At 56.8% G+C, this 115,343-nt stretch carries 74 protein-coding genes and 1 tRNA gene (1 of these 75 only partly in view); 40 read left to right on the plus strand and 35 right to left on the minus strand.

The genetic code is table 11. The annotated features are described in order from the left end of the window. Nucleotides 1-855: 855 nt before the first annotated feature. The 6 genes from NB063_RS21890 to NB063_RS21910 all read right to left on the minus strand — a co-directional run bounded on the left by NB063_RS21890 (nucleotide 856) and on the right by NB063_RS21910 (nucleotide 4,209). Nucleotides 856-1,389: a 3-hydroxyacyl-ACP dehydratase FabZ family protein gene (locus NB063_RS21890; RefSeq protein WP_250931010.1), complete on the minus strand. Its 534-nt coding sequence runs from the start codon at nucleotides 1,387-1,389 to the stop codon at nucleotides 856-858. A gap of 6 nt (nucleotides 1,390-1,395) precedes the next feature. Further along, entirely contained in the window at nucleotides 1,396-1,494 is a 99-nt protein-coding gene (locus tag NB063_RS32670; RefSeq protein ID WP_372894368.1) for a 50S ribosomal protein bL37, read from the minus strand. A gap of 60 nt (nucleotides 1,495-1,554) precedes the next feature. After that, on the minus strand, nucleotides 1,555-1,776 hold the full coding sequence (infA, locus tag NB063_RS21895) for a translation initiation factor IF-1 (RefSeq protein WP_008681989.1): 222 nt from the start codon (nucleotides 1,774-1,776) through the stop codon (nucleotides 1,555-1,557). A 13-nt stretch (nucleotides 1,777-1,789) separates the two neighbouring features. Then, nucleotides 1,790-2,203 carry a 30S ribosomal protein S9 gene (rpsI, locus tag NB063_RS21900; protein WP_250931012.1) on the minus strand — a complete coding sequence of 138 codons (414 nt, stop codon included), beginning with the start codon at nucleotides 2,201-2,203 and terminating at the stop codon, nucleotides 1,790-1,792. After that, on the minus strand, nucleotides 2,200-2,655 hold the full coding sequence (gene rplM, locus NB063_RS21905) for a 50S ribosomal protein L13 (RefSeq protein ID WP_250931013.1): 456 nt from the start codon (nucleotides 2,653-2,655) through the stop codon (nucleotides 2,200-2,202). The genes rpsI and rplM overlap by 4 nt, the downstream gene beginning before the upstream one ends. 156 nt (nucleotides 2,656-2,811) lie before the next feature. Then, the gene (locus NB063_RS21910) at nucleotides 2,812-4,209 is read right to left on the minus strand and encodes a Gfo/Idh/MocA family protein (protein WP_250931014.1); all 1,398 of its coding nucleotides are present in this window, start codon (nucleotides 4,207-4,209) and stop codon (nucleotides 2,812-2,814) included. Nucleotides 4,210-4,477: 268 nt separating this feature from the next. Here NB063_RS21910 and NB063_RS21915 point away from each other — a divergent pair, with 268 nt between their 5' ends. From NB063_RS21915 to NB063_RS21935, 5 genes are all read left to right on the plus strand, one after another. Further along, entirely contained in the window at nucleotides 4,478-5,743 is a 1,266-nt protein-coding gene (locus NB063_RS21915; RefSeq protein ID WP_250931181.1) for a radical SAM protein, read from the plus strand. Between the two features lie 237 nt (nucleotides 5,744-5,980). After that, nucleotides 5,981-7,006: a PP2C family protein-serine/threonine phosphatase gene (locus NB063_RS21920; RefSeq protein ID WP_250931015.1), complete on the plus strand. Its 1,026-nt coding sequence runs from the start codon at nucleotides 5,981-5,983 to the stop codon at nucleotides 7,004-7,006. Nucleotides 7,007-7,157: 151 nt separating this feature from the next. Continuing rightward, nucleotides 7,158-8,468 carry a cytochrome-c peroxidase gene (locus NB063_RS21925; protein ID WP_250931016.1) on the plus strand — a complete coding sequence of 437 codons (1,311 nt, stop codon included), beginning with the start codon at nucleotides 7,158-7,160 and terminating at the stop codon, nucleotides 8,466-8,468. Nucleotides 8,469-8,490: 22 nt separating this feature from the next. Next, nucleotides 8,491-9,513 (plus strand): tRNA dihydrouridine synthase DusB, encoded by a 1,023-nt coding sequence (gene dusB / locus NB063_RS21930; RefSeq protein ID WP_250931017.1) that lies wholly within the window; start codon nucleotides 8,491-8,493, stop codon nucleotides 9,511-9,513. A 60-nt stretch (nucleotides 9,514-9,573) separates the two neighbouring features. Beyond that, nucleotides 9,574-10,653, plus strand: coding sequence for a fatty acid desaturase family protein (locus NB063_RS21935; RefSeq protein WP_250931018.1), 1,080 nt, complete (start codon nucleotides 9,574-9,576; stop codon nucleotides 10,651-10,653). Nucleotides 10,654-10,713: 60 nt separating this feature from the next. Here the strand turns inward: NB063_RS21935 and NB063_RS21940 are convergent, their stop codons facing one another. From NB063_RS21940 to NB063_RS21960, 5 genes are all read right to left on the minus strand, one after another. Beyond that, nucleotides 10,714-11,418, minus strand: coding sequence for an ABC transporter ATP-binding protein (locus NB063_RS21940; protein ID WP_250931019.1), 705 nt, complete (start codon nucleotides 11,416-11,418; stop codon nucleotides 10,714-10,716). Nucleotides 11,419-11,633: 215 nt separating this feature from the next. Next, nucleotides 11,634-13,709, minus strand: a complete 2,076-nt coding sequence (locus tag NB063_RS21945) for a 3-oxoacyl-[acyl-carrier-protein] synthase III C-terminal domain-containing protein (protein ID WP_250931020.1) — start codon at nucleotides 13,707-13,709, stop codon at nucleotides 11,634-11,636. Next, nucleotides 13,706-17,155 (minus strand): non-ribosomal peptide synthetase, encoded by a 3,450-nt coding sequence (locus NB063_RS21950; protein ID WP_250931021.1) that lies wholly within the window; start codon nucleotides 17,153-17,155, stop codon nucleotides 13,706-13,708. The genes NB063_RS21945 and NB063_RS21950 overlap by 4 nt, the downstream gene beginning before the upstream one ends. Continuing rightward, entirely contained in the window at nucleotides 17,152-20,469 is a 3,318-nt protein-coding gene (locus NB063_RS21955) for a type I polyketide synthase (RefSeq protein WP_250931022.1), read from the minus strand. The genes NB063_RS21950 and NB063_RS21955 overlap by 4 nt, the downstream gene beginning before the upstream one ends. Beyond that, nucleotides 20,466-30,377 (minus strand): type I polyketide synthase, encoded by a 9,912-nt coding sequence (locus tag NB063_RS21960; protein ID WP_250931023.1) that lies wholly within the window; start codon nucleotides 30,375-30,377, stop codon nucleotides 20,466-20,468. Before NB063_RS21960 ends, NB063_RS21955 begins: the two co-directional genes overlap by 4 nt. Nucleotides 30,378-30,870: 493 nt before the next feature. Here NB063_RS21960 and NB063_RS21965 point away from each other — a divergent pair, with 493 nt between their 5' ends. Then, the gene (locus NB063_RS21965) at nucleotides 30,871-31,917 is read left to right on the plus strand and encodes an NAD-dependent epimerase/dehydratase family protein (protein WP_250931024.1); all 1,047 of its coding nucleotides are present in this window, start codon (nucleotides 30,871-30,873) and stop codon (nucleotides 31,915-31,917) included. 66 nt (nucleotides 31,918-31,983) lie between these two features. Further along, nucleotides 31,984-33,111, plus strand: coding sequence for an ABC transporter permease (locus NB063_RS21970; protein WP_250931025.1), 1,128 nt, complete (start codon nucleotides 31,984-31,986; stop codon nucleotides 33,109-33,111). Nucleotides 33,112-33,173: 62 nt separating this feature from the next. On the opposite strand, the gene NB063_RS21975 is transcribed toward NB063_RS21970, so the two are convergent. Next, nucleotides 33,174-36,110 (minus strand): hypothetical protein, encoded by a 2,937-nt coding sequence (locus NB063_RS21975; protein WP_250931026.1) that lies wholly within the window; start codon nucleotides 36,108-36,110, stop codon nucleotides 33,174-33,176. Nucleotides 36,111-36,256: 146 nt separating this feature from the next. Between NB063_RS21975 and argH the strand changes: the two genes are divergently transcribed. Then, on the plus strand, nucleotides 36,257-37,633 hold the full coding sequence (gene argH, locus NB063_RS21980) for an argininosuccinate lyase (protein ID WP_250931027.1): 1,377 nt from the start codon (nucleotides 36,257-36,259) through the stop codon (nucleotides 37,631-37,633). 27 nt (nucleotides 37,634-37,660) lie between these two features. Here the strand turns inward: argH and NB063_RS21985 are convergent, their stop codons facing one another. Both NB063_RS21985 and NB063_RS21990 read right to left on the minus strand, forming a co-directional pair. Beyond that, entirely contained in the window at nucleotides 37,661-38,905 is a 1,245-nt protein-coding gene (locus NB063_RS21985; protein WP_250931028.1) for a S1 family peptidase, read from the minus strand. Nucleotides 38,906-39,021: 116 nt separating this feature from the next. Next, complete coding sequence (locus tag NB063_RS21990) at nucleotides 39,022-39,645, minus strand: hypothetical protein (protein WP_250931029.1); 624 nt, start codon at nucleotides 39,643-39,645, stop codon at nucleotides 39,022-39,024. Between the two features lie 269 nt (nucleotides 39,646-39,914). Between NB063_RS21990 and NB063_RS21995 the strand changes: the two genes are divergently transcribed. Further along, nucleotides 39,915-40,346, plus strand: coding sequence for a hypothetical protein (locus NB063_RS21995; protein ID WP_250931030.1), 432 nt, complete (start codon nucleotides 39,915-39,917; stop codon nucleotides 40,344-40,346). Between the two features lie 214 nt (nucleotides 40,347-40,560). Next, entirely contained in the window at nucleotides 40,561-41,454 is an 894-nt protein-coding gene (locus NB063_RS22000) for a hypothetical protein (RefSeq protein ID WP_250931031.1), read from the plus strand. A 403-nt stretch (nucleotides 41,455-41,857) separates the two neighbouring features. On the opposite strand, the gene NB063_RS22005 is transcribed toward NB063_RS22000, so the two are convergent. Next, nucleotides 41,858-42,901 carry a glycosyltransferase family 2 protein gene (locus NB063_RS22005; RefSeq protein WP_250931032.1) on the minus strand — a complete coding sequence of 348 codons (1,044 nt, stop codon included), beginning with the start codon at nucleotides 42,899-42,901 and terminating at the stop codon, nucleotides 41,858-41,860. Between the two features lie 235 nt (nucleotides 42,902-43,136). On the opposite strand from NB063_RS22005, the gene NB063_RS22010 reads away from it, so the two are divergent. Beyond that, nucleotides 43,137-43,736 (plus strand): hypothetical protein, encoded by a 600-nt coding sequence (locus tag NB063_RS22010; protein WP_250931033.1) that lies wholly within the window; start codon nucleotides 43,137-43,139, stop codon nucleotides 43,734-43,736. A gap of 643 nt (nucleotides 43,737-44,379) precedes the next feature. Here NB063_RS22010 and NB063_RS22015 read toward each other — a convergent pair. Continuing rightward, nucleotides 44,380-45,480, minus strand: coding sequence for a sensor domain-containing diguanylate cyclase (locus NB063_RS22015; RefSeq protein WP_250931034.1), 1,101 nt, complete (start codon nucleotides 45,478-45,480; stop codon nucleotides 44,380-44,382). 343 nt (nucleotides 45,481-45,823) lie between these two features. Between NB063_RS22015 and NB063_RS22020 the strand changes: the two genes are divergently transcribed. The 4 genes from NB063_RS22020 to NB063_RS22035 all read left to right on the plus strand — a co-directional run bounded on the left by NB063_RS22020 (nucleotide 45,824) and on the right by NB063_RS22035 (nucleotide 49,690). After that, nucleotides 45,824-46,225 (plus strand): response regulator, encoded by a 402-nt coding sequence (locus NB063_RS22020; protein WP_250931035.1) that lies wholly within the window; start codon nucleotides 45,824-45,826, stop codon nucleotides 46,223-46,225. 68 nt (nucleotides 46,226-46,293) lie between these two features. Beyond that, nucleotides 46,294-48,063, plus strand: coding sequence for a GspE/PulE family protein (locus tag NB063_RS22025; protein ID WP_250931036.1), 1,770 nt, complete (start codon nucleotides 46,294-46,296; stop codon nucleotides 48,061-48,063). A gap of 20 nt (nucleotides 48,064-48,083) precedes the next feature. Then, nucleotides 48,084-49,271: a type II secretion system F family protein gene (locus NB063_RS22030; protein ID WP_250931037.1), complete on the plus strand. Its 1,188-nt coding sequence runs from the start codon at nucleotides 48,084-48,086 to the stop codon at nucleotides 49,269-49,271. A 5-nt stretch (nucleotides 49,272-49,276) separates the two neighbouring features. Then, nucleotides 49,277-49,690: a type IV pilus modification PilV family protein gene (locus NB063_RS22035; protein WP_250931038.1), complete on the plus strand. Its 414-nt coding sequence runs from the start codon at nucleotides 49,277-49,279 to the stop codon at nucleotides 49,688-49,690. Nucleotides 49,691-49,761: 71 nt separating this feature from the next. Here the strand turns inward: NB063_RS22035 and NB063_RS22040 are convergent, their stop codons facing one another. The 3 genes from NB063_RS22040 to NB063_RS22050 all read right to left on the minus strand — a co-directional run bounded on the left by NB063_RS22040 (nucleotide 49,762) and on the right by NB063_RS22050 (nucleotide 52,390). Next, nucleotides 49,762-50,772, minus strand: a complete 1,011-nt coding sequence (locus NB063_RS22040) for an extracellular solute-binding protein (RefSeq protein WP_322975277.1) — start codon at nucleotides 50,770-50,772, stop codon at nucleotides 49,762-49,764. 127 nt (nucleotides 50,773-50,899) lie between these two features. Then, on the minus strand, nucleotides 50,900-51,685 hold the full coding sequence (locus NB063_RS22045; protein ID WP_250931040.1) for an enoyl-CoA hydratase/isomerase family protein: 786 nt from the start codon (nucleotides 51,683-51,685) through the stop codon (nucleotides 50,900-50,902). A gap of 249 nt (nucleotides 51,686-51,934) precedes the next feature. Beyond that, a complete protein-coding gene (locus NB063_RS22050; protein WP_250931041.1) occupies nucleotides 51,935-52,390 on the minus strand; it encodes an NINE protein in 456 nt (151 codons plus the stop codon). A 229-nt stretch (nucleotides 52,391-52,619) separates the two neighbouring features. Here NB063_RS22050 and NB063_RS22055 point away from each other — a divergent pair, with 229 nt between their 5' ends. The 3 genes from NB063_RS22055 to NB063_RS22065 all read left to right on the plus strand — a co-directional run bounded on the left by NB063_RS22055 (nucleotide 52,620) and on the right by NB063_RS22065 (nucleotide 57,948). Further along, complete coding sequence (locus NB063_RS22055; RefSeq protein ID WP_250931042.1) at nucleotides 52,620-55,760, plus strand: error-prone DNA polymerase; 3,141 nt, start codon at nucleotides 52,620-52,622, stop codon at nucleotides 55,758-55,760. 6 nt (nucleotides 55,761-55,766) lie between these two features. After that, entirely contained in the window at nucleotides 55,767-56,516 is a 750-nt protein-coding gene (locus NB063_RS22060; protein ID WP_250931043.1) for a phytanoyl-CoA dioxygenase family protein, read from the plus strand. Between the two features lie 220 nt (nucleotides 56,517-56,736). Next, entirely contained in the window at nucleotides 56,737-57,948 is a 1,212-nt protein-coding gene (locus tag NB063_RS22065) for a hypothetical protein (protein WP_250931044.1), read from the plus strand. A gap of 152 nt (nucleotides 57,949-58,100) precedes the next feature. On the opposite strand, the gene NB063_RS22070 is transcribed toward NB063_RS22065, so the two are convergent. Beyond that, entirely contained in the window at nucleotides 58,101-60,893 is a 2,793-nt protein-coding gene (locus NB063_RS22070; protein WP_250931045.1) for a protein-disulfide reductase DsbD family protein, read from the minus strand. Nucleotides 60,894-60,980: 87 nt separating this feature from the next. Continuing rightward, nucleotides 60,981-62,249, minus strand: a complete 1,269-nt coding sequence (locus NB063_RS22075; protein ID WP_250931046.1) for an aminoglycoside phosphotransferase/kinase family protein — start codon at nucleotides 62,247-62,249, stop codon at nucleotides 60,981-60,983. A gap of 441 nt (nucleotides 62,250-62,690) precedes the next feature. Here NB063_RS22075 and NB063_RS22080 point away from each other — a divergent pair, with 441 nt between their 5' ends. Continuing rightward, nucleotides 62,691-67,913 (plus strand): protein kinase domain-containing protein, encoded by a 5,223-nt coding sequence (locus tag NB063_RS22080; protein WP_250931047.1) that lies wholly within the window; start codon nucleotides 62,691-62,693, stop codon nucleotides 67,911-67,913. Between the two features lie 362 nt (nucleotides 67,914-68,275). Next, the gene (locus NB063_RS22085) at nucleotides 68,276-70,711 is read left to right on the plus strand and encodes a TonB-dependent receptor (protein ID WP_250931048.1); all 2,436 of its coding nucleotides are present in this window, start codon (nucleotides 68,276-68,278) and stop codon (nucleotides 70,709-70,711) included. Between the two features lie 92 nt (nucleotides 70,712-70,803). On the opposite strand, the gene NB063_RS22090 is transcribed toward NB063_RS22085, so the two are convergent. The 3 genes from NB063_RS22090 to NB063_RS22100 form a co-directional block, all read right to left on the minus strand. Then, nucleotides 70,804-70,992 (minus strand): hypothetical protein, encoded by a 189-nt coding sequence (locus NB063_RS22090; protein WP_250931049.1) that lies wholly within the window; start codon nucleotides 70,990-70,992, stop codon nucleotides 70,804-70,806. 444 nt (nucleotides 70,993-71,436) lie between these two features. Beyond that, the gene (locus NB063_RS22095) at nucleotides 71,437-72,621 is read right to left on the minus strand and encodes a DUF1559 domain-containing protein (RefSeq protein WP_250931050.1); all 1,185 of its coding nucleotides are present in this window, start codon (nucleotides 72,619-72,621) and stop codon (nucleotides 71,437-71,439) included. A 213-nt stretch (nucleotides 72,622-72,834) separates the two neighbouring features. Further along, complete coding sequence (locus tag NB063_RS22100; protein WP_250931051.1) at nucleotides 72,835-76,137, minus strand: serine/threonine-protein kinase; 3,303 nt, start codon at nucleotides 76,135-76,137, stop codon at nucleotides 72,835-72,837. A 374-nt stretch (nucleotides 76,138-76,511) separates the two neighbouring features. On the opposite strand from NB063_RS22100, the gene NB063_RS22105 reads away from it, so the two are divergent. Together NB063_RS22105 and NB063_RS22110 are read left to right on the plus strand one after the other, a co-directional pair. Then, on the plus strand, nucleotides 76,512-76,724 hold the full coding sequence (locus NB063_RS22105; RefSeq protein ID WP_250931052.1) for a hypothetical protein: 213 nt from the start codon (nucleotides 76,512-76,514) through the stop codon (nucleotides 76,722-76,724). Between the two features lie 351 nt (nucleotides 76,725-77,075). Further along, nucleotides 77,076-78,560 (plus strand): TIGR04222 domain-containing membrane protein, encoded by a 1,485-nt coding sequence (locus NB063_RS22110; RefSeq protein WP_250931053.1) that lies wholly within the window; start codon nucleotides 77,076-77,078, stop codon nucleotides 78,558-78,560. A gap of 219 nt (nucleotides 78,561-78,779) precedes the next feature. On the opposite strand, the gene NB063_RS22115 is transcribed toward NB063_RS22110, so the two are convergent. The 6 genes from NB063_RS22115 to NB063_RS22140 form a co-directional block, all read right to left on the minus strand. Continuing rightward, the gene (locus NB063_RS22115; protein ID WP_250931054.1) at nucleotides 78,780-79,637 is read right to left on the minus strand and encodes a fumarylacetoacetate hydrolase family protein; all 858 of its coding nucleotides are present in this window, start codon (nucleotides 79,635-79,637) and stop codon (nucleotides 78,780-78,782) included. A gap of 78 nt (nucleotides 79,638-79,715) precedes the next feature. Further along, entirely contained in the window at nucleotides 79,716-82,193 is a 2,478-nt protein-coding gene (locus NB063_RS22120; RefSeq protein WP_250931055.1) for a S9 family peptidase, read from the minus strand. A gap of 34 nt (nucleotides 82,194-82,227) precedes the next feature. Further along, a complete protein-coding gene (locus NB063_RS22125; protein WP_250931056.1) occupies nucleotides 82,228-83,505 on the minus strand; it encodes a nucleotide pyrophosphatase/phosphodiesterase family protein in 1,278 nt (425 codons plus the stop codon). Beyond that, nucleotides 83,505-83,651 carry a hypothetical protein gene (locus NB063_RS22130; protein WP_250931057.1) on the minus strand — a complete coding sequence of 49 codons (147 nt, stop codon included), beginning with the start codon at nucleotides 83,649-83,651 and terminating at the stop codon, nucleotides 83,505-83,507. Before NB063_RS22130 ends, NB063_RS22125 begins: the two co-directional genes overlap by 1 nt. Beyond that, nucleotides 83,648-85,447, minus strand: a complete 1,800-nt coding sequence (locus NB063_RS22135; RefSeq protein ID WP_250931058.1) for a sodium-dependent transporter — start codon at nucleotides 85,445-85,447, stop codon at nucleotides 83,648-83,650. The genes NB063_RS22130 and NB063_RS22135 overlap by 4 nt, the downstream gene beginning before the upstream one ends. A 98-nt stretch (nucleotides 85,448-85,545) precedes the next feature. Then, nucleotides 85,546-85,618 (minus strand) — tRNA-Phe (locus tag NB063_RS22140). Nucleotides 85,619-85,773: 155 nt separating this feature from the next. Here NB063_RS22140 and NB063_RS22145 point away from each other — a divergent pair. From NB063_RS22145 to NB063_RS22185, 9 genes are all read left to right on the plus strand, one after another. Further along, the gene (locus NB063_RS22145) at nucleotides 85,774-86,769 is read left to right on the plus strand and encodes a hypothetical protein (RefSeq protein ID WP_250931059.1); all 996 of its coding nucleotides are present in this window, start codon (nucleotides 85,774-85,776) and stop codon (nucleotides 86,767-86,769) included. A gap of 58 nt (nucleotides 86,770-86,827) precedes the next feature. After that, nucleotides 86,828-87,535, plus strand: coding sequence for a MotA/TolQ/ExbB proton channel family protein (locus tag NB063_RS22150; RefSeq protein WP_250931060.1), 708 nt, complete (start codon nucleotides 86,828-86,830; stop codon nucleotides 87,533-87,535). Between the two features lie 95 nt (nucleotides 87,536-87,630). Then, complete coding sequence (locus tag NB063_RS22155; RefSeq protein WP_250931061.1) at nucleotides 87,631-88,122, plus strand: ExbD/TolR family protein; 492 nt, start codon at nucleotides 87,631-87,633, stop codon at nucleotides 88,120-88,122. Between the two features lie 17 nt (nucleotides 88,123-88,139). Continuing rightward, on the plus strand, nucleotides 88,140-89,021 hold the full coding sequence (locus tag NB063_RS22160; RefSeq protein ID WP_250931062.1) for a biopolymer transporter ExbD: 882 nt from the start codon (nucleotides 88,140-88,142) through the stop codon (nucleotides 89,019-89,021). Nucleotides 89,022-89,137: 116 nt separating this feature from the next. Continuing rightward, entirely contained in the window at nucleotides 89,138-92,518 is a 3,381-nt protein-coding gene (locus tag NB063_RS22165) for an outer membrane protein assembly factor BamB family protein (RefSeq protein WP_250931063.1), read from the plus strand. A 72-nt stretch (nucleotides 92,519-92,590) separates the two neighbouring features. Further along, complete coding sequence (locus NB063_RS22170; protein ID WP_322975278.1) at nucleotides 92,591-94,864, plus strand: ABC transporter substrate-binding protein; 2,274 nt, start codon at nucleotides 92,591-92,593, stop codon at nucleotides 94,862-94,864. After that, the gene (locus NB063_RS22175; protein ID WP_250931066.1) at nucleotides 94,861-96,873 is read left to right on the plus strand and encodes a DUF3421 domain-containing protein; all 2,013 of its coding nucleotides are present in this window, start codon (nucleotides 94,861-94,863) and stop codon (nucleotides 96,871-96,873) included. The genes NB063_RS22170 and NB063_RS22175 overlap by 4 nt, the downstream gene beginning before the upstream one ends. A 62-nt stretch (nucleotides 96,874-96,935) precedes the next feature. Continuing rightward, nucleotides 96,936-97,610 carry a sigma-70 family RNA polymerase sigma factor gene (locus NB063_RS22180; RefSeq protein ID WP_250931068.1) on the plus strand — a complete coding sequence of 225 codons (675 nt, stop codon included), beginning with the start codon at nucleotides 96,936-96,938 and terminating at the stop codon, nucleotides 97,608-97,610. After that, a complete protein-coding gene (locus tag NB063_RS22185) occupies nucleotides 97,607-99,991 on the plus strand; it encodes a serine/threonine-protein kinase (protein ID WP_250931069.1) in 2,385 nt (794 codons plus the stop codon). Before NB063_RS22180 ends, NB063_RS22185 begins: the two co-directional genes overlap by 4 nt. Nucleotides 99,992-100,210: 219 nt before the next feature. Here the strand turns inward: NB063_RS22185 and NB063_RS22190 are convergent, their stop codons facing one another. The 3 genes from NB063_RS22190 to NB063_RS22200 are packed head-to-tail and all read right to left on the minus strand — an operon-like array spanning nucleotide 100,211 to nucleotide 103,557. After that, on the minus strand, nucleotides 100,211-100,828 hold the full coding sequence (locus NB063_RS22190) for a hypothetical protein (protein ID WP_250931071.1): 618 nt from the start codon (nucleotides 100,826-100,828) through the stop codon (nucleotides 100,211-100,213). A gap of 15 nt (nucleotides 100,829-100,843) precedes the next feature. Further along, nucleotides 100,844-101,476 (minus strand): imidazole glycerol phosphate synthase subunit HisH, encoded by a 633-nt coding sequence (gene hisH / locus NB063_RS22195; protein WP_250931073.1) that lies wholly within the window; start codon nucleotides 101,474-101,476, stop codon nucleotides 100,844-100,846. Nucleotides 101,477-101,502: 26 nt separating this feature from the next. After that, nucleotides 101,503-103,557 (minus strand): RecQ family ATP-dependent DNA helicase, encoded by a 2,055-nt coding sequence (locus tag NB063_RS22200; protein ID WP_250931075.1) that lies wholly within the window; start codon nucleotides 103,555-103,557, stop codon nucleotides 101,503-101,505. Nucleotides 103,558-103,723: 166 nt separating this feature from the next. Between NB063_RS22200 and purM the strand changes: the two genes are divergently transcribed. The 3 genes from purM (at nucleotide 103,724) to NB063_RS22215 (ending at nucleotide 107,832) form a co-directional block, all read left to right on the plus strand. After that, on the plus strand, nucleotides 103,724-104,785 hold the full coding sequence (purM, locus tag NB063_RS22205) for a phosphoribosylformylglycinamidine cyclo-ligase (RefSeq protein ID WP_250931077.1): 1,062 nt from the start codon (nucleotides 103,724-103,726) through the stop codon (nucleotides 104,783-104,785). 1,482 nt (nucleotides 104,786-106,267) lie between these two features. Then, entirely contained in the window at nucleotides 106,268-107,359 is a 1,092-nt protein-coding gene (locus NB063_RS22210) for a WD40/YVTN/BNR-like repeat-containing protein (protein ID WP_250931078.1), read from the plus strand. 56 nt (nucleotides 107,360-107,415) lie between these two features. Continuing rightward, nucleotides 107,416-107,832, plus strand: coding sequence for a hypothetical protein (locus NB063_RS22215; RefSeq protein WP_250931080.1), 417 nt, complete (start codon nucleotides 107,416-107,418; stop codon nucleotides 107,830-107,832). Between the two features lie 240 nt (nucleotides 107,833-108,072). Here NB063_RS22215 and NB063_RS22220 read toward each other — a convergent pair whose 3' ends face one another. Next, nucleotides 108,073-108,213, minus strand: a complete 141-nt coding sequence (locus NB063_RS22220) for a hypothetical protein (protein ID WP_250931082.1) — start codon at nucleotides 108,211-108,213, stop codon at nucleotides 108,073-108,075. A 260-nt stretch (nucleotides 108,214-108,473) separates the two neighbouring features. Between NB063_RS22220 and NB063_RS22225 the strand changes: the two genes are divergently transcribed. After that, complete coding sequence (locus tag NB063_RS22225; RefSeq protein WP_250931083.1) at nucleotides 108,474-108,704, plus strand: hypothetical protein; 231 nt, start codon at nucleotides 108,474-108,476, stop codon at nucleotides 108,702-108,704. Nucleotides 108,705-108,796: 92 nt separating this feature from the next. Here the strand turns inward: NB063_RS22225 and NB063_RS22230 are convergent, their stop codons facing one another. Next, the gene (locus NB063_RS22230) at nucleotides 108,797-110,596 is read right to left on the minus strand and encodes an alkaline phosphatase (RefSeq protein ID WP_250931084.1); all 1,800 of its coding nucleotides are present in this window, start codon (nucleotides 110,594-110,596) and stop codon (nucleotides 108,797-108,799) included. A gap of 324 nt (nucleotides 110,597-110,920) precedes the next feature. Between NB063_RS22230 and NB063_RS22235 the strand changes: the two genes are divergently transcribed. The 5 genes from NB063_RS22235 to dprA all read left to right on the plus strand — a co-directional run. After that, nucleotides 110,921-111,532, plus strand: a complete 612-nt coding sequence (locus tag NB063_RS22235; RefSeq protein WP_250931085.1) for a hypothetical protein — start codon at nucleotides 110,921-110,923, stop codon at nucleotides 111,530-111,532. A gap of 66 nt (nucleotides 111,533-111,598) precedes the next feature. After that, entirely contained in the window at nucleotides 111,599-112,096 is a 498-nt protein-coding gene (locus NB063_RS22240; RefSeq protein WP_250931086.1) for a response regulator, read from the plus strand. Nucleotides 112,097-112,124: 28 nt separating this feature from the next. Next, nucleotides 112,125-113,057, plus strand: a complete 933-nt coding sequence (locus NB063_RS22245; RefSeq protein ID WP_250931087.1) for an SMP-30/gluconolactonase/LRE family protein — start codon at nucleotides 112,125-112,127, stop codon at nucleotides 113,055-113,057. 125 nt (nucleotides 113,058-113,182) lie between these two features. Continuing rightward, a complete protein-coding gene (locus tag NB063_RS22250) occupies nucleotides 113,183-113,851 on the plus strand; it encodes a methionine-R-sulfoxide reductase (RefSeq protein ID WP_250931088.1) in 669 nt (222 codons plus the stop codon). 219 nt (nucleotides 113,852-114,070) lie between these two features. Then, nucleotides 114,071-115,343, plus strand: the 5' portion of a protein-coding gene (dprA, locus tag NB063_RS22255) for a DNA-processing protein DprA (RefSeq protein ID WP_407652689.1). The gene runs 2 nt beyond the window's last position; the window shows 1,273 of its 1,275 coding nt (coding positions 1-1,273); the start codon lies at nucleotides 114,071-114,073; the stop codon is cut by the window's right edge — 1 of its three bases falls inside, at nucleotide 115,343.

The raw sequence follows: 115,343 nt of genomic DNA on the forward strand, positions 1-115,343 counted from the left end.
TTGGTCTTAATCCTAATCTTGCTCTTAATCATAATCCCGGCTTCACGACGCCCCTTTCACATTGACAGGCTCGCAAGAGCGTATGAAATGCCGAGGGGGGCACCTCCTGGCGAAGTCAGCTACGTCTGACCGGCACGGCATGGCTGTTTCTAGCGCAATGTCACGCTGTCCTGCTAACCCTTGCTCGGCAAGTCGGACGCCCTTTAATGCTGGGCGTGTGGCACGGGGCTGTGCCGTTCCAGTCTCACGCTTTGTCGGGCCAGCAGATGGTTGAACGTGAGTGAGATGAGGCCGGGGGAGAGATTAGGATTAGGAGTGCGATTAAGATTAAGAATGAGGATGTGTTGGTGGGCCTTAATCCTAATCTTACTCTTACTCTTAATCATAATCCTGGCTTCACGACGCCCACGTTCACCTCAGTCAGCTCGCGAGAGCGTGTGACATGCCAAGGGGCCGCCTCCTGGCGAAGCCAGCTGCGTTTGACCGGCACGGCACGGTTGTGTCTCGTGCAATGTCACGCTGTCCTGCTAACCATGCCCGGCCAGTCGGACGCCCTTGAATGCTGGGCGTGTGGCACGGGGCTGTGCCGTTCCATTCTCCCACTGGATGCACGCTTTGTTGGGCCGGCAGTTGGTTGAACGTGAGTGAGACGAGGCGGGGGAGAGATTAGGATTAGGAGTACGATTAAGATTAAGAATAAGGGTGTGTTGGTGGTGGGCTTTGGTCTTAATCCTAATCTTACTCTTAATCATAATCCTGGCTTCACGACGCCCCTTTTGCATCGACAAGCTTGCGAGAGCGTATGAAATGCCGGGGGGGGGCATTCTGGCGAAGTCAAACCAACGTGGGCTACTGCTAGCCGTTTGTCGCTTTGGGGCCGCCGGCGAGTTGTCCGGTGACGGCTTCGATCGGGATCGGGATGCCACGGAGGCAGCCTTCAAGAACGAGGTTTTCGCCAACGACACCTTGGAAGCTTGCGACGATCATTCGTCCGCGGCGGGTTTTGTCGAGACGAACCATCAAGATAAGGCGATCGCCGGGGACGACAACGCCACGGAAGCGGACTTCGTCAACGCCTCCGAAGCCGACCATTGCTGCACCGAGCAGGTCGTGCTTCTGGGTGTAGTAGCTCGAAAGCTGAGCGACAGCTTCGAGCATCATGACGCCGGGCATGAGCGGCATACCGGGCATGTGGCCGCGAACCCAGAACTCCTGATCGGTGATCTGTTTGTAGGCGGCGCACGAATGGGACTCGAGATCCTCGTGTAGGATCGCGGTGAGTTGCTCCATTTCGTGCCGTTGCGGGTTGTATTTTCGAATTTCTTCGATGTCCGCAATCGGCTTGTCAAAGTCGAGGAGGCTCGGCTGGATGATAAAGTCGCTTTTCACGGCAGATCAGGTCTTGATCTTCTTTCGTTTTGCCTTGCGAGCCTTGGCACTAGCGGGCCGGCGCCCGTGGTTTGCCTTCTTTAATTTATGGTGTGGTTTCGCCACGAGAGGTTACCTGAGGTGAAGGGATGAGTGGTTGAACGAGAGCAGGGATCGAAAGGGGAACTAGCGTTCTCGGTAGACGATTCGACCTTTGGTCAAGTCGTAGGGAGATAGTTCCACGCGGACCTTGTCCCCGGGGACGATCCGAATGAAGTGTTTACGCATGCGTCCGGCGACGTGCGCGAGCACGTCGTTGCCGGTTTCGAGTTGAACACGGAAACGGGTGTTGGCGAGCGCCTGGGTGACGGTCCCCTCAACTTCGAAAGCTTCTTCTTTCTTGCTCAAGACTAAGGCCTGGTTATCGTTTACTAAATTGGACGCCGCGACGGGCACCACGAAGACCAGGTTTCTTCCGTTCCTTCATGCGGGAATCCCGCGTCAGGAAACTGCCTTCTCGCATTGGATCATGCAAGGCTTCGTCGTGCGAACATAGAGCCCGAGCCAAGCCCATGCGAATCGCACCGCTTTGCCCGGTCAATCCGCCGCCTGAAACACGTACGGTCATGTCGACTTTATCAGCCAATCCGGCTGCTTCGAGTGTCTCGAGGATCACACGTTGATCTCGGTCATTGACGAAGTATTCGTTCAATGGTTTTCCATTGATGGTGAACACTCCGCTGCCCGGACGGACGCGAACCCGAGCCACGCTGCTTTTGCGACGGCCCGTTCCCAGCGCATCGCCGGTGATTTTGTCTTTCTTAACTGCGATCATGCGCTGACTTTCTTGCTCTTACGGGCCAATTCGACTGGTTGTTGTGCGGTATGCGGGTGGTCAGGGCCGGCATAGATCTTCAGTTTGCTGAGCATGTGGCGGGCCAACTTGTTCTTTGGCAACATGCGGCGCACAGCGTGCAGCAACAGATCTTCTGGTTTGCGGTCTTGACGATCCTGGTAGCTTTCGAGTCGCAGTCCGGGGTATCCGGTGTACCAGGTGTAGTGACGATCCTGCATTTTGTTGCCGGTCATCGCAATTTTTTCGACGTTGGTCACGATGACGAAGTCACCGCAATCGACGTGAGGTGTGTATTCGGGGCGATGTTTGCCCATCAAAACGACGGCGATATCGCTAGCCAAACGGCCCAGTACTTCGTCGGTAGCATCGACGACATGCCATTGCTTTTCGACTTCGCCGGGTTTGGCCATGTAGGTTCGCTGAACAGCCACGGTGGGAACTTTTCTCAGGGGAGGCATCAAAAAATTGAATCGCAGAGCGTACTCGACACACCACGTTGATGGCAAGGGCTTCCGACTAACCGAAATCAGGTTTTTTCGAAAGCCCTTGCATCTGTTTCTGGGCAATTCGCCCGTTTGAGTGGGCAATTAGCCCATTTCGATGGCGTAGCCGTCGCGGTACGGTCTCGCGAGCATCGAATTGGCCTCTTCGTCGCCAACGATTTGCTCGGACGAGTCGTCCCACTTCAGGTCACGGCCGACGCGGGCACAAATTCCAGCGAGGTGGCAAACGTTGAGCATTTGCATATGCGAGTGCACGTCCGAAATCGGCTCGAGCCCTTCGCGGGAGCAATGCAGGAAGTTGGCCCAGTGCTGAGTCCGCTCGTTGTGTTCCATCGGTAGGCCCTTGTAGACCTTGGAAATGGCGTCTTCGGGCAATGGGTTGTCTTTCAAGTCGTCGACCGGTTTTCCTACCAATTTGCCGCGGTTGACGAAGATTCGGCCCTCGTCGCCTTCGAGCAGGACGCCGTTGTCGGTGTCATGTCGAATGATCATCTCGGTGTCACCGGGGTACATCACGCTGAAATTGAACGCGGTCGCCGTATTGTATCGGTCGTTTTGCTGAGCAACTCCATTCTTGAATTCAACGGGGTGGGTGGCGCTGCCGCTGATCGAAAGAGGTCCCTCGGTTTGTCCGTTGAGCTTGAGGGCCCAGTTGCAGATGTCGACATGGTGGGCACCCCAGTCGGTCAATTTGCCGCCGGAATATTCGTACCACCAACGGAATTCGTAGTGGCAGTTCGTGTTGGGACGGCCTCTTCCGGCTTTGAGGTACCGGTAGTCGACTTTGGGGGCTGGGCCGAGCCAGCGATCCCAGTCGAGGTTGGCGGGCACTTCGGCGACGGGGATTTCGGGGCTGGTGGGGGCGGCACCGATTGCGGCTTGGACGCGGCGGAGTTTACCCAGACGTCCTTCGTTGACGATCGCCATTGCTTTGGCGAACAGGTTGAAGGTGCTGCGTTGTTGGGTACCGACCTGAATAATTCGCCCGGTCTCCTTTTGGACCTTGCGGATCAATTTGCCCTCATCGATTGTCAGCGTGAGCGGTTTCTCACAGTAGACGTCTTTTCCGGCGAGCATCGCTTCAATCAATGGTTTGGTGTGCCAGTGATCGGGGGTGGCGATGTGCAACACGTCGATATCGTCACGGTCGAGTATTGCGCGGTAATCGTTATAGACATCCGCTTTGCCGCCGCTGTATTTCTCGTTGAATCCGTCCGCACGACCCGAATCGACGTCTGCCACGGCAACGACGTCCAACCAGCGTTTCGCGGAATTGATGTTTCCTGATGCCATCCCGCCGGCGCCGATGACGCCGATCGACATGCGATCGTTCTTGCTTTTGGTTTCATCCGCCAACGTGCGGGGGTTCCAGGCGAAATACGGTGTCGCCATGGCAGCTCCCGCCGCCTGCAGCATGCGTCGACGACCAATGGCTAGGCGTTTGCCGGTTTGCGGCGCTGGAACGGGGTCTTTTTTCGACATGGCGTGGGCCTCTCTCAATGCGGGTGGGATAGAAAATGGGCGGTCTAGCCGGATTATAGTAGTCTGTGGATTGCCGTAATAGACGCTGCGTGTGTTCAGTCGATACCGATTTGCTCGGTCAGAGACTTTGGCAATCACCGCGAACTATTTGACGAGCCCGGATAAAGTAAACGGGACAGCCGACACGATTCTGCTACGATATCCATCGCCCCGTCCTCCCCCAGTGCTCTCGCGTTCGAAGGAATTTTTCTCGCTCATGTATCTCCGAATGGCTCGCCGGTTTGCCTTGGAAACGGACAAGCGGTTGCTCGCCAAAGCCGTTTGGATGCTAGGCGTCAAAGGACTTCGGAGCATCCACCGACACAAGCGAAGACTCAAGAAAGGCGAGTTTTTCCCGCCATTTCTCTACATGTCGGTCATCAATAGCTGCAATCTTCGTTGCCAAGGTTGTTGGGTCGACGTCGCGGCAAAGCAGCACAAGATCGAACTCGACGCGGCAACCCGGACCATCGAGCAAGCCAAAGCGATGGGGAACAGCTTCTTTGGTATCCTCGGCGGTGAGCCATTCATGCATAAGGATTTGTTGACACTTTTTGAGAGGCACCGCGATGTGTACTTTCAAGTGTTTACCAATGGGCATTTCATCACCGACGAAGTCGCCCAAAGGCTGCGAGCCTGCGGCAATGTGACGCCATTAATTAGCGTCGAAGGCAGCGAAATCATCAGCGATACCCGCCGCGGTCGTGACGGCGTGCTCAACCAAACGATGGCCGGGATCGAGGCGGCCGTGCGAAACAAATTGCTCGTCGGCGTCTGCACCAGCGTGTGCAAGTCGAACATCGACGATCTCGTTAACGAGCGATGGGTGGATCGTCTAATCGAAATGGGCGTGATGTATTGCTGGTTCCATATCTATCGCCCGGTCGGTCCCGAGCCCAATCCGCAGCTTGCGCTTTCCAGCGAGGAGCAACGCCGGGTCCGGCAGTTCGTCGTCGATACTCGTGCGACCAAACCGATTGTCGTGATCGACGCTTACCACGATGACGCGGGCAACGCCTTGTGTCCGGCGGTCACCGGTTTCACTCATCACATCGGCCCGTGGGGAGATATTGAACCGTGCCCCGTGATTCAGCTCGCGACCGAGTCGATTCACGATGACCGGCCTCTTAAGGACACGTTTAACAATTCGAATTTCCTGAAGGATTTCCGGGAGCTGACGGCGGGCCAGACGCGCGGTTGCGTGATCATGGAGCGACCAGATTTGCTCGTGGAGCTGGCGGAAAAACACGGTGCTCGGGACACGACCGCTCGTGGTGGTGTGATCGATGAGCTGAAAAACGTTTCGCCGCGGCGGAGCCAGTATCAACCCGGCGATGAGATTCCCGAACGCAGTTTCGTCTACCGCTGGGCCAAGAAGTACGCCTTCAACGATTTCGGCACTTACGCAAAGCACTTTGATCCGACGAAGTACCAAGATCCTGACGACAAAAGCGATTCTCCCGAACTCGTGCAAATTGGAGATGCGAGTTCCTGATCGGAGTGGCTCGTTGGTGGGTCGTTGAGTCAGATTCGATCGAGCGGTCTCCTCCGGCCGAATTCGGAACCGTTTCGCAAAACCCGATGCGACTGAGTGTCGATCGGGCCCTTCAGAGCGTTTGGTGCTCCTGGCATTTTTTTCAGCGAAAAGCAGCTCGTTACCACCTGAACCCGCTAAGGCAGATGGATTACACTCAGTCCTCTTGTAATCCCCCTCCGGAGAGAGGACCGACTGATGAGCGAACCCTTCGATGAGACTTGCTCGAACAACGCCTGTGGACTCACCGATATCGGTCGCCGTCGCACCGAGAATCAGGATCAATTCTTGATCGCTGAATTGCGAAAATCGATGCTGGTTCAGTCGACTAGTTTGCCCATTGATGACGACATGCCGCTGTTCGGCAGCGCCACCGGGCAACTGCTGATCGTGGCTGATGGCATGGGTGGGCATGCCGCGGGCAGGCGAGCGAGCAGCGTGGCGATGGATCAACTGATTACTCAGATGCTCAATCGCATGCACTGGTTTTTGCACCTCGATCGAGACCATGAGGAAGAATTCATTGACTCGCTCAAGGATTTATTGCGGCAAGCTCATGCGAGGATATTGTCGGAAGCCGCCACGGACGATTCCCATCGGGGCATGGGCACCACTTTGACGTTGGCCTACATCGTTTGGCCGAGGATGTATGTCGTTCATGCCGGGGATAGTCGTTGCTATCTTATTCGGGATGGTCAATGCGAGCAGTTGACCACGGACCACACGCTCGCCCGGCAATTGGTTGAATCGGGCGGACTCAAGCCGGAGGAGGAGGAGCAGAGTCGGTGGAGCAACGTGTTGTGGAATGTGCTCGGGGGCAGCGGGGAACAAGAGTTGATTGCCGAGGTCCGACGCACGGATCTGTCCGAAGGAGACATGGTGCTGTTGTGCAGCGATGGTTTGAGTCGATATTTGTCCACGCAAACTTTGGCGGGCGTTGTTTCGGAAGGGTGCAGTGACCATCGCAGCATCTGCCACCGGTTAGTCGGATTGGCGAATTCGGCCGGAGGTGAAGACAACATTACCGTGGTCGTTTGCAGTCCCGAGCCCAAGCCCGCCAGCGAGCACGCGATGTGTTTCCGCCAGCGTGGTTTGTCAGCATTGAAGTTTCAGCGTTTCGACAACTGCTTCGATGAAGATGACGAGACCGATCTGTCTCATCTGTTGACTGAGGACGGCATCATGCCCGAGGACTTCGCCGACGAAGACACCCTCCCTGGTTAGCACTCGTTGCACCGCTTGCTCCTTGGTCGCACCTCGAAACGAGGCACGTGCCAACAGGTTGCTCTTGGTTTAGAATGGAGCGAGGATTCTTCGTTGTCGGAGAGTCGTCTTCCCCCTTGGTTTCCCGCCCCATTCTGAACCAGAACGCGCCATGAACACCTCTTTGCATCCTGTTCCACACCCGTCTCGTTTCTTGCGATCAGCGTCCGTTGCTCTAGTTGGCATGATCTGCGTGGCTGGTCTTGGTTTGTCGTTCGACGCCCCGCTGGTCAGCGCCGCGGATGCTCAGGCCGGGCCGGCGACCGCCACGGTGAGTTTGGGCGATCCGTCGCTGACCGCCGGGATTCCCGGTGAGGGACCGTTGACGATGGAGCAAGTGAAAGATTGGTTCGCAAAGCCGGAAAACCATGCCGTGCTCGATGTGCGGTTGCCGCGCGGTCTCGATGCGGCAGCGGGAAACATTTTCATCCCTGAAGAGAATCCGATGACGCGGGCCAAGATCGAGCTGGGGCGTCAGCTTTACTTCGACACTCGGCTTTCGTCGGATAACACGATTTCGTGTGCATCGTGTCATGCACCCGACCAGGGTTGGGGGGCGAATACGCAATTTGGCGTGGGCGTCAGAGACCAAACCGGTAATCGTAATTCGCCGGTCTCGTTCAACCGGATCTTAAGCCGCCATCAATTCCATGACGGCCGTGCCGCCACGCTCGAAGAGCAAGCCGTCGGACCGATCGCCAACCCGATCGAAATGGGGAACACCCATGAGGTTTGCGTGCAAACCCTGGCTTCCATTCCGGTCTACCAATATGAGTTTGAGCGAGTCTTCGAAGACGGATTGACGATCGACAATGTGGGCCGGGCGTTGGCAACGTTTGAACGTGCGGTCGTGACGGGGCCCGCCCCATACGACTACTACGCCCCATTGGCGACGTTTGAAAAGGCATTCGCCGATGACCTTGAGTATCTTGACGAAGAACCCGAGCTCGCCGAACAGTACGCCAAACTCAAAGCGGACGCGGCGAAGAATCCGATGAGCGAATCGGCAATTCGAGGCATGGAACTGACATTCGGAAAGGCCAACTGCACCGCCTGTCACGCCGGTGCGAACTTTACCGACGAGCAATTCCACAACATCGGCGTGGGAATGGACAGTGACGATCCTGATCTCGGCCGTTATGTCGTCACCAACGAGGACAAGGACCGAGGCGCCTTCAAAACGCCCACGATGCGAAATGTGACCGATTCCGCTCCGTACATGCATGACGGCAGCCAAAAAACGCTTGAGGAAGTCATCGAGTGGTACAACAAGGGCGGGCATCCAAATCCTTGGCTGAGCGATAAAATGAAGGTGCTGAACCTTACCGACGGTGAAAAGGCTGACTTGGTCGCTTTCATGGTCGAAGGTTTGACCAGCGACTTCCCGGTGATCGAAACCGGACGTTTGCCGGCCGACAAATAACCGCTCCTCCCCAAGAAGTCTGATGCCCTCTACCGTTATCGCACCTTTGAAAATTGGTGACCTGATCATCGACCCGCCTATTTTGCAGGCGCCGATGGCGGGGTTCACAAACGCTGCTTTCCGTCAAATCGTTCGCGAATTTGGCGGCGCCGGTTTGCTCGCTACCGAAATGGTCAACGCGCGAGGGTTCGTTTGGATGTATGAGCACGAGGCGGAGCATCCGGATCGTTTATGGGGCGTCGGCGACGAACCGCGACCGCTTGCGGTGCAGATCTGGGACAACGACCCCGAGACGATGGCCAAAGTCGGCAAGCGACTCGTGGAGGAGTACCGCGTCAGTGTTGTCGACATCAACTTCGGATGCCCGGTTCGGCAGGTCACCGAGAAGGCTCACAGCGGGAGTTATCTGCTGCGTGAACCCCAGCGGATGCATGCGATCATTTCCAAGCTCGTGGTGGCATGTGCCCCGACGCCCGTTACGGCGAAAATCCGCTTGGGATGCCACCCGAACAACGTCAACTGCAACGAGATCGCCAAGGTGGTCGAGGAGGCGGGGGCGGCCGCGTTGACCGTGCACGGGCGAACGGCCGCGGACATGTTCCGAGGGAACGCGGATTGGGATCGGATCAGCGAGATCAAGGCCCACTTAAAGAATATCCCGCTGATCGGCAACGGAGACCTCGACAGTGCGGAGAAGGTGGTTGCTGCGTTTGAGCGTTACAACGTCGATGCGGTGATGATCGCCCGGGCGTGTTTGGGACGGCCGTGGTTGTTCGCCCAAGCCGCCGCGGCCCTGCGTGGCGAACCGGTCCCGCCGGAACCCACCCTGCAAGAACAACGCGACGTGATGTTGCATCACTATCAACTCGTCGTGGACCGATTTGGCGAAGAAAAAGCCACGATTCTCATGCGAAAATATGCGTGCTGTTACGCACAGGGGAAACGCGGCGCTCGGCATTTCCGAACGCATGTCGCCAAGGTTTCGACTGCCGCAGAGTTCCACGCGGTCGTGGAAGAGCATTTTCCACTCAATCCGGTACAATGAACGGAGTAAACTGGTTGAGCGTTCGCTCACGATTACTCCCGATTTGCCCCAGCCCGTCCGATGAGAACAGTCGATCAAATTTTGCAGGAGGCGACGTCCCAGGCCAGTCCGACGGATGCGGAACCGAGACGCCAGTTGGAACGTTTCTCACGGAAACGCCATATCGAATTGGTCCGTTCGCTCTCTCAGGTCAACGGTTTTCGCACGACGATCTACCTCGCAACCCAGTGGCTGATCATGATCGCCGCTATGGTGATCGCCGCTCGACTGGATCACTGGGCGGTTTATCTGCTTGCAATGGTGGTTCTAGCCAGCCGGATGCAGGCATTGGGTGTTTTGATGCACGATGGTGCTCATTACCTGCTCTACAAAAACCGTGTGGTCAATGATGTCGTGTCAGACCTCTTTGTGGCGTTCCCACTCGGGATGAGCACGACGCTGTATCGCAAAACTCACTTCCGCCATCACCGGTACACCAACACCGAAGAAGATCAAGATCTCGCGGCGCAGAAAGAAGAACGGGAGTGGTTTGAGTGGCCCAAAACCCGCTTGGGTTTGTTCTTGACCTTGATCCGTAGCGTGTTCGGAATGAATTTCTTACGCGGTTGGATCTTGTACAAACACTGGGCGCCCTGGAACAATTTTCGTTCACCCGATTTCCCGGTTCGGTGCCGCGTGCTGTACGTCCTTTCGACGGCGAGTGTGTACGGTTTCTTTGCGATCGCACTCAAGCTCGACACGCGGACGACTTTGATTCTGCTCGCCGTTTACATGTTCGCCGGTATCACGCTGTTAAACTTAATTAACCGCATTCGGGCTACCGCCGAGCATCTCGGGACTCGAGGTGATCATGAACTCAACGACACTCGCACCGTCTTGCCGAGCTGGATCGAGCGGATGTTGATCTCACCCTACGGCGTCAACTACCACCTCGAGCATCATCTGTTCCCCTCCGTCCCCGGTTGCCAGCTCGCAAAACTTCATCGCGAATTGATGCAGGATGACGAGTTCCGTGAGCGAGCACACATTACACGTGGTTACACCGGAGTGATACGCGAACTGATGGAGACGCAGCGCGAGGTGAACGCAAGCCGCGATCAAGTCGCCCAGGTCGCGCACGCCGAACAGGGCAGCAACTAACCAGGTCTGCAGGAATCATCTNNGAATTGTCGTTATACCGAATCGCTTCTATGTACCTGCTTAGGAAGTCTGCAAGGACGTATTGAGTTCGTCGGATTCGATGCGACCATCTCGGACACGCAGTACCCGCTGGGCTGCTACGGCGACTTCCTCGCTGTGTGTGACCGTGACGAGGGTCATTTTTCGATCGTCATGCAGTTGAGCGAACAATTCCAAAATGCCCGCGGCGGTGACGGTATCCAGGTTGCCGGTCGGTTCGTCGGCCAACAATAATCGTGGATCGTTGGCGAGCGACCGGGCGATCGCGATCCGTTGTCGCTGCCCGACCGACAATTGTTTGGGCAAGTGCTTGGCTCGATCGGTCATTCCGACCGCTTCGATCAATTCGCGGGCCTTCTCGATTCGTTGGGCACCCGTCAACCCACGGCCAAACATGGGAACCTGCACGTTTTCCAACGCCGTGAGTGTCGGCAGGAGGTAGAACGACTGAAAGATGAATCCGATCGCCCGCGATCGCAGTTCGTCCAGATCGGTGGACGAATCGACCACTTTGCCTTCAAAAATCACCTTGCCCGATGTGGGCCGGTCGAGAGTCCCGAGAATACTCAGCAAGGTGGATTTGCCGCTGCCGCTCGGACCCATGATTGCGACATATTCACCTGCGCGAATTTCGAAACTGACGTGGTCGAGCGCGTGCACATTCCCATCGGGATAGTCTTTGCAAACGTCTTCAACAGCCAGCAAAATGGATTCATCGTGAGTCATGGTTCATCCTGATGGACACGGCATTGAGGGACCGAGCGGGAAGTGTGTTTTGCCAGCCGAGTCGCAACGCTACGTTGAAAACAGTTGTCCGTGGCGCTAAGCACGAGTGTCGTCTACCGCTAGATCTTTAGCGATCACGTCCCTCATCGTACCGTAAACCGGCGTCGGAATAATGGGGGGAGGATGCGCTCTGGACGATTTAAGGGTGCGGTTTTCTAAAACCGATACAGGGCACACGCCACCTGCATTCCCGAGCCGATATTGACAATCAGACCGAGATCGCCGGTCGTGGGCTGCGCCCGACGATCGCCATTGCGTTGTTCGCCGTCACCGAAAACCCCTGCAGCGAGCATCGCAAGGGGTGTCGAGGAGGTGAACGCATCGGGGCCGCGGTCCTTGCCGACGATCATTCGATCTTGCGAAATACCCAACGTGTCAGCCAGGCAACGCAGGAACTCATCGCAGGTTTGTGGCGGTAACCACCAATCGATCGACTCGGTTTCTAAGGATTGATCGCTCAAAAACTGATCAACGCTCTGTTTGATCGACGGGATCAGCGTGTGCTTCCAGTCACTGGCGATGCTGTGTTCAAGGAACGGTTTGCCGATTTTGTTCTCGATGTTCGCGAAGACTTTGTATTGGTCTTGGAATTGGGGGTAATGATCGAAACGGAAGGCGTGGAATCCTGTTTCACCGTCTTCGGATTCGCTCAAGATCGCCGCAGATGCCATTTCGGTAATCCCGAGAGTCGGCTGTCCGTCGACGTCGGCGTTGTTTTCGATTTCGGACGCGACGACCATTGCCCGCTCGATTCGGCCTGCCCGTCCCATTTCGCAAATCAGGTGACAAGCGTTTAGGAATCCGATCGAGCCGTTGAGCAGATCGAAGGCGAATGTTTTGACGGGATCCGTCGCCGCCTGATCCGCGTTGAGTTCCAGGTCGCCTGCCAGCAACGCGGCCAGGGCAGGTTCGGTCAAGAATTCGCTACGGTAAACGCCCGTGGAAATGAGCAATTCTATGGTCGATTGATCGATGTCGGCCAAGGCGATGCTATCCTTGGCGGCCTGGAGCAGCATGCTCAACGTGTCGGCACGTTCGCCGTTGTGTGGCACTGCCGTTGCGATCGATTCAAAACGAAACGGAGTCGACATCGCGACGCTGACGGATTCGTCGGGATTGAATTCCGAGCCAGTCTCCGCGGCGTGCCCGTTGGTTGAATGCCCATGCCCATTTTCGCTTGTGCGGCGAATACGATCTGGAAGATCGTTGCAGTTGTAAACGGCGGTACCACTCGTTTGCCCGGAGCCGGAAATGGCGAACAACAGCTTGTCGCCGGTGCGGATGCGGCCGTTGTCAATGTTGTCACGAAACGCCAGGAAGTGTGTCGTGCTCGCGGTGTTGCCCCGCAACTCGAGGTTGTCGATCATTTGATCGGTACAGTCGGTTTGGAACTGTTTGGCGATTTCCTCGATCGCTCCACGAATCGTCAACCGTGAGGTTTGATGCGGGATGATGTGTTGCACATCATTGACGTGTTGGCCGGTCTGCTTCAGCACATGGACGGCGTGGGCGGCAGCGTGAGGAACGATTGCCGCGGTCACTTTCACCGCGTCGGTATGCATAACAGCTCCGCCATGCGGTTGGTCGCTCGGTTTGGCGATGCACAACCGACTGTAATGCCCGAGCGTGTACATGTCGAAGTTGGTGAAGCCTTCGCCACGTCTTGGCGAAGCGCACATCGCGACGGCGACCCCGGCGTCGCCCAGCGTCAACGACGCCAGTTGAGGGTCGAGGTAGCCTTCCATTTCCAATTGAGCCGTCCGGGTCAGGTGGGAAATGTACTCACCGCTGACGACCAGCGCGCTGCGAACGGCGCCGGACTGAATGAATGCGTCGGCCACGTAGACTGCGGTCCACATGCTCGCGCAGGCGTTGGAGATATCGAACGCGATGGCTTTGTCGAAACCCATCAATTGTTTCAGCGCGATCGCGGTCGATGGTTCATAGCCCACACGGCTCGGCCCATCCCAGCGTGAAATGTTTGCACTGATTAAAAGGTCGAACTGATTGGCGCGGATTCGCGAGTGCTTGAGGCAATCCGTAATGGCGTTGGATGCCAGATCAATCGCAAATTCGTCTTCTCTGGCGAAGTGACGCGATCGGATCCCGGTCAATCGTTCCAAAGGCACTCGCACAGGCCGCACGCAACCATCGAGAATTTCACGTGTGGTCACAATCTGGGGCGGCAGATAGGTACCGACGCTTTCGAGGATTGAGTGGAAAATGTTCATGAGTGGCTGCAGTGGGTCAATTCAGGAGCACCGAGATGCTCGTAGAGCTCAGCGATGGATTGATATTCAAATAACAACTCGGGTTTCATCGGGCTGTCCGATGGATTGAGTCCAGCGTCGTTGGCTCGGGTGATGATTCGCAGGCTGGTTAGCGAAGCACCACCAAGATCAAAGAAATTGTCGTTGATTCCGACCGAAGGAACGCCAAGCTCTTCAGCCCAAATGCCCGCCAGCGTCGACTGCCACTCGTTGCGAGGGGCCACGAATTCGACGGCGCTGCGGCGATCATTCTTGACTGGTCTCGGGAGGTTACGATGAGCGATTTTGCCTGACGCGGTCAGCGGCATCGATTCAACCACCACGATCCGCCGAGGCACCATGTATCGGGGTAGAACCGATCGCAGATGAGATATCACTCTGGTTTGAAGAGCCGCATCGTTCTCCGCGGCTGCATCGATCGATTCGTTCTCGGCTGGTTGAATCCAAGCGATCAATTCCGCTTGACCGGGTCGAGCAGCAGTTCCTTCGGAGTGCAGGCGGACGCAGCACCGCATGACTTCAGGCAAGGTGTTGATTGCCGATTCGACTTCTGAGGTATCGGCGCGGATCCCGTCGACTTTGATTTGTTGATCGACTCGTCCGAGAAACTCAAGTTGCCCATCTGGGTTCCAGCGGGCTCGGTCACCGGTGTCGTACATCACGCCGGGTTTCGCTGATTCGTCAAAGCGGTCCTTACAGAACACTTTGCTGGTCAGTTCCTCGTCGCCGTAATATCCGTCGGCGAGCATTGGACCGGCGAGGAACAGTCGACCGACTGTGCCGAGCGGACTGAAACGACCTTGACTATCGAGGATGTACGCACGGCTTCCCGGTCGTGGGCGGCCGATCGGTGTGGCGGAGCGGACAGCTTTGCCAGGAGTCACCTCGCAAGTTGTTGCCGTCACGACCGCTTCGGTGGGACCGTACGCGTTCAGAATTCGGACGCCTCGCGACCGCCACGCCGTTAGCGATTCGCTCGGGAACACGTCGCCACCGAGGATCATCAATCGCAGCGATGACAGATCGTCGTCGTAATCCATGTTTCCGCCGCAATGTTGGAAATAGGCGGGCGGAAGGTTGATGACCGTCAAGCGATGCTTTTCGACCACTCCCCACAACGTTTCCGGCGACCACAGTTCGTTACCGCGAGCGACGACCATCGCGCCGGCGAACCACGCCGAGAACATCTGCTCGAGCGAAGGGTCGAAGGTGAGGTTGCTGAACTGCAGGACTCGGTCGTCCGCGGTGAGTTGATACACCTCGCTGATTGAAACGATATGCCGAGCGAAAGCTTCGTGCGAAACACTGACACCCTTGGCACTGCCAGTCGAGCCGGACGTGTGCAGGATATAAGCGAGATCCGCCGGTGCAACGCCCTTCGAATCGGTGTCAGCTTGATCGCTATCTGACGAGACAAGATCGATCGCTCGAGAGACCGGAATGACAATCGCATCGCTCGATTCGAGTGAAGTCATTAGCTCCACTTGATCAGTGATGAGTGTTCGCGCTCCGCAGGAAGCCAGCAGGCTTTCAATACGTGTGACCGGGCTTTCGTTGTCCAGCGGAACGTAGACCGCACCGGCTTTCATGATCCCCAAAATGATTGAGGCGGTCTCAAAACAGCGTGAGAAGCAACAGGCAACCAGTGACCCGGGCATCACGCCATTGGCGGCGAGTTCCCCAGCGATCCGGTCGCTCGCGTGATCCAGTTGTTCGTAGGTTTGTTGTTCGGAATCGCAAACCCAGGCGACCGCGTCAGGCCGTAAAGAGGCTTGTCGCGAAACCCACTCATGGGCGAGTGACCCGTCCCAGGTTGGTGACGGCTCAGCGGTCGACAACGCCATGATCTCATCGCGCTGCGTGTCCGACACGAGATCGTATTGAGACAATCGTTTGTTGGGATCGCGGACGACTTCACCACACAGGTGAATGAACTGGTCACTGAGACGACGTGCTGTTGTTTGCGTAAACAGGTCAGTGTCGTACTTCAGAGTGCCGACGAAAGCGTGTTCCGTTTCGAAGAGTTCCATCGTGAGGTCGCATTGGCCTTCCTGTTGACTCATCTTGTACGGGCGAACTCGCAATCCGGCCAGTTCGACTTCGGCGGAATCGTCACCCAACAACGTGGCTGCTTCGCAGAAACGAGGTTTTTGCAAACCGAACATCACATTGAAAATCGGGTTGCCGCTGCCGCTGCGTTGACGTCCGATGCGATCGACGATCGAAGCGAACGGGTAGCCTTGATGTTTAATCGCACCGAGCACTTTCGCTTTGACTTCGGTAGCGAAATCCGAGAACAACGGGTCATCGCTCGAATTCGACCGGATCGCCAGCGAGTTCACGAAGTATCCGATGACGTGATTGAATTCGCTGCGAGAGCGACCCGAAGTGGTCGTGCCCACAATCACGTCGTCTTGATCGGCGATGCGGTGCAGGAGTGTTTTGAAGACCGAAAGCGTGAGCGCGAAAGGTGTCAGCCGCAATGTTTTTGCGAGATTGCGCAGGTCAGTCGAGAGTTCTTCGGGCATGCGAAATGGCAGCGTCGCTCCGCGAAACTCCGCTCGAGACGGCCGTCGTAAATCGGTTGCCAGATCCAAGGTTGGTAACGTGCCGCTGAGTTCGTCTTCCCAGTACAACCAATCTTTCTCACCCTCGGGGCTGTTGATCCACCCGTTTTGTTCGGTGACAAAGTCCGAAAACGTCGCCGGAGGAGATTGCAATTTGGCGATTTCGCCGCCTGAAACTTGTGCGAGCAATTGGAATAGCTCGTCTTGCAGAATCCACAGCGACCAGGCATCGAAGATGATGTGGTGCAGCGTGATCAACATGATTTGATCGTCGTCGGCACGACGTAGCCAACGCACCCGTAGCAGCGGGCCGGTCTCTAAGTCGAACGGCCGTTCATATTCAGCCTTCACGATTTTAGCGATGTGTTCGTCGCTCTGTCCGGCCACATCGATGGTCGCGAAATCGGTTTTGCCGCTTTCATGAATGCGACGGAGGAGTTTGCCGGATTGCATCTCGATCGTTGTGCGTAGCGAATCGTGTCGTTGAACCAGCAACTCGATTGCCGTTTGCACCGAAGAGACATCGACAGGACTGCAGATGCGGCAGGCCGACGCGACGTTGTACGCGGGACTGTAGGGTGCCGATAAATGCAGGAAATACAAAGCCTGTTGCCCAACCGTAGTCGGTTCTAACCGATTGCAGGTCGTCTGTGGTTCCGACTCGCGTTGCAGGATCGCGATGAGATCTTTTTTGAAGCGACGTAGCAGCGTCATCATCTCAGGATCGAGTGCATCGTCCGGTGCTCGAAAACGGAGCATTTTTCCCTGGCACCACAACTCAACGCGACGGCGCACAAGTTCTTCGTATAACTTTTCGGCGTTCATCTCAGAGGCATTCATAGTGCGCCCTCCACCCATCCATCATGATTCGCTTTGGGAGGATCGGCGATGGCAATTCGCTCGATCACTTGGTTCAAAAAGGTGTCTAACGTGTTCGCTTCAAAAAACAGATCTAGCGGTACTTCAATTCCGAATTCTTGTTGCATCTCATCGCGGAGTTCGAATGCCATCAAGCTGTCGAGTCCCAACGCATCGAGTGATTGGGCGAGCGGAACTTCATCCAGTTCCAGTCCCATGATGTCAGCGATCCGTTCGTGCAGATATATCCTTATCTCAGCAGGAGTGTTTCTGCCTGGAGTGTCGGGGTGCGTTTCACATGTGGGACGCCCCGAGCTGCTTGTCGCCGATGGCAAAATCGCGATGGGGGCGAGTCTCAATCGTTCAATCGTCATCACGGCGTTGCCCTGCTCATCGGTGATGGACAAGTTGATCGTCATGTGTTCGTCGCCAGAGGTTGCATCGTCTCTGACCCGCCGCGTTGTCATCACACGCAGGAGGCGATTCGAATCGGTGTCACGGTGCAAGCAGACTTGATCGATCCCGACAGGAATCCATGCGTTTGCCGAGTCAGAAATCAGGCCGGCGGCAACTTGGAAACAAGCGTCCAACCAAGCCGGGTGAAACCGATAGCCGTTTGAATCCAGCATCGACGGTAGGCGCGTTTCGCCGAAAGAGACGACTTGATCACCGATCACGGCGTCACGCCGTGACTGCACGCCTTGGAAAGCTTGACCGTAGTCAATGCCGGCGCCATGCATCGCGGCATAGTGGGCCTCGCGGGTGATTTCATGATCGGGTGTGAACGTGTCGAGCTGCGATTCGTTTATCGCTGCGGTACGGTTGACGCTCACGCGGTTGGGCTTCGACGCCACGTGACATTCCGCGACGATTTTCCATGTCGGTTGATCTGCGGTTGAGTCGAGTGTCGCGATGCGGAGGCGACGCTGTTGTTCGCCTGCTGACACGATGATTTGAACCCAGGTCGATTCGCCCAAGCGAACCGAGAGTGGACGTTGAATTTGGAGAGATTCGATCGCGTTGAGGCTTGGGTCGACATCGCCCGCTGCGGCGAGAGCCAGCTCCACCAATCCCGCCGCGGGAAACAGCGTCATGCCACGCACGACGTGATCGTTCAGGTAGGGATAACAACTCAGGTCGGTTTCGAAAATCGTTTCGTCGCCAGCTAGATTCAGCTTGCGCTGTAAGAGCGAAGGCAATTCCACGGCCACGGCCATGGCCGCGGCGCCGGCGACCGGCGCTGCATTCTGCGTGGTCGAATTCGGAGTGGCGGGATCGTTTGATGGCTGACGTAAGGCAGAACTCGGCAGGCATACTGGCGCGTCGTCAAGCCAACGGCGGCTGCGTTGAAACGGATAGGTTGGTAGCACGACGCGGCGGGATGTCGGTGCAAAGTATTCTTTCCAATCGATCGTTTCACCACGCAAAAACGACATCGCGACTCCGCGAAGCCGGCAAACTCGGTCATCACCGACCAAACGGTTTTCCGAAGCCGAGACTTCGCTGATGATTTGTGAGGAAGGATTGCCATCGGCGAACCGCCGTAGTTCGTCGATCAATTTCTCGACCGAATCGGTAACAACCGCGATCCGATGTTCGAAGTGGTCGCGAGTGGTCGCCGCGGAGAAACAAACGTCACCGAGACGTTGCGGCTGGACGCTGAGCGCATCAACGAATTTGCTCGCATACTGTCGTAGCGCCATTGGGCTTTTTGCCGACAACACGAACAAGGACGGCTCCGAATCAGAATGCGGTTCCGTGCTACTGACCAATTCGAGAGCGGTTCCGACCGGGCGGGCGATGACAGTTCCGTCACTCGGCGCCGCGGGAGATAGTGGATGCACGGTGGGTGCGTCTGACAGGATCACGTGGGCGTTGCTGCCGCCGAACCCGAAGGAGCTAACGCCGGCCACGCGTGGTTGCGGTGATTCCCATGATTGTGTTGTTCGAGTGATCTCGACGGGCCACGACCAATCGATCGCTTCGCTCAATTTTTCGCAGTGCAGATGCGGGGGCAGACATCGGTTTTTGAGCGACAGGATGACCTTGATCATCCCTGCGATTCCGGCGGCACCTTCGAGGTGACCCACGTTTGTTTTGACCGATCCGATTCGCAGTGGCCGGGATGGCTCACGTGACGAGGCGAACACCTGACGCAGTGCGTCGACTTCGATCGGATCACCGAGCGGTGTGCCCGTCCCGTGAGTTTCCAGATAATCGATTTGGTCTGTCGACAACCGGGCATCGGCGATCGCCGCACGAATCACGGCCTGTTGAGCGTGTCCGTTGGGTGCGGTCAAGCCGACGCTGCGGCCGTCTTGATTGGTCGCGCTGCCACGGACCACACAATAGATCGGATCGTTGTCTCGGACGGCGTCACTGAGCCGTTTGAGCAAGACCGCTCCGCAGCCTTCGCCACGAACAAAACCGTCGGCATCGGATGAGAAAGCGTGACAGCGTCCTGTTGGCGACAGCATTCCGGCTTGACTTAGGCTGATACTTAATTCGGGAGCCAGAATCACGTTGACGCCCATCGCGATCGCCATGTCGCAATCACCGTATCGCAAGCTGCGAGTGGCCAAGTGAACGGCGGTGAGTGATGACGAGCAGGCCGTGTCGACGGCGACACTCGGGCCTCGCCAATCCATCACATAGCTCAAACGTCCCGCTGCGGCACCGTGGGCATTCCCGGTGCTCATGTAAGTGTCGATCTCTTCGGGATCGCGGCGGGTGAGGCGATGCAGATAATCGTTGCTGCACATTCCGACAAACGCGCCGACGCGCCGGCCTCGGCACGATTGCGGTGAAATGCCTGCGTTTTCGAATGTTTCCCATGCGACTTCCAACAGCAACCGTTGCTGTGGGTCGAGTGTGCTCGCTTCGCGGCCGGAAATTCCAAAGAAGGCAGCGTCAAACTGATCGATTTGATCCAACCAGCCGACCCGGTTGGCTGTGATTCGGCCGGGTTGCTTTTCCTGGTCAGCAGTCAGTTCGCTGCTCCAACGGTCGCCGGCGTGTGTGTCGGCGGCTTGGCCGTTTTGGAGCAAATTCCAAAACTCATCCGGTGAAGCTGCTTCGGGGAAACGACATCCGATTCCGACAACCGCGAGCGGTTCGCTCAGCCGATCACCCAGACGCTGCATTCCCGCTTTCGTCTTTCGCAACGCCTCGAGCACGCTGGCCATGTTGACGCCGCCGGGTGCGGAAGCGTTCTCGCCCGGATTTGTGTTTCGGGCACCACGTCCAGGTTGCGAAGAATCTTGATTGGCTGCGTCGTCGTTTGGTAGTTGGATCATTGGTCGGCTCCCCAGCGTTCAAATTGTTCGGACAAATCGCCGATCTCGCGAAGTAATTCACTTACCTCCGTGTCTGGCGTCTCGGCTTGCGAGGCATCCGCCATCCCGTTCGAGATTTGTGAAGACTCCGAGGCTGCTGACCCATTCGCCCTAAAGCTCGATCCCTTGACCTCCAATTCTAGTTCAGGAACTGGGGCCGCGTTTTCGGAGATCTGTATTTCAGCATATGGGATTTCAGCGACGTCACCGGACAATAATTCCACCATTCGTCCGGCGAGCGCCCGCACGTCGGGGAAATTGAATAGGTCGATTGTGCTGATTCTTACGCCGAGCGTGGACTGCAACGTATTCACCAATTCCAGAGAGGTCAGCGAATCCATGCCGAGGTCAAACAAGGGTTGATCCAGAGGCACGGCATCACCACCGCGGAGCGCCAGCGAGGCTGCAATCGAGTCACGAATGTGTTGTGTGACCATTTTGAGGCGTTCTTCGGCAGAAAGTTGTTTCAGTTCTTCAATATAACCGTGCTGCCCCCCCGTCTGTTCTATTCGGTCTAGGTTGTCGATCAGTCCTGCAAACAATCGGTGTGATTGCAAATGAACTGGCAATCGGTCCAGGTGCAGGCGGACGACCGCTACGGCCGCCGGATCCTGTTCACCGGAGGACTCTTGCAAAGCGGAAGATTGTTGCAATCGTTGCAACACTTTGATCCCTTCATCAGGCATCAGCATGCCGATTCCAGCGAGGTCACCGCGGCCGAGACGATCCCGGTTAGCCGCCGCGCCGATGCGTCCCCAGGGTCCCCAACCGATCGAAAGGGCAGGCAATCCGGTTTGTCGCCGATGAACCGCGAGCGAATCCAAGAACGCGTTGGCGATCGCATGGTTGGCTTGGCCGGGCGAACCCAACCACGCCGAGAATGATGAGTACAAAACGAAGTCGCGAATGGGGTCTGGTTGCGAGGCCAGATGCAGGTTCCAGGCACCTGCGACTTTGGCGTCCAGCACACGGTTGATGGACTCCACCGTCTGCTGTTCCATGACGGCGTCATCGAGCACGCCGGCGAGATGATAGATTCCCGTGATCGCACCGGATCGGTTGCGCAATCGGTCCAGCACGCTCGCGACCGATACTGCGTCATCCAGTTGTACCCGCTCAACCCAAACCTCGGCACCGAGTTTGCGCCATTGGTCGATCAGTGTCGTTTCGTCCGCGCTGGCTTCGCGGCGGGTTAATAGAGCGATCTGCGTTGCCCCTTGGCCGATCAAATATTCAGCCGTTAAGAGTCCAAGACCACCGAGCCCACCGGTGATGATTTGCAGGCCGCTGACTTTGCCGGTTGCTGGCGCGGCTGGAGTCGGGGCGTTTGGCTCAGCAACACCGCAACGAATCACAGCCTTACCGATGTTCAGACCGCTTTGCAGCCAACGCATGGCTTCGACCGCTTCGTCAAAAGCGAACGCCCGAAGTGGCAGTGGCTGATAGTTGCCGCTTTCGATTCGTCGCATCACTTGTTCGAGTCGTTCGCCGATCAATGCGGGAGCGTCGGCCAAACGTTGCGAGAGGTCTAACTGTTCGTATCGAACATGAGGTTTCTGAGTCGCAATGCGAGTCGTCACGGCCGAGTTGGCCAGCGCGATGTCGACATAACGGCCTTTTGAGGAGATCGCGTTGAGATTCTCGTCAATGAAATCTTCACCGAGCGAGTTCAAAACCACATCCACGCCGCGTCCCGCCGTAAGTCGAGTTATCTCATCCGCAAAACCCGGAGATCGAGAGTCAAAGATGTGCGTGACGCCGAGGTCTCGCAACACGGCGTGCTTCTCAAGGCTTGCTGTCGCAAACACGGTTGCGCCGTATTGGCGAGCGACTTGAACCGCTGCCATCCCAACGCCACCGGCGGCGGAGTGAATCAAGATTGATTCGCCAGTCTGCAGATCAGCAATTTTTTCAATCGCTGTTGCCGCCGTTAAGAACGCGATCGGGATGGTCGCTGCGTCGGTGAAAGACAGAGAGTCAGGCAATCGACAAGCCGAAGTGGCTGGTACGGTGACGTAGTCGGCGATCGAATCCGCTGCGATTGTCGCTACGCGGTCGCCCACGGCAAAGTCGTCGACGTCTGCTCCGACGCGAACCACCACGCCTGCGCATTCACCGCCGAGCGGTGGGTTGCCAGGGTAAGCACCGAGCACGTTGAGTACGTCACGGAAATTCAATCCCGACGCGACCGGTGCGATTTCGATTTCATCTGCATCCGGTTCGCGACGAACTTGCAAAGCCGTCGTGAGACCATCCAGCGTTCCCCGTTCGCCGACGCTCAGAACGCGGGCACGATTACCGTCGCTGTCTTCGATTTCTTGATGGATCCATTGTCGAACGAGCCGGCGATTACCACGAACCGAAACTTCTTCGTTCTTCGGATCCGTTGAACTGAATTCGTCGAGCAATAATGCGGCATTGACCTTGTCGTCCAAGGACGGATCCAAATCGAACCCCGAGCACGACCACTGAGGCTGCTCGAGCGTCAACGTTCGCCACATACCCCACAGCGAACCGCCAATCAGGTCGATCGGGCGCGAGGTATCCGTGCAGCGTTCCATGTCAGAATCGGAGTCGATCGCAAGGGCACCGCGGGTGACCCAACGCAAACGCAACCCCGCGACCGCAGTTGGATCGGAAGCCTGCCAGCCCAACAGCGCTTGAAAGATCGCGAGAGCGTTCTCGCTGGCACGACGGAGTTCTTCCACGGCATTGGTGTCTGCCACCGCGTCGTCACACAACATCACGACGACGTCGGTCGGATGGGTTGTCTGACACGCTTGATTCACGCGTTTGCTGAACGACGCCGAGTCGTTGTCCGAAATGATTTCGACTGATGATCCCTGTTCCCGAAGGCTGTCAGCGAACGAATTCGAAAGATCCTGCGAGCCATCGGTGACAATCAACCACCGTCGGTCGTCTGTCAATTGATTCGGCATGGCGTGGGCCACGATCACCTTGCTCGGTGATGCGATCTCGCGTGATGTTTTGGAATCGCATTCGCCCGATGCTGGGTCGATCAATTCGGTCGTTGCAAACCCCGTGTCAGCGAGCAAACGAGCCCAGCTTTTGGGTGAAATGAGAGGATATTCCGGACGAAGATCCGTGTCGGTGAATCGCCACCATCCCGGCGTTAACCCAAACGTCAAATCCAACCATCTCGCAGGTTCTGTTCCCTCGAGTACCACAAGTTGCCCCTGAGGATGAATCAAGGTGCGGATGTTTCGCATCGCAACGGATAGATCCGCAGTCGCGTGGAGAACGTTGGCGGCGATGACGATATCGAATTTTTGAAGTGAGTCTTCGAAACCTTGCGTGCTTGGATCGCGTTCGATATCGAGGACTCGGAAATCAACGAAATCGTAATCCGCGAATTGGCGTCGGGCAGCCGCTAAGAAGCCAGGAGCCACGTCCGTGAAAACATATTCACAGCGATCCGAAGGCAAGGTATCTAGCACCGCACGAGTCGTTGCACCGGTTCCAGCCCCGATTTCCAGAATTCGCAATCCACGACCCGGGGCGAGCCCAGCAACGACATTCGAAACAACGCCAAAGGCCAACTGATTGAGTCGATTCCCTCCAACCGAATCGCGATAAACATCCGCTGCGGAAATCTCGCCGTCTGATGGAAATAATAGCGGCAAAGGGTCACTGCCGGTCCGCATCAAATCAGCGGTCGCGGCAGCACAACGGTTTAACAGTGCAAACTCGTTTGTCGCGTGATCGTGTGCAGGCCCGTCAGTGAGATTCGATGCGGGGCATGCCACCACTGTCCATGTTTCTTCGCCGCTGCCAGGTTGGCTTTCGAGAAAACCCATTTCTTCGGCAATTCGGAGCAGACGGACCAGCAACCGATGATGTTCTGGAAGAACACCGGATGCTTGAGCGAACGAAGAAAGTGTGAATTTGTCTCCGTGCTTCCATCGGATACCGAGCTGGCTCAAAATTTTAATTGTCCATCCGCCAGCCGCGTCCTCTAACGCGTCGCTGATTTTCCGCAAAATTCGAGAGTCGTGTCCGTCACTTTCGACTCGGCGAATCGGGAGTGAAATGGGCACCGCACTCACGTAAGGCGGCTCGCAATCGCGAATGCTGGGCAACCATTGGTCACGTAGAACCAACTCCGCCGTATCGATTGGTTTTGTCGCACGCAAACGCAAACCTTCAATTCGAAGATGCGTTTTGTTCGCGGAATCATTCGGCTGTTCGGGTTCGATCACTAAGTCGGCGACAGCGGTCTCGTCGTGATGTTCAACTAAACGGGCAGTTACCCTCACACGTCCCGTTTCAGCAGACGCAAAAACATTGCCATCCATTTCGATCGATTGGCTGCTTACAGGGACCCAAGCCCGATCGCCCCAGCGTGTTCCACACGCGGCAACGACTTGCAAGCACGCGTCGAGCATTCCGACATGATCGGAATCGGCTGGATCACCGGCACGGGGAGTCGAGACAATCGCGTCGGCGACTTGCCCGATCGAGCGAATCTCCTCAACGAGTCGAAACGCCGGGCCGTAGTGCATGCCCGCTTCTTCGAACTGCTGATAATGCGTTTCGACACAACGTGTTGTTGTTGCCGTATCACCATCGGGACGTAGTGATGCGTCCCGTGAAGGTTCAGTCGATCTTGCTGTGAAAAGCGAGAACGTGGCGTGCAGTCGCCACTTTGAGGACGTGCGACTCATGATTCGACCGGTCCATTCCGAGTCGGAATCGCTCGATTGCGTGAGCACGAGCTGACAACGTTTCGATGAATCTTCACCAAACGTCATCGGTCTGAGTATCTCGAAATCGTTCAGCCGAATGAGATGATTTCCAGCCTCATCGCGGTTTTTGGGGTCCAGCAGTATCGCTTCGCCGGCCGCGATCGCCCATCGCATGAAACCGGCCGCTGGGAAAATAACGGACTCACCCACGCGGTGGTCCGCAAGATAAGAATCAGCGTGAAACCATGTTTCGAAAACCACGTCGTCGCTGGCGAGATCAAGCCGTGTGCCAAGTGTGGACGTCGACGACTCCGGTGCAGACCATGCCATTGCACCTTGCGGCGATTTCTTACCGACGTGATCGCTCGCGTCGGCTCGGTTGTTGACCCAGTGACGTTGTCGGTCGAACGCATAGGTCGGCAATGACACGATCGGCGCGGTTCCGCCAAAGGCCGCTTCCCAATTGAAATCAACACCGTAAACGTAGAGATTGGCGAGCGTGTCCCAATAGGAACCCGACTTTTTGACCGAGCCATCGGATTCGGCAGGCCAACCGGGAAGCACTGTTAATCCAACTTTTGCCGAACGGGCGAGAGCTGAGAGTGTGTTGCCGGCGCCGATTTCCATCCCGAGGGTGGGGGCAGCGGCGGTGTCGTCGGAAGGATTTTCGACCGCCGCCATTTCATTGAGCACGAGATCAAAGCGAACCGCACCACGCAAATTTCCCCGCCAGTACACAGGCGTGGCAACGTCATTGGCGACGAGCTTTCCGGATTGTGATGAGACAAACGGGATCAGCGGAGGCATCATTGCGGTCATCGAGACCGCTTGTTCGAATTCATCCAAAATCGGTTCAATCAACCAACTGTGGAAACCGTGAGTTGTGGACATCGGGCGGCTGACGATGCCCTGTGTCTTGAGGTAATCAGTCAGCGACGAGAGCGTTTCGGGAAGCGATGCGATCACGGTTTGTTTGGGGCCGTTGACCGCCGCGATTTCACATCTGCCGTCGAATCCAGCGAGCGATTGTCGCAGATTCGCTTCATCGCAGAACACGGCTAACATTCCACCGCGTTGTTCCAGTCGTCCTGTCAATTGGGCTCGCCGAGTGACGAGCGTTAACCCATCTTCAAACTCAAAAACTCCCGCTGTGCACGCGGCGGCATACTCACCCAAGCTGTGTCCGACGACGCGGCGCGGACGGACGCCGAGCGATGCCCAAAATCTCGCAATCGCGACTTGAAGGCAGTACAGCGCTGGTTGAATCCAAACATTGAGCCAGTCTTCTTCGGTGTTCCATAAACGATCTTTCAGATCATGGCCGGCTTGTGCCGCAAACGCTTCATTGACGAGATCGAATTCGTGGCGGAAGGTCGCGTTCTCTTCGTAGAGTTTGCGCCCGGCTCCGAGGTTGCACCCGCCCTGTCCGCTGAAATACCAGTCGACCGACGCGTCGCGTTGGGCGATCCCTTGGATCCAGTTAGCAGAACCGTCTGTTTGGTACTGTGACGCATCGCCCACCCACGCAGCCCGGTGTCGGTAGTGGCTTCTCCCAGCGGCTAGCGTGTACGCAAACGATGAAAACTCATGGCAGCCGATCGTCGCATCGATGTCCGAGAGCATGTTCGAAAGTGACTGTGGAGTCTTGGCTGAGCAAACCAACACACCGGGGGAGATGCTCGGTGTCTCCGGTCCAACGTTTGTTACAGTCGGAGGTTCTTCGATAATCAAATGAGCGTTTGCGCCGCCGAATCCGAACGAGCTGATGCCGGCGCGACGGGGTCGCTCGGGGGATCGCGGCCAAGGCGTCGGTTCGGTGACGACCTGTAGACCGGTACTCCAATCGATATGCGGTGTCGGTGTCGAAAAGTTGACTTGTCCCGGTAAAACCTCTTGCTCAACGGACAACGCGACTTTGATCAGCCCCGCGATTCCGGCGGCGGCTTCCAAGTGACCAATGTTTGTCTTGACCGATCCAATTTTCAGCGTCCTGTTATCTTCACCGGTTTGGCGGGGCGTTTCGATCAACGCTTGGCAGATCGCTCTGGCTTCGATCGGATCACCAAGCGGCGTGCCGGTGCCGTGGGCTTCGACGTAGTCAATGGAGTCGCTGCGAACGCCGGCGTCGTCGAGTGCTTCGCGGATAAGCGCAGCCTGGGCGAATCGGCTCGGTGCCGTTAATCCGTTGCTGCGTCCGTCTTGATTAATTGCCGAACCTTGGATCACCGCGTAGATGTGATTCCCGTCTGCCAACGCGTCGCTGAGCGGCCGCAGCAGTACCGCTCCGCCGCCTTCGCCGCGAACGAACCCATCGGCGGCTTCGTCGAACGCGCGACAGACACCCGACGGCGAAAGCATGCCAGCTTTGGTGAACGACTGAGTGGCGTCGGTCGACAAAATGAGGTTGACACCCGCCGCGATCGCATAGTCACAGTCGCCCGCTCCCAGAGCCCGCACAGCTTGATGGGTGGCCACCAGCGATGACGAACATGCGGTATCGATCGTCAGGCTCGGTCCGCGGAAATCGAATGTGTATGAGATACGATTGGCGGCCATCGCCATCGAGTTCCCGGTCGCGGTGTACGCGGTGACTTCGCCGGCGGCGCTTGATGAGCTGACTTGCAGGTAGTCGTTATTGCCCACGCCGACAAAGACGCCGACACGCTCGCTGCCGCTGACGGTCTGGTCGTGCTGGGACACGCTGGCGATCGGTATCCCGGCATCTTCGAACGCTTCGTGCGTTAGTTCCAATAGCAGGCGATGTTGTGGGTCGATGGCATCGGCTTCCCGTGGACTGATGCCAAAAAATGCCGCATCGAATCCGGCGACGTCTTCGAGGTAACCGCCACGGGTGGGCATCGATGGGTCGAGATTCTTGACCGACGGCCAATCTCCGCGGTGTGAACATTCTCCCGTCGCGTCGGCGCCTGCAACCAATACGTTCCAGAACTCGCGCGGCGTTGCTGCCGATGGAAATCGGCAACCGATGCCGACGATGGCAACCGGGCCGCTCGAACCGGCGTGTTGTTCGCTGTGACGGCCCTTGCTTGTTTCTTTACGTCGACGCGCGTCCGGCGACGTTTGGAGTGAATCAGGCTCGCCGGACAAGTGATGAGCCAAACTCGCGATTGTCGGATATTCATACGCGAGCGTCGCCGGGATATCTCGTTCGAGCCATTCCGACAACTCTCCCGCCAGACGTACCGCACCGACGGAGTCGAGGCCGTAACGAGACACGGGTTCGTTGACTTCAATCGCATTCGTGGGCATTTTCACCCGTGCGGCGATCTTTTCGATGAGCCACGCAATGATCGAGGCGGTTTGAGGTGAGGTCGGGTTTGACAACACAGACCGCGATTTCGTTTCCGTCATCGTCGGCATGTCCCAACGATGCATGACGCGATATTCGTCGTTTTCAAATCTCCGGCGAGCTTCGGAGCGTTGAACCTTACCGCTCGTTGTCTTGGGAACGCCTCCGGGACGTAGCAGCAGGATCGAGAGGGGAACGAGTTGGTGTTCTTGCATCACGGCGCTGCGAATGGCGTCGATCACCTCGTCGGGATCGGCATCTCGTCGCTGCGATCGTCGCAGCTCTTGCACGATCACCAATCGCTCGCCTTCGTCGGTATTGATCGAAAAGGCCGCTCCTCCGCTGGTGGCGTTGGCCGGGTGTGCAGATTCCGCGGTCCGTTCGATGTCCTGAGGATAATGGTTGACCCCGTGAACGATGATCAAGTCTTTGCATCGCCCGGTCACGAATAGCTCGCCAGGGAATGTCTCGTTATCGATCAGCCCGAGGTCGCCGGTGCGGAGATACGACTTGTCGTCACCGTCAATGGTCGCAGCGAAGGTTTCACGCGACTGTTGGGGGTTTTTCCAATATCCGGCGGCGACCGAAGGACCTGATATCCAAATTTCGCCGATCTCTCCAGCGGCTTTCTCTACCTTTGTTTCGGGGTCGACGATGCGAACATCCATGCTGCTGTCAGGCACGCCGCAACCGACCCAGTGCGAACGTGATTCGTCGGTTTCGTCGGTGGTGCCGTGTCGAGGTAATTCACGAACGGGTTCTTCGCGAACGCTGCTACTGACCAACAACGTTGTTTCAGCCATGCCATAGCACGGGCAGAATTGATCGTGTGTGAACCCATAGTCTGCGAAGCGATTGGCAAACTGGCGAAGCACACGAGAGTCAATCGGCTCAGCGCCGTTGAATGCGACCCGCCAGCACGAGAGATCGATCCCCTCGAGTTCATCGTCAGCAATATCTTCGGCACATAACCGGTATGCGAAATTGGGGCCACCTGCGACGGTGCCATGGAACTGCGAGATCGCACGTAGCCACCGAGAAGGCTTCTGCAGAAAGTCGATCGGCGACATAAAAACCAAGTCGCCACCGAGATACAACGGATGCAACGAGTTGCCGATCAGACCCATGTCGTGATGTAGCGGCAACCAGCCAACGAGTGTGTCGTCGTGAGTGGAACGGAAACTCGATTGGATCAAATGTTGGTTGTGCAACAAATTCCCATGCGTCACCATCACGCCTTTGGGCGATCCCGTCGATCCCGACGTGTATTGCAGGAACGCGGTCGTTTCACGGTTGAGATCGGGACGCACCCAATCGTCGGCCGAATCAGGATCCATCGATTCGATCGAGTGCCACGTGACGACGGACCAGTTCCCGGATTTGCCTTGGTCTTCGTCCGCTGTTTCCGCCGCTTGGATGGATTCGACCAACGACGCGGAAGTGAGTCCGACTTTGACTTCCGCGTCGGCGATGATCGCGCGTAGTCGTTCATCACGCTGATTGCGTCGTGGTGGATAGGCAGGCACCGCGATGACGCCGGCATAGAGACATCCGAAATAGGCCGCGAGGTATTCGGGGCCTGGAGGAAACGCGAGCACCACGCATTCGCCGCATCGCACCCGATCGCGGAGCCACACCGCGATCCGCCGAGCTTGGCGATCCATCCCACCGTACGTATACCCTTCTGATTCCGGCAACGATTGAGGATCCGAGATCGGTGCAAACGTCGATCCACCCTTCTCCCCCGCCCGCAAAAACCGATACAGCATGTCATCGGGCTGCACATCCGCCCATCCGCGAAGGAGATCGACCACTGAAGGCGTGTTGTTTGACGGTAGGAACAATTTTTTCATAAAACCGCTTCAGAAGAGACGAAGCCGTTCGCAAAGGCGAGCGGAAGCTGCTTTTCTCATGGTTGCCTGTTCCGGCTGGAGGCCAGGTCAAACTATTAAATGGGATTTAGGTTGCTAAATGGGTCGCTTCAATCGGGCTATCGGACGAAAAAGACGGGGCGACAGCCGCGAAAGCGGCATGCGGCTTGGCTGACGCAGCCAATTCGGAGGCGGAGACGAAGATGTATCGCCCGAGAAAATGCGCACGTCCAACGCTAGCTTCCCGTGGATGTCAATTTAGGGCGGGCTGGAGAAATAATACAGCCTATGTGGGGGACTGGGGTCGGTTGGAAGGGTTGTGGACAAATGTGGCGGTGACGACGTTTGGTTCAAATCATCATGTTTTGCGAGTTTTTGCACGAATGTCTTGCTGACGTATCACCCAAGCGGTGGGGGTGATATTTTGTTACAAACTCGCGTGCTGGTTTGCGCAAAAACTCATTAGGACATCGTTGTGACGCGATACCTCGTTACCGGAGCGAACGGATTCATCGGTCGTCACGTGGTGGATCGGCTGCTCGCGGCCGGCGATGAAGTCGTGACGTTGAGCCGATCGCAGTCGGAAGAGTCCGATCACGGTGGCCAATTGAGGCGAGTTGCCGCTGACGTTCGTGATTCCGCGAAGGTAAGTGGAGCGATGAACTCGGTCGATCGTGTGATCCACCTAGCCGCCGCGGTCGCGACCCGCTCGCTGACTCTGTCTGAAAGTATCAATGTTGAAGGCACCCGTGTTGTCGCAAGTGCCGCCGCCGCACAGCCCAATCCGCCGACGCTGATCTATGTCTCATCGCTAGCCGTGGCGGGAACGATACCAGATCGCAATCCAAGCGGACCTAAACGCGACGCGGTCGTTGAATCGGATCCCTGCCATCCGGTGTCTCACTACGGCCGAACGAAGCTTCGAGCCGAGGGTGTTCTTCATGAAATCGCGGATCGGTTGCCGATCACGATCGTTCGCCCGCCTTGCGTGTTCGGTCCCGGGGATCGCAACCTGCTGGCGCTTTATAAAACCATCCGGTCGGGCTGGAATTTGGTGTTATCGAAAACCTTTCGGTATTCCTACATCAGCGTCACGGATTTGATACCGGGGATTATCGCGGCAGCCGATCGCGGCGTACGCTTACCGCCGCTGACAGCGTCCGCGAAACCCGATCGAGGCATTTACTACCTGACCGATCCGCAGGCGGTGACGTTTGTCGAGTTGGCGGAAATGATTGCCGCATCGCTCGATGAATTTGCGATTGCTCGGCGGCGACCGCTACGTCACGTAAGGATCCCGCGTGCGGCAGGATGGTTCGCTGGAGGATGCGGGGAGGTCGTGATGCGAGGATTCGGAGGGCGAGTTTTCTTAAACCTTGATAAAGTTCGCGAGGGCGTCGGCGGAAGTTGGGTGTGTGATGGCTCGCGAGCCGAACAAGAGTTATCGTTCCGCCCGTCAGCCGGTCTTGCCGAGCGACTCATTGAAACCACAATCGATTATCATCAATCGAAATGGCTCTAGTGATCAAACCGGCGGTTGTTCTTTATTCGTCAATCAATCTTCTACTTTTCTCCCGCGGTCGTCCTGATGAAATTCACAACAATGACGTTTCGCAATGTGATGCGGCGTCCTTTGCGGAGCGGCTTGACATTGGTCGCTGTCGCCCTCGCCGTGTGTGCGGTGGTATCGCTGGTCGGGATCGCCAACGGCTTCAAAGCCACTTTCATGGACTTTTACCAAGGTGCGGGCGTCGATCTGTTGGTCGTTCGTTCGGGAAGTGCGCGTCGATTGACGAGCACGCTCGAAGAATCGCTGGGGGATCAAATCGCCGCGCTCGATGGTGTCGTCGACGTCATTCCCGGCCTCGCCGATGTGGTCTCATTTCCCGACGAAGGGCTATACGTGGTTCCGGTCAGTGGATTGGTACCCGAGACACATGTTTTTGAAGCGATGGAGCCGGTGAGTGGTCGCAGGCTTCTGAAAACGGACAAGCGGGGCGTCATGGTCGGCATCACCCTTGCCGATAGTCTCGGCAAGAAGGTGGGCGATCAAATCGAAATTGTGGAAGACGAGCTGTATGACATCGTCGGTGTCTTTGAAAGTTTCAACGTGCTGCAAAACGGCTCGCTCGTCGTTTCCGTCTCCGAGTTGCAGCGATTGATGGGCCGTGAAGGCGAAGTTTCCGGGTTCAGCATCATCACCACGGACGCGGGTGACAAAGAACTCCTCGATCGCATTTCAAAACAGGTCGAAGCGATGGAATCGGAAGTGAAGGTGCGTCCGACACGTGAGCACGTCGAATCACTTTCAGAAATTCAACTCGCCGTCGCGATGGCTTGGTTGACCTCAGCCGTGGCGATCGTCATCGGGTCGATCGGAGTACTCAACACCATGTTCATGTCGATTCAGGAGCGAACTCTCGAGATCGGGCTGTTGCGGGCGATCGGTTGGACGCGGATCCGTATCATTTCAATGATCCTGATCGAGTCCATCATTCTCAGCGCGATCGGGGCCGCGATCGGGATCGGCGTCTCTTTTGTACTCGTGTCGCTGCTAACGCACATGCCCGCGGTGAACGGCTTGATCGAAGGACGAATCCAATTGGCGGTGGTGTTGCAAGGGCTTCTGATCGCGTTGGTCGTTGGATTTCTCGGCGGACTGTTGCCCGCTTTCGCCGCCTCGAAACTATCGCCGAGTGAAGCGCTTCGTCACTAATCCTGACCTGCCGTCCGAAGTTGATTAATGCCCCAATTGCCAAATCGCAACGTCAATGAGATTCATTGCCCTGCCGCGGGATTGGGACGCACTCGGGCGATTTCGATCACGGCATCGGCGACGAGCCGGTTGGCATACTGCGTCACGGTCGCATCGGCGCCGCGGAACCACTGCAAGATCGGCGCTTGATAGCTAGCCGGTGGCAACGCGGCGGGTGCGGAATCGCCGGCGCCCCACGCCGTACTGGTCCATCGTGGCGAACCCGGTGATCCTGCGAGTCTTGGGAGGGGTTGATATTCGCCGCCCAACGCGCATTGAACTTCGCCGCCGAGAATCAGCTTCGCCTGCTCCACCGCATCCTCCGGCGGAGTGCCGAGTTGTCCGCAGAGCGAGGCAAGAAAATCGGCGCCGGCTTCGCTCGTTGTCGATGCCCGTTGGTAGACAAATTGGTTGACCCAATCTTCGAGCTGGCTGCCGCGAAGGTTGCCGATGTGGGCACGCAGTTGTGCCGAGTCGCCGACCTCTTCGGCCGCCAGTTCAGGTACTGTCTGAGTCAAAAGCTCGGGATCGAATGAGAGGATGCTGAACTCGCCGCCGGTGAAGCGATAGACACCGCCGAGCAAGCGGCTCATGTTCGGCCCCACGGGTTGCCCACGGCCGAGGCCCAGCGGCAATCGATCGAGAGCGCCGGGCAACGGCCACGCACCGAGGTATCCGGGCAACAGCTTGAGTGCTTGGTAGCTGCCGAGGATTCCATCGAACGCTTCGGGTTGCGGCGGATTCGAATCTTTGATCGCGGCAAAGAGATGTGTCGGCGGGCCGAGTGCGTCACTCGCTACATGTGCCTGCACGGCAACGATGTCGTCGGGGGCAAAACGGATCGATACCGGAGTGGCTGGGCCGAGTTGTTTGGCCCACCATCCATAGTTATCCGGTTGCCAAGGTGCAACTTCGGCGTGAATGAGGAGGCGTTCTCGAAGTTCGGTGTCTTGGGTGCCCGGCGATCCATCGGGATTGGCGGGAGACTCGATCAGCTCGCGTTTGACTCCAACAAAAATGGGATCGAAGCTGCGGAATTGTTCTCCATAGGCGGCTGAAATCTCGGCAAACCATTCGGCTTCGGTCGCAGTCACCGAATCGATGGGACTGTCGGGGATCGGCAAGAACGAGCCGCGAGCTCCGCGACGGGTGTCGAGGACTCGGTCGCCCACCGTGAACACACCGCTGCCGTCGGCGCGTTCGCCAAAGCCAACGGGAAGAAATCCGGCTGCGACGAGAGGTTCGATTTCGCGCATCGGTGGGTTATTGGCAGCTGACGATGCCGAGGTTGCACCGAATGAGTTCGCTGTCTCTGGACCACCCGTGGCCTGGGACGCGGCAGCTAAACGTGCCAAGTGAACCAACGCGATGTCGGCTTCGGACTGCATCCGTCGACGCAGTTCGATCAAATACTGAGGCGATAGCAACCCCTGCAGCATCTCGGGAGAGAAGTAAGCAAAGATCGTGTCGTCGACACTTAGAGGATGCAGTGTCCTCGCCAATCGGAAGGCTTCCGTTTTGCCTAACGACTCGCCCGTGCGTCCCACTTCGAGGAAGCGTTCCGCGATCGCTTCGCTGTTGGTGATGCAAATGAATTCGTCCCGCTCGACCATGTACGACCGGATGACATTGTCGGTCGAACGCAATAGCGTTCCCACGCCATTTTCGAGACTTACGTTCTTTAGCGTGATGTCGTCGGACGCGCTCGCGAGCGTTGTACGGTCGTTGTTTAAACTTGATCGCAATAGGAATGCGTTGGTCGGCTGGAAGACCACACCCATCGCCGCACCGTCTTGCAAGTACAAATCGCGTCCAATGATCGCTTGATCGGTAATGATCGTCGGGCCGAGCATTCTGCCCATCACGGTCATTTGGATTCCGAGTTGTTTCGTCAATCTTTCGCCACCATCATTCGACAAACCGCTCAGCGTGATCATCCGTGAGATGTCACCACCGTGCTCGTCGGTCAAATCTTGGAACCACAAATAGTTTTCGAATTTGCCGTAGCGGATGTAAAAACATTCCGGGGGCACGTGATCGGCGAGCGGTTCGATTTCGGGTTCGGGAGCACCGGGGTCGACAGGATAGTCCGTCGGTTGCCAAGCGATCGGTTGCGGAACCGGAAGGGCGGCGACATCGGTGGCGGCGGTAGTTCCGTGGGCATCGAGGTCGCGTCCAGCAGCGGCCGACGCGAACACGCGATCGGAAACTTTGGCGGCGCCGGCGATCCAGTTCAGCGTCATCAACAGCGGATCTTCGTTGGTCTCGTCGCCTGTGTTTCCGTACCAATCGGGCAGTGGCAAACCGAATCGCCCCGACAACATGCCAACCAGGTAGGTCTGCACCCACGGGGGTGTGTCGGTTGCGTCGATCTGGGCTTTGGCGTTGGCCGTGAAATCGGTCCACCAATCGGCGAGCAGTTCCTGTTGCAGATTGGGATCGTCAACCGGGCGAACGTCGAATCTGCCGACGACACCATTGCGATCGACAACGTCAACTGAGAACGGTTGATTGCCTTGGAACAGGAAGGTGATTCGGCGAGCAACCGTCTCCATCCGCTCTTGGTCACCGTTTGCAATCTCTCGAATCAAATTGCCGACCCGTCCGAGCAGACGTCCTCGACCGAGCGGTGGCAGCGGTGATTCCGACGGCAGCCGAGCGGCGCGTGACTGAACGTTTTCGCTGACGACAAAAATCGCGGGGGAGACCGAGCCGGCGAGATTCAGCGGTGGTGGGCCATTTCCCAGCACGGGATTGCGGAGCGGAATTTCGATCGAGGCGATGCCGTAGGGTTGACCCGAGGCGGCGGTTACCGACGCCGTGGCGGGAGGCGGCGGGGCAAACGCAATGTTCTGTGCCGCAGCCGGGGGCATTGCGACCAGCAGCAGTATCAACGATCCCCACGAGGTTGCAAAAATCGAAGGAAACTCGGTCGACGTTGACCAGCGTTGAAATAGCATTGGAGCGAAGTTCTAAAAGAGAAATTTGGCGTGGGGCGGGCTTGGTTGGGTAAACGTCCGGTTTTCAGCGAAAGCGGATTGAGCCATCTTAACCCAACAACTGGCAATCGCCTCCATTTCGACCCACACCCGTTTGAAAGTCAACCGTGGCTAGTCCCTCCCGCAGCGGTGTATTCGCCGCCGAAACCGACCAACGACTCGAAGCCTATGCCGAGAGCATTACTTTCGATTCACGTCTTTACCAGCAGGACATTCGTGGTTCGATCGCTCATGCCGACATGCTCCGCAGTGTCGGTTTGATTACCGAGGCGGAGTTTACCCAAATTCGCAGCGAGTTAGAGGTCATTCGCGGACGGCTCGACCGGGGGGAGTTGCCGCTGCGGTTTGAACTCGAAGACATCCACATGCACGTCGAGCAAGCCTTGATCGACGCAACAGGCGACGTGGGTCGAAAGCTGCATACGGCCCGGAGTCGCAATGACCAGGTCAGCACCGATGTGCGGATGTGGATCCGCGAGACCCTGGACACGATTGACGAATTGCTGGTCGGATTGCAACGCGCCTTCCTGAGTCGTTGCGATGAGGATTTCGATGTGATCCTTCCCGCCTACACGCACCTCCAGCGGGCGCAACCGGTGCTCGCGCCGCATTACTGGCTGGCGTACATCGAAAAATTCGAACGGGATCGCGGACGCGTCGCAGATTGCCGCGCCCGTGTCAATCAAAGTCCCCTCGGTATAGCGGCGGTTGCCGGTACGACGCTCCCGATTGATCGGCGGCAAACCGCCGCGGCGTTGGATTTTGACGGGATCACGGCAAACAGCCTCGACACGAGCAGTGATCGCGACTTCGTGCTTGAGTCCTCGTTCGTGCTTTCGATGATCGCCTCCCATCTGAGCGGTTGGGCGGAAGAGTGGATTTTGTGGAGCACGGTGGAATTCGATTTCATCGCCATCCCACAACAGTTCTGCACCGGCAGCAGCATCATGCCACAGAAGGTCAACCCCGACACGCTTGAGTTGACCCGTGGTAAATCGGCCCGCGTGATGGGCAGCTTGCAAACGTTGATGTTGCTCGTGAAAAACTTGCCGCTGGCATACAACCGCGACTTGCAGGAAGACAAACCGCCGCTGTTCGATGCCTTCGACACGACTCGCGCGATGCTAGAACTTGCCACACCAATTGTTGCGGGCGCGAAGCTCAAACGTGAGTCGATTGCCGCGCGGATCGAGAAAGGCTATCTCGATGCGACGACGTTGATGGAATGGATGATTCGTAAAGGAATGCCACAACGAACCGCTCACCATCTCGTCGGCGCGATTGTCGGTGCGGCGATGGAAAAGGGCGTGCCGCTCGCCGAACTGCCCCTCGAAACGCTCAAGGAACTCAGCAGCGAGATCGACGAGAGCGTGTTTGAAGTGCTGGGAACGAAAAATGCGGTCGCCGCCTTCTGTAGTGAAGGCTCGACCGCACCTGAAAGAGTTCGCGAGCAGATCGCGGTTTGGAAAAGGCGTTTGGCGTAGAGCCCGTGGGTTTGGACCACCAAACGGTTATTTGGACAACCAAGCGGCGAGTGTTTCCGAAGAGGATGTTTTTTCCTCTTTCGGTTTGAGCTGACCGTTCATCGCACCCGCAATCCGGGCGACGTATTCGATCGTGCCCGACAGAGCTTCGTCCGACGCGGTGGCGTCGAGCTTGGCAACGTAGAGCACCAGGTATTCGTCGGAAGTGTTCTTCTCAACCGCCCATCCGCCGATCTTGGTCGCCGAGCTTTGTCGCATCAATCGCATCAACAGCTCGCTGGTCGGTTCGTCTTTGCTGACCGACACGAGTGACCAAACTTTGCGGATATCGGCACGTTGGAAATACTCGGTGTCTTTCGAGACGAAGACCGTTTGCGTTTTACCCGAATTCAGCTTTTTTTCGACTTGGTAATGACCGGTGGAGTGAACCGTGTGTTCAATATCGGCGCTCTTGAGCAGAGTTCCGGTTGCCAGCGGCGCCGGTTTCCACGGGCTATCCATGAACGCTTTGATGTCAGAAATGTCGACACAGTAGCTGACCAAGTTGAAATTGGGTGAGAACGATTGGGCGATGGCGACGAGTTTGCCTTGCGAGTTGACCACGGGACCACCGCTGTCGCCGGGTTTGATCGGGGTCTGCGTCTCGACGACTTTGAATTCGTGCTTGCCGTGATCGGAGTTGAATTTTTTGTCGTAAACCGATCGCACCGTGCCGCTGGTGTAGACCCACAGGACATCGGATCCACCTGGGTTGCCGATCAGGTCGACGTCTTCACCGGGCAGGATTGATCGGGTGGCCATCTCGATCGCCTTAGCCCGTTGCGGTACCTCGGCTAATTCGATTAACGCGAGATCGAGCTTGCGATCGACGGCAACAATCTTTCCGGGCTTCGCCAGTTTGAGGACTTGATCGAGATATCCCTTTCGTTTGACCGCTGGTTGCCCGTTTTGGATGTCAGGAAAGAAAACGACGGCCGATCGACTGTCCCCCACGACGTGGGCGTTGGTCAACACGAGGCGTCGTTTGGCATCGACGAAGACGCCGGTGCCCGTGCTGGTTTCGTTTTCGCTGTTGGCGGTGATGATCCATACCGTCGAGGGCAGGACCTTCATGTAATTGTTGGTGGATTCGTCTGCCGAGTCTTCTGCCATCGCGGTGGACGAGGCGAAAACGACAGTCGCCAACGCCAAGGTGAGCGCGGGGAACAATCGAGAGAACAGACGATGGACGCCGTAGCGAAAGACACGAATGGGTCGGATTCGTTGGAACATGGGGTCACCTTGAGCGGTTGAGAGACGTTGAAACGGTGCGGGGTCGCGACAGCTATTTGCCCAGGCGACCTGATTTCCCAAGCGGTCTTGCTCGTCATCCGTTACAGCAAAAATGCCTATTTCTTGCGTTCAAAGTTCAAACGGGCCTCGCCGAGGGCCATCGTGAATTTGTCCGCGTCGGACCAAGTGATTTCCGCCTTCAGAGGCGACGTGTTGGCTCCGATCAAGTCCAACCGGTCGCCTTCGGTGGCGAACTTGCCTTTCGAAACGGACGATTTCCCGCCTTTCATGTGCACGAGAATGAACTGTTTCTCGGCGGTGAAGGCGATCGCAAACACGTCGCCACCGGGAGTGGATGCTGCCCAGCGGCCGGTTAACGCAAAAGAAGGTTGCGGCGAGATGGCCGCTGCTTGTTTTGTCGATTCCGGGGGCGGCTGAGCAACCACAACGGTTTGCTTGACTGGTTGAGGAGGTGTGGGTTCAGGAGATGAGACCTCCTGCGGTGGCGGGTCTGATGGTGCGGGTTCGAACAGAGCCGCGATCCGGGCGGCTCGCTCGCGATCGGCGGAGCTAATTGGGTTCGTTTTCTCCTTTTTGGTCTCCTGAGCTTTGATGTCGGTGAACACGGTTTCCATTGTCACTTTGGAAAACAGTTCGTCGGCGGCATTCGCTCGTTCGGAAAGGGCCGCACCGATTGAGAAGGGGGACGCCAGTACTAGGAACATTGTGAAAGAACGCATCGGACTACTTAGGGTGCGAGGGCCATGTATTTCTTCGCGCACGTACGCACGTGCGACTCTTCTGTCTGTCTAAGCGTCGGAAAAAGACGTCCGTTACCTGATGCGGGCGGGAATCGAAAACAAATTGGAGTTTTCTTGGTAACACCTCCGAAACATCGACGCTTGGCCTCTTAGTCACAAGACACACGACAACGACCCACACCGCGGCAAACGCCCGTTGTCGAATTTCCAAACGCCGCACAACACTTTGCTTTCACGGAGAAAGAACCATGTCGAAACGTACCCTTTTCGCTGCTGTCCCAATGTTCGTCCTCGCCGGTCTCATGCTGACCACGACTGCTCGAGCCGACGACGATTTGTTGTCTCGGTTGGCTGCCTCTGAACTCGACACCACGGCCCAAACGGAACTGAGTGACGACGTCAGTGACATCGATGATGCTGAGTTTGGACTAGCCGATGTCGAAGCGTTGCTCGGCGAAGGTGAAGAGGCGACGGACAGCGAAGAGGCGGTCGCGGCTTGCTATCGCCGATTCGGACGCAGCTACGGCTACCGCAACTACGGTTACTCGTCGTATCGGTACTCGAGCTACTACACGCCGATCTATCGCACGCACTACCACTACACACCGAGCTACTGCTACACCCCGGTGACGTACAGCTACTACACCCCCGTTTACACCAGCTACTGGGGATGCTGGTAATCCAGACGGTTCAGCTTCGGGCGGAACTCGACACCGAGAATCCGCCTTCCCGTGACCCTCTCCCCGAGTGTGGGGAGAGGAGTGTGGGCTGAAGCGTCGAACTTTGGCCCAACCACGTCAGAGCCCGGACCAACCGAGTAATCGGGGAGTCCGGGCTTTTTTTAAATCTTCAACGCTCTTCTTTCACCAACCAATCAAACACGAGTACCATCCGATGCGCCAATCCACGTCCACTGTCAAATTACTTAACATCGCGATCTTGTTTGTCGCGTCACTTGCAATCAGCATGGTCGTCTGCAACGGCCAAGACCTCACGCGGGCGGATCTGCTGAGCTGTTCGTCGAACTGTTCGCACGTCATTGATCTGATCCACCGCTATGGCGTCAATCAAACTTGCGACACTGCTGGCGACCGTCAATGGATCACCCATTCGGCCTTTGGTCCGGCGATCATTCCCGCTTCTGAAGCCGGAGATCTCTCCATCGCCAGTGTTCATCAAATCGCGGACATCGAAAACGGCTGTGGTCCTAAATTCGCTGTCGTGATTTCTAACTGCAGCACACGCTGCGTCGAAGGATTCTCGGTCACTGTGGTCGGGACGCTTGGGCAAATTCATTGCTTCAGCCCTTGCACGACGGTGAAGGTCGACAAAATCCATCCCAACGAATCGTTACAGGTCGAAGTGACGCTGCCCATCGAAGCGTTGGCAATGGGGAATCGCAACGGTCAAGTGATCGGATTCCAACGGCTGATCGTCGCCATCGACAGTTTCGATGAGTTCGTTGAAACCGATGAAGCGAACAACTTGAAGGCGTTTTGCGCATCGACGTTGCCAATTCTCGAAGTGCAAGCGACCGTGACCACCGAAGTGACGCAAACTCAGGAACAAGTTTCGCAAACCGCTCCAGTTGACAATGCGTCAGTGTCAATCCAAGAAAACCAAACGCTCGAAACGACACAGCCGCTCACCGCGCAACCTGCTGGGCAACCGAACGTGACTCAGTCGAGCCAAGCTGTTCAAACGGATGAGTCTGCCGATGCGTTGCAAACGGCTTGGCGTCAACTCAACACGGAGACCGCTACCGCGGAAGTCGCCAGTGACGGTTGATCGCATCGACCCGGACCACCATCAGTATCCTGATTCGTCAGCCGATAGGCGACGGTCCCGAATCTCGCGAACGCACCGCGGCCGCGTCGATGAATCACGGGGCTAACGTCGATCGGCTGTTTCGTTAGCGTCGCGCAAATCGGAGGGCTCGCGCAATGCCGCTAGAAGACTTAGCGGAACGGCGCAAGCCGTCCGGTCTCACTCCCATTTTCAATGTTGATAAAGCATCAGCTGGACAGCGCCATTTTTCAGTAGCTCGGTCTCTGGGGGCGTCGATTGTTTTAGTGCNNCGTCCCCCGAGACCGAGAACTGCCGGCGTTACCCGCTTCGGGAGCCTCGGAGGCACTCCGCCACGTGAAAGTCGAAAACTCCAATACGTCTGCCAGAAAATGACGCTGTCCAGCTAGGACGAGACGTTCGGCTTGGGTGTGTTTCGCGCGTACCGTGACAGCAGTCGCACGATTGCGGCTCCGGTTCGCAACGAAAAACGTGCCCGTGGATCGTTTACCGCCTCTCGCATGAGACCCAACGCAGACGTCACCGGCGAGCAATTGAAATCGTCGAGCACTGCCGCAACGTGTTGGTTCCACGGTTCTCGTCGTCGACCCAATCGAGATGCTGCCGCGAGCCGAGGCGACAGTTTTCGTTCGAGCTTCGCTCGGATCCGATCGTTCTCTTGTTCAACGCGATTTTCCGTCGAGTCACTTATCGGTGTTTCCTCGATCGTTTTGCACTGGTCATGCAGTCGAAACATTGCACCGGTCGATCGCGAATACTGCACGCGAGGAAATTGGCTGAGGTAGCGGATGACTAGGTCCCAATCGAAACCTTCATTCAGCGATCGATCAATCCCGCCACAGGCATAGAGAGATTCCATGCGAAACCACAGACCAGGTTGGCAAAAAGAATATGGATCGCATCTTAGCATTGCGGCGGCGGATAGGTTGCGGTTAACGATCCGGTGATCCGAATCGATCGGCGGGTTGCCTTGGGTGTCCTCCACACACACTTCGAACGCATACAGGTCAGCGGAATCTCTAAAATTGGCTGCCAGCTCGCAAAGCGTGCCCGGTTCGAGACGGCAGTCCGAATGAATCCAGTTGAAAATATCACCTGTCGCGAATCGTAATCCCTTACAGATCGCGTTGCTTTGCCCCGTATCCTTTTCTTGGATCACGTGAGTGATGCAGCGGGCATAATGGTCCAAGACCTCGCCGCTTGCATCGGTGCTGCCGCCGTCCACGACGATGTATTCGAGATTGGGGTAATCCTGCATCAATACCGATCGGATCGTCTCTTCGAGAAATTCCCCTTGGTTGAAATTTGGCGTGATCACAGTGATCCGCGGGAGTTGATCGGACTTGATTGCCTGTGGATATTTAACGCCGGATCGTTGATGAAACGCTTGGTCTTCCCCCTCCCATGGCCATCCGCTCTTTTGCTTCATTGGAGCGGGGATTGGGCATTCCACAGTGCGTCCCGGTGCATATCAAGAAGGAAGAATTCGGTTAACAAGCGATGGGGATGATACGATACAGTTGACTACCACTCCGAACGCGACCAATATCAACGTTGTTCGCGGGTCGTAGTCCCGATGATACCCGTTCCTCAATTCTGATGTCGTTAACATGAATTCATATGCAAATTTTGAACGTAACGGAGGCTTCCTGCTGAGCGCGGCTATGCCCAGATTGCCGATCTTGGTGGTCGTTCTGGTGATGCTTGTATGCGGAGGATGTTCGAAGGATGAACTCAAGAAGGCGTACAATGATGCGAAGGCGAAGACCGAAAACATCGCCACGTCAACAAAGGAAAAGGTCGACTCGGCCGTGTCGTCCACCGTCACCGCCATTGAAGAAACCCTTCCAGAAACCGGCAGCATCTCCGTGCGTGGCAGCGTACCGATTGAGAAAACTTCCAAGGCGAGTCTGGAAGTGATTTCGATTGGTGACGGCCGACCCAACGTCGTTCAGATCCTCAGCTACGATCCTCAACAGCCACAAATGACGTTTCCCGCCGTTCTGTTGCAAGGCCCGACCGAAGCAACGTCAGCACAAACTCTCGCAGGGAAAAGTGTCGAGTGTGACCTTTATTTTCAAGCTGATGCCAATGGGCCGATCATCATGAACAAACCCGGAGGTCACGTCGCGGTCACGTTCAACCAGTTCAGTGCCGAAGAAGGAACGATCACGGCCAGCATCGCGGGCGGAGATGTCATCAGTTCCGATGAACAGACCGCGCAGTTCCTCGGCGGTGAACTCATCGCGCTCGTCCGCGAATGAACGGTTGTCGAAATCATTCGCACGTCAGCGGACCCAAGGACCCAAGCAGGAATCATTGTGCAAATTCCTATGAGCCATTTGGGCGTTAGCCTGGACTGCTAAATCATTGCGAAGACGTGCAAATACAAGGCCGCGTAAGTCTTGCTTCCGTTCCTAGTCGCGATAGCGACGGCACGCGAAAGCCCCGGACGTGAGTCCGGGGTCGACGTCACCTCTCGCATACACCAAGTCGCGAAGCGATGAAAGATGCCGCTTCCGGTGCTTCATTCGTGCGCACAACCGTGTTTTGTGTCGTCGCGTTGCGGCTTTCTTCGCATTGTTTTCCCCAATTACGGACTCACGTCCGTGGCTGTTACATGTCGTCACGATCGTGACTAACCGTTCGCGAAACACTGGATCCAGCTAAACGCAAAAGGGATTGCGACATGTCTTGTTCATAACGAATTTTTGGCAGTCCAGTGATAGCTTTGGTTGAACGTAGGAACCATGGTTAGCATCAAATGACAGCTATACCGAAAGACTCCAGCCTACGGACCTAACGCCTGATCGTGATCGCGGCGCTGCAATGTAACATTGCTGTGTCTTCACCCGTTTGTACGTCGACCGCAAACCACGTCTTGCGGAAAATGATTGTAAGATCGCATCAGCGATCCGTGCTGCGGAATTTCGCAGATGCCACTTCGGGGCCATACGGAACGACACAGTTTCGGCCGTTGCGTTTAGCCATGTAAAGGCATTTGTCCGCTTGGTCGATCATTTCAGCGACAGTCATTGCGCCCGCTTTGCGGTCGACCACGCCGATACTGACGGTAACCTGAATCACCTCATTGGTTGTCGGGCACGGCACCGAGAGATGGGAAACTGTGCTTCGCACTTTCTCCGCGATACTGCGAGACTCGTTCAAATCATGATCGGGCAGCATCACGCAAAATTCTTCACCGCCGTAGCGATAGACTTGACCCACGTTTGCAAACGTGTGGCGTAGCGACGAGGCGACACATCGGAGTACGTCGTCACCAGTCGCATGCCCGAAGTTGTCGTTGACGGATTTGAAATGGTCGATATCGAACATCATGCACGTGAGCGGTTTTCCTTCGTTCGTGCTCGTGTTCCACAGCGACTCCGCCTTTTCGTCGAGTGAACGGCGATTTTCGCAACCGGTCAACGCGTCTTGAGTCACGAGTTGTCGGAGCTGTTCGTTGCACTGCTGAGCTTCTTCGCGACTGCGTCGAACGCGTGCGAGCAGGTCCTCCATCTCGGCCCGATAAGTTTCCGCCACGGTGGCATCGCGAACCGAAATCACCATGACATCGGGAATCGACAGGCCGGTGATTTCTCGAACAGTGATGGCCAACAGACGACGTGATCGGTCCCCTCTTTCAAACACCATCAATTGCTCGTCACCGACCGCGATCGGAATTCCGTGTGTGGTGACATTCGCTAACCGCGAGGTGTGTAGCACTTCGTGCCACGGGCGGTTTCGCGGCATGGACGTGCACCACTTCAGTGAGTCCACGCTACGTCCATCGAGGTGATCACGCGAAACGCCCAAGATTTGGCAGATGGCTTCATTGGCGAACAGGATGCGAAAGCGTCCGTCGATGATCAAAAATCCTTCAGGAAACCGATCGAGAACTTCGCCTAATTCGATCGGTACCGCCACAAATCGCTTTGGCAATATCCGTTCGCTAAGCCATGAGAGGTAGCCTCCTCTCGGTGGTGAATCAATCGTTGATCGAGCCATGTAGTCAAATATTAGGTGTGAGAGTTCGCAGAACCCGGAATAGCTTCAAAAATCAGTCCCCCCAGAGAAACATGGGCAACGACGCTCCATGGCGTCGACCGTCGACCCTCCGCTGAGCGTCTTTGTAATCAGATAGATGGCAAGGTATTGCGGTTGTAACGGTTGATCGGATTGCATGGCCGCAAAGGTTGTCGACTGTTTAGATGTACGAAATGTGACCACGGGTTTGTGTGTGTGCGTCCAATGGTGACCTAGCCTTCAACGCACTCACGGACCGATCTGATCGCGCCCGTCGGTCAGGTTACGGCATCTAGCACCCCACGTTTTTGAGTTACGTCTGAACATGTCCGACTCCAGTATTCCGCAACTGCTGCTCGTCGAGCCCGAGATGATCTTGGCCGAGCTCACCGCATTTCGTTTGGAATTGCTCGGTTATGGCATCGAAAGCGTGGCAGAGGGTGGACTGGCAAAAGATCGGCTACGGCGAGGGCGTGTCGACTTGATGATCGTTGACACCAAATTGCGTGAGGGAGACGGGATCGAATGGTTGACCGAATTGCGGCTCGAGTTCACGGCCGAAGATCTACCGGTACTCATGTTTTCTCTCGATCCCAGTCTCGAGACGGTGCGGAGAGCATTCCTGGCAGGGGCTCAGGACTATTTGGTCACGCCGTTTGACCCCACCGTGCTCGAAACCAAAGTACAGAACCTGCTCAGTGCCAACGGCGCAATGGTAGCGCTCTAGTCAAGAAACTTCTCGGCACTGCTCAAAACACCAAATCCTAAACACCTTTTCATTCCGAATTTCCAGCCATGCGACGACTCGGCGACATTCTTATCGATCAACGGGTACTCACCCCGGCGCAGATTGATGCTGCGTTTGCGTCGAAACCTCGTGGCATGATGCTCGGCGATTGGCTGGTCAAGCAAGCCTTGATCAGCAACAGTCAACTCGGCGGAGCGCTTGCCGAACAGTTCGACGTTGAGTACGTCGACATCGATTTTTCGAGCGTAAACCCGCAAGTCGCCCGTTTGATGCCAGAAGACTTTGCCCGTGCACGCGAATCGGCAGCGATCGCAATCCGCGGTCGTATTCTGACGATGGCGATGGTTGCGCCCGACGACATCGAAACGATCGCCGAAGCGGAATTGATGACCGGATATCAAATCCGTCCGGTGGTCGCTCTTGCCGATGACGTCACCAATCTGCTCAACCGAGTCTACGATGACCGGGCGTTTGCACGGCAGACGATCGTCGATATGAAGTTCGCCGAAATGCGAGAAGTCGGCGAGACCAGCGAAGAAGACGAATTCGCAATAGCCTCCGCAAGCCAAGAGGACGCACCCGTTGTCAAACTCGTGCAAGCGATTCTGTCCGGAGCCGTGACGGCGGGCGCCAGCGATATTCACCTCGAACCGCACAAGCCTGAAATGCGAGTGCGATATCGTGTTGACGGTGAACTGCAAGTCGCCATGACGATCCCGAACCATATTGAAGACCCCGTGATCAGCCGGATCAAAGTCATGGGTGACATGGATACGACGGAAAGCCGACGCCCTCAAGACGGTCACCTCACCGTTTACGAAAACGGAAAACGCGTCGGTTTTCGTGTCAGCGGTATCCCAACGGTTGATGGTCAAAAACTTGTGCTTCGACTGCTTGACGAAGGCGGCCAAACGTTCGATCTTGCTGGGATCGGTATGCCCCCGCGAGACTACGATTCCATCCGCAGTATTCTCGACAAACCACACGGCATGTTCGTCGTCACCGGTCCCACGGGGAGCGGTAAGAGCACGACCTTGTATGCCGCGTTGGAACACCTCAACAACGACGATCGCAACATCGTTACGGTGGAAGATCCCGTCGAATACCGATTGGCGGGCATCAACCAAGTCCAGAGTGATAACGAATTCGGTATGGGGTTTGCCAACGCGCTCAAATACATCATGCGGCAGGACCCCGACGTGATCATGCTCGGTGAAATCCGCGACTGCGAAACCGCAGCCACCGCTGTGCAAGCCGCATTGACGGGGCACATGGTGATCAGCACGCTGCACACCAACGATGCCGTCGGTGCGGTGCAGCGACTCGCCGACCTTGGCGTGGACCATTTCAAGATCGCCGGATCGCTATTGGGCAGTGTCGCACAGCGATTGCTTCGTTGCATCTGCGAAAGCTGCAAACATGAGATTCCCGCCAACGTGAACCTGCTTGATGTCCTCGATCCCGATGGACACGTCCCTCGTGACACGAAGTTCTATCGCGGGGAAGGTTGCAAGCGATGTCTCGGCAGCGGATTCGCCGGCCGGATGCCGATCTTCGAGATCATGCCAGTTAATTCGGAAATCACCGCGGCGATCGAGGCCGGTGTGCCTCATTCGAAACTCGAAGAAATGGCCCTCGCCGCCGGCATGCTTCCGTTGCAGCAGGCGGGACTCGAAGCCGCCTTGGCGGGCAAAACATCACTCGAAGAAGTCTACTTCAAGACCAGCGGTGATCGCCGAACCGCAGCGTCCACGCCAAAACTCGGCGGACGTCGAGATAGCGATCCGAACGTTCAAGTCACGTCGGCCGCAGGGTAATTCTACGCAAGCCATCTACCATGAACTATCCATCCTCAGCTTTTCCGCGCTCCGAATCGGCTATCCGCTCGCAATCCCCGCCGGGTAAGTTCGTTGCGTTCTTACAAAAGCTCAACTCGATCGAAGTCGGCGGTCCCTCGCGAAGATTGTCGAAGGGGTGCGAGCCCACTCGCATCGGGCCGGTTCCGTTGGCGCAGTTGCTCAGGTTGTTGCTGATGCTGTTGCAAAACGGGCTCAGCCTTCCCAAAGCGCTCGGTTCGCTCGCCATGGACCGATCCAACCGAAAATACAGCGGTGTGTTGTTGAAGATGCGAGGAACGATCGTCGCTGGTGGAACGATCAGTGACGCGATGGCTCGCTACCCACGCACGTTTACCTCCATGCAAGTGCAGCAGATCCGTCTTGGTGAACGCAGCGGTTCGCTTGAGACCGCGATGTCTCGTGTCTGCGAGCAAATGGAACGCAAAGTCGCACTGCGCAAACGCATCATCAAAAAGATCAGCTATCCGATGTTGATCACCGTCGCCGGTCTCGGGCTCATGGTGTTCATGTGTGTCGTCGTGGTTCCTGAGTTTGAAACCGTTTACAGCAGCAGCGGCGTGGATTTGCCGCCCGTGACGCAGTTCGTTACCGGCATGAGCCGCGTGCTATTGCACTGGGGATGGATCGCGCTTCCGGTATCCGTTGTTTTGAGTTCACTGTGGATCGCCGGTCGGCGCCGACCAAAAATCGCGACCAAGATGGATGCCGCTTTATTGAAGCTGCCCGTTGTCGGTCCATGGCTTCGGGATGCAGCGGTGCTGCAGTTTGTCGAAGCGACCGCGGCGATGGTGCAGTGCGGCTACAAGCCCGTCGATGCGATCGAAGTGTCGGCCGCCTGCGTGCGAAATCGCTGCGTCCGTCAAGCAATCAACGAAATTAACCAAGGCGTTCGTCGCGGCGAGAAACTCAGCATCGAACTCGGCCGCTACGAGCAATTCTTTCCTGCCACGCTATGTCAATTGATCGGCGTCGGAGAACAATCCGGCGAGTTCTCTCGATCGCTTGAAGGCACCTGCCATCACCTCAGAGAGCGACTCGAAAGTCGAATTGATGCAACGGTCGGGATGCTCGAGCCGATCCTCACCATTTCACTCGCCGCGATGATCGGTGGCATGGTGTTGTCGATCTACACACCCATGTTCCACATGTTCGAAGTTTTGGAGTAGACCCTATGCGATCCGCTCAGCTCTCAACCGATCGATTTCTGCGAGCACTCACACGTCGATGCCCGAACATGTCTCCCGGTTCCATGCCGCTTCGTACCGGCATGAGTCTGCTCGAAGTGCTCGCCGCTGTGATCCTTTCGTCGATGGTCGCGATGACTGGATTGATGTTTGTCCGAGATCATGGCCAAACCTCCACCGAACGCGCGTGCCTCGGACATCGGGCTCGATTGCAACAAGACGCCGAACTGTACGCACGAGAAACCGGACGCGCACCCGACGCCAAGCTCGAAGCCATCCGGGACCCAAACTACAGTGGCAGCGTCCTACCCCAATGCCCCCTGCACGACGCAGCCAACACCAAAACAAACTACCGCTGGGACGGAACCAACGTCACGTGCAAATACCACCCCGGCACGTAACACTCGATGCCATCGGTTTGATTGAGCACAGATTCTTCGTTTTGGCATCTCACGCCGATTTGCCGGGCAATTCATCTTTGGGCGTAGATTTTGGCTACTTGGGCGTTCCAGGTTTCCCAGTTTTCGGCGGCTTTTTCGAAATCGACTCGCATCCAGCGGATGGGTTTGTCGGGGAGGACGGCGGGGGGAAATTTGCTCTCCTTGCTGATCGGCATCTGGCTGCCTGGACCCATTGCGAGACGGTCTTCGGTTTGGGGGGCGATGAGGTAATTGACTAACCGATGGGCGGCGACGGGGTGCGGCGCGTTCTTGAGTACCGCCAAGGTGTTGGGGATGCGGAGCGTACCTGCCTGATCGGGTAGTTGATCGGGGAAAACGATCTCAACGGGATATCCGAGCTCTTTCTCGATCATGGCGTCATCGGTATCGGTTAGCCCCCACGCGACGCGGCCCGCTGAAACAGCTTGTGCGACCTGTTTGTTACCCGAAAGGATCAATGCGTTGTCCGCGATCGTTTGGAGTTGCTCAAGTGCGATCTCGTCCCCAAGACGCTCTCGCAGCACAGCCCAGTGGGTCGCCGTGGTGCCGAATAACGGACGAGCCATCGCGCAGTTGTCTTTCCATTTCGGATCCAGCAGTTCATTCACGCTCTGAGGATACTGTTCATCGGACTCGAGCAATTTGGTGTTGACGAGCAAGACGCGAGCGCGAGCGGCAAAGCCACACCACGTCGAATCACTCGAAATCATGTCGCGAGGCCAATCCGTGGGTACCGGCCAGTCATGACGTTGCAACAAGCCTCTTTTTTGCAAACGAACCGTGTGCATGATCTCGTTGTTCCAGAACACGTCACAGCGTGGTGAGTCCTTCTCCGCCAAAATCTGATTGACCAAGCCGACCGTCTTCGTCGATTCGACATCGAATTTGCTAACGACTGATGTTTCGTAATCGACCGAACGTTCAAACGCTTCGAGGATCGGATAGGCAAACTCTTCGTCAAGCGCCGAATACACGACCACGTCCTCTTCCGTACGCGGCACGCATCCACAGAGCGTGACGGTGAGTGCGACTGCGCTGAGCATGAACGCGAAACCGACATGTCCTGCTGCCACGATGCGTCTGGCCGGATGACGCGAGGTGGTGAATCGAATTTGCATGGGGTTCATTTGGTTCAAAGAGGAAAGATGACGTCGTCGAATGTGGAGGTGGTTACCAAGTCGGGGTCGTTTTGTTCATGAAGGCATCAATGCCTTCGCCTGCTGTTTCGGTCGTGCATGCGGTCGCACTGTCGGCGGCGGCCGCAGCGATTTGGGTCAACATCGTTTCCCCGATGCTCTCATTGATCAAACGTTTTGTCGCCTGGATCGCCTGCGGAGAACCCTGCGATGATTCATTCGCCCATCGGGCGGCGATCGTCTCGATATCCTCTGACGCGACCGGAGGTTGGCAGAGCAGTCCGGCGCGGTCGGCCTCCTCGGCGGATAGCGGTATTCCGGTCAAACTCATCTTTGCCGAAAGCGAGGTGCCGGCCCGGAATGACAGCAGCGCCGCGGTGATCCCGCCGACAAGACCGTGACGAACGGCACCCGCCGAAAATGTTGCTCGTTGCGAAGCAACAATCATGTCACAGGACAAAGAAATGGCAAACCCGGCACCCATTGCCGGCCCATCGACGGTCGCGATCAGGGGCTTTGGAAACCGTAATAGGGCTTCACAAAGTTCTGCCAAACGTCGCCAGTATTCAAACCACTGTTGCAATTGTTCTTGTTCGGGCAACGAGCGGATTTCATGCAGGACGGATAAGTCAACGCCGCTGCAAAAGGTAGGACCGGTCGAGGAGAGAATGACGGAGCGGATTCGCGGCTCTTGATGCATTTCATCGAGTCCCTGGTGGATATCGGCCATCAGCCGAGGACTCAACGCACCATGTTTTTCAGGGCGATCGATTACCAAGGTCGCTACGGAACCGTTGGTTTTGACTTCAAGATGTTGCATGTCGCGGACGCGTGCGGTGGGAAAACAGACGAAAGTCTACATTCTAACGCTAACGCCTCAGTCACGCCCCGTGGGGTGATCTGCCGAACTGCTTAGGCCGGGGCGAGGACGCAGAAGATGCCGGAGCGGCGCAAACGCAAACCGGACGAAATCCAACGTGTTCCGATGCAAAAGCTGATGATGCGTCTGCCGCCCCGACAGTCAGCCCTTTGCTTGGATCCATCCCCAATGTGAGCAATATCCAAACTTTCAGGCCAGGTCGATTTGTTCATTCAGGGTGCAGATGTCGTAGACATAACCGATTCCGAACAGGCCACCGGTGAGCAGATAGATCACACCGGTAACGATTTTGCCCATGTAGAAACGATGCACCCCAAACACGCCGAGGAAAATCAACAGGACCCAAGCAACGCTGTAATCGGTTGCGCGGGGACGATACCTCCGCTCGGCTTCTTCTGACATCGCGGGGATGAAGAAAAAGTCGACGATCCAGCCGATCAAAAAGAGGCCCCCGGTGAAAAACCAGAGCGCACCGGTGAGCGGTTTCCCAAAGTAGAACCGGTGGGCGCCGGTGAATCCGATCACCCAAAACAGGTAGCCCAACAGGGCGGGATGCGTTGGATCCGCTGTGTTTGAAAATTGATCCCCATGGACATCTCGCGGCTGCGAGTAGGGGTTCGGATGCGAAGATTCGTAGGTTGCCATGAGACTGAGTGAGGTTGATATTGGAAGGTTCGTAAATTCGACTTTGGTATCAGGCGGGAATTCGGGCGAACCTAGGCGGCAGTTTTGTCATCGATTGAGGGGATTGTTGCAGTTTGTGTGCCGAAGTCCTTGTCCGAGCGCGATAATCAGGTTCGACATCGCTTCTACGGCGGGATTCGTTTCCCCGTCTCTGATCTTGGCAATGTGGGGAGGATAAACTTCGGTATTCATGCAATATGTCGAGCTCCACTGCCGCAGCAATTTTTCATTTCTCGAGGGTGCCTCGCACCCCGATGAATTGGTGCAGCGTGCGTCTGAACTCGGATATTCTGGCATTGCGATCACCGATCGTGAGTCCATCGCGGGTGTGGTGCGGGGGCATGCACCAGCCAAAGATCTCGGGCTGCAATACATCGTCGGGACGGAAATTCATCCACTCGATGCGCCGCCGATGGTCTTGTGGCCGACAGATCGGGCCGCCTACGGACGGATGTGTCGGTTGTTGTCGCTGGGCCGAATGAGGTGCGAGAAAGGTCGGTGTGAACTTCGCTTTGACGATATCGCTGGGTTCGCCGACGGCATTTTGGCAGGTGTGATTGTCGACGCGGGGCTCGAGCGGCAACCTGGGGGAGGTTTTGACAGCGACAAGAGCAACCGCACGCGGGCTTTTTTGCGAGGCCCGTTTCGCGAAGTTTTCAATGATCGCAATTATGTGTTGGCGTCTTTCCACCGCGGAGTGGACGATTGTGGCAAAGCCGCTTGGCTGCGTGATCTATCGATCGCGTGTGACGTTCCATTAGTCGCCAGCGGTGACGTGCGTTACCACACCGCTCAGCGAATGTTGCTGCACGATTGTGTGACCGCGATTGCGGCCGGAACAACAATCGATAGCGTCGTGGGTGAGCGACTGCGCAACAGCCAACACCATCTACGCAGCCTCGATGAAATCCGAGAGTTGTATCGAGACGTGCCTGACGCGATCGCGCGAACGATCGAAATCGCATCGCGTTGCCGGTTCAGCCTCGACGATCTTCGTTATGAGTATCCAATTGAAATTGCTCCCGAGGGCATGACGCCGATCGAGCATCTCAAGCGACTCACGTGGGAGGGAGCGCAACAACGATGGCCCGAAGGTGTTTCGCAACGCGTGATCGAGATGTTGAGACACGAGGTCACGTTGATCGAGGAGTTGCACTACGAAGCCTATTTCCTGACGGTGTGGGACATGGTTCGTTTCGCCCGTTCTCGCAACATCCTTTGCCAAGGCCGCGGGTCGGCGGCGAATTCAGCGGTTTGTTATTGCCTCGGCATCACGGCGGTCGATCCGACGCAGACCGATCTACTGTTCGAACGTTTCATCAGCCGAGAACGCAACGAAGCACCCGACATCGATGTCGATTTCGAACATCAGCGTCGCGAAGAAGTCCTGCAATATCTCTATGAAAAGTACGGTCGCGACCGAGCGGGCATGACGGCGACGGTGACGACCTATCGAGCCAAAAGTGCCATCCGCGAAGTTGGCAAAGCGCTCGGTGTCTCGCCTGACATTATCGATGCGGTTGCCAAACTCGCTGGTAGTTTTGATCGCAATCCTGAGTTGCCTGATCGGTGCCGTGATGCGGGAATGGACCCCGATACACCGTTGGGGAAACGATTTCTGTATCTCACCGAAACATTAATCGGGTTTCCTCGGCATTTATCGCAACACGTCGGCGGGATGGTGATGACGGCGGGGAATCTGTGTGAACTGTGCGTGACAGAGAACGCGGCGATGCCGGGCCGCAGTGTGATCCAGTGGGACAAAGACGACCTGGATGAACTCGGGATTTTGAAGGTCGACGTGCTTGCGTTGGGGATGTTGTCGGCGATTCGGCGATGTTTTGAGCTCGTCCGTGACCACCATGGCCATGAGCTGACGTTATCGACGTTGCCTGCCGATGACGAGGCGACGTACGACATGATTTGCGCCGCCGATACGATGGGCGTTTTTCAAATCGAGAGTCGGGCGCAGATGAGTATGTTGCCACGACTGCGACCTCGCTGCTTTTATGATCTCGTGATTGAAGTGGCGATTGTCAGGCCGGGGCCGATCCAGGGAAATATGGTTCATCCGTTTCTCGCCGCACGTGAGAATCCCGAATGCGCTGTTTATCCCAACGAGGAGGTGCGACGTGTTCTCGAAAAAACATTGGGTGTCCCGATCTTTCAGGAACAGGCGATGCGTTTGGCCGTCGTCGCGGCAGGTTTTACGCCAGGCGAGGCGGATCAGTTGCGACGTGCCATGGCGGCGTGGCGGCGACCGGGAGTGATCGATAAGTTTCGGATCAAATTGATGGAAGGGATGAAAGCGAACGGTCTAGCAGACGAGTTCGCTGAACAGGTCTTTCATCAAATCCGCGGATTCGGCGAATATGGTTTCCCGGAATCTCACGCGGCGAGTTTTGCGTTGTTGGTTTACGCCTCGTGTTATCTCAAGTGTCACTATCCGGCAGCATTTTGCGCCGCGATTTTGGATAGCCAGCCGATGGGTTTTTATGCCCCGGCGCAGTTGATCGGCGACGCCCAGAAACATGGCGTGCGTGTGCATGGGGTCGACGTCAATCACAGCGATGTGCGGACCCGGTTGGTCGAGGATCCCAACCGCCCTGGTCCGGCGATTCGATTGGGACTGCAGATGATTCGAGGGTTGCCCGCGGCAGTGGCCGAGCGGATTTGTCGGGTGCGTGATGATGGGGGGGCGTATTCGGATTTGAATGATCTGACGCAGAGGGCGGAACTGACCCGTTCCTGCATCGCGACACTCGCGGATGCCGACGCGTTGGCGTCGATTGCCAATGACCGTCGGGCGGCCGTTTGGCAATCGCTCGCGACCGATGAGGCGGCGACTTCGATGCCGTTGCTACAGATGCTCGAGCCGGATAACAGCGTGCCGGACGAGCTGGTGGCGATGTCACCGATCGAGGAAGTCCATCGTGATTACCAGACGACGGGTTTGAGTTTGAAGGCACACCCGGTTTCGTTCATTCGCAGGCAGTTGCGAGAGCTCGGATGCCGATCGGCGATCGAGTTGCCGGGGATCCGCGACGGACAACATGTGCGAGTCGCCGGGATCGTTTTGATGCGGCAGCGTCCCTCCACGGCGAAAGGCATCACGTTTGTCACGATCGAAGACGAAACAGGTGCGATGAATATGGTAATGTTTGCGGCTGTATGGAAACGCTTTTTCAAAATTGCCCGAGCCAGTAATGCTTGGATTGTCGATGGTAAGCTGGAGAATCGCAAAGGTGTGATTCATGTGATCGTCGGTCGCGTCGAGGACCTCAGCGAGATGTTGCAGGACCTCCCCACCAAGACTCGAGATTTTCGGTAGAGATCCATGAAGTTGATTGAACGCTACGGATATCGAATCCTCCGTGAGGTGGTGACTGAAGAAGATTGCGAGAGCATCGGTAGTGAGATCGTATCGATTTTGGCGTCGAACAAGGCGGGTCGAATTGAGAACCGGCAAGGCGGCGTCGTAGGCGGTCGAAACCTGATCGAACACGATTCGCTGTGGAAAGACTGGATTGCTAGTGATCGCATCACTCGTATGATCCGTGAGCACGTAGGCGCCAACGCGTGCGTGGTGCGGGTGCTGTTTTTTGACAAACCGCCCGGACAAGGCTGGGCGTTGTCGCTGCATCGAGACCGCACGATCGCGGTGAAGGAGCATCATGATCCTCCGACGCCATTTTCAAAGCCGACCTTGAAAGCGGGCGTGGCCCACGTGGAGGCGACCGACGAGGTGCTCGCCCGAATGTTGACGTTGCGGCTGCATCTCGATCCGATGAAAGCGGACAACGGAGCGGTCTTTGTGGTGCCGCGATCGCACATCGTGCCGTCGAAAACGATAGAGGATCCGACGAACGATCCGGCCGCCGAACAGTATGTGGGTGAGGAACCGCAAACGATTTTTTGCCGTGCGGGCGACGTGTTTGCGATGCGTCCTCTGCTGAGCCATGGGTCGCACTCATCGGATCCGAAAACGCAGCTCCAGCGTCGGGTTTTGCATCTCGAAATCGCCCCGCAGGATATCCTTCCGGAGCCATACCAATGGCACACGGCGAAGAAATTGGATTTCGGCTAAGGCTGCCGGAACGGGCTGCGCCCATGGTCGCGACGTTCCGCCGCATTGCCGAATTCGCTGGAAATTCCGCAGTCGTCGAATCAGAAAAGGGCCGCTTGACATGGAAAAACGCTGTGCGGTGAACCGGTTCGCGGGCATCGCCGTACAGTTCGGGTGCCACGTTGAAGGCCTGTTTTTCTTCCGTCCCCGTTTCTCCCGCCGTTGAAAGGTTGACTTGCCGATGCAAGAAGATTTACTCGGCTATCTGCTCGGTGCTCTTGAGCCTGACGAGATGCGTCGGGTGGAGCAGTGGTTGCGTGAGGACGCGGAAGCCAGACGTGAACTGGCGGAACTGGAACGTTTGCTCGAGCGTCTTGAGGAGGCGGACGACGCCGACGAGACACCCCCGATCGATCTGGTTTCGCGGACCCTCGCGAATCTCCCCCCTCTGCCGCCCTCGAGCGGCCCGTCAGGGGAAACAGAGTACGTGGATCACCTGTTCGAAGAGGTGGATGGCACCACGACGGAGCGAGAACGAATATTCGGGGAACTGTCGCTCAGCAGCACGAGCGAAGGAGGTGGCGAGACGACGTGGAGTCTGCGCGATTGGGGAGCCTCGCTCACCGCCGCAGCGATTCTGGTCGCGATCTCCATTCCGCCGCTGCTCGAAGGCCGATTCGCCGCTCGCAAGGCGGCCTGTCAGGATCGCTTGCGAGAACTCGGCGTTGCAATGACGCAGTTCGCCAGTCGCAATGCACAGTCACGTTTGCCGTCGGTGGCTCCCGATGGATATCAAGCGTTCGCGGGCGTGTACGCACCCCGTTTGCAAGAGGCCGGGCTGCTCAGCAGTCCTGAGCAAACGTTTTGCCCCTCGATCGATCGTGACGAGCTTTGGGAAACAACCTGGGCCTCACAGTCGACGTTGACGCCGGCGATGGCCGAGACCAAGACGCCGATGTTGGTGTCGTTGCGGATGCTCGACGAAGTTGGCCGTGAGTTGTCATTGGCCAGTGACGAGGCGTTGCGCGACGATAACGCGACCGATCGGATGATGCGTGCGATTGAGCGACTGCGTTGGATTCAAATGACCGCTGGTGGGCATTTCGCCTACACGCTCGGAGTACGTGAGGGCGAGCATTTTTCTTCACCGCGTTTCCAAGGTCGATCCCAGTTTGCGGTAATGAGCGATGCGGCAATCACACGAGTCAATGTTCGTTCGAACAGCCTCGATGACCCTGCCTACCGCATGACATTGTTGAGCCACGGTGGTCGTGGGATCAACGTTCTCTACGAAGACGGCCATGTCGGTTTCTTGCCGAGTGAATCCCTCGATCGCATTCCGGATAACCCGTTGGTCAATCACGACGGATTGATCGAAGCGGGAGTCACCATCGACGACGCGACGTTGGCGCCGAGTTGGCAGCCACCGTTTATCCGGGCTAACCAACGCTGATCTTTATCGATCAAGCTTGATCTGTGTGGCAACTGTTAATTACTGCGGGATTTCAAATGTAGCGGAACGGCGCAAGCCGTCCGGTTCCGCGTTACCGGACGGCTCACGCCGTAACGTTAAAACACCTTGAAAGCAATTGACGGCTGGGGCCGTTACCGCGTTGCAGGAACGAGTTCTTGTGCGGGCTTGCGTGCTGCGACCGATTTTGTTCCACGGCTTGGACCCGCTTCGCGAAGTTTATCGAGTACCGTCTGCTGCGTGACTAAGTCTCGCAAAAGAATCGGTTGCTCGGGATTCGCGCCAGGATAGATCGCCAGCAGCGGAATCGACTTGCTCTGCAGTTCCTCAAGTTTGGCTTTGATCTCCGGATCACGGTCGGTCCAGTCGGCATACATCGCAACCGCGTTGAGTTCTTTGATTAGCTCGGCGGTCGGTTCGGTATCGATCGCGACCTTCAAGTTGACGAGGCAGTTGACGCACCACTTCGCCGAGAAGTCCACCAAAACGGTTTTGCCTTCGGACTGAAGTTCTTGCAATCTGACTTCGTTGTAAGGTTCCCAGGCGATCAATTCGGTTTCCGCCTTTTGAGCCTCGGTCATCGGCCCGAGGAACTGGAATGCGAGCAGCGAAATCGCAACGGCCGCGGTGACTCCCGATGCCCAGGCGAGCACACGCCGCTGCATCGTTTGCCACGACGGGGTTTTGCCGATGATCCAACAACCGAACCAAACGCCGATTAAGGTGACAAACACCCATAGTTTGTCTTCATCGTTGAACGAATAGAAGAAGAACGCCACGGTTGCCAGGAAGAGGAACGCCAAAAACTCCTTGAACGTTTCCATCCACGGACCCGGCTTCGGCAACCAAGCCATCAGACGCGGCCAGATACCCATGATGATATAGGGAATCGCCATGCCAATCCCGACGACCAAGATCACGAGGGTGGATTGCATGGGCGGTAGTCTGCCGCCGATCAACGCAAAAATCCCGCCCAAGAATGGGCCGCTACACGGCGTCGAAAGTACCGTCGCGAACATGCCTTTGAAGAACGCTCCGGTATACCCTTCGCGTTGTTGCAGTTCCTGAGCACCTTTGCTCGACGCCATTCCCGGTGCCGGTAATTCCCAGAAACCGAAATAGCTCAACGCCATCGCGAACATCAGCACGATCAGTCCGATACGCACTTCGAAGTGCGTGAAAATCTCACCCCACGCCATCGAGAAGACCACCATCAGGACCGCGAGTCCGACGTAGATCGCCATGATGCCGGAGGAGTATGAGAAGTTCAAAAGGAACGCGCGTTTGCGATCTGAACCGGCTTGTTGAACGAAGCTCATCACCTTCAAGCCGACCACGGGAAGCACGCACGGCATGAAGTTCAGAATGATCCCGCCAATGAACGCCAATCCCAGGATCACTGGGAAACTCATCGCGGTCTCCGATTCCCCGTCCCCTTCGCCGCCGACGACATCTGACGCTGTCGCATCGAGTTCGGCCCATGGATCGACTTCCGTTGATTGGACCGGATCGGCGGTTGCCGGTTCCATCGCCAGTAAATCGCGTGACGTGCTACTGGGCGTTTCCGGTTCGGGGGTCTCAGTAGCTGGCGTCACCGGTTTGGGCTCTGGCGTCACCACCGGGGTACTCACTGGAGTGATCGTGTCGATCCACGAAGTGTCGGCAGCGAGGGTCTTGATTTCTTTGGCTTTTGCCGCTTGCAAAGCGATCGGAGCCGGTTGAGACGCCATGTCGCTTGCCGCTCCGCTACTGGCGACCACATTGACGGTGGCATCGAAGCTTAATGCCATTGGCATCAAGCAATTTTGTGCCGTGCAAGCTTGATACGCGATGCCGCCATGGATCGTTTTTTCGCCCGGTTGAGCATCGGCGGGGATTTCGAACGGCATCGTCCAGGTGACTTTGCCGTGGTGGTATTCGTTGACGAGACCGGGAATCGGTTCTTCCCGAATGATTTTGGAGTCCGTGGTCGGTGCTGCGATCCGGACACCGGATTTGTCAGCGATCGCAAAGTTGGTCGACATGGGTTTGTCACCGGCGACACCCGGATAGATGTGGTATTCACCTTCTGGGATTGCGACAAAGACCAACTTGCCTTGCCCACCGGGTTCGACCGAGGGCGTTGAAACGTAAGCCCGCCAAGAGATCGAATAATCACCGTCACGGAACAAAGGAATGTGCGATGCGTCGACTTTCTTCTTCGTCGACGTCGTGCCGCTGGCGACAATCGTTTCGCCACCAATCGATCCGGCAACCGCGGCTGCCAGGTCCGTTGGGGTTGGTCCGCTGAAGCTAGCGGTCAACGTTTCGTCGAGTGGTTGGCAGGCGCCACCGGAGATGCATGAAAGGGCGCTGATCTCGATTTGAACATCGCCGATCGAGTCAGCCGATTGACCATTGGTGATTTGGGCGGGCGCGAAGAAAGTGACTTCATCGTCGTGTTCTTCAATCGTGAGCCCGCCGAACTCTTCAGAAACACTCTTCTTTGGTGGCGAGTCGCTTTGCCAATTACCGATCAGCTTCAGCGAATCGGGAGCCTTGAGTGTCAGCTTTGTCGGTAACGGGCCGCCTTTGGGTTGGGTGAGCGAGTAGATGTGCCATGGCGGTTGCATCGACACGGTGACCTGCAGCACCACGACGTCGGATTTGCCTTCGACCGCAGAATAATTCGCTTCGACGGTCGCGGGTTCTTCTTGTCCAAAGCCGCCGACGTCGGTTTGTCCATATCGCCCCAATGACAAATTCGGAAACAATCCCGTAGTGTCCTGCCCGTCCGCCGGCGCGGCAGAAGCCGTGGAACTCAGCGACGCCGGCCCAATTGCGAGTGCGGTCAAGCAAATCGCGGCTGTAAGCAGCAGGGGCCGATGGACCGAACTCACCCATGTGAGCCAGCGAGGGGAACGCTTCAAGTTCGATTGAGTCATCATCTGGGTTTTCATCGAGGACGGATTCGATAGCAAAGGACAAACCGCTTCGCGAACAACGGAACAAGAGTTGAAAAGTGGCCGAGAATCTTAACAGATTCGGCAGACTGACGCGATTAAATGAATAATCCGGCCTTGGATTTGCGAAGCCGTTACCGGAAAGTGTCTATTTTCCGCAACCAGCCAAACCAACCAATTCGCGAGCCCTCCCACCGAATTGACTTCCATAAGCGTCTTCGCGACATCAAACTGCCTCTCAGAAAATGGACAAACTGATCGATATCCCGCCACAGTCGCCTCCAGAGGGGAGCTTCGGGGAACTCGGATTTCGCTCAGATCAGATGCGTCGATCGCTCCGAAATCACCTGCCCAGCGGGCGAGATCCGCTGCCGGGCTGTCGACATCGACGGCGTCGTAATCGAACACGCCTAGGACTTGTCGGCCACCGAGGGCGCAGTCGCCGAAGGACGCTTTGCCGCATGTGACCTTGTTTGCCGGTGCGTGTTCAGCAGCGCTGCTGAACAAAATATGTTCTCGGTGAACGTCGCGGAGCACCCATGCGGTTGGATGCGGCTCGGGGTCACGCGTATGCGTGTGCAATCGATCGATCAGTGGTGGAACGACGACATTCCAGCATCTGCCCAACCAAACTGCTGCCTCGCCCAACGACTCGGCCAGTTGCCGGCACCTAAAATCGGAGGCCGGATCCCCGAGCTTTTCGCCGCCCAGTCGGCTGGCCAGCGAAGTGGCCAGACTGTCGACCGAAAGTTTGGTTTGGGTGAGGGGCGAAACGATTCTTGAGAGACGAACCAAGCGGTCCATTCGATCGGTGAGACAGCGAGGGATTTGAGGCGTTGGACTCGCCGCCGGCGCCCAATTGTCGGCGTCACTCGGGAGTAGGCGAGGTGAACTTTCCTCCAGCGAGTTGTCATTGAAGGCTTGGTGGATCCGCCCAATTGCCCTGCCTCCGCTCGCGATTTCTTCGTCGCCCGCGTCGGCGGGCAAAGGCGTGCCGGCAATCCATCTCGCTAGCTCCCATCGGAATCCGATCGCTTCGACCGACGTCGAGGGGCTGTTCAAGCGTGGCAGAGGGGGGGCGAGCAATTCACAATTTTGCGACGCCTGGACGATTCGTTCGGCGATTCGGGCCATTCGTTCGCTGGAGATCAACGGCGGCCACGCTTTCAACGCCCACGCGGTTGGCGGAGTGACGTCACGGACTTCGTCGATGCGGAAAACGTGCCCGCCACTGAACCCGGATTGGACGGGTGAAACTCGAAAGCTCGACCCAACTGATGTCGCGTCGCTTGACTTCAGCCACTGCGATGCAATCGATAGGAGATCGTCGTGCGAGAACATTTTGAAATCAGGCGGAAAGAGGGGGCGGAATCGACGTCATCATAGTTTCGTCGGCCCGAACGACGGAACCGTTCCTGTACCTCCAACCACCCTACGAAAACGCATCCATCAACGTTCGGATCGCCCTGGCGGCACAATGCCGACATCGGCAATGATTAGCAACTAGAATCAGGTCCATCATCCGATTGCGATCGAGAACGCTGGGCGGACGCATAACGCTGTTTCGAGACTAGTCGGTGAAACCGGGCAAAACGACCGTTGAGACGATTTGCAGCTCGCATCCATTTCACGGGTCCGTGTCGAGGTCCACGGCAGTCGAAACCGTGCCAGCGGTGATCCACCGTGAAACTGGGCTTGGTTGCCTTGACGGCGTGTCTGCCTCGTTAAACTGAATGGATATTTTCTCGTTCCCTGAGGCGTACGCCCCGTTAGGTCCCCGCATTGTCTGCTGCAACGAGTCGTTATCGGGCTGGTCAAGAAATCGTGCCGGGCTACACCCTGGTCCGTCGATTGGGTGCGGGGTTTTCCGGTCAGGTATGGATCGCCCGAGCGGCTGGGGGAACGCAGGTTGCGCTCAAAGTCGTCGAGCTGCACAAAATTGGCGGACGCAAAGAACTGAAGGCACTGCGAACCATCCGCAACGTCCGCCATCCCAATCTCTGTCCCGTCCATAGTTTCTGGGTTCGCGACAGTTCGGGACGTTTGCTCCGGGATGACGAAACCGAAACGCTCGATCCTGACAACGAGAGTCTCGAAACCGGTCCGATGCGGAAGCCGCCATCGTCGCTCGATCCGTTCGACTCGCCCGTTCTGAATTCGATCACCGAAACACGGCCTTTCGACAATCTCGATGAATCCGCCGAGAACGCGGACAAAACGAACGTTGCTGCCGACGATGACTCGCTGATCTATAACACGATCGTCACCGACTCCGGTGCAAGCAAAGGTACTCCTTCGCCGGCCCCGCAGCAGGAAGCCCCGCCCCCACCGTTCCACTCGCGCACCGACGATCCGACTCACGCCGAAGAGTTGATTATCGTTATGGGGCTCGGCGATGGCACGCTGAATGATCGTTTGCAAGAGGTCCGCCGGGAACACGGGTTAACCAAGAAGTCCGCCGCGGTCTGTGGTCTCGATGCGAAGGAGGCAATTCGTTATCTGCGTTCCTCCGCACAGGCGATCGATGCGCTTATCGAGCAGCACGGAATTTTGCACGGAGACATCAAGCCCCAAAACATCCTTTTGGTTGGTGGTGAAGCACAGGTCTGTGACTTTGGTCTAGCAAACAAGATCGAAGGAGATGTGCGTTTTACCAATCAAACGTTTGCGTCGCCCGCCTATGGTGCACCCGAGGTTCTCGACGGACAAACCTACAGCAAAACAGGCGACCAATACTCGCTCGCGGTAACGTATTTCGAACTGCGTACGGGGCTGTTGCCGTTCAGTGCCACGACCGCACTCAAAATATTGACACAAAAGGCGAGCGAGTCTTTTGATTTGCAATGTCTTCCTTCGGCGCAGCGGAAGGTGCTCCGCAAGGCGATGCGTTCAGATCCGGCAAAGCGGTACAAAACCTGTGTCGAGTTTGTCGATGCGCTTGCCGTGGCCGCCGGGGTGGACAAGGTCGGTGGATTGAATCCCGTCTGGGTCGCGATCGGTGGTGTTGTGCTCGCCATCGCCATCGCCGGCGGCGTTGCCGCGTTGTTGCCTTCGACCGGGAAGTCGCCCCAGGAGACTTATGCGGAAGCCGCCGCGGAATGGCAGAAATACGCCACACCGCAAACCTATTCGGAGTCTCGATTCACACTCCGGAAATGCCTCGACAAACTGAGCGAAGGGATTTTGGATGTCACCGATGCTCGTCAGGACCAGGAGTATCGATCGCTCGCCACCGAGACGTCGAGTGCACTCGCCGACGAAATCCTCGAACAGCTGGAGACGCCGCGTTTTGATGACAACGGTGAACTCTTGATGGGCGGTTTGATCCTCGAAGACGTGGAAGTGCTGCAAACGAAACTCGGTTCGGATGCTGCCGCATTGGTTTCTCAAACGTCCGCCGACGGTCTACGATTGCAATCCGCACTCGATCTGGCGCGGTTGCAACTCGCCTTATTGACTGGTGTGTCGGCTCTGCAGCCTAATCCTGAGGCGATGACACGAATACGTGAAACGTTGGCGAGCGAACTAGAGACGCCTTCGGAGATCGTTGACCCGAAGGCGACTGTCTCCAAGGCCGTGGCGGTTGCGTTGACGCATGATACCGAGAACGCTGATCCTGGTTATTTCGTCGAACCTTCGCGGCTCGCCGACGTCGCGCGAGCTCAGAATGCGTTGCAGTTGAATCGGACCGAGGAAATCGCAGCTTGGATGATGTCCAAATGGAATGCGATGCGAGACGGCAGGAACGGTTTCCTCGCTCAGATCGAAGTGGCGTTTCGTGAAAAATCGGTTGGTAATGAAACGCTGAAACTGATCGCGGCGACGTGGCCATTAATTTCGGTTGAAGCGTCGATCGGCCAGCTCAAACGATTCGCCGACGATCGAGATTGGCCGGGGTTCGTCAAAAAACAGAAGGCGTTGCAAGGCGAAGTTGCTCGCTCGGCGATCGACGACGCGAACTTGGCCACGCAGCTCGCTGTATTCCAAGCGATGTCGGATGGAATCATCAGTGGTATCGGGTTGGCGGCGATGGAGCCTGTCAAGTCTGCGATCGAAGTGACCGAATCATCGTGGCGACCTTCGATGACAGTCGCCGTCGCCAATTGGATCGACGAAATTGTCACGCGTTCGATGGAGAAAGCGGAAGTCCGTACCGTATCGCAAGCCGAACCGGCTTACCAAACCGCTAGCTTGATCTGCGAAATGGTGACCGGACCGATTCCCGAGGTATTGGATCGGTTGGTGGTCGCGACTGCCATGATTGAGGCATCACCGGAAGCATTCGAGAATGGACAAGTCAATGTTTCTGCGGAACGATTGAGCGGAGCGAAGCGGCCGCTCGGCATGTTCTACCGATCTGAACTCAGTGCCTCGAAACAACGCCGACTCGGACGAAGCGAGGGTGGAAGGTTGGCGCAACTGCTTTCCGAGGACGACGCTTGCAGCGAATTGCCGATCGAGTTGAGATCGATCATCCGAGACTATCACCGCATGCTGGCGGATTGGCATCGCGGCGATACCGATGCGGTCTTGGAACGGATCTCCAATTTGCAAACGGATTCACCGAATTCACGAGATGTGCTTGGGGCGTCTCGGTGCCGCTGGATTGCCGATACCGCGTTGCAGGCGGCAGTCGATCGATTGGATGTGCGAAGAAATGACTTTTTTGTCGCCGATCTTCCTGACGCGTTTGAAGCAGACCTGGTCGACCAGATCCGTTGGTGGCTCCAACCGCATGGCGATCCGTCGCCGGAGATGGAAGAGACCGTTGAATTGCTCAACGCACACGTTGCCCTTGTCAAACACGGCAACGTGGCGACCTTGTCGCCGCGTTTGCGTGAGCGATTAGAGGAAATGATCGCGAGCAATCAGCAGGCCTCAGCCGCGAAACCGCTATCGGCCGAAGAGCGGTTGCTCGCTCGAATCGCATTTGAAATCGCGCGGCAGGTTCGCAAGCCTGGCGGATCGGCATCTCAACCTGCCGATGCGAAGTTGAATGTCGAGTCGATACGAATGATGCTCGCGGCAGCCTCGTTGATGCTCGATGTCGATTTGGGATATCGTCAACCGAACCAAGCGTGGGTGCGAAAGGTGATCGCCCCCACGACTCACCGCGTGCTCTCAGCGGTTGACCGCTCGAATCGTTCGGCAAACGGATGGACGATTCCCAAGGGCCTGAATTCGCAGTCGCTGTATCGCTTCAGCCGCCACGCGAACCGCGCCGACGCGTTCACGACGCTCGGCGAAGAGCTCGCCCGTCTTTCAAACGAGGAGACCGGAGAGAGCGTTGACGCGGCTCTTCGTCAGTTGGATGCCAAGGAGTTCTTTAGCGCAATCGCTGGTGATGACGCGGCCCGAACGCCGGCGGATCGATTCCGTTCCTGGATCCGTGCGTCGGAGTGTTTTCAAGATCAGTTGGAACGTCGCGAACAACAATGGACCGACGCCAATTTGCGACATTTCGCGACGTACATCAAGCGTGCCGAACGTTTGGAACCATCCTCGAGCCTCGTTTCGATACTCAAGGCGTTTGCGATCTACCACCAAGCCCGCATGAGACTGGCAAGTGGACAGATCACTCATCTGGATCTCGAAAAGACGGCTGCTGAATTGGGGCGGGCGATCAGTCAGGCTGAAAATGAGCCACCCAGCAACGCGTATTTTTGTGTCTGTTGGCGGCATGCAAACCTGCTAGTCAATTTGGCGTTTGGCCAACAGGTACAGCAGAAATACCAGACGCTGTTGTCGGCGAGGAAGAGTGCGATTCGGGCAACGCAGATGATCGGTCGATTGCCGGCGACAACCCAAACGAACCCTGCCTATTTGGCCTTGGGGAACGCTTGCGAAGACATCGCGTATTACTGCACCTTTCTCGACGACGGCCAACGGGCGGAGTATTTTCAAGAAGCGATCGCCAATTTCAGCGAAGCGGTAGGAAAGACCGAATGGGGCCAATCTCTTCAACCACGCTATAGCCTCGTGCGATGTCGTCAACGATTTGTCGACAGCGGATTGGCGGGAGCTGAGCAATATCGGATCGCCATGAGAGACCTTGGTGATCTCGACACCTCCGCACCGCTCCCATCGCAAATCGAGTGGCTCGGATGGAGCGCCCAATTGCATGCGAGATTGGGCGAACGCGATGACGCGCTTCGTGATGCCGAACGCGCCTATGGCATGGTCGAAGAAGATCGATCGGCGAAGGTGCCCGTTCATCAACGCGAAGAAACCGAATACATGTATGCAGACATTTTGGCCGACTCGACGGATCTCGCCGACCGCGGTCATGCCTTGCAGCTTTTATCCGGTCCGCAAAAATCTGACGTGCCCGTGACCTGGTGGAAGGCTTTCGTGTTGCGGTGCCGAATTTTGGACTCGATCGGCGAAGAAGAACGGCTTGCTGAAACGGTTTTGGCGATCTCGGTTTCTCGATTCGGCGAACAGATGAGGCGTGATCCGAATCGGGTCGCGCAACAGATTGCCGAAATCTCGTTCTATCTCAATCGCGCCGGATGTCCGAAATCACTTGGTGGACCGACACGATTGGATCCGAAGGTCGCTACGGTGTGTTTGAAACGGCTCGATGCGGCGCTTACTGAGTCACTCAGGGAGATCGAAGCCGACGAAGCGGTCAGAACCTATGCCGCGTTCGTGTCGGCAAACGCGGCAACGATCAACGAAGCTCAACTTTCCAAGCGGGTCAAACGCTATCTCGATGTTCTCGACTCTCCCGGGGAATCGCAGCTCGACGAAAAGGTGCGTGCGGATGCGTGGCGAAGCTTGGTACGGCATTTCCGTCCGGTGTTCAAACCGAGTCAAGGTTTCAGTGGCGAGGCCAGAACCCAGTTAATCAAAGAGTTTCCGCTCCTCTCGACGCCCGATCGCGAACGATTGCTCGCTGCCCTGGCCAGTTTTAAGAGTGCGGATACGCCGCCGAACGAAGATGAGAAGTACGTGATCACATCGATCGAGCAGGTTCTGCCGCAGTTGAAGCCGCCGGAGTAAACCGGGCGTGGCTCTTGATGGCCTCGCGGCGGTTCGGTGTCCCGCTCAGGCGATCTGATCGGCGAATCCCAATCCGCTGCCTTCGTTATGAGAGGCTGCGTATTGGCTGATTTCACTTGGCCAAAACGTTGTCGCAAAATCCACGCGGCGACAAATACACCTGGCCGCAAACCTTGCCTGTCTTTCGTATCTTCGCTCGATTCGGGTGAATCGCTCAAATTCGTCCGATTCGTTTCATCGGTACAGGCGGAATAACCGATCGGAAGTTGATAGGGGTGGGGTTCCCTCCCCTTAGACAACCATCTGGCCGGATTGGACGGTCAATTGGCGGAGTTTCTTGGGTTCCGGGGGGGACCGTCTCGATGCGACGACGCACCACAATATTTGCATTCTTGATGATGGCCTACGCGGGCGGAAATGCCGCCGCGGAAGAGCCTCGTTTCGATTTTCTCGAATTCGCCGAGAGTTATTCTGCCCGACAATCGGGCACGATTGCTCTCATGCAGGGAATTGAAACGGGGTCTCGTGAGATCAGTCAACCGACCGATTTTTCGTCCACAAGCGACCGTTTAACCTCGTTGCGACGCGACGATGCCGGTACCGAACAGAGTCTCGATTTGAGCAACCTCAATGAATTGCTCCAGCCTGAATTGTCGAGTTCCGCTGCGACAACGCTTAACACGCCGGCGCAAGTCGAAGCGGTGGAGGCGATCACAGGCCGCGTCGATACCGGTATCGGAACGACTGCTCCGATCGAAGTGATCCCCGCCAGTACGTTCAGTTTGGCGAGCCAACCGGATGTCGCCGAAACGATTGCCCAATCATCAACAGCCCCGACGGTCAAGACACAGCAGCGCAGTCCGATTGCGATGGATCCACGGGTACGTGGTTACCATGGCGGGCAAGTTTACACGATGATGGACGGTGCCTATCTGGCACCGGTGCGGCCTGACCTTGATGCGATTTTGACCAAGGTCGATCAGTCGTTGATAGGATCCTCGCAGGTGATCAGTGGTCCTTACGGTCTACGATACGGTAGCGGTTTTTCATTCATTAACGTCGACTCAATTCCGACTCCGCGATACGAGAACGGCGCCGAGAATCACCTCCGTTTGGGAACTCAGGTGCGGCCCAACGGTGGCCAAACTTACAACACCGCGACGTTGATGGGTGGTGCCGATAAGGGTGGCTACTACGTCAACCTCGGCTATCGGAAAGGTTCCGACTACGAAGCCGGCAATGGCTTGGCGATTCCTTCGAGTTACGAGGCGCTCAATCTGTTCTCAGCGTTCGGACGTGACATCGGCGAGTTCACACGAATGGAGACCAAGTTCAGTTTGCTCGATCAAGGGGAAACCGAATACGCGGGACAGTTCTTTGATGTCGATGCGCTGAATCACTACGGGCTCACTCACAGCTTCATCCACCGCAACGAAGTCACGGGATTCGGATGGCGCGTCGATGGTTGGGTCAGCAACACGGAATTCGACGGTGACACGGACTTGTCAGGAAAGCGACGAAATGACTTTCCCGTGTTGCAGCGAGTCGACTCGGCATTGCTGGCCGCTCCAGGTGTCGCAATCCCAGGAGCACGCTTCAACGGCGACGTGTTTGGTGATTTGACGACGGCGGGATTCCGTGCCGGAATGACAAACGATCCGGGCAACGGTTATTCCTGGGGGGCGGGGACCGATCTGCGATACGTCCAGCAGGAGATCAACGAATTCTACGACATCAGCGAGTTCGGAATCGCCGATCCACGCTTTCAAACCGGGTTGCCGACATCTGAAATCGTCGATCCGGGACTTTACGCTGAGGTCGCCGCCGACTTGAAACCGTTTTGGACCGTGGCAATGGGCGGACGGGTTGCGTTCGCATCGACTAACGCCGATGGCAATGACCTGCAGGCACAATCGAATTTCAAAGACATCAGTGGCAACATCAACCGCGACCTCGATTCGTCCGACACGTTGCTCTCGGCGTACCTTACCAATGACATTGAATTGTCCGAGCACTATACGACACGTGTCGGCGTCGGGTATGCCGAACGCTTGCCCGATTTGACGGACCGCTACAGCGATGGTTTGTTTCTCGCGGTCGTTCAGAGCGGGTTCAGCCGAGTCATTGGTAACCCGGAACTTGATAAAGAACGCAACGTGCAACTCGACACACGCCTCGATGTCGAATACGAGAACGTCCGCGGACGTGTGAGTTACTTCCACTCCTGGATCGCGGACTACAACACGTATGCCGTCAACGCGATTCTCGATCCGCTCGGAGCGCGGCTGTTGCAAGCGGTCAATACGGACCAGGCAACACTTTTTGGTTTTGAGAGCTACCTCGAAGCGGACCTTTGCGAGGGCCTGCAATCGTTCGGCAGCCTCACGTACCTCGAAGGTACCGATCAAGAAATTGATCAACCCTTGCCGGGGATTTTCCCACTCGAGGGACGTGTCGGATTGCGGTTGAGTAATTCAACGCCCGACAGTAGTTGGGGTCTGGAATGGGGATGGCGGATCGTCGATGAGCAAAACCGTCTTGCCTTCCTACGACCGGTCGGGCCGGCAACGGATCCGATCCAGATGGAATCGTTCACTCCCAGTTTTGTGACCTCGTACCTGCGAGGTTATGTGCGACCGAGTGATCGCGTGAATATCACTTTGGGTGCACAAAACCTGTTCGATCAAACTTACTACGAACACCTCAACCTGCGACTGCCTGCCGACGGTGGTTTCGGCGAGACAGTCGTCTTGTCGCCGGGGATCACGCCGTATTTCGGTGTCGAGGTTGACTACTAAGCCGGGGCGGACGTCTCACAAGACGTCCGCGGTTGGCGGATCGAACGCATGGTCTTCCAATGAGTCACTCAGCAAATGATGCGAGTTACTCCCTACGGTTCATCCGCACCGCTTTCTTCTTCATCCGTCGCGAGATCGTCCTGAGCCTCCGCATTCAGGCGGTTGTACTCTTCGATCTTGGCCGCATCGGCATCCTTGGCCACATTGGTTGGTTGGGGATCACCACATCCCAGGATGGCCATTACGCCGCAAAGACAGATTGCTGACAGGAAGAATTTCATTTGATTTCTCAGGTGGGGTTCTTAAAGAAGACATTGATGGATAACGAAAACCCGGCCGAGATTTCTCATCCGACCGGGGTTCTGGACATGCGACCGAAAGCTTCGTCAGCATAAAACCTTGGGGTGGGACCGGACAGCTCGCGCCGCTCCGGTAAGCTTTCTAGCGGAAGGGCGCGAGCCCTCCGGTGCGAGCAACCCTCAAGATCAGGTCAGACAAAGCACTCACTTGGTCAGCACTAACACTTGGGTTGAGACCGGACGGCTCACGCCGTTCCGGTAAGTTTTCTAGCGGAAGGGCGCGAGCCCTCCGGTGCGAGCAACCCTCAAGATCAGGTCAGACAAAGCACTCACTTGGTTAGCATTAACACTTGGGTTGAGACCGGACGGCTCACGCCGTTCCGGTAGGTTTTCTAGCGGTAGGGCGCGAGCCCTCCGGTGCGAGCACTAGATCTCGGTGTCGATGACTTCCTTCGCCGCACGAGTGCCCAGGGCGCCCCACAGTCCGTAGGGGCTTTCCGCACCCGGATTGTTGTTGATGTGAATATTTCTGGCCGTTTCGTTTCCGGCTTCGATGGAGTCGGTGATAAACTTGACCGCGCCATCACCCATCAAAACATGCACGCCACCTTGATGCCGGCTGGACATTGTCGCGACCAATGTTGTTCCCGCTGCATTGTAAGGACCGCAGACCTCGCGGTTGGGTGGGAGAATCGTCATGCAGCCCGTATAGATCGGCTGGAAATCAGCCCACTTGTAACCACGACCTTGGGTCGCATTCACATTCACAGTGTGAACGGGATCCCAGAATTGGGGGCGATCTGGGAGGACTTTTGTTTTGCACCGTGACGGGTTGTTTCGGATTTGTCCGTAGGTAGGCGAACGATTGGCGTTATCTCGCCAGTTGACAGTGCGTTTGTCGTCATCACCCAGGTCCGTCGCAATCTCTCCCGCAGCGATCGTGTTGGATAAGCCATCGAGGCAGTCTCGGAAACGTGTCTCATCCACCGGTTTGAAAAAGCCGCGATGGGCGGCTCTCGCCTGTTCATCATTGTTTCGAGCTGTGCGGTTGCCATTCCAAGGTCCGCGCTGTTGATGGACAATCGAGTCGCCCACACACGCTGCGTAGTTCGTTCGTCCAAGTGCCGGCAAGCCAATACCGGGATCGCTAGGGCACCGAAAGCCTGGGATATCAGTGGCCCAAGGATCGTAAGCCAGTTTGTCGGGAGTGGGGCCCATTGCCGGATATGTTGTTCCTTGTGGGTTGGAGATCTGTTCCCACAGCGCTTGCTGCTCGATAAAAGGTGTGATCCCAACCAACATGCTCAATCGCAATCGATTGCCCTTGTCGGAAGAACGCCAATGGCTCCAAGGTCCATTGGCTGAGTTATTGGCACCGACCAATGGCTGTGTTCCGGTGCCATGCGTAGGCAACTGCTTGTACGCGGAATGATAATTGTGGATTGCCAGCCCAATCTGTTTGAAATTATTGCTGCAACTCATTCGCCGCGCCGCCTCCCGCGCCGCCTGAACGGCCGGAAGTAGTAATCCGACAAGAACCCCAATGATGGCGATGACCACGAGTAGTTCCACTAAAGTAAACGCGAGTCTTCTTTGAGTGTTTTGGTACATTTGAATGCCTATATAGAACGAAACTGAAAAGCGAAGGATATCCTTGATGGAGGTTGGAAATACCCTAAACGATGATTAGTGGTTAATTGTACGGCGTTAGGGCCTGCGGAGGCAACTATCTTTTTGCGACACGTTGGTAATGATTTGCGACTTTTGTTGAGGAATTGGCGGTTTTCAGCTGGTCGAAGAGGGGGAAATGAGGAGATTGGAGGCTCAGTCGTGGAGGTTTTTAAGCGGACAGCTCTGAACGATGACGCCTTGATCCCATGAATCGATCGCGGTTCGATCGGGCAGCATTCCCTTTTCGCCGAAAAGGTAGATCGTGCCTTTTTGATCAGTGGCGGCAATCTGATCTCCGTTGGGCGACCACCGGATTTCAGTCATCGGACTCTCGTTGCCCGTCGGGATTGTCAGTAACAGATCTGCCGTTGCCGCGTCCCAGATCCGAACCGTGGCATCAACCCCGCACGATGCGATGCGGGAGCCATCCGGCGACCAGTCCACATCACAGACCGTCCCGAAATGGCCGTCAGCGAGATGAATGGGTTGGTTGATTTGATTCGATGCATAAAACGCCAATTCGCCACCCAAGCCTGCCGCCACGATCGCTTCCCCGTCGGGACGCCAGCTTGGATTTTGGACCGCCTTCGGATATTCGCTGATTGTCGATTCTCCGTTCGAAGCATCCACCAGCGTAAGTCGTCCTCGACCAGTGACCGCGAGAATGGTTTTGTCGTCAGGGGACCATGCCAGGTCGAGCGACCGATCCTCATTTTTTCGCTCGGATCGGATCTGCCATGTATGGGTATCCCACCACTGCATGGTTCCGTCGTTGCATGTCACAATCAGCGTTTGCGCATCATGGCTGAATGTGGCGTCGATATACTTGGTGCTCTGTCCCGAATTCAATTCGAATGATTTTCCCGTGTCGGTCTCAAGAATTCGAGCAATCATCGCGTTCTCGTTCGCCACCACCCAACGTTGATCGGGGCTCAAATCGAGACGGAAAATGTTTTTATAGGGGTCGATGGGAAACTGCTGCAAAAGCTTGGCGGATGCGACGTCCCAGATGCAGATCGGTTGGTTGTGACCTCCGCTGACAAAACGCGTGCCATCGCTATGCCAATCTATCGTAAGGACCATTTCGTCGTGGGGTTGCCACTGTTTGTGACTTGCCTTGACGACGTCCAGCGAAGCGATCTTGACGGGGCAATCGAATGACGTTGCCGCAAAGGAACGTCGATCCGGCGAGAGATCTAGCGATGTGATTTCTCCATTGTGCAGATGAAACTGCGCCGACATTTCCCCCGTGTTGATGTTCCATTTCTTCACCAGTTGGTCTTGCCCACCACTGATCAGATGATCGTTGTCGATCCACTTGACGTCGTTGACGCGAGCACCGCGATGACCGGCCAGTGTTCGCAAATGATTGCCGACGTTATCGATGATCAACACTTCGCCATTGTAAGACTGGGTGCACAACGCCAATTTGCTATCGTCGGGACTCCACCGAGTACGAACGATCGCGAAATCGTCAACCTTCTTCTCCCAAACCGGTTTCGTAAGTTCAGGGTCGAAACACTTGACCACGCCGGATGCATTGGAGATTGCTAGCATCGATCCATTCGAATTCCAGTCGCAGGACAAAGGCGGGCCACCGTAGGCGTTTGCGCGAGGAAAGGTGCGCACTACGTCGCCAGTATTCGCATCGATCAGGGCAACTCTGTTTCGCCTATTCACACACGCCACCTGAGCGTGACCAGGACGCCAGGCAAGATCGACTAAACTGTCTGGATTTAGAGCCGCGTATTGGTATTCGCACGTCTTCTTGCCGGTTTTGGCCTCGTAAATCATCATTGCACCTTGTTCGCAGCCGACTGCGAAGTGCGCTCCGTCATCGGACCATGAGTAACCAATAACGTCTGGTGGACAGGGAAATCGATTGATTCGCTTGCGACGATCGACATCCCATACCTGAAACTCAGCGTTTGTGTGAAAGACGAGCAAACCGGTTTTGGCATGCCAGCTCATGCCCCTGGCGGCCTTGTCTTGCGTTAGAGTCTGCTGCTGCCGCGATAGTTGCGACTGATGGTAATACCACTCCCAGCCGCGAAAATCAGGTTGCCCCTGAGCGGAGGTCGTTTGAGACAGGAGAGCTTCGACGTGGCCAAGACGGCCTTCTTCGAACGCATGTCCCGCGGATCGTATGCGAGCCGAATAAAGACGCCAGCTGACTTCGCGCTCGCGTCGTTGTGTGTCCAACCGAAGCTGTTCTTCCTTCGCCCTCGCATTATTTGCTTGAACGGTTTGTCGTTCCGCCACTGCTCGCAATTTCGATTCGTTCTTCGCACGTTTTTGGGAATCCCAAGCAAACATGGCCGAACCGAGTGACCCGGTAACAATGCTGAACATTAACAGCGTGATCAGTATCGCGATCGCCGGTTTCCGCCGAGCCCATTTGACGCAGCGTTCGACATTTGACGTGGCGCGAGCCCGGATTGGTTCTCCTCGCAAGTATCGCTGTAAGTCTTCGGAGAATCCCTGTGCCGATCCATAGCGAGCAGTCGGTTGCTTCTCGAGACATTTCATGCAAATGGTCGCCAGGTCTCGGTCGAGAGTGGGAACCAGCTTTTGCAGCGGGACCGGATCTTCACTGACCACAGCCAAAAGCGTTAGGGTGGGTGAGTCATGCTGAAAGGGCGGCTGACCGCTGAGCAATTCGTAGAGAATAGCCCCGAGTCCGTAGACATCGCACGCGGTGGTCAACTCATCGGGACCCCGCGCCTGTTCGGGGGCCATGTAGTTGGGGGTGCCCACGATCGCCCCATCTCGAGTCAGGTTGCTGTCCACATCGATTTGTTTGGCTAGCCCGAAGTCAGCGACGTAAGGTTGCCCATCTTGATCGATCAGTACGTTGGACGGTTTGAGATCGCGATGCAAAATTCCGCGGCGATGGGCGTGCTCGATCGCGTGCCCAATTTTGATCATCAACTCGGCAATCGCCGCCAGGTCACTTCGAATCGTCGCCGCGTGCCGGCCGAGCGTTCCACCTTCAAAGAACTTCATCGTGAAGAAGGAAATGTTGGCTTCGCTGCCCACCTCGTAAATGGGAACGATGTGAGGGTGACTCAGCTTGGCGACCGCTTGCGCTTCGGCAACAAACCTCGCCGCGGCAGTTGATCCATCAAACGGCTTCCTCATCACCTTGAGCGCAACGATCCGATCGAGACTCATTTGACGAGCTTTAAAAACAACTCCCATTCCTCCGCGAGCGATCTGTTGGAGCAACTCGTAATCCCCAATCGACTCACCGGCCTCGGGTAATTTGGCAAGCACGTCGTCGCTGCAGATCGTCGCCGTGCCGTGGCTCGAAGGGATCGCCGCGGGCGGGACCAAAGCAGAGAAGAAACCGGTTGCGGATTGGTGATCGACGAAAAACTCGGCTAGCTTATTTCTCAGCTCCTCGTCTTCTTCAAGTAAACGGATGACGTCATTCAAAGGGGCTTCGCGATTCATGGTTCAACGGTTTGAAAAAGTTCGGGAATCAGCTCGATCGCGTCGTCTTGTTGTTGGCTCCACCAGCTCATTATCAGAAAGCTGATCAAATGTTCGATTCGTCATTATGTCAACTCGAAAAACGTCTGTTTGCAACTTGATTCGTCCCAGGAAATTCTGCCTTGGAATACGCTCAGTAGCTGGCAGTTTACGTGATACCAATTAAGCACGTAGGCTGGAGTTTTTCGGTACATCGGTCATTTGATGCAAATCATGGTTGCTACGGTTAACCAAGGCTATCACTGGGCTGCCAAAAATTTGTTCTGGACAAGACGTGTCGCTATCCCTTTTGCGTTTAGCTGGATCTAGTAATACGCGAATGGTTAGTCACGATCGTGACGAGATCCAAAAGCCATGGACGTGAGTCCGTGGTTTGGGAAGACAAAGCGAAGCAAGTCGCAACGCGACGACACAAAACACGGGTGGACGCACGAATGAACCATCGGGAGCGGCATCTGTCATCGCTTCGCGACTTGGTGTATGCGGGGGGCGACGTCGACCCCGGACTCACGTCCGGGGCTGGTGTCTGCCGTCGCTATCGCGACTAGGAACGGAAGCAATACTGACACGGCTTTCTATTGCCACGTCTTCGCAACGAATTAGCAGTCCAGAGATTTATCAGTCCAGCCTAACGCCCAAAGGGCTCTCAGAATTTCGCCCAATTGTTCCGGCCTACCTGCTTAGCTGTCGGTGCGGTCTAGGCACACTAGCGGTCTCGCCAGGGTGTTGGCGGTGATTTCATCGCGGAAGGTTTCGGGAACTTGGTCAATTTCCACCGCGTGAACACGCTGAAAAAATCACGCTTGCGCGTCGGCTCGCGGGATCGGTACAATGCGTCCGTAGGATAATGCGGAGGCTGCAGTGGGCTGGTAGTTTATCGAGGTAAGCGGGGGTTCGTTATGCGGGATGAGACTCGGCAGTTAATCGATCGCGTCGAGGCGTTTGAGATCGATCCAGGCGAAAAGGCTTTGAGTTTTCCTCAACGCTTGGCAAGAGAGAATCGGTGGACCGTGGCCTATTCGCAGCGAGTGGTTCGCGAATATAAACGCTTCTGCATTTTGGCTCTGGCCAGTGGGCATCATGTCACACCGAGTGAAGCGGTGGACCAAGCGTGGCATCTGCACCTGACCTACACCCGCTCTTACTGGGATCGCTTCTGTGGCGAGACCTTGGGACGCCCACTGCATCATGAACCGACGGCGGGAGGTTCGAGCGAGGGTGTCAAGTTTCATGATTGGTACGCGGAAACGCTGAAAAGCTATTCGGAGTTATTTGGACAAGATCCACCGCAAGATATTTGGCCTGATCCAGAGAAGCGATTTAGCCATGCGGGTGAATGGACCTGGATCAACGCGGCACACTACTGGCTGATTCCGCGTATCTACGTTTGGCCGGTATTGGTGGCGGTTCTGTTATTCGCTCTCGTATTCCTGCCTGGTTGTGCTTCGACGATGATCTCGGGACAGCAACCGGTTTGGTTACTGCCTGGAATCGTCGGCGGCGTCTTTCCATTCAATCTAGGAGGGAGTGGTTTTCTGTTGTTCTACGGTGGGCTGTGTGTCATCGGATCGGCCGCCGTGCTGGTGCTGCGAAACGTCGCAAGGTCGGAAACGATTGAACCCTCAAAATCTCTTCCGCCTGATCTGAGTGTCGACGAGTTGGCCGTTCTGTCTGGCGGAGGTACGCGGTTGGCATACGTGTCGCTAACACGTCTTTACGCGGAAGGGCACATCGAAACCAAGCCGCCAGGCTGGTTTTCGAATGGGAAGTTTCTTGTGAAGCCGAACGCGAAGCCCATTTCGTCGAGTATCGATCGGGACATGTACGCGGAGATTGAGAAAGGGACCGCAACGACTCAGTTACTCAAAACGATCAAGCCACACTATGAACGCATCAACAACAAGTTGCTGGGGCTCGGCCTACGTGATGATTCCAACTTTCACAGCAGTTCGGCGATGATGTTGGTGGGCGTGATTTTGTTGTTGGGAGGGTTGCGATTGGTCCAGGGGATTTGGGCGGGCGAAGAGGTCGGCTTCTTGGTCATGATGATGGCCGTGTTTTTGGTGGTGGCGATGTTGCTCAATTTTCGTCAAATTAAAGTCACCCCGGCGGGGACCGCTTACATCGAACGCAGTAAGAAAAATTTGGCAGGCAATCAACCTACCGCGATGATGGGATCGGCGAGCGTCCCTAGCGGTGACTGGGTGCTGCTTAATGTCGCCCTGTTGGGAGCCACTGCTATCTCGGGCTTTGAAGGCTTCAGTCCGCTGGCGCCGGTCATGCAGCGAATGAGTAGCAGTTCAAGTAGCAGCGGCTGCGGTTCGGGGTGTGGATCCGGCTGCGGAGGAGGTGGCTGCGGGGGATGTGGTGGCTGTGGCGGATAACGCGTTTGTCGTTCTAACCCGAAACGATCGTTCGGGCACAGCGAACGAAGTCCACTGGCTATGCCGTAGGGGACGATAATACAAAGACGCGACAACATTGCCGAGCGATTGGCACGACACGCGGCGAGATAGGAAACGCAACGCAGGGTAGCGGCAGAAGCCCAGCCTGACGTTCATCAGCCTCACATTGGAGGTTGTAGGTGGGAGAGTGTGCGATTCTTATTTGTTTTGCACGATTGGGTTTGAGAGCGTTCCGATGTCGGCGATGGAGATGTCAACAATGTCGCCGGGATGAAGGGTGAAATCGTTGGACGGAACGATGCCAGTTCCCGTCATCAGGAAGGCGCCATTGGCAAACGTATTATCGCGACCGAGCCAGCTGACCAAATCTTCGAATTGACGTGCCATTTCGCCAGCGGAGGTCGACTGGTTGAAAACGACCGATCCGGCGCGGCGGATCTGTAGATGAACGGTGATCTCTTCGACTGGCGGGAGCGAGTTGTAGAGTCGGATCCACGGACCCAATCCAGCGCACTGATCGTAGCATTTTGCTTGAGGAAGATAGAGCGGGTTTTCGCCTTCGATGTCGCGCGAGCTCATGTCGTTGCCAGCCGTCAAGCCAACAATTCGAAGCTGTGGCGACAGCACCAGCGTGACTTCTGGCTCTGGGACGCTCCAGGTTGCATCGGCGCGGATGCGAAGCGGTTGCTTGTGCCCGCTGACCCGGGACGGTGTCGCTTTGAAGAACAGTTCGGGGCGATCGGCTTGGTAGACGCGGTCATAACACGATGCGGCGGCCTCGGACTCTTCCATGCGAGCCGTTTGGCTTCGCCGGTACGTCACCCCCGCCGCCCAGACCTCCTGATGATCAATCGGTGGCAGCCACCGTGTTACCTCTTCGATCGGTGTGGGACGATCGCGTTCCAACGACTCGGCCGCGGCGATCGGTTGATCGGCAGCGAGAATGTCAGAGAGCGTGGCGAGTGTTTCTGTCATTTGTAACGGAAACACTTGGCCGTTCTCGACCAGGACGACGCGTGGTTGTGATGACGAATCTAAAATTTTGGTAATGTTCATCGCCACAATATAGCTGAGCGGAATCGAGAGTTGGAACTCCGTCGACGATTCGTCTCGAGCCAGTTTGCCGCGTGCGAACTATTTGGCCGGTTGCAGGTGCTCGATGAAAAAGTTGGTCATCATTTGACGCATGTGCATCGCGGTCCCTTCACCTTCCGAAATCGAGTGAGAGCGATTGGGATACGCCATCAACCGGAATTGCTTTCCTGCAGCGACGAGGCGATTGATCAGCCGCTCGGTCGATCCGTAATGAACATTGTCATCGCCGGTACCGTGCACGATCAGTAATGGATCGGCGAGACCCTCGGCGTGGGTGATCGGAGATCCATCGACGAATCGTTGACGGTCGTCTTCGACCAGTCCCATATACCGTTCCTGGTAAATGGTGTCATAGTCGAATTGGTCGGGGACGGGAGCGATCGCAATCCCTGCGGCGAACAAATCGGAATGGCGAAACATGCTATTTAGGGTCGTTGAACCGCCACCGCTCCAACCCCACACCCCGACGCGTTCAGGATCGAGTTGGGGGAAACGTTCGAGCAGTCGACGCACGCCCGCGGCTTGATCGGCCGGTGTCAGGACGCCGATTTTTCCATAAATACTCTGCCGAAATGCGCGGCCGCGTGGTGATGCCGTGCCGCGGTTGTCGATACTGACGACTGCGAATCCGAGCTGTGTCAGGTAACGATGCCAAAGGTAATTTTGGCCACCGAATACATCGCGAACCGTTTGCCCGGCGGGTTCTCCGTAGACGTGAACGATCAACGGAATGGATTTGCCCGCGACAGGCGAGTTGTTGGAATCGGCCTTCGGTACGGGCTGCATGAACCACGCGTCGAGCGAGGTGTTGTCGTCAATGGTCAATGAGATGAATTGGTGATCGACCGGTTTCAGTTCATCGAGGGCTTGTTTGACCGCAGCATTGTCGACAAGCGTCTTGATGACTTCTCGTTTATCCAGCCGAACCAGCCTTTGCACCGGAGGCGTCGAAAAATCCGACCAAGTTTCGAGGGCGAAATCGGTCGAGTCGCTGATCTCGTATGCGAATGTGCCATTTTGGTCAGAGGACACTCGCTGCGGTTTGGCGATCGGGGCTGAGGCGAGAGCGTCGCAGGTGTACAGCCCGCGGGTGGCGGCGTTGCTCGGCGAGGCCGTGAAGTAGCATCGGCCAGATGTCGGATCGACGGCATCTAGCGAGATCACATCCCATAAGCCGGTGGTGATCGGCGTCAGTGAAACGCCTTGTTGGCAACCATTCTTGTCGAGCGCACCGCGGGCCGTGATGGGCCCGGAAAGGTAGCTGGCGTCGATTGAAAGGCGATACAGGTGTTGCCACTCGGTGCGTTCACTCAGCCATGCGAAGTCGATAGTAGAACGCGGCGATAGGTTTGTTGCGGTGTTGTTGGATGTTTGTTGCGGTGCTGCCGCCGAACCGGATCGGGGCGGCAATGGATACAATTTGGGTTGATGCAAAACCCATCCGGGGCTGGTCTCGTTGAGCAGAACGATGCTGTTTCCCGTTGAGACATCAGCGATCCACAGTCGGTTCTCGTTTTGGTGTCGTGTCAATTGTTGGATCAGCAACCGTTCGTTTGCCCCCGGGACGTCCTTGGGAAGCCACTGCAACGCGGCGAGGTAGTGGTTGCGAGGATCACCCTCGGTTTTCATCCACGTGGTCGATTGGGTATCGAAATCAAAGACGCCGATCCGTGCGGCCGCGTTGGTCTGCCCGACTTTGGGGTAAGCGAAACGTTTAAGACTCGGGTAACGCTGCGAGGTGTTATCGATCAGCGAGTGAACGGGGACGTCGGTTTCGTCTAACTGCCAAAACGCGATTTTGGATCCATCGGGGCTGAATTGAAACCCACGACGCAAGCTGAGTTCCTCTTCGTAGACCCAGTCGAAGGTACCGTTGATCAGTTGAGGGTTGTCGCTCGCGGCGACCGTGTGGATCGTTCCGGTGGCAGTTTCTTCGCAATAAAGATTGCGATCACGGACGTAGGCGACCGCGTCCCCTTTCGGAGAAAAGGTGGCAAACATCAATGACTGGTCGCTCGCCGATTCGCCGCCGAGTTTTCGCCAGGATTTCGAGAGCATGTCCAGCAGCCAGTAGTCGCCACGTGTGTTGGCACGCCACACCTTGACCGTGTTGGTGAACACAAGCAGGTAACGATGGTCGGCGGACCATTGGAAATCGCTGACCGAGATGCGTTCGCCGGAAGGGAGCTGGAACTGATCCGACGAAACGGTGATGGTTTCGTCGACATCGGGAACGGACAGACGCACGATTTCGGGGTGCCCTTGGCTGGTGCTGCGCTTCCACCACAGAACGTCGTCGGTTTCGTCCCACTGCAACGATTTGGTTTCAAGATTGAAGTCCGAACCGTGGAAGATTCTCGATATACAGAGCCGTTCGCGATCGCCGGCGCATGGAGCCGGTGGTGGTGCGGAATCAACGGCGGGGGCATGCGCGGCGCAAGTCGACGCGACTCCTATCGCGAGCAACAGCGAGATCAGCGCGAATGGGGAACGGTATCGGAGAGCGTTATGTGGCATCGTTGTGTGCGGCGGGTTTTCAGGACGGAATGATCTACAGGAGGGAGTGCACATAGGCGGGGAATCCCGACATATCGCCGGGTGGTTCGTGGGGGCCAATGATGAGAGGTCCATCATCGGGATGACTGGCGAGCAAACCATGACTGCCGCGAACAAGCGTTGCGTCAAGCGGGATGACGTCCATCTTGTATCGCATGCCGATCTTTTTCTGGAACAGTCTCGCCGCCGCCCGTGCGCGACTCGTCATGAACAATTCACATGGGTCGTAGCCCGGTTTTCGATGAATATCGACGGTTCGTGCAAAGTCGGGCGCGTCGCGATCATCATTCCAATAGTAGTAGGTGAACCAAGCGTCTGGTTCAGAAAGTACGACAAGTTCACCGCTGCGCGAATGGTCGAGTTGCAGTTCGCCCGGAGGAACGACTGCGGCGACGCCAGGAACGTCGCGCAAGATCTGCGCGACCCTTTGGATGTTCTTGGTGTCGCGCACATAAACATGTGCGACTTGATGGTCGGCAACCGCGACGGCTTCGCAGTCGGGGACCACCAACGCTTCTCCGAAAGGCCCTAATCGAGTGCGAAGGTAGCCGTGTTGCCTTAATACTCGATTGAGATGCACGGGGCGACTGACGGGTGTCAGTCCGTACTCACTGACGACAACAATTTTTGCGTCGATTTCTTGAGCCGCGTCGATGACTCGGCCCGCGGCAGCGTCGACTTCGGCAACCCGCGTGGGGTCATGGTGATCGAGGCGTTGAAAGTCGTAGTCCAAATGCGGCAGGTAGCACAGAGTGAGCTGCGGTTGTTTCTCTCGCAGCACCAAGGCGGTCGCGTCGGCGATCCAGTCGCTCGAGGCGATTCCGGCACCGGGGCCCCAGAACGCAAAAAACGGAAACGGGCCGAGTTTGCGTGTCAGGTCGCATGTGGTCCAATCGAGAACGTCAAACGCCTTGCTGCCGTCACATCCATAGTGCGGTTTGGGGGTTGCGCCGTAGCGGGCGTTGGTCGCTTGGTTGAACCACCAAAACATCTTCGCCGTTTCATATCGTTCGTAGAACAACTCGCCTTGGATCAGCAGGCGAGATTGTTGCCAGAAACGGATTTCTTGTGTGTCGCGATACAACCATCCGTTACCGACGATGCCATGGTCGCGAGGCGGTAGCCCCGTCAACATCGTTGCTTGGCTCGTCGCGGTAACAGCGGGGACCGGACTGGTCCATGGGCGAGCCGCACCGAGCTGAGATAATCGTGGTGCGTGAGGGAGCAGCCCCGGCGTGAGCCCGACAACGTTGAGCACACAGAGACGTTGCATTAAAGCTCTTTCGATTTCTCAGTGTCTTCGTCGCCGAATTCTTCTTCCACGGGGGGCAACGTCAATACTTTGTAGAGACAAAAGCTTAGCATCGAGATCACCGCGCCGATGGAAAGCACCATCACGCTTAGTCCGCCGGCCGTCATAGTTCTTCTCCCGAGTCGGTTGTGGATCCGGTGTCGTGTTCCTCGAGGAAGGCAAACTTGCCATCGCGAATCCAGTTGTTCCCGGCGATGTGAATCAAGACGAGCAGCATCGCCGTCACGCCGATGATGAATAAAACCGACATCATTACGACGGAATCCGACATAATGTTGTCGAGATAGCCGGGTTTGTATTCGCCGGTTTCGGCATCTGTCGAGCCGAGCACGTTCTGATAACAGAAGGCGACGAAGATCGCGCCGAGGTACACCGGGACGACGTATTTCAGAATCAGTTGGACGAAATGGGGGATCCGCAAATGGGCACCCACATGTGCTTCGCGCTCGCCCCGGACGATGCCAAATACCCAGCCGTAGATCACCGCCTGGATCATCGCCAGGACAAAGATCAGGAAAGTGCCGACCCAAAAATCCAAAGTGTCGAGGGCTTTGAGGCCTTTCGAGAAATAGACGACGAAGAACGTCCCGGCCAGCGCGATCATACCGAGAAACGTGCTCGAAACGTGTCGTTCCAGCGCGAACCCTTCCTCGAAAAACGCGATCACCGGTTGCAGCATGGAAAGACTGCTTGTGATGGCGGCGAGGAACAGCATGAAGAACCACAGGAATCCGAACAGCTGCCCGGCTGGCATTTGAGCAAAGACGTTCGGCAACGCGTTGAAGCCCAAGCCGAACGTGCCGAACGACGCCACGCTGGCACCCAAAAAGATGAACGCCGCCGGGAGTGTGATCAGTCCGCCCAAGCAGACTTCGAAAAACTCATTCATGCTGCAGGCGGTCAGTCCGCTCAGCACGACATCATCTTTCTTGCCTAGGTAGCTCGAATAGTTGATGATCACCCCGAAACCGACCGAGAGGCTAAAGAAAATTTGGCCGGATGCGGCTAGCCAAGTTTTCGGATCGGTGAGTGCTTCGGGTTTGGGGTTCCACATGAACCCGAGGCCCGCGCTGACCTGTTCGCTGGGCAACGTCAGAACACGCACCAGGACACAGAGCGCACAGACGACCATGAGGGGAATCGCAAATTTGCAGAACGTTTCGATTCCGGCGGAGACCCCACGGTAGATCAGGACGAAATTCACCGCGAACGTGATCAGGATAAAGCCCAGCATCGATGAGCCTTTGCCGAACACATGTCCGTCGGTATTCATCCCGACCGTGTTGTCAAAGTAGGCCGTGTAGGCATCGGAGTCTTCGCCGAGCATCAGGTCACCGGTGAAGTAGTTCCACGCGTAGCTCAAGCACCAGGCTTCGATCACGATGTAATACATGTAGATGACCAGCGGGATCAGCAGTGCGAAGACGCTGAGATATCTGGCTTTGGGAGTCCGGCAGGCGACGCTGAAGACGCCCGGTGCGGAGTGAAAGCCGCGGACCCCGGAAAATCGGCCCATCGTCCATTCGGCCCAGCAAAGCGGGATGCCGAGGACCAGCAGCGAAATGAAGTATGGCAGCAGGAAGGCACCGCCACCGTTTTGGGCCGCCTGGCCGGGGAATCGAAGGAAGTTGCCTAGTCCGACGGCGCTGCCGGCGACCGCGAGCACGACTCCGATCCGACTGCCCCATTGTTCCTTGGAAACGTAGTCTTCAGCCGGCATCGAATCGCCGGTGGGCGGATCGGTCGGTTTGTCGGCGGCGGGCTTGTGAGGGGGAGAGGCGTCGGGCGATTCATTCATCTCGTTGCCTTGGTCAGCGGTGTCGATTGTGGACGCCCCTTCGTTGTAAGGATTTGGGCGTTTTTCATCGACCGTGCCGAGGCGGTCGCAAAGAAAGAATTCCAAAAAAAGAAAGCGTTTGGAGGGGGGCTGAGACCGCAGGATGTTGCGGGAAAGAAGGCTCCGAGTCGTGCGACTTCGGGCATGGCTCGCCAGCCAGAAAGTGGTTAGGCGCGGGCTCGAACCGCGGACACCGGCCTTTTCAGGGCCGTGCTCTACCAACTGAGCTACCTAACCTGAACAATCAAACGCCCCTTAGACATACAGTAGGGTGGGAACCCGGTGCCCGCGTGGCTTTTTTGTTCAACAGATGAGAAAACTACGCTATCATATGGGTTCGCGTCAATCGGCCCCGACGAAAACTCTTTTCTAAAAATCGAAATTTTATGGGTATGGCTGCATCCCCTGATCCTGATTCAAGCCAATCTGCGGTTCTCGAAGCCGAGGTGCATACGGAGGCTGAAAATCACGGTGCGAACGCAAAATCTCATCCAGAGCTGACTCCGATCCAGGCCAAGCGGCTCGAGGAACGCGAGAAGCTGCGTACCAGCAAATTCGACGCCGTTTCATCCTTTTTTATGGCGACGATCCTGTTCCTGGGCACCTTCGTTTTCATGTTGTTCGTGGTCTGGTTGACGATGCGGATGCCGGTCCGTGTCAAACCGATCGAGCCGATCATCGAAAACGCGGCCGGCCGGGCGGATAACGCGGAAGGTTTCGAGCGGGACTTCGAGCCGCCGGGGGCCGAAGAGGTCGAGGAACTGATGGAGCCGACCCTGCAGGACACCATTGAGGCGGTCACCGACGCAGTCAGTAGCGTCGCGGCCTCGCTCGACACGATGAACACCAACGCCACCGCCAGCACATCGGGTTCGGGCAAAGGGGACAGTCGTCCACCAGGTCCCGAGGGGGAAGGTGAAGACATCGTGCCACGATTCGAGCGTTGGCAGTTGAACTTCTCCGCAAAAGGCATCAAACCGTACTCGCAGCAGCTGGATTTTTATGGAATCGAGCTCGGAACAGTGGGCGGGGGTGTCCAGGGTGTGGACTACGCGACAAACTTGTCGACACGGCCAAAGTCCCGCCACAGCGATGACAGTGCAAGCGAAAAACGTTTGTACTTCATGTGGGCAACTCAAAGCCCCTTAAAGGACTTTGATATCCAATTGCTCAACCAAGCAGGGGTGAATACCGGAGGTGGCCGGAACATCTTGAAGTTTATTCCCCCGGATCTTGAAAACCAGTTGGCACATATCGAACTAGAGTATGCAGCGAGCAAGGGACACAAGAGCGTCACCGAAATCGCCAAAACCGTGTTCTTTAGCAAGCCCGAAGGCAGCGGTTACGTCTTTGAAGTCACCGAACAACGTTATCGCAACAAACGATAAAGCTACATCGCTGCTGCCCACTTATCTGCATCCCCTTTCAACCCCATAGGAACCGACCTTGTTTTTTCTTGCTGCGGCCGACCTGTATACGCTGATTTCCAACTCCACCTACGGGGCTTTGGCGATTGTCGCCCTGTGGGGCCTCTACCAAATCGTGATCGTGTGGACGCGCGTGGCTCAGAAGCGATTTAAGACCGAAGAGGAACAGGACACGTTCATGGACGATTGTGAGCAAATGCTCAAAGAGGGGGATTTCGAAGGGGTCGAGGAATATTGCCAAGGCGATACCCGCGCAATCCCGCAGATGATGCACATGGCGATCGATAATCGCGCCGAAGGTTTTCGCCGGGCACGCCAGATCATGATGGACCGGTTCCAGCGCGACGTGATGAGCGATTTGGAATACCGGCTCAGTTGGGTCAGTACGGTGATTAAAAGTGCGCCGATGATCGGTCTGTTCGGGACGGTGTTCGGGATGATGGGGGCGTTTAAGACGCTCGCGACCGCGGAAAGCGTCGAGCCTTCGTTGCTCGCCGGTGACATTCAGGTGGCACTCGTGACGACGGCCAGCGGTCTGGCGATCGCGATTCCGTTGATGATTCTGATCGCGACGGTGAATATTCGGATCGCAAAGATGGAGGATTTGGTTGGTTCGGGGCTGACTCGATTCTTCGAGGCGTTCAAAGCGGGGCTCGCCGTCGAAGCGGCCCGTCCGGCATCCGCTGCCCAAGCGGAGGCGGAACCGGCCTACGCGGAAACGGTCTAGAAGCGGATTGCGTTGCGACCCCATCCCCGTCCATGGATGAGACATCGCAGCACCTTTGCCCGTGACAAGAAGAAAACGAACAAGAGTGAACAAACATGCACGCTGATTTGATCGAACCAGAAGATGAAGACGACCTCGATGCCGTTCCGCCTCGCGCCAAGCGCGAAGAAGAGGAAATGGATATCACGCCGATGATCGACATCACGTTCCTGTTGCTGATCTTCTTCGTCGTGGCATCGAAAATGGACCCCACTCAGACCGGGAATATTCCCGATGCCGACAACGGGTTGGCGATCTCGGCGAAGGATTCCGCGGTCATCTTCATCGAGCCCGGTGGCGGCGATTCACCCGCGATTTTGAAACGACGCGATCAGAGCGAATTCAGCAAAGACGAAGAGGCTCAAGCCAATGAGATTGTCGAGTACGTCACCAACGAACTCGAGAAATCGATCAGCAAAAACAAAGATCAAGTGATGTTGCTCGGTGATGGAGACGTCAAAGTCTCTGAAGTCACGCGGGTGCAGAAGATTATTGGTGACGAGTTCACGGACATGGAATTTACCTACATCGCTGTGAAAGAAAAATAGGATGAGGGATCAGTAACATGTCAATCAACGTGCAATGCGAATCATGTGGTATGCGTCGCCGCGTCAACGAAAGGTTGGCCGGACGTACCATTCGTTGCCCCGGATGCGAAAAAGCATTGACGATCCCCGCGTTGGTGTCGCCGCCGTCGAGCCGCGATCATGCGGAGGTCGAGGAGGGGGAAGAGATCGATGCTGTCGAGGTTGACGCGATCGAAGTCGACGCTGCGGAGCCGGTCCGTGCGGGCGAAGAACGGGTGTTTGAGGTCGAAGCCGTACGCGTTCCCGAGACGGGCGTCGTGACGGGTGGTCGTGCTCAAGCGGCAGCGAGTGGGGGCGGCGGTGCCGCGACGCTCGACCAGGCCAAGATCGCCGACGCGATTGCCACAGGATATCCACGCCCATCGACGCATCACGCTGAGACACCTCCTTCGGCTCTGCTCGAAGATGACGACGATGGCATGCCGCCGCGCAAGAAACGCGACGAAGGTGAACTCGACATGACGCCGATGGTCGACGTGACGTTCCTGTTGTTGATCTTCTTTATGGTCACGGCGAGTTTCAGTTTGCAGAAGTCCATCAAAATGCCGAGGCAAAATTCGGATTTGCCGAGTATGTCCAACGTCGAAGAGCCGACCGAGGAACTCGACCCGATCGAACTCGAGATCGAGGAGAACGGCGGCTTCTTGGTGCTCGCGCCCGAGTGGGAAAAAGAGACTCCCGGCAAACACAATTTGATCAACGCGCTAAAAGAAGCCATCGGCGCGAACAAGGATGGCATGCGATTGGACATCAAGGTCCATGAAAACGCTAAGTTGCAGATGCTCGTCGATGCCATGGATGCGGGAACGATCGCGGGTTTTAGCGAGATCCAAGTCGCCGAAGTCGATGGTTTCGATTGATCGTCGGCGGCACGCGACAGACGGATCGCATCAAACTCTTTTCCTCTTCACACACAACTACTCCTCTCCGGTTGCTCGGCGGTATCGCTAGCAGCTAATCGCGAATAGCTCTCTCCATGCTTGCAAACGAACTGATTGATCGCCTCGAACGTCGCGGTCTGCTCGATCAAGAGATTATCGAAGCCCTGCGTGAACAATTGACCGAAGGTGGTGCTCGCGTTACCCCAGAAGCTGTCGCCAAATTGTTGGTCGACAACGGTCAATTGACGCGTTTCCAGGCCACCAAATTAATCGGTGAACTCCGCAGTAACGACGACGAAGCCGTTGAGGTCGTCGAGGCGGAAGAGGATTTGACCGCGTTGCCCGATGACGGTGCCTTTGTCGATGAGGTATTCGATGCCGAACCGGTCATGGTGGATGCTGAGCCTGTTGAGGTTGACGCGGTTCCCGTCGAAGCGGTTCCCGTCGAAGCCGTTGCGGTTGAGGCCGTTCCTGTCGAAGCGGTGGCTTCCGGTGGTGGCTCCAACGGCCAGCGCCCGCAACGCAAAAAGCCGCCCGGCCGAGTCAAACCGCCCGAGCATAAGTCGGTTTGGGATTCGTTCAAAATCTATGGTTACCTCGGCATCATCGGGTTCCTGATTATCGCCGGTTCCGGGTTTTACCTGATCCTGAACAAGGCAAACATTGACGAGGTGATCGAGGCGGCAAACAAGCAGTACGACGCACAGAGCTACCAGCCTGCTCAAGACGCTTACATCGGTTTCCTGGCTCAGTTCGGTCAGGACAGTCAGTATTCGTCGGAGGCGCGGGTGAAGATCGCGATGTGCGAGATTTATCGTAGCGCCGATATGACGGACCCCACCAAAGGTTTGGAAAAAGCCGAAGAAGTCCTGCCTCGTATCATTGACGAAGAAGCGATGAACGGCGAACGCGGTAACCTCGCGGCCCTGCTCGTTGAAATTGCCGAGAATATCGCCAAGGAAGCGGGCAAAGCGACCGAGACGACGGAGAAACAACGATTGCTCGCGCGACTCGACGAACAATGGAAGCTGATCGAAAACCCGAACTACGTGACGTCGTCGATGAAGACGACTCTCGAGGGTCGATTGCTCGAAGTCACCGAAGCTCGCAATCGAGTCAAACGCGATATCGATCGAAACATCCGTTTGGATGAAACCGAAGCGGGGATGAAGGAGGCGTTGGCGGCGAAGGATACCAAGAAAGCCTACGATCTCCGCAAATCGCTTCTGCGAGATTTCCCTGAACTCGCCGTCGACCCACGATTGACGGTCTTGATCAAAGAGGCGAGTGGAATCCAACAATCACTTGTCTCGCTGTCCAAAAACAAACCAGAACCGATCACGGAACCGATCGAAGAAGGGACGTTAAAGTCGATCGTGTTGACGACGCGAGAAGGGACTCCTGTCACCGGACTGGAAGACGACATTTACTATCTCCGTGCCGGGGGCAGTGTGCTCGCGTTCTCGGCGTACGATGGACGTCTGCTGTGGCGAAAATTCACCGGTTACGGTGAAGACCATACGCCGATCCGGCTCGATGGCGGCGCCTCGGTGTTGCTCAGTGACTTGACCACCAACGAAGTTCGCCATTGTCGTGGTCGCGATGGCGAGTTGCTGTGGCGATCGAATATCGGCGAGGAGTTTTTCGAACCCGTCGCAGGGAAAAATTCGATCTTGATCTCGGCTTATTCAGGCCGACTGATCTCACTCGATACGGAAACCGGTGACACGAACTGGGCAACGCAGTTGCCGCAGTCGATCAGTACCGCAGCGGGTATCGACGATGATTTGAGACGGGTTTATTTACCCGGAGATCACAGCAACCTCTACGTGCTCGATTCACGTACGGGCAACAGTATCGAGAGTTTTTACATTGGTCATGAAGAGGGGACGATCGCGGTCGCGCCGGTTTCGCTGCTTGGTCACCTGTTCGTGATCGAAAACGCTGGGGCGGATTACGCGAACGTGCACGTGTTGCGGATGGACGAGAAGGGCGGCAGTTTGAAAGTGGCCCAGCAGCCGTTCCGTTTGACGGGCAATGTCATGGTGCCCCCTGTGATCCAGCAGCGACGCATGATCGTGTTGACCGATCGAGGACAAGTCGCGGTGTATGACATCGAGCCGACCGCGGAAAACCAACAGGTCTCTTTGATTGCCCAACAAGTCGCATCTTATGACACACCGACGTTGACCCACATGGCGGTCGGCCGCAGTCAAATGTGGATTACCGGAACACGTGTCGGTCGATACGAATTACAGATCAATACCGGACGTGTCGTTTACGATTGGGGCAAGGAAGAGGGTGACACTTTCATCGGGCAGCCGCTGGCTTTGGAAGACGCCCTCATTCACGCCCGTCGTCTGCGTGGTACCTCTGCCATTCGCGTGACCGGCGCAGAACCGAAGACGGGGCAAGAGCTTTGGCGGACCGACGTTGGTACTCCGATTTCGATGTTGGAGAAAAACGCAGCCGGGTTCCATGCCGTGACCAGCCAAGGGGCGTTGTTCGAACTCGACCGTGAATCGCTCGCGAGCGGATCGACTCAGGGACCGATCGAAAACCCTGGTGCGAACTCGATCTCGATGAATTTTACCGATCCGATCGCGGTGGATGAAATTCGCCGGATCCTGCTCAATCGGTCGCAGGCTGGTGAGGCGATGATCTATGACCCGACCCGCCGGAAGGAAAAGCTCCGTAAGATCACCTTTCCATTGACCGGTCCCAAACCGACCGGCGTGGGGATTTTCAGCGGAGGTGGATTGTTCTTGCCGTTGGATTCCGGACGTGTCGTGTTGATGAATTGGGAGACCGGTGCCCCTAAAGGTGCTCCGTTCCAACCCGCCAGTGATCCGACGGCGAAGGTGAGCTGGACGACGCCGGTTCGATTCAGCAGTGATCCCGATCAGGTGTTGATCGCGGACAGCCGCAAGAAACTTTATCGGCTCCGAGTCGGTGATCAGATCCGTGAACTGTCGAGCGTCGATTTGGCGGCTCCGTTCTTGGGCGAGACGATTGGTGTCGGCGGCGCCTTTATCGGTGGGGTCAACGGACCTGCGGCTGACTTCCTGGTCGGTCACGACGAAGAAACGTTGGATGAGAAATTCAAGCTGCTTTTGGATGGCAGGATCGAATGGGGACCGGTATTGGGTAAGACCGACAGCGGTGATGAACTGGCGTTGTTGATCACCAACGATTCCGTTCTGCGAGCTTACGATTCAGATGGCGGTCAAGTCTTCCAGACGCCGATGCCGACGAAAGGTTTGCCGGTCGACAAGGTCGTGTCGATTCAAGGACGTTGGATTTTGACCGGCAAGGATGGTTGGCTCGTCGCGATCGATCCTGCCAGCGGCAACGTGCTCGGAACGACCGAACTGGGCCAGCCGTTGTCGGCGAGCCCGCTTCCCGTCGGCAGTCGTTTGCTCGTGCCTGGTGCCGAGGGCGTGGTCTACATCACCAATATCCCAGGTGAGAACTGATCGACCATGCGAATGTTATTTAAAAAAGCGATACCGTGTTTGGCCTTGGTGTTTTCGTGCTCGTTTGCGTTGATGGGCTCGACCGCTCATGCAGAGATCATCAATTACGCTGAAAAAGGCCGCCCCGAAGATCCTGGTCTGGAACTGCTGCAAGAAGACCCGCACGACATCATTCTGTTCAAAGAGTCCGCCGGTGGCGGTTGGGTTAAGACACGCTTGCTCGATCTTCCCGGTCGCTCGATGCCGTCGAGTCCGAAGGGGCAGTTGAAGTTTCGTGTCATCGGGATCGAGACAAAAGACTTCGTCGCCAAATGGGACGATGTCGAGATGATCGATTTTTGGGAAAAACGGCTTGAACGTGAAACCGCCGACCGAATCAAAAATGGCGACTTCACCGGGGCTTATCCGTTTCTGGCGGTGTTGATCCGGGACTATCCCAGCCGCCCGAATCTACGGACCCTGCGTTCGGAATTCTTGATGCGTGACGCGGGAAGCCGTTACAACAAAGGTGAGATCGGCCCGGCGTTGGCGATGCTCGAAGAGTTGCATCGCTATGCACCGGAGTACAAAACGCAAGCGGTGCTTGCCGCAATCAGCATGATGACCGATGGGCTGATGAAAAAGCTGATGGAAGAGAATAAGCTCGAGTTGGCTCAGAAATTGTTGGCTCGCCTGGAGAAGGATTATCTCGGCAAATCGCTCACATCGATCAAGAAATGGAATCAGATCTTTCTCAAGATGGCAGAAGAGCGACAGGCCGGCGCGATCGCGGCCTTGAAGGCGGAAAACTTTCGTGAAGCGAGACGATTGTCACGTGAGAGTATTTATCTCAAACCGACCATTCCCAACGGAAAAGAGCTCGTTCGCAAGATTGATGAGATCTACCCGTTGGTCAACGTCGGTGTTTTGCAGACCGCCAAAGATCTCGATCCGACACGACTCGATAACTGGGCAGCCCGACGCGCCGGACGTCTGATGTATCGTGTGCTCTTTGAGATGAAAGGTGCCGGTCCAGAAGGCGGTGAGTACGAGTTCCTGTTCGGTGAAACGGAACTGAGTCCCGATCGGATGAAGTTCTCCATGCTGTTGATGCCAGAGAAGCTAGAACCGCCGCTCAATGGTGTTGATGGATTCTTCATCGCGGATCGATTGGCGGCGCGGGTCTCACCTCAATCGGATGTGTATTTCTCCCCTTGGGCGGCTGCGCTCAAGGCGGTTGGTCTTGATGGTCCGAAACAGATTGACTGCATTTTAAGGCGTCCTAACGTGCTGCCCTCGGCATTGCTCCAGATGACCGTTGATGGCAGTTGGTTTGGGGGTAAAGAAGGCGAGCCGACGGGAGACTATCGCCGCGACGTCGTCGAGGGTGACTTGATCCGTTACACACTCGTCGGTGAGCAGCGAACGGCATCACAGCCTCGTGAAATTGTCGAGATTCGCACCGAGAGCGCTTCCGAAGGTGTCGCCAAATTACTCAAGGGGGAAGTCGATGTTCTCGATCAATTGTTCCCCGCCGATGCGGTCCGTTTGGAGAGCAATCGCAAGATTCGCGTGGCTCGATATCCGTTGCCGAGTGTGCACATGCTTGTCCCATGCAGCGATCACGCGTTCCTCGCCGAACGCACGTTTCGTCGGGCCTTGGTGTACGGAACCAACCGCGAAGATATTCTGGCCGGTGAGTTGCTAGAAAGTCTTGAAGTGCCCGGGTGCCAGGTGTTATCGGGACCGTTCCCCGCCGGGATCGAAAATAACGATCCGCTCGGATACGCGTACGATAAAACGATCGCACCGCGTCGCTATGAGCCACGTCTGGCGAAGTTGTTGATGACGATGAACGCGAATCAACTCGAAGCCACCGCGAATCGGAAAAAAGAGAAACCGCCTGAGTTGAAACCGATCCGATTGGCGTTTCCGCCTGAGAATCTATCGCGGAGTGCTTGCGAGGCGATCAAGAGTCAGTGGGAGTTGTTGGAACTCAAGGTTGAGTTGGTGGAGTTACCGGTTGGGGAAGCGTTTCCGAAACCGGGAACCGCGGATCTCGCCTACGTCGCCGCGGCGGTATGGGAGCCCATCATCGATGCACGACGTGTGCTCGGTCCCGAAGGGATGGCGGGCAGCACCGACCAGCTGGTCGGCTTGGGGCTGCGACGGTTAGAAGAGTCGAAAAACTGGAAAGACGCGCGTGACCGGTTGCTCGACCTGCACTTCATCTCACATCACGAATTGCCGGTCATCCCGCTTTGGCAATTAGTCGATTCCTATGCTTATAACCGCAATCTTCTGGGGGTCGGATCGGAGATCGTCTCCTTGTATCAGAACGCCGAAAAATGGAGGCTCAGCCAGTGACGTTTGATAATCACTCTCGACGTGTCGGCGGGCTACGATTGAAATTCGTTTCGGCCGGCGGAGGTAGCTTGGCCGTCTTGATTTTGGCGATCGGTCTGGCGTGGGTATCGCCAAGTGTGGCGCTCAGCCCTGCCGCGGATGCCGTCGATGTGGAAACACCGGATGAGGGAGCGACCACTCCCGGCGCCGCTGAGGACGAAGCAATTCTCGATCCGCCAGAGGCGTCGGAAAATGCTGCGTCAACCACTGACGACTCTCCCGCAACTGATCTCTTAGCTGAGATCGATGAGCGTCCCGAAGAGCCGCCACCCTTTGATTTTTCGCCCTACCGTGTGCTGATTTGGGTTGCGTCGGACAGTCCTCGTATCAATGCAGACTTGATGCGTGATGACCTGCTCAAATTCCTCGATCGCGATTTTTATTCCGTTTGGCGAACCATTGTTGCCGATGCACCGCCCGCGGTGGCATCGATCGCACGGCGAGACCTGAGTACGATCACGTTCGCTTCGATCGCAGCGTCGGATCCCGTTATTGCGTTGAAGCATGGGCATAAGGATTCGTTGCGGATTCACTACGCATCCGATGCCGGGCGTTTCCTAAAGGAGATCCCAGGAACGCAGAGTCGGATCCAAGACATCCTCAAACGCATTGAACAAAACCCGGATTCGAAAACGACGCCGGCCAAGTTCGCTTGGAAAGATAAGCTGCGGGCGATCGATGGTGATGCCGTTGCGCTGCAAGAAATGTGGCAAGATGAGTCGACGGAGGCGATTCTTGTTTCACGAGGGATGGCCGACACGCTGACCGATCCCAAAGCGAAATTGATTGTGCCGCCACTCGATGGTCAGGTGGTTCAGGCGATCGAGCAGTTCGACAAGATTTATGTCGTTCGACTTCAAACCGTGTCTTCTCCCGTTGGCGTGCAGGTCATCGAATTGGACACGTTGATGCGTCATTTCGGTGACGTGATCGAACGCAAGTTGATCTCTCGCGGCGAAATTGCGATGTCGGTCGGGGCCGCGGTACGCGATGCATTTTCCCCGGTGGTGCGAATCGACAACGCCGGTCAGAAGGACGCGACCGGGTTGGTGCGTGCGTCCGGGTTGGCGATCGATAAAGATTCTCCGGCTCATGTTCGCGTGGGTGATGTGCTCGAACCGTTAGTTCGAAAGGATGACCGTAACGGTAACCCGATTACGATCGGACCACTCGACTGGGCGTACCTGTACGTGACCGAGAAAACCGAACGCACCGTCAAGATGGATTTCTATGCCGGACGGATGGGCGGATTGCAAGGCCGCAAGAACAATCGGACGCACCGCATGGGGATTGTGATTCGTCCGCAATTGGAAGACACGACGCTGCGTTTGCATGCCAAGGGGGAACCGAACGAACCTCTCATCGGTTACGAGATCTACGACAAAGAACTTGATAGCACGAGCATGACGTTTGTCGGACGAACGGATTGGAACGGAAAGCTCACGGTTGGCAAAATCGACCGGCCTCTCCGGTTGTTGTATGTCAAAAACGGGGGTGCCGTGTTAGCACGATTGCCGATCGTTCCGGGGCATCATGAGATGGCGGTTGCTGACCTTGCCGGTGACGACATGCGATTGCAGGCGGAGGCCTACATCCGGGGCGTGCAAAACGCCATTATCGACTTGGTTGCGATTCGTGAACTTTTTAAGGCGCGGATCACGATGCGGATCAAGGAAGGGAAACTGAAGGAAGCCGATGAATTGCTCGAGATGCTTCGCAACGAGCCTTCGAACGAACGGATTGCAAATGACATGGGCAAGAAACAGACGATGTTCCTGAAGGCGATCGGTCGCAATCCGAACCAGCAGCGGAAGGTCGATGAGATGTTCAGTACGACTCGCGAGTTGTTATCCAAGCATATCAACCCGAAGATCGTCAACGATCTCGAAGAGGCATTGATCGAAGCACAAAAGAACCCTGGTGGTTCCTCAGCGGCGGAAGAAGACGCACCATCCGCCGACGCGGAGTGAGCCGTTGGCGATAACGACTCAGCCATTCCATTGCCACGAAAACTATCGTTGGGCCGTTTTTAGTGAACCGTGATTCTCGCGAGCCGAATGACGTGGATTCTTACGTCAATGCATCGTCGACGACGGCATTAGTCGTCGCGTCGAAGGGCGGCAGCAATGAAGCACTGGGCGTTTTGCTTTTGCGGTATCGTGGTTATTTGCTGATGCTCGCCCACCGCTATCTGTCCGATCAGCTTCGCCGCCGGATCGATCCCTCCGATATCGTGCAGGTGACGTTTCTCGAAGCGAAGCGTGATCTGGGCGCGTTTCGTGGTGAGACACCGGCTGAGTTTGCCGGGTGGCTGCGGGGGATGCTGAAAAATAATGTCGCATCGGCGCTCTCTCACCACGTGATGACTCAGAAACGGAGCACAAAAAAAGAGGTTCATGCCGCGGCCGGGAACGGTGAATCAGGGTCTCGCGAAAACTGGATCGCCCAGTTGCCTGGCGGAATCACCAGCCCCAGTGGCGTCGCGGTGCGGGAAGAAGCCGTGATGGCGATGATGGAGGCGTTGCACCAACTTCCTGAAACGCAGGCCGAGGCGATTCGGTTGCGATACATGGAAGGGCTCCCGCTGAAGGAAATTGTGGAGCGGATGGGAAAAAGTGAAACGGCCGTGGCCGGATTGCTCAAACGGGGTTTGCAGAAAATGCGGACGTTGCTCGATACCGATAGCAGCCCATGGTGGTCCACATGAGCGATCGTCCTACCGATGACGTTGTGCCCCAACCCGCTGACGAAGATTCGCAACTCGACGAAGCGTTTGCGTTGTATCTCAACGCCTGTGACAGCGGTGAACTGAGTTCTCGCGAAGAATTTCTGAATCAATTCCCAGACCTTTCTGAGCGGTTGCGGGAACTGATGGAGGCCGCCGATATGCTCGGTAGCTACACACACATTCGCAAGGAAAAGCCGGAACCGCCAAAGCCTTCGCTCGCCGGAAAAGAAGGTGAACCGGGGGGCGAAAGTGAGGCGACCAGCGGGAGTTATCTCGATTTCGAATCGATCGACAACGTGCCTCCGATTCAGGCGAATCCGATTCCGCCGGTGAGCGTGCGGCGAGGAAACGCTGATGGCGAAACGGTCGCCATGGATGAACTTGGGCCCTACGAAACAACGGGTGATTTTTCAGGACTCGACCCGCACGCGACCTTGCCGGTTCCGAATCGTCCCCGAGGTCAGGACGGTCCCTCGTTACCGTTCGAGATGGAAGACTACACGTTGTTGAAGGTGCTCGGCGTTGGCGGCATGGGTGTGGTTTATCTCGCCAAGCAGCGTGATCTGGATCGATTGGTTGCCGTCAAGATGATCCGTAGCGGAATGCTGGCGGGCAAAGGTGAGGTGCGGCGGTTTTATACCGAAGCGCGGGCGGCGGCGCGGTTGCGTCACCCCAACATCGTTGCAGTGCATCAGTTTGGCCGTCGTGCCGGTCATCATTTTTTTTCGATGCAGTATATCGAAGGGAAAGACCTGCAGCGGGTGCTCAAGAAAGGCCCGCTTCCTCCCCGCCGCGCCGCCGAGATCGTGCGAGATGTCGCCCGCGCGATTGAACATGCTCACAGTCGTGGCGTGCTGCACCGCGACCTGAAACCTGGCAACGTGATGATTGACCTGAGCGGTCAAATTCATGTGACCGATTTTGGGTTGGCGAAACACGTCGATGCCGACAGTAGTTTGACCGGATCGGGCGAAGCCGTGGGAACGCCGCACTACATGGCGCCTGAACAGGCGGTTGGCAATAGCGATGCTGCGACACATCAAAGCGACATCTATTCGCTCGGCGGGATTCTCTTTGCCGCCGTCGCGGGTCGGCCTCCGTTGGTCGGCGATACGGTCATGCAAACGCTGATGCGCGTCGCCCACCATCCAGCCCCGGCGTTGCGTTCGGTTTGTCCTCACGTGGATGCGGACCTCGACGCGATCGTCGAAAAGTGTTTGGAGAAACAACCCCAGCAGCGATATGCCAGCGCCGGCGAACTTGCCGACGATCTCGATTCTTACTTGGCTGGGGGAGCGATCTCTGCACGCTCAAAAGGGCGATTGGGAAAGGTGATTCGGTGGATGCGACAGGTGCCCGTCGTCGCGGCACTGACCGGCCATCCTTCGACCGATGCACCGATCGGCCAGCGGCGACTCCAGTCGAGTCTCCTGCTGCTGATGATTTTGGTGCCGATCCTGTTTCTAATGGGGAGTTGGTGGCATCGTCACCGAATCGCCGCGATGCCACGTCAAGTTCGATTGGCGGGTGGAGTGGTCGGAGGGCTCTACACGGACGCCTCCGAGCATATCGCTAATGCGATCGGCAATATTACGGGATCGACTTGTGACGTCGTTTCAACGCAGGGAGCGATCGATAATCGTAGCCGCTTGCTCGCCGGCGAGGTGCACCTAGCACCGATGCAGGCGTCCGCGATCGGTGGTGATCAACTCGCCGTCGTTGCACCACTTTTTTACGAAGCCGTGCATGTGCTCGTCCGGAGCGATGGATCGGTCAAATCGATCGCGGACCTCGCGGGGCATTCGATTGCGGTCGGCCCCGAAGGCAGTGGATCGCGGCGAGCCGCAGAGCTGATTTTGGATTCGTTGAATCTCGATGAAGATGTCTGTCCCCGAGTGGTGATCGAGTGGCCAACGTTAAGTGAGGTTCCATCGGAATCCAAACACGAAGGTGAGATCCCTTCGGTGGCGATTATTTGCATCGGTCCCGGCAGCGAACTTGTGCGAGATTTACTCGCCGAAGGCCGTTGGGAATTGATCCCGCTGACCGGCAGCATCTCGATCGCGTTGCAACATCCGACACTGCTGCCAATGACGCTACAACGAGCGGAGTACCCGACTCCGGTGCTGCGAAGTGCGAGTGCGTCGACGGACGAGTCCGTGATCGAAACATTAGGCACGACGGCATTCTTGGTATGCCGTCGAGATGCATCCAATGCCCTGGTTCGGGCAACGCTCGAGGCAATCTACAGCGAGCCCACCCTCGTTGGGCTAATCCCGGCGAGCCGCGCAGCCGAATGGCAGGGGCTCGTCACCTTTCACGCAGAGGCGCGAGAGTATTTCAACGCGATTGAGCAATAGACACTTTGTCGAGGGACATTGATTGTTTTAGTGATGTTGATAGCGGAACGGCGCGAGCCGTCCGGTAACGCGGGACCGGACGGTTCGCGCCGTTCCACACCATTTGAAATTTTTCAGTAATACAATCGACGTCCCAGACAACACGGCAACGATGCGATCTCACTGATGCGTTTCGTCAGGGGCCTTGTCGATGTTTTCAATGCGTCGGACGCCGACCGATCAGGATTGCGACGCGGTCAGGCGAACGCGATAGGACCACTGGACCGTTCGCATTTGGGCCATTTGCGGCGGATGTATCGAGATGGTCGCGTTTGGCGAGCCAAGTGAGTGATCGACCGTAGTTTCGTTGATCGTTTCGACTTCCACTCCGCTTGCAGAGTTATCGGTTGAGGCGTTGCCGGTCTCGTCGCGGTAGGTGCTGCCCAGCCACGCGGATGCTTCCTCGTTGTCGGCGTTTTTGACTTCGCACGGCGAAAGTGGTTTGGAGAGGCGGGCCGCCCAATCGAATCGAATCGATGGTGACAGGTCATCGCTCTCTTCGAGTTGCACGCTCACGCTGAAGTGGGTTGTGCCGCAGCATCCCACACCGAGAATCGTCGTTCGTCCATCGATGACTTCGGTGGACAGTTGTTGGATGGCCGCTGACGCTGGCCAATCTTCCTCAGCGGTACCTTCGAAGCTGGACCAACGCGGGTTGTCGAAACAGCCGATGACGTGTGAGTAGCGATCACCCTGCCACGTGAAGTCAACAGTTAAGCCTGCATCCTCTGAACCGAGCCGATGGGGGACAGGAATCGATGTTGCGGAACGGTTTACCGAATCGGTTTGAGAATTCACAAGCAGGTTGATCGTTTATGAGTTGGAAAGGGTGTTGGGGATCAGCGTCCCGTGGGCGAACCGTTCGACGAGTTCCAGCCCAGCTTTTTGGCTTTTTTCTGGGTGGAATTGGGTCGCGAACAAATTGCCACGTCGGATCGCCGCACAGAATTGGCCGCCATAATCACACGTCAACGCCACCACGTTTGGATCGGTCGGACGCACGAAAAACGAGTGCACGAAATAGAAGTGCGTTTGTGGAGTGATCCCGAGGTCTTGGCCAGCGGGGCCGATGTCAACGGTGTTCCAACCCATGTGTGGCACTTTGTATTGCAGCGGTAACGAGAACTTTGCCACGTCACCGGCGATCACGCCCAGCCCTTCGTGCACGCCGTGTTCGAACCCTTGCTCGAAGAGCAATTGCAGCCCCAAGCAGATACCGAGAAACGGACGGTCGGCGGCAAGATAATCCTTGATCGGCGATTCGAGATCTCGGTTGCGAATTTCCGCAATCGCATCGCCGAAGGCGCCGACTCCGGGAAGAATCAGTCGCTCCGCAGAGGCGATTTCAGTGGCGTCGCTCGTGATAACGGCTTCCACACCGGCTCGCTCAACCGCCTTTTGAACGCTCCGCAAATTGCCCATTTGGTAGTCGACAATGGTGATCATCTATGAATCTCAAGTTCTCGGAAATATCAGGTGTGCTTCGCTAGCGTCGCGAGCACTCTTTGGAACGGAACGTCTTCGCAGACACCATAACCGGGATCTCTAAAAAGTCGAAATCGTCGAAAATAGGGAGTGCTCAGTCCGCACAGGAATTTGGCTTGGTCGACCGGATCTGAAAAGAGGTCAGGATGCTGCCGCGACACTGTTTCCAATACCCCCAATGCGGAGCGTCCAATGGACTCGATTGGGCCGATTTGATTCGAAAACGGCCCCTGGCCTAAACAAACGGTACATCGACCACAACTTCGAGAGCGCCGGTGACCAAAATGTTCGGCCAAATCGATGGCGAGGCATCGCCGGCATTCGAGAAAATTCATCAATTGGCCCACCCGTTCGGTGTTCCTTTCGAATTGTTCGAATGCGTGTCGCCGGAGCGATTTGACAACAGACTTGGGACGATTGATGCGTTTGATCCATTCGTATCCGTGCACCGAGTCGGCGCTTTCGACGTTCCAGAAACCCGCGATGGCGGTTTGTTCGATGGCCTCGATCAGGTGTTCACGATCCATGGCGTGGTGTCGTGATGCTTCGATTAAGTTGACGCGGAATCCACGGCGTCCTTTGGCGAGGGAGCTGAGCACGGCCCGGATGGCCGCTTGCAAATCCGGTGGGCTCTCGCTGACGATTTTCTCGTTGGTGTATTTGGGGGTGATCCGGTAGGTGTCGTATCGCATCGGCAGGCAGCGGAGGTAACCGAGCGATTGCAAGCGAATCAGGATGGTGGCCACGGCCGGGGTGGACAGGTTGACTTCCCAGCCGAGTTTGCCCAAGGCGAGGTAAAACCGGTCGGGTTGCCCGATAAGTCGTTCGATCAGGCTGTTGAGGGCCGCGTCGCTGGGCAGGTCACTGGCGGCGAGATTGCTGAGTGCCGTTTGGTCTTCGGGGACCAGCAGCGTTTCGCATTCGCAGGGCTTTCCGTCGCGGCCGCCACGCCCAATTTCTTGGCTATAGGCTTCGATCGATTGCGACGGGTTGTAGTGGATCACTCTGCGGATATTCGCTTTGTCGACGCCCATGCCGAAGGCGATCGTGCCGATCAGGATCGCGTCGTCCGATTCGACAAATTCACGCTGCACGTCTTCGCGTTGGGCGGCGGAGAGGCCGGCGTGATAGACCAATGGCGAGAACCCGTGGTCGCGGAGCGTTTCGGCGAGTTGGTCGGCGGTGCTCCGCCGGGTCACGTACACCAACGTGGGGCACCGTGACCGCTTGGACCGGGAGGTCCGCCGGGAACCCGCCCGATATGTTTTGGCGGTCTGCGAGCCTCCGAGCCGCTCGATGAGAGTCTGATCTCGTTGGTCGGACGGAGTCGGAGTGCAAATGAGTCGCAGGTTGGAGCGATGCGTTGAGAGCCGTACGGTGTTTTTGGGTTGGATCGAGAATTGACCGCGGATGTCTCGTACAACGGCGGGTGTGGCGGTAGCCGTCAGGGCGAGTGTTTGGGCGATGCGATACCGCTCAGCGAGTTCGGGGAGACGCAAATAGTCGGGGCGAAAATGATGCCCCCACTGGCTCATGCAGTGGGCCTCGTCGATCGCCAGCAGTGAGATGGAACGGTCGCCGAGTTGGGCGAGGAATCGCTCATTGAAAAAACGTTCCGGGGCGAGATAGAGCAGCTTCGCCTCGCCGCAGCGGACCGCTTGCCAAGCGTCACGGAATTCGTCGTGAGAGATCGATTGGTCGATCCGGACGGCCTGGATGCCCTTGCGTGCGAGCGAATCGCATTGGTCTTTCATCAGCGAGACCAGCGGTGACACGACCACGGTCAGCCCCGGCAGCACCTGGCTGGGCAGTTGATAACAGAGGCTTTTGCCGTGTCCGGTTGGAAGCACCGCGAGAACATTGTGCCCGTTGAAGATCCGGTCGATCACTTTTCGCTGGGCGGGCAGCAAATTGTCGTGGCCGAAGCGGGTTTGGAGCAGGTTTTCGGCCGTCCGCCATCGCGAGTCGATTTCGGCTTGGTCGAGGGGGCCTTCGTCCATCGATCCGCGATGGTTCTCGTCAATATTCACGTCGGTCATCATACCCGCCCCTCGCCACCCACACATCCTGGCGTCATGATAGGTGCCTTGCAAGGTTTCGGGCCAGATTGGGTCTACCCTGCAATCTCGCCGGACGGCCGCCGCCGTTCCGCCCTGATTTTGTTCCCGAGCGTTTTTTTCCGATCCCCTTTCTTCCCCTTCTCCGCCCATGGCCGCGACCTACAAAGATGCAGGCGTCGATCTCGACGTTTACGCCGAATCGATGAGCCGATTGCCCCGGTTGATGCACCGCACTTTCAGCCCTCGCGTCTTGCCGAGCGACGGCGGATTCGCGGGTTTGTTTCAGCTCGATTTCGCGGGCAAACTGTTTGCCCGAAACTACGAGGAGCCCGTCCTCGTCAGCGGTACCGATGGCGTCGGCACCAAACTCGTCGTAGCCCAATCGCTCGATCGGCACGACACCGTCGGGATTGATCTCGTTGCGATGTGCGTAAACGATCTGATTTGCACGGGTGCCGAGCCGTTGTTCTTTCTCGATTACGTTGCGATGGGACGCGATGATCCGGCTCGGTTAGAGCGGATCGTGTCCGGGATCAGTGACGGATGCGTGGCTGGCGATTTGGCGCTACTCGGAGGCGAGACCGCCATCATGCCGGACATGTACGGTACCGACGATTATGACTTGGCCGGATTCGCCGTCGGCGTGGTGGAACGCAAACGGTTGATCGACGGACATCTGATTGCTCCGGGCGACGTGGTGTTGGGGCTCGCCGCGACGGGACTGCACAGCAACGGGTTTTCGCTCGTTCGCAAAGTGATCTCGGACTCGGGTGCCGGATGGGACGATTGCCCAGAAGAATTTGGTGGTGAATCGCTCGGCGATGTTTGTTTGAAACCGACGCGGATTTACACCTCAGCAATCCGCGCGATTCAGTCGCACTACCGCGTCAAGCAAGTACTGCACGGAATCGCTCACATCACCGGTGGCGGCATCGAAGAGAACCTCGATCGGATTCTGCCATCGGGAGTCGACGCCGAAATCGATCCCACGTCATGGAACCCGAATCCGATCTTCAGTTGGGTGCAAAAACACGGCCAAGTCGAAACGTCGGAGATGCGGCGTGTCTTCAACATGGGTATCGGGATGGCAATCGTCGTGAACGAGTTTTACGTCGCAAGCATTACCTCCCAACTGTCATCGCTGGGCATCGATTGTCATCGTATCGGCGCGATCACCGAAGGCAGCGGCAAGGTCCGCTACGCCGAGTAGGCAAGGTCTGCAAAGACATGCTTACATCTCAAACGTGATTGCGATGGTATGCTCGATCGTCGAAACGTAGCTCGGTCTTTCCAAGACCGAGACTCCCCAGTAAATCATCTAGAAAGTCCGAGGCTCGGGGGACGTCGATCTATTTGCTGCGGGATTTCAAAAAATAGCGGAACGGCGCGAGCCGTCCGGTAACGCGGGACCAAGCGGCTCGCGCCGTTCCGCTAGTAAGAGCACTCAATCACTCATTGTCTCGATGAGACGTTGCTACGTGTGTGGGGTTGCCCAGAAAGCTGTGTTTGGGTCGCATGGTGGGGATCGTTGTCCCAGGTGATAACGGCAATGAACAATGAACGGTGCCACCCAATGACCGGTGCCACCCACCATCCGCCAGGCCCGGAGGGCCGGCACAACCTTTGCCGGGGGTGTGAGCCCCCGGTAACCGATGCCTATTCAAACCACCAAGCCCTGAAGGGGCGACACACTTTCCCCCGCCGAGTTAGAGTTCCATGACCGGTGCCACCCATCATCCGTCAGGCCCAGAGGGCCGGCACAACCTTTGCCGGGGGTGTGAACCCCCGGTAACCGATGCCTATTCAAACCACCAAGCCCTGAAGGGGCGGCACACTTTCCCCGCCGAGTTAGCAGTGACCGGGGTGTGTCGGCCCTCCAGGCCTTGGTGTTGGGTTGGAGCGGGGTTCCGGGGCCTGTTGGCCCCGGCATGGGTTGTGTCAGCCCTTCGGGCTTGAAAGCTGGACGGAATCAGTTCGATGAACGGTGCCACCCAGCATCCGCCAGGCCCGGAGGGCCGGCACAACCTTTGCCGGGGGTGTGAACCCCCGGTAACCGATGCCTATTCAAACCACCAAGCCCTGAAGGGGCGACACACTTTCCCCCGCCGAGTTAGTAGTGACCGGGGTGTGTCGGCCCTCCGGGCCTTGGTGTTGGGTTGGGGCGGGGGTCCGGGGCCTGTTGGCCCCGGCATGAGTTGTATCAGCCCTTCGGGCTTGAAAGCTGGACGGAATCAGTTCCATGACCGGTGCCACCCACCATCCGCCAGGCCCGGAGGGCCGGCACAACCTTTGCCGGGGGTGTGAACCCCCGGTGCCCGATGCCTATTCAAACCACCAAGCCCTGAAGGGGCGACACACTTTCCCCCGCCGAGTTAGTAGTGACCGGGTTGTGTCGGCCCTCAGGGCCTTGGGGTTGGGTTGGGTTGGGTTGGGTTGGGTTGGGGCGGGGTTCCGGGGCCTGTTGGCCCCGGCATGAGTTGTGTCAGCCCTTCGGGCTTGAAAGCTGGATGGAATCAGTTCCATGTACAGCACCCATGTACAGTGCCACCCACCATCTGGTTACTCAATCACTCGATGTTCCGTGAGACTTCGCTACGTGTGTGGGGTTGCTCCGGTGGTTGTGTTTGGGTCGCATGGTGGGGATCGTTGTTTGGGGCGATCGATGGCGCATCTTTGCTGAGGAGTCTCCTGCATGCTTTCTGAATCATCCGCCGTTGTGAGGCCGTTATTGGTTTTCTTCCTCTCTGCGATGACGCTGTCCATTGCTAATGGCGATGAATCTGTTTCATTGGATTGGGTCGTGACTGCAACGGGAACGGACGCGAGTCTTCGTGGTCTGTCCGCGGTTGATGATCGAGTCGTGTGGGCCAGTGGATCCAACGCGACGGTGATTCGCACCCGCGATGGCGGTAAGACTTGGACGCCCTGTGGTCCGAAAGGTTTTGGTGATCTCGAGTTCCGCTGTGTGCACGCGTTGGAAGAGGATGTCGCTTGCATCGCCAGTGCCGGTTCTCCAGCGGTGTTGCTCCGAACCGACGATGGCGGAGCGTCATGGGAAGAAACCTACCGCGCGTCGTCTCCGTCTGCTTTCTTTGATGCCATGCGGTTCTGGGATTCCAAACGAGGCATCGCAATCAGCGATCCCGTCGACGGCAAGTTGCTGGTCGTCGAAACAAGTGACGGCGGACAAACTTGGAAACGATTGACGAATGAGCTCCCACGGTCTCGGCCTGGTGAAGCGGCGTTTGCTGCCAGCAATTCGTCGCTGCACGTTGGCGAGCAGGGGCAACTGTGGTTTGGAACGGGCGGTAGCGAATCCGAGACCAGCCGTCTCTATCTTCGTTCCGCTTGGGATGCCAAGTGGACAACCGTCTCGGTCCCGATCCCTAGTTCGCAAGCGTCCGGGATCTTCTCGGTTGGCACGGTTCCAACGTCGATCGCGGGAGAAGAAAGCAACACCTTGGTTCTCGTTGGTGGAGATTATCGGGCTTCTGAAACGTCGGACGTCACCGCGTGCATCAGCCATGACCGGGGAGTCACGTGGCGTACCGTGAAGACGCAGCCTGCTGCGTTCCGAAGTGCGGTTATCGCAATTCCGCAGGGCGGCCCGTTTCCATCGGGCCTGATCACCGTTGGTCCGTTCGGCACCGACTTTTCGCGCGACGCAGACGAATGGGAATCGCTAACCCAGACGGGCTTTCATGCCTTGGCGGTTGGCCAGACGCAGGTCTTCGCATCCGGTTCGGAAGGCCGCTTCGGCAGACTGATCGTTGTCGGCGATTGAGAGTTGTAGGCAATTGATCGAAGCGACCCGCCGGTACTGCATCTAAGAATCAGGGCTTGGTCTCCCCGGTTCGCGAACTGCGTTTCTCATTCGCCGAACTTTTCTCTTGGACATCTCTTTGTCCTGCACGTCGCGCGCCCTGTCTGCGCGTGATTGTTGCCTGGGGAAATATCAATCGATGTTCTGGTTCGTTCCAGTGGATACCTATGCTCTTACCCTACGGTACCGAAGCTCCTGTCTACCACTATCCGGTGGCCGACGCCGGGGCGTCCATTCGTGTTTTTTCAGTCAGTGGAATCGTAGTTGGGTTTTGGGAGATCCTGCAGTTTGTTTTCGATTGTTCTGTTCGTTGGTTCACTTTTGGCGATGGCGGTTCGAGGGTTTTTGACTTTGGAGTAGTGGTGTGTGCAGCCTTTGGTTTGGGTGTGTGGTTCTCCGGTGCAGTTGGTGGCATGCAGGCGCCGGAAGGCTAGGGCATTCCCATTTGTTGTAGCCAGCGTCGCCCGACGGTGGACCACGTTTTGGCGAACGTAGCTGCCTTTGAAAACCTACGTCCTATACAGAAACGCTTGAGGTCTGTTGGGAGCCTTGGGGTTACCACATTTCTGGGTTGAAGGTTTGGTTGTCCAAGGGCGGACGGACGTGGACGCCGTCGGTGGGGGGCGGGAATCATTTTGGTGGCGTTGGCGTTAGGTCTCTGTATGGGATCCTGCTCAGGAGGTGACTGATGCCATTTCGTCGCTGACCGGGATCCAGCACTTGATCCGTTGAATTCCCGATCTCAGCAGTATGTATTCGAACTCGGGGCATGACCGGAGAATCTCGTGGGATTTCGCATCGCTGCGAAATCGCATTCCGCCCGCGTCGCCGGCGCGGTTGTACCGGCTGCGGTCTCGCGAGAGCTCTGGGTGTGTTGAGGTGAAAACTGGGCGGGGCTTGAATTGCGACGATCGCCCGCATAAGCTCGCCAAGGTGCGGGCGCGGTTTGTTCAGCTCTCAGAACGGTTGTCCGACAGAAATACTGTCGCGCACGGCGTTTTGCTGGTTTTTTTTGAGTAAGATCTGGGGCACTCGCATTTCCGCCACGCTAACCCGAGCCACTCTGAGGAATACCATGACCCGACTCTTGATGACGACCGCCCTGGCGATTCTTCCTGCGACTCTCGTGATGGCGCACAAAGGACACGGGCATGGTGCCGCGAGCCAAGGAAATAGTTTCTGGCACTATTTGACCGAACCACAGCACGCGTGGGTGTTCGCTGCGTTGGTCGTTCTTTCGGTGGCGGTCATCGGGTACCGGTGGCTCGAACGCACCGAGACGTCAAAGGCGGAAGACGCTTCCTAGAAAGCGTTTTGGTTTGCTCGTGATCGCATCTCGTGTGGGTGATGCGGTGGGGATGGACGCGTCGCGGTCTGACGCATGAATTGTCGCGCGAGTTACTCGCTGACGTTGGCCGCCGCAATCGCTTGGGGATCTTCGAGGATGAAGAAGTGGCCGTGGTCGCTGGTAACGAACACGACGGTATCGTCCCACGCGTCGTTCTCTTCGGCCCAGCGGGTGATCGCTCGGAAAGCATCGTCACCGCTGAGCACGGCTCCGATGCTGTTGTCGATGTTGTTGGCGTGGTTGGCCCAGTCCACATCGCCGGCTTCGATGAGCATCCAAAACGGTGACATCGTCTTTTCGTCAGCGGATGTTTTTTGTTTCTGCTCGGGCGTCGGCGCCGAGAGGACTTGGAGAGCCGTCGTGGTCATCTGGGCGAGCGTCGGATTTTCGGCAATGTCTTCGGCGGTGTAACGCTCGGTACCTTTGACGTCGAAGGTCGGATTGAATTTTCCGTCCGCGGTTTGAAAAGGTAGGTGTCCCCCTTTGGTTCCGAAGTACCCCAATAGCCGGTCGCCGGTTGCGATTGCCCGCGTGGCTGCTTCGGCGAGCACCTCGGCGCCGCTGCGGCCGCGGGTCCGTTCGGCAACGACGTATTTGCGTCGTGAAGGATCGGTTTCGCCCGGCTTCAATCGAACGGCGTTGAGGTCGGATTCGTGAAGGTATTTGTTGCCGGGCATGAAATTCTCGCCCTGGCCACCATCTCCGCCCAAACCTTCTCCCCAGCCGCCACCGATCAACACATCCACGCCCGGCAACGGGGTATGGCGGTGTGAACTCGAGGGGCGGCCGATCATGTCGCGGGCGATGTCTTGATAGTCGCCACGGGAGACGTTGTTGGCGTAGCCTGATCCTGGGGTCGCGTGGCTGACCGGAACGTTGGTGACGACCCCGATGCGGTAGCCTTCGGTTTGCAGTTGGCGACCGATCGAAACGGCGTGGGAGCCATCAGTCGCGACTCCGATCGCTCCGTTGTAAGTCTTGATGCCCGCCATGAGGCTAGTGGCTGACGAGGCAGAGTCGGTGAACCGGTGCGGTTGCTCGCGATCTTGACCGATGGGATAGGCGGTTGGGGTGCGTTCGTGCCAGGGCATTGGGCCAGCGAACTTGGGATCGAATCCGCCTTCGACGGGTTTGTTACCGTCGGTAACGGTCTGGGAATTCACATCGAATTTTGCGCCACCGAGTCTTGGAGTCGTTCCGATAAAGACGAAGTCGGTCGCAACGCCCCGGTAATCTTGAATCGCTAGCCCGCGGCCGCGCCCGCTGTCATACAGATCAGCCCGATTGCGATAGATTGCCGCCGATCGGCTTGTTTGCCAATCCATCCCGTCGAAGACCATCAAGATGATGTGGCGTTTGCCTTGGTCGGCTGCCATTCGCTGTAGTTCGTAAACGTCGATTTGATCGTGATAGTTCGCGACCGGATTGAGCGTTCCTGCAGGCACACCGCCAAAATGTTTCGTCATCCGTTCGGTGTCGCTGTAGAAACTGCCTCGTTCACGAAGGGGCGAGAGCGTCATGCCGAATGAATACAACGGCACCAGTCGGTTGCTGTGGTTGGTCCACGTGCTGTATTTGTTGGATTGGACGCCCCAGTGCCCCCAATCCGCTTTCTGTTGTCGCATCGCTTCGGATTGCATCTCTCGCAGCGGATCGGTGATGCCCGGAGACTTTCCTTCGGGCGAATTGGGCTCGACCGAATCTTTGAGGGATTCGAGGATCTTGCTCAGTGAACTCCGCTCTTCCGCGGTGCACGTCAGTGGATGCCACTGGGTAGCGAGAGCGGTGACTACCAGGATGCACCGCAGGGTCGAGAAGCATGGCGAGGATGCGGGGGCGAGAGGTCGCATGGGGGCTTGTTTGGGGGGTGCGAGTCGAGGGAGTCTGGGAGTGGTTTTTCGGGACGAGAGGGGGGAGGCAGACGTCTTTCGGTCGAATGCGGGTAGTTTGGTCAGTACGAGAACCGGTGGGAAGAGCGATGAACTGGAAAGCCGTGTTGAAACGGGTGGGTTAGCGAAGACGGGAGGGCGGGGATGGCTGAGGTGTACCCCGTTCAGCGGGTTCAGTCTGGCTTTTCCCTTACGGAATATGATTTTGCTTGACGAAATCCCGCTGCCGCTTTAGGTTCAATGACGCTTCTTAACCACGAATTTAAGGCAAGGAGGACTGCCATCATGGCGACTGTCTTCACCGGTTCTTCGTCAAGTTCCTTGACGCCCGGCACCGAATCGCAACCGTACGCTCAATGCGAAACGGCTGCCTACTGGTTCGTTAACGCAGCATTTTTACAAGAAATTAAAGATAGCAATCCGCATCTATGGCATGAGGTGCATCGGTTGCGAACGCTCTGTGAGCTGGAAACGAGCGATCTCGAAAAGCCTCAGGCCACGATTCGCGAGTTTGTCAGTTGCTTAGACGAGCTACGTGATCTGCTGGCGCTGCAATTTGCTCTTGAAGAGTCCTACGGATTGATCTCGGCGGATTCGGTAGCGGCCAAGCGAATTGCCGAGTCGATGTCGATTTCGCAACAGAGTGAAGCGGAAGAAGAGCGGCAACGGATGGTTCGTAGCGTGACGGATCAACATCGTTGCTTGTATCTTCAATTAATCGACTTGGTTGAGCAGGCCGAAGAACTACAATACAGAGGCTGCGAAGCCAAATGTTTGAGAATGCTTGCGGGTTCGATCGAGCGGTTTTCAGGTGACCTGACGGCTCACGAACGATTGGAAGCGGAATTGATTCGGATGCATGATTCGCGAGCCCGAGCGGGTGGTTCGCAGGATTGAATCTCGTTGGTGAGTATCGCGGTTGTTCCGTGCTTTCTTGCGACGAAGCCTTGAGGAGGTTTTGAAATGTTGGGTGATTCACGTACTAAGCCAATGGAAATTCTGTTGGTCGAAGACGGATTGGTGGACGCGCGGATCACCATCCACGCGCTACGGCGTAGCGGCGTGCATCATCGTTTGACGTTGGTAAGAACCGTCCACGAAGCGATTCTGTTCATGAAACGGACGGGAATTTTCGCCCGTGCGCCACGTTTGGACCTGCTCCTGCTCGACATGATCTTGCCCGATGGTACGGGGCTCGACGTGCTGGAGGAGATGCTTGAAATCCACCCAGACTCTGCGCGTATCACGACCGTGGTCCTCACCGCGCTCGAAGACGACACCTATCGTCAACGTTGCGACGAACTTGGGGTTTATGACTACATCCAAAAACCTGTCAGTGAAGAAGAGTTTTTGCGGGTCGTTCGTGACCACAAGAAACTGATGATCCACTTGCAACAGGTTGCCGTCGCCACGGCTGATCAGGAAGCTCAGGGGACGGGCGTCCCGTCGTCAAAGTTCTAGGTCGAGTCTCCACCGTGGAAAGTCGTCGATGCTGATCACCCGTCGTCGTTTGTTGTTCAGTCTCTTGGTTGCGGCGATTTCGCTTGCCGCTTGCGGGATCTCGCAAGCGGAGCAGTCCGATTCGATCTCACCGACGGGCGCGGTGAAACAGATCTTGACCGGTTTTGCGTTTACCGAAGGGCCTGCGGTGACGAGTGACGGGACGCTGTATTTTACAGACATCCCCAACGCGACGATTCACCAGTTCAATCCCAACGGTTTCTTGCGGGTGTTCACGGACCAATCGCGTCATGCAAATGGTTTGTGGCCCCTTTCCGATGGAGGGTTGCTCGCCTGTGAAATGGATGGGGCGGTGGTGCGATACAACCTCGCCGACGGTTCTCGCGAAGTGCTAACCGATTCGTATGAAGGCGTCCGATACAACGCTTGCAATGATCTCGTTGTCGATGCATCAGGCGGCATCTACTTCACCGATCCCCATTACAGGGCTCCGACCCCGTTGCCGCAGAAGGTGCGTGCCGTTTATTACCGCTCGAGCGATGGAAAGGTCTCGCGGCTCACCGGCGATCTTGCCGCACCCAACGGTATCGGGTTGTCGCTCGACGAAAAAACGCTCTACGTGATCCCGAGTATGCAGAGCGAAATGCTGGCGTTCGACATCGAGCAGCCGGGGAAAATTTCGGGCCAGCGAACGTTCTGCCGGCTAGCTCAACCCGAAGGGACCAGTGGTACCGGAGGCGATGGGATGGCGATGGATGAGCGTGGGAACCTGTACATCACGACTCATCTCGGTGTTCAGATCTTCAGTCCGGCGGGTGAGCCGCTCGGGACCGTCGCTTTCGCGGAACGCCCGGCGAACGTCACCTTTGGCGGTGATGATTTCAAAATGATGGTCGTGACCGCCCAAAAATCGGTCTATGCGGTTCCCATGCCGATCGCCGGTAGTCGCCGCGGGAAATGACTTTTGCCATCATTTGGCAGATGTCGAAGCCCGATTGGTTGCCATGCGGCTAAAATGAGGTCAACGAATCTATGGTGAGGCGTCTAGCAATGCCGACCAATATTGCCAATGTGGGAGATTGATTGATGCCATCGCAAACACGCTATTTTACAAAAACACTTTGGGCCGCATCGCTTGGCGGTCTCTGTCTCGCTGTCGTCGTTCTTCCGTTGGCGACGGACGGGCGGCGGGTTACTGCTGATGATGACACCGCTTCGGTTGCAGAAGCCACCGATGCGGACGGCTCGGTAGATGCGGATGCGGCGTCCGAGTCTGAGGACGCGGATGCTACGGCGGACGACGATGCGGCGGAACAGGCCGTGACGTTCGGCCGATTCAATCCGCTGAACCAGTTCGAACGATACGTGATCCTGCAAAAGGGAACCGAACGTCCGAGTAACGGCGGCTACACGTCGAACAAGCGAGAAGGCACGTACCTTTGCCGGCGGTGCAATGCCAAGCTGTATCTCAGTGCCGACAAGTTTGAAAGCCACTGCGGATGGCCGAGCTTCGATGACGAAATCGAAGGTGCGATCAAACGTCAGAGGGATGCTGACGGCATCCGCGTTGAGATCCTTTGCAATAACTGCGGCGGGCATCTCGGGCACGTCTTCACCGGTGAGCAGATGACGGAAAAAAACACGCGTCACTGCGTCAACTCGGTCTCGATGAAGTTCATTCCAAAGGGCAGAAACATTCCACCGATGATCAAGCCGATCGAAGAACGGCCCGCAGGAAAGCTCGAGTCGAAGTAAGCGGGCCTCCGTCGCCGTGAATTGCCTGCACGCGGGTTAGTGTGATTTGGTACAGTGGACGCCAGTGTGCGTTGCTGGGATCACGATCGCCGCTGCCGGTTCACTCACTCACTCGAGAGGGTTCAGCAGCGATCTGGCACGCCACGACGGGACTGTGAGGATTGCCGCGTGTCCGACGAACTCTTTTTTTGGCAGGAGCGGGAATTAGCCGAGGCTGCCATCGACAGCGACCGAGCGGACAGCGCCGACGGCCCGGTTGATGCAGCCAACGTGGATGCCGCCAACACAGTGGACGCAGACGGTCCCGCGGTCCCGCCGGATGTGGTCGATGACGGGGCGACAGAGAATCTTGATGTCGACGCGATCCAAGTCGACGGGGCGCTGCGCGATCGACTGCAATTATGTCTGCTGCCCGGTCTGGGGCCGCGTAGTCTGTGCGTCTTGCTGGACGAGTTCGGTTCGGCCGGGAATGTCCTTCGGGCTGACAAGGCATCTCTCCAGCAGGTTTCCGGAATCGGCCCCAAGCTCGCTCACACGATTCACACCGCGACCGACCATATTGATGTCGATGCGGTTCTCTCGTGGTGTCATCGTCAGAACGTGCGGATCGTGCAGCCGGATGGTGCGGGATACCCTGCCGCACTCGACGAACTCGATGACACACCGCCTATATTGTTCTGTCGCGGGCTTGTGAGGGCCGCGGACCGCCTTGCCGTCGCGATCGTGGGCACGCGGCACGCGACGCCCTACGGCCTCCAGCAGACGAGGCGTTTGGCTCGAGATCTGGCTTCCGCGTCGGTCACCATCGTCAGCGGGCTGGCTCGCGGAATCGACACGGCGGCTCATCGAGCGGCGTTGGAGGTGGGCGGCCGCACAATGGCATTTTTGGGAGGCGGCCTCGGGCAGATGTATCCACCCGAAAACGGCCCCTTGGCGGATGAAATCGCCGCTTCCGGAGCCGTGATCAGCGAATACGCCCCCATGTCCAAGCCCCGTGGCGGTATGTTCCCGCAGCGAAACCGGTTGATCGCTGCGGCCGGTTTGGCGACGTTGGTGATTGAAGCTCCCGAGCGGAGCGGATCGCTGATCACGGCCCGTTTAGCGAGCGAGATGGGCCGTGGCGTCGGAGCGTTGCCGGGGCCGGTAAACAGCCGGGCGTCGCAGGGATGCCATCGGTTGATCCGCGATGGCGGCACATTGGTGACCAATGCGGACGATGTGCTCGAATTGCTCGGTCCGCTGAGCCAACCGATCAGCCGTGGTGAGGAATCGCAGGTCAATCTCGACGACCGAGAGATTCGCAACGGCCGCGAAGTCACGTTGAATGAGGTCGAGCGAGCGGTGCTCGACCGGATTTCACCGACCGGTACCGCACTCGACGAGGTCACCGTTGGGTGTGAAATGTCGTCCGCCCGCGTCTCGGCGATCGTCAGCGTGCTGGAGATGAAAAGGCTCGTTCGTCGCCTCAGCAGTCAGTACGTTGCCCGAGTTT

It is taken from the genome of Aporhodopirellula aestuarii (assembly GCF_023701485.1).
In the GTDB taxonomy this organism is placed as follows: Bacteria; Planctomycetota; Planctomycetia; order Pirellulales; family Pirellulaceae; genus Rhodopirellula; species Rhodopirellula aestuarii.

Bases quoted from the DNA above. Each gene is read 5' to 3' on its own strand.
- NB063_RS22235 (WP_250931085.1), top strand. From the start codon at position 110,921: ATGGCGACTGTCTTCACCGGTTCTTCGTCAAGTTCCTTGACGCCCGGC.
- NB063_RS22110 (WP_250931053.1), top strand. From the start codon at position 77,076: ATGCGGGATGAGACTCGGCAGTTAATCGATCGCGTCGAGGCGTTTGAG.
- NB063_RS22100 (WP_250931051.1), bottom strand. From the start codon at position 76,137: ATGAATCGCGAAGCCCCTTTGAATGACGTCATCCGTTTACTTGAAGAA.
- NB063_RS21920 (WP_250931015.1), top strand. From the start codon at position 5,981: ATGAGCGAACCCTTCGATGAGACTTGCTCGAACAACGCCTGTGGACTC.
- hisH (WP_250931073.1), bottom strand. From the start codon at position 101,476: ATGATCACCATTGTCGACTACCAAATGGGCAATTTGCGGAGCGTTCAA.
- NB063_RS21990 (WP_250931029.1), bottom strand. From the start codon at position 39,645: ATGCGTTCTTTCACAATGTTCCTAGTACTGGCGTCCCCCTTCTCAATC.
- NB063_RS22085 (WP_250931048.1), top strand. From the start codon at position 68,276: ATGCGACGACGCACCACAATATTTGCATTCTTGATGATGGCCTACGCG.
- NB063_RS22165 (WP_250931063.1), top strand. From the start codon at position 89,138: ATGCTTGCAAACGAACTGATTGATCGCCTCGAACGTCGCGGTCTGCTC.
- NB063_RS22020 (WP_250931035.1), top strand. From the start codon at position 45,824: ATGTCCGACTCCAGTATTCCGCAACTGCTGCTCGTCGAGCCCGAGATG.
- NB063_RS21985 (WP_250931028.1), bottom strand. From the start codon at position 38,905: ATGTTCCAACGAATCCGACCCATTCGTGTCTTTCGCTACGGCGTCCAT.
- NB063_RS22170 (WP_322975278.1), top strand. From the start codon at position 92,591: ATGGGCTCGACCGCTCATGCAGAGATCATCAATTACGCTGAAAAAGGC.
- NB063_RS22030 (WP_250931037.1), top strand. From the start codon at position 48,084: ATGAACTATCCATCCTCAGCTTTTCCGCGCTCCGAATCGGCTATCCGC.
- NB063_RS21935 (WP_250931018.1), top strand. From the start codon at position 9,574: ATGAGAACAGTCGATCAAATTTTGCAGGAGGCGACGTCCCAGGCCAGT.
- NB063_RS22245 (WP_250931087.1), top strand. From the start codon at position 112,125: ATGCTGATCACCCGTCGTCGTTTGTTGTTCAGTCTCTTGGTTGCGGCG.
- NB063_RS21975 (WP_250931026.1), bottom strand. From the start codon at position 36,110: ATGCTATTTCAACGCTGGTCAACGTCGACCGAGTTTCCTTCGATTTTT.
- NB063_RS22210 (WP_250931078.1), top strand. From the start codon at position 106,268: ATGCTTTCTGAATCATCCGCCGTTGTGAGGCCGTTATTGGTTTTCTTC.
- NB063_RS22145 (WP_250931059.1), top strand. From the start codon at position 85,774: ATGGCTGCATCCCCTGATCCTGATTCAAGCCAATCTGCGGTTCTCGAA.
- NB063_RS22040 (WP_322975277.1), bottom strand. From the start codon at position 50,772: ATGCTCAGCGCAGTCGCACTCACCGTCACGCTCTGTGGATGCGTGCCG.
- rpsI (WP_250931012.1), bottom strand. From the start codon at position 2,203: ATGATCGCAGTTAAGAAAGACAAAATCACCGGCGATGCGCTGGGAACG.
- NB063_RS22095 (WP_250931050.1), bottom strand. From the start codon at position 72,621: ATGTACCAAAACACTCAAAGAAGACTCGCGTTTACTTTAGTGGAACTA.
- NB063_RS22045 (WP_250931040.1), bottom strand. From the start codon at position 51,685: ATGCAACATCTTGAAGTCAAAACCAACGGTTCCGTAGCGACCTTGGTA.
- NB063_RS22120 (WP_250931055.1), bottom strand. From the start codon at position 82,193: ATGCCACATAACGCTCTCCGATACCGTTCCCCATTCGCGCTGATCTCG.
- NB063_RS22050 (WP_250931041.1), bottom strand. From the start codon at position 52,390: ATGGCAACCTACGAATCTTCGCATCCGAACCCCTACTCGCAGCCGCGA.
- NB063_RS21945 (WP_250931020.1), bottom strand. From the start codon at position 13,709: ATGAACATTTTCCACTCAATCCTCGAAAGCGTCGGTACCTATCTGCCG.
- NB063_RS21940 (WP_250931019.1), bottom strand. From the start codon at position 11,418: ATGACTCACGATGAATCCATTTTGCTGGCTGTTGAAGACGTTTGCAAA.
- NB063_RS22225 (WP_250931083.1), top strand. From the start codon at position 108,474: ATGACCCGACTCTTGATGACGACCGCCCTGGCGATTCTTCCTGCGACT.
- NB063_RS21925 (WP_250931016.1), top strand. From the start codon at position 7,158: ATGAACACCTCTTTGCATCCTGTTCCACACCCGTCTCGTTTCTTGCGA.
- NB063_RS21910 (WP_250931014.1), bottom strand. From the start codon at position 4,209: ATGTCGAAAAAAGACCCCGTTCCAGCGCCGCAAACCGGCAAACGCCTA.
- NB063_RS22250 (WP_250931088.1), top strand. From the start codon at position 113,183: ATGCCATCGCAAACACGCTATTTTACAAAAACACTTTGGGCCGCATCG.
- NB063_RS21950 (WP_250931021.1), bottom strand. From the start codon at position 17,155: ATGAATGCCTCTGAGATGAACGCCGAAAAGTTATACGAAGAACTTGTG.
- NB063_RS22055 (WP_250931042.1), top strand. From the start codon at position 52,620: ATGCAATATGTCGAGCTCCACTGCCGCAGCAATTTTTCATTTCTCGAG.
- NB063_RS21995 (WP_250931030.1), top strand. From the start codon at position 39,915: ATGTCGAAACGTACCCTTTTCGCTGCTGTCCCAATGTTCGTCCTCGCC.
- NB063_RS22185 (WP_250931069.1), top strand. From the start codon at position 97,607: ATGAGCGATCGTCCTACCGATGACGTTGTGCCCCAACCCGCTGACGAA.
- NB063_RS22005 (WP_250931032.1), bottom strand. From the start codon at position 42,901: ATGAAGCAAAAGAGCGGATGGCCATGGGAGGGGGAAGACCAAGCGTTT.
- purM (WP_250931077.1), top strand. From the start codon at position 103,724: ATGGCCGCGACCTACAAAGATGCAGGCGTCGATCTCGACGTTTACGCC.
- NB063_RS22035 (WP_250931038.1), top strand. From the start codon at position 49,277: ATGCGATCCGCTCAGCTCTCAACCGATCGATTTCTGCGAGCACTCACA.
- NB063_RS22125 (WP_250931056.1), bottom strand. From the start codon at position 83,505: ATGCAACGTCTCTGTGTGCTCAACGTTGTCGGGCTCACGCCGGGGCTG.
- NB063_RS22090 (WP_250931049.1), bottom strand. From the start codon at position 70,992: ATGAAATTCTTCCTGTCAGCAATCTGTCTTTGCGGCGTAATGGCCATC.
- NB063_RS22075 (WP_250931046.1), bottom strand. From the start codon at position 62,249: ATGTTCTCGCACGACGATCTCCTATCGATTGCATCGCAGTGGCTGAAG.
- NB063_RS22015 (WP_250931034.1), bottom strand. From the start codon at position 45,480: ATGGCTCGATCAACGATTGATTCACCACCGAGAGGAGGCTACCTCTCA.
- NB063_RS21970 (WP_250931025.1), top strand. From the start codon at position 31,984: ATGAAATTCACAACAATGACGTTTCGCAATGTGATGCGGCGTCCTTTG.
- NB063_RS22060 (WP_250931043.1), top strand. From the start codon at position 55,767: ATGAAGTTGATTGAACGCTACGGATATCGAATCCTCCGTGAGGTGGTG.
- dusB (WP_250931017.1), top strand. From the start codon at position 8,491: ATGCCCTCTACCGTTATCGCACCTTTGAAAATTGGTGACCTGATCATC.
- NB063_RS22115 (WP_250931054.1), bottom strand. From the start codon at position 79,637: ATGAACATTACCAAAATTTTAGATTCGTCATCACAACCACGCGTCGTC.
- NB063_RS22200 (WP_250931075.1), bottom strand. From the start codon at position 103,557: ATGATGACCGACGTGAATATTGACGAGAACCATCGCGGATCGATGGAC.
- NB063_RS22010 (WP_250931033.1), top strand. From the start codon at position 43,137: ATGCCCAGATTGCCGATCTTGGTGGTCGTTCTGGTGATGCTTGTATGC.
- NB063_RS21915 (WP_250931181.1), top strand. From the start codon at position 4,478: ATGGCTCGCCGGTTTGCCTTGGAAACGGACAAGCGGTTGCTCGCCAAA.
- NB063_RS22155 (WP_250931061.1), top strand. From the start codon at position 87,631: ATGCACGCTGATTTGATCGAACCAGAAGATGAAGACGACCTCGATGCC.
- NB063_RS22240 (WP_250931086.1), top strand. From the start codon at position 111,599: ATGTTGGGTGATTCACGTACTAAGCCAATGGAAATTCTGTTGGTCGAA.
- NB063_RS22000 (WP_250931031.1), top strand. From the start codon at position 40,561: ATGCGCCAATCCACGTCCACTGTCAAATTACTTAACATCGCGATCTTG.
- NB063_RS22065 (WP_250931044.1), top strand. From the start codon at position 56,737: ATGCAAGAAGATTTACTCGGCTATCTGCTCGGTGCTCTTGAGCCTGAC.
- NB063_RS22160 (WP_250931062.1), top strand. From the start codon at position 88,140: ATGTCAATCAACGTGCAATGCGAATCATGTGGTATGCGTCGCCGCGTC.
- NB063_RS21955 (WP_250931022.1), bottom strand. From the start codon at position 20,469: ATGATCCAACTACCAAACGACGACGCAGCCAATCAAGATTCTTCGCAA.
- NB063_RS21960 (WP_250931023.1), bottom strand. From the start codon at position 30,377: ATGAAAAAATTGTTCCTACCGTCAAACAACACGCCTTCAGTGGTCGAT.
- NB063_RS22220 (WP_250931082.1), bottom strand. From the start codon at position 108,213: ATGCGATTTCGCAGCGATGCGAAATCCCACGAGATTCTCCGGTCATGC.
- NB063_RS22230 (WP_250931084.1), bottom strand. From the start codon at position 110,596: ATGCGACCTCTCGCCCCCGCATCCTCGCCATGCTTCTCGACCCTGCGG.
- NB063_RS22025 (WP_250931036.1), top strand. From the start codon at position 46,294: ATGCGACGACTCGGCGACATTCTTATCGATCAACGGGTACTCACCCCG.
- NB063_RS22130 (WP_250931057.1), bottom strand. From the start codon at position 83,651: ATGACGGCCGGCGGACTAAGCGTGATGGTGCTTTCCATCGGCGCGGTG.
- NB063_RS22070 (WP_250931045.1), bottom strand. From the start codon at position 60,893: ATGATGACTCAATCGAACTTGAAGCGTTCCCCTCGCTGGCTCACATGG.